Below are 115,343 nucleotides of genomic sequence, written 5' to 3'. Positions count from 1 at the left end.
GGTAGCGCACGCCGATCCCGATGAACAGCAGCCCGGCCAGCAGCGCGAACCAGTCGGTCTTATGCCGCACGGCGCACCTCCACGTCCCCGATTCCCGCCTTGACGTACAGCTCGATCACCGGGACCCGGCCCGCCTGCGGGACCTCCGGCTCCAGCACCTTCTCGTAGCGGACGTCGTGGCCGCCGCGCACCGAGTGCTCGATCTGCACGTCGCCGAGCCGCGCGTACCCGTGCACCTCCACCCGGGCGGTCGCCGGGACGATCACCCGCATCTCGCCGAAGGAGATCGAGGCGTCGAAGCGGGTCCGCGACCCCGGCGCGAACCGGGTGTCGCGCAGGTCGAGCGTGCCGTCGCCGATGCCCACCGAGTAGGTGCGGGCGACGGCCGCCGCGTCCACCGGCTCCCAGGTGTAGCTGCCGACCTTCCTCGGCACGTCGCCGACCGCCGAGCCCGCCACCAGCAGCAGGGAGAGCACCGTGCCGGTGGCCACCAGCCCGGCGCCCCGGCCGAACCAGGCGGTGATGAGCAACCCGGCACCGAGGACGACGAGCACGGCGCCCCCGATGAACGGCAGCGGGGTGCCGGTCGACGGCTGTGTGGCAACCATGATCCCTCCGACCATGAGCGCGAGGAGAAGTGTGGCGGCGCCGACGAAGGACCGCGGCCGGGTGCGGCGCGCGGGCGCGTCCGGCCACCGGGGGGCGGGCGCTCCGGCGTCCCGGCCGGGCGGTCCCTCGTATCCGGGCGGCGCGTACGGGCGCACCTGCGCGCCGTAGGGGCCGCGCGGGGCGAAGGGCTCGCCGGAGGAGTCGAACCGGGGGCGCGCGGCCAGGCGCGCCTCCACGGCCAGGTCGGCGAGCCTGCGGTAGTACTCCGGTGCCCCGGCCGGCGGCGCGTCCGACGGCCGGGCGCCCGACGGCGGTACGGCGGCCGGCGGTGCGTCCGATGGCGCTGCGTCCGGCGGCGGTGCGTCCGATGGCGATGCGGCGGCCGGCGGTGCGTCCGGCGGTGCCGCCGCGGAGGTGGCGGCCGGGGCGGACCGGTCCGGTGCGGCGGGCGCGGGCGGCGCGTCCGCCGGGTGCGCCGCCACCGGCGGCATCGGCAGCGTCATCGTCGGCGGGACGGGCCCCGCGGCCGGCCGCGCGCCCGCCGGCGGCGCGTCGTTCGACCCGGCGGCCCGCGGCGCGTCGGCGTACGCCGCCGGCTCCCCGGCCATGCCGGCGGTGAACGGTGCGGCGGCGGAGAACGCGGGGACGGCGGACGGCGGCTGGGCGGACCGCCGGCGGCGCAGCCGCTCCGGCAGGCTTCGGGCGAGGCCCCGCAGGTCCGCCCCGCGGGAGTGCGCGGCGAGCATGGCGACGGCCAGGACCGTGCCGATCACGATGGTGGCCCGGCTGATGCCGTCGGCGGCCACGTTGACGATCAGGCCGAACGCGAAGATCGCGGCGAGCAGTGCCAGCACGGTCTCGGTGTCGAAGGACCGGCGGCTCCAGTGCTCGGCGAGACCGGGACCGCCTTTCGGGTTGCGCATCAGCAGGAATGCGGCGACGTACATCATGATGCCGATGCCCGAGCCGACCACCAGGAGGGCGAAGCCCACCCGGAAGATCACCGGGTCCATCCCGGTGTGCCGGCCGAGGCCGGCGCAGACACCGGTGATCATGCGCCCCTCGTCGCTGCGCCCGAGTACGCGCTCCTCGCCGGTGGGCGGGCCCGGGTCGACCGTCCGGTCCGGACGTCCTGCTGCGGTCATGGGTCCCATCGTGGTGGGCGGTGGCCGCTCCCGGCCATCCGGGACACCCCTGACTCGTCCCCGACCCGGTGCCGCCGGCGCGGCGGGCCTCGCCGCCGGGCGGGATCGTCCGGACCGGCGGGCGGCGAGGCCCGGCCGTGTCTCCAAGGCGACTCCCCCGCGTCTCCCTCGTGTCTCCCCGTGTCTCCCCGTGTCTCCCCGCATCCTCTCCCGTGTCCCCCTCACGCGGGCGGACCTCCGGGTCGGGTCAGGGACGGCCCTGATGGCGGGGCGGTGCCGTGACGTGTGACGATGCTTGGGATATGTCTGAGAATCCGACCGTTCCTTCGGCTCCGTCGGCCTATCCCCGCATGGTGCGCCCGTTGCGGGGCCGGCTCGTCGCGGGCGTGGCGCAGGGCGCCGCCGCGCAGCTGCGGCTGGACCCGGTGGTGCTGCGGCTGGCTTTCGTGCTGCTCAGCGTGCTCGACGGCCTGGGCGTGCTGGCGTACGCCGCGCTGTGGATGTTCACCCCGCGCGAGCGGCAGGGGGGTCCGGCGCCCGGCCGTGACTGGGGCCAGGTGGCCGCCTACGCGGTGATCGGCATGGCGCTGACCGCTTTCGGGTGGCTCACCGGTGCCTCCTCCGGCGGCGTCGGCACCTGGTCGATCGCGGTGGGCGGCATCGGCGCGCTGATCCTCTGGCAGCAGGCCGAGCCCGGCCGCCGCCAGCGATGGATGACCGACGCGGTCCGCCAGGTGCGCCGGTCCTGGATCCGCACCGGCATCGGCCTGCTCCTGGTGGTCGTCGGGGCGATCGGCTTCCTCGCCGCCCAGGGCAAGCTGGCCGAGGCCCGGGCCGGCCTGGCGTTCACCGCGGTCGTGGTCGGCGGCATCGCGCTGATCGCCGCCCCCTGGCTGACCGCCCTGTGGAAGGAACTGCAGAAGGAGCGCCGCGAGCGCATCCGCCAGGAGGAGCGCGCCGAGATGGCCGCGCACGTGCACGACTCGGTGCTGCACACGCTCACGCTCATCCAGCGCAACGCTCAGGATCCGTTCGAGGTGACCCGGCTGGCCCGCTCGCAGGAGCGCGAGCTGCGGAACTGGCTGTACCAGCCGAAGGCCGACGCGGACGCGACGGTGGCCGCCGCGGTGCGCCGGGTGGCCGCGGAGATCGAGGACGAGCACGGGGTGCCGATCGAGATCGTCTGCGTGGGAGACTGCGACCTGGACGACGGCCTGCGCGCGATGCTGCACGCGGCCCGGCAGGCCATGGTGAATGCGGCCAAGTACGCCGAGGCGCCGGTGATCTCCGTCTACACCGAGGTCGAGCCGGAGGAGGTCACGGTGTTCGTGCGCGACCGCGGGAAAGGCTTCACCATGGAGGAGGTGCCGGAGGACCGCATGGGCATCCGCCAGTCGATCATCGGCCGGATGGAGCGTCACGGCGGGAGCGCCCGGGTCAGGACCGAGCCGGGCGACGGCACCGAAGTGATGCTGACGATGAAGCGGGAGCGACCGTGATCCACCAGGTGGCCCGCCGAGCCCCGAGGGAGCCGTGACGATGGTCAAAGTGCTGATCGTGGACGACCACCGGCTGTTCCGGTCCGGCGTGCGCGCCGAGCTCGGACCGCAGATCGAGGTGGTCGGGGAGGCGGAGGACGTCGAGTCGGCGGTGGGGGCGATCGAGTCGCTCGAGCCCGACGTCGTACTGCTCGACGTGCACATGCCCGGGGGCGGCGGCCAGGAGGTGCTGCGCCGGGTGCTCGGCTCCGGGGCGGCCGTGCGGTTCCTGGCGCTGTCGGTCTCCGACGCCGCCGAGGACGTCATCGGGGTCATCCGCGGCGGCGCCCGCGGATATGTCACCAAGACCATCAGCGGTCGCGAGCTGACCGACGCGATCGTCCGGGTGGCCGAGGGCGACGCGGTGTTCTCGCCGCGGCTGGCCGGGTTCGTGCTGGACGCCTTCGCCTCCACCGAGGCACCGTCGATCGACCCAGAGCTGGACTCGCTGACCACCCGCGAGCGCGAAGTGCTGCGGCTGATCGCCCGCGGGTACGCCTACAAGGAGATCGCCAAGGAGCTGTTCATCTCGGTGAAGACGGTGGAGACGCACGTGTCCTCGGTGCTGCGCAAGCTGCAGCTTTCCAACCGGCACGAGCTGTCGCGCTGGGCCACCGCGCGGCGATTGGTGTGAATGCCCACACGACAGTGTGACAAATCGGTAAAGATGGCCATGTGAGAGTTCGCGGGGTCCTGTCCCTCCTGTTGGCCGCCGTGCTCGTCGCGGGCTGCTCGTCCGTGGCGTTCTGGAAGGACCAGTTCACCCTGCGTCCCCGCGCCAAGGCCTCCCAGGACGCCCAGAACGGTCAGAGCGGCCAGAACGGTCAGGACGCCCAGGCGAGCCGGCTGCCGCTGGGGGAGACGTTCGAGGACGACATCCAGCTGGCGAGCATCCTGACCGAGCGGTTCTGGCAGCAACAGTTCCAGGCCTCCGGCGAGGAGTACCGGCCCGTCCAGCGCTTCCAGGCGTATCGCGGAAACGACGGGCCGGCCTGTGGTGGCCAGCCCGCGGTGCCGGACAACGCCTTCTACTGCCCGGTGGGCCATTTCATCGCCTACGACGCGGCATGGCTGCGGACGCTGTACGACGAGCTGGGGGACGGCGCGATCTACGTGATCATCCCGCACGAGATCGGGCACGCGGTCCAGGCGCAGCTCACCACCGACTTCCGGTTCAACATCGAGCGGGAGCTGCAGGCCGACTGCTATGCCGGCGGCGCGCTGAAAGGCATGATCGACTCGCAGCAGCTGTCCGCCCAGGAGGGCGACGAGCAGGAACTGCTCGCCAACCTGGCCGCGGCCGGCGATCCGACGGACGCCTTCTTCGCCGAGGACGCGCACGGCACGCCCGAGCAGCGCCAGCAGGCGTTCGCCAAGGGCTACCAGCGCGGGGCGGGCGCCTGCTGATGCGTAGGCTGGCCGGCATGGGTCGAGGACGGTCCACCGGCCGGGCCCCGCTGGCCGCCGCGCTCGGCGTGCTGCTGGCCGCCAACCTGCTGAACAACCGGGTGGCCCGCCGGCTGGCGCCGGTCACCTCCACCGCCGCCGCGGCCGCGCTGGCCGGCCTCGGCCGGCGGGCCGGGCTGTCATGGGCGGAGATGGGGTTCACCCGGCCCGGCCCGGGCGCGCGGCTCGGCGGGGCGCTGGCCGCCGCCGTCGCCGCCTGCTACGGCGCCGGCGTGCTGCTGCCGGGCACCCGGCGGCTCTTCCTGGACGAGCGCACGCTCGGCCTGTCCCGGGCCCGGCTGCTGGAGGAGGCGCTGGTCCAGGTGCCGCTCGGCACGGTGCTGCTGGAGGAGACCGCGTTCCGCGGCGTGCTGCCCGCGCTGCTGGCCCGCCGGTGCGGGCCCGCCGGTGCGGCGGCCGGCGCGGCGGCGCTGTTCGGGCTCTGGCACGTGCTGCCCGCGCTGGACCTGGCAGCGGCCAACCCCGCGCTCGGCGGCCCGGCCCGGCGCGGGTGGGTGGTCGCCGGGTCGGTGGCCGCCACCGTGCCGGCCGGGCTGCTCTTCCACGCGCTGCGCGCGCGCGGCGGGCTGCTCGCGCCCGCGCTGACCCACCTGGCGACCAACATGCTCGGCCACCCCGCGGCCCGCGCCGCCCGGCGCCTGTCGGCCGGGGGGTCGGGCGGTCAGCCGGTGGAGACCACCTGGAACGCCTCGGCGTAGCTCCCCTCCGGGAGCCTGGCGGCCTGGGCGTTCATCGCGAGCCAGCCTTTGACGAAATCCTCCAGCGTGTCCATGTGCGACGTCTGGCTGGCGTGCGCCCGCAGCGCGGCGAACTTGCGGTCCAGGACGGGGGTGACGTCCACGTAGTGATCGTTGGCCTGGCCGCCCATCAGCCACACCTCGCGGACCGTCCAGGCCGCCAGCCCTTCGTCGGCCAGCAGTTCGGGGAAGGCGTACGGGTTGCGGGCGTCGGGGTAGACGGCGTCCAGCGTCGCGCCGCCCACGGCGCGGTGGTCGGGGTGGCTCGGCCCGATCCGGGCGTAGTTGCGCTCGGGAGTGGAGGTGAGCACCCGGTCCGGCCGCACCTGGCGGATCACCCGCGCGATGTCGCGCCGCAGCGCCAGGGTCTGCTCCACGGTGCCGTCCGGGTAGCCGAGGAAGTGCAGTTCGGTCACCCCCACCTCCCGGGCGGCCGCGGTCTGCTCGTCGCGCCGCAGCTCGGCCATCCCGCCGTTGTCGACCAGGCGGTCGAAGCCGCCGGCGTCGCCGTCGGTGACCACGCAGTACACCACGCGGATGCCCTTGCCGGTGAACGTCGCGACGGTGCCGGCGGCCCCGAAGTCGACGTCGTCGGGGTGGGCGGTCACGACGAGGATCGTGCTGATCTCGGCGTCGTCGAGTGCGGTCACGGTCGTCCTCCTAGGGGCATGACGTGGCGAACGCAACGCGGCGTCATGATATTTCCGGCCATGATGCCGCATGTCCCGGCGGTGGCCGCGCCGGGGGCATCGCCGGTGCCGGCGGGCGGGTCGGCGTTGTCGGTGGGCGGCCCTAATCTAAAGGCGTGTCGACCCGAGCCGTGAACCCCACCGTTGATCATCCGTTGCTCGACGGGCTCAACCCGCAGCAGCGCGAGGCCGTCGTGCACGCGGGCGGCCCGCTGCTCATCGTCGCCGGCGCCGGTTCGGGCAAGACCCGGGTGCTCACCCACCGCATCGCCTACCTGCTCGGCGAGCGCGGCGTCCAGCCGGGGGAGATCCTGGCGATCACCTTCACCAACAAGGCCGCCAAGGAGATGAAGGAGCGGGTCGACCGCCTCATCGGGCCGCGGTCCCGGGCGATGTGGGTGATGACCTTCCACAGCGCCTGCGTGCGCATCCTGCGGCGGGAGGCCAAGCGCCTGGGCTTCACCTCCAGCTTCTCCATCTACGACCAGGCCGACGCGCAGCGGCTGATGGCCATGGTCTGCCGCGAGCTGGAGCTCGACCCCAAGCGCTATCCGCCCCGGTCGTTCTCCGCCCAGGTCAGCAACCTGAAGAACGAGCTGATCGACTACGACACGGCGGCCGACCGGGCGCAGACCCACCTGGAGCGCACGCTCGCCGAGGCCTACCGCGTCTACCAGCGGCGGCTGACCGAGGCCGGCGCGATGGACTTCGACGACCTGATCATGCTGACGGTCACGCTGTTCCAGCTGTTCCCCGAGGTGGCCGAGCACTACCGGCGCCGGTTCCGCCACGTGATGGTGGACGAGTACCAGGACACCAACCACGCCCAGTACATCCTGATCAGGGAGCTGGTCGGGCTGCCCGAGCTGCGCACCGCCGAGGGTGAGGTGGTGCGCGAGGGCGCGGTCGAGCCGGCCGAGCTGTGCGTGGTGGGTGACGCCGACCAGTCGATCTACGCGTTCCGTGGCGCGACGATCCGCAACATCCTGGAGTTCGAGCGCGACTACCCCGCGGCCCGCACCATCCTACTGGAGCAGAACTACCGCTCCACCCAGACCATCCTGTCGGCCGCGAACGCGGTGATCGCCCGCAACGAGGGCCGCAAGCCGAAGAACCTCTGGTCCGACCAGGGCGCCGGGCCCAAGATCGTCGGCTACGTGGCCGACAACGAGCACGACGAGGCGATGTTCGTCGCCCACGAGGTCGACCGGCTGGCCGACGAGGAGGACGTCACCCCCGGTCAGGTGGCGGTCTTCTACCGCACCAACGCGGCCTCCCGCGTCTTCGAGGAGATCTTCATCCGCACCGGCCTGCCGTACAAGGTCGTCGGCGGCGTGCGCTTCTACGAGCGGCGCGAGGTCCGCGACCTGCTGGCCTATCTGCGGGTGGTGGCCAACCCCGGCGACACCGTGTCGCTGCGCCGGGTGCTCAACGTCCCCAAGCGCGGCATCGGCGACCGGGCCGAGGCGATGGTGGAGGCGTTCGCCACCCGCGAGCGCGTCCCCTTCTGGGAGGCGCTGCGCCGGGCGGACGAGGCGCCGGGCATGGCGACCCGCTCGCTGAACGCGATCCGTGACTTCGTCGCGCTGCTGGACGACCTGCGGGCCAAGGAACTGCCGATCTCCGAGCTGGCCGAGGAGGTGCTGGCCGTCACCGGCTACCGCACCGAGCTGGAGAACTCCGGCGACCCGCAGGACGAGAGCCGGCTGGAGAACCTCAACGAGCTGATCTCGGTCGCCTCGGAGTTCGAGGGCGCCAACCCCGAGGGCACGCTGGTCGACTTCCTGGAGCAGGTCTCGCTGGTGGCCGACGCCGACCAGATCCCCGAGGGCGAGGACCACCAGGGCGTGGTCACCCTGATGACCCTGCACACGGCCAAGGGGCTGGAGTTCCCGGTGGTCTTCCTCACCGGTATGGAGGACGGCGTCTTCCCGCACATGCGCTCGCTGGGCGAGCCGCGCGAGCTGGAGGAGGAGCGCCGGCTGGCCTACGTCGGCATCACCCGCGCCCAGCAGCGGCTGTACCTGTCCCGGGCGGCGGTGCGCAGCTCGTGGGGGGCGCCCGCCTTCAACCCGGCGTCCCGCTTCCTCGCCGAGGTGCCGGCCGACCTGCTCGACTGGCACGGCGATCCGGCCAAGTCGGCGTGGAGCGCCGCGACCGTGCGCGAGAGCCGCACGGCGGCGCCGAAGAAGGCCGGCGGGCGGGTCGTGCCCAGCCTGCGTCCGGGCGACCGGGTCACCCACGACACCTTCGGTCTCGGCACGGTCGTCACGGTGGACGGGGTGGCCGAGAAGACCAAAGTGAAGATCGATTTCGGGTCCGGTGGGGAGAAGACCCTGCTGCTGGCCTACGCCCCGCTGGAGAAGCTCTGACCACCGCCGAGCAGCGCTGCCCGCTCTGACGGGCTCTCAGCGGCTCCGTCCGGCTCTGCGCCGGTTGCGCGGCTCTGCGCGCTCTGCGCGGCGTATCGGCCGAGCCGTGGCCCGGCCGATACGCCGCCCGGTGCTCGATACGCGGGCTCAGTGCTCGTCGCGGACCAGACCCTCGATCTTGGTGGTGAAGTCCGGCGGCGGCGGCGGCACGTACCGCAGGTCCTGGACGTCGACCGTCAGGTAGGCGGGCGGTGCGGTGACGGTGACCTTGCCGCCCCACCCGGTGAAGGTGACGTCGGTGGAGATCGACAGAGCGGGGCTCTTGTGGCGGGTGGGCAACGTGAAGGTGGACTGCACCCGCCGCGGCAGCCGGTCGGCGCCGAGCCACAGCTTCCACGGCACGGTGATCTTCTTCTTCCCGGCCGCCCTCTGGTAGATCCGCGCGGTCGGCGAGACCTTGCCCAGCGCCTTCAGCGAGATGGCGCCGTGCAGCAGCGTGGTGGGCGCCCCGCCGACCCGGCCGCCGGACGCCTTGCCGTCGGCGGTGGCGAGCACCGCGGCCAGCACCTCGGGCCGCAGCGCGTCCACCAGGCCGTCGCCGGCGAGCCCCGCGGGGTCCGCTCCGGGGGTGCGCAGCCAGGTCCTGCCCTCGGGCAGCAGCCCGTCGTACATCGAGCTCTTCATGTACTGGTGGCCGTCGAGCATGATGACGCGCGTCCGGGCGTCGCCGCCCGGACCGCCGGACTCGGCCACGATGCTGACGTCGGCGGCGTCCACGCCCGTGGGGGCGAACCGCAGCCGGCCGCCCAGGCGGTGGGAGAACAGCACTTCGCCGTCCAGCCTGATCCGCGCGGTCTCGTGCACGGTGATACCGGTCTTCTTGGCGAACTGCCGCCGCAGCGCGTTCGCGGCGCCGGTGCCCGCCCCGACCGGCGCGGTGATCGCGCCGGTTCGCGCGGTGGCCGGGGCGGCCTGGGCCGCGGCCGGTACCGTCAGGGCCATCGCCGGCGCGACCAGGGTCGTCGCGGCAAGGGCCAGCCATCTCCTCATCGAGGGGTCCTCCCGTAAGTAGGCCCTCGCCGGTAGGGGAGGGCCCCGACATTCTGCCAAGAAACGATCTCCCAATAATGGTCATTTATCGGAAATATCAACGCGGATGGCTGAATTGGCGGGGATCGCGCCACCGCTGCATCGCCGCCGGTGGTCGCGGGGTACGGGGCGGGTCGCCGGCGGCCGGTACCGGCCAGGCCGGAGTGCGGGGTGGACCGGAGGTCCGCCCGGGTTTATCGGCGGCTTTTTTATGGAATTTTGGGCATTTTGCAGGTATCTCGTTACCCTGATGACCCCAGTCGGCGGCCCCCGGCGAGCGCTCCGGGTCCCGGCGGCGGCTAGGCTGCATGCGCCAGGCTTCCGGCCGAACGCGGGTGCCCCGAGGCCTGGTCTCAACGTAGAGAAGAAGTAAGCCGGACAAGCAAGGACGGACCCTCGTGGACCTGTTCGAACATCAGGCGAAGGAGCTCTTCGCGGAGTATGGCATCCCGGTGCCGCGCGGCGTGGTCGCGCACACCGTGGAGGAGGCGCGGGCGGCGGCGGAGCGCCTGACCGGGCGCGTCGTCGTCAAGGCCCAGGTGAAGACCGGTGGCCGCGGCAAGGCGGGCGGTGTCAAGGTCGCCGCCGACGCCGCCGACGCCGAGGGCAAGGCCACCGGCATCCTCGGCATGGACATCAAAGGTCACACGGTCCACAAGGTCCTGGTGGAAGAGGCCAGCGCGATCGCGGAGGAGTACTACTTCTCCTTCCTGCTCGACCGCGCCAACCGCACCTTCCTCGCCATCTGCTCGGCCGCCGGCGGCATGGACATCGAAGAGGTCGCGCACAGCACGCCGGACAAGGTGGCCAAGATCCCGGTCTCCCCGCTGACCGGGGTCGACCGCGCCCGGGGCCGGGAGATCGCCCAGGCCGGTGGCCTGCCCGAGGCCGCGCTGGACGGCGCCGCCGAGATCATCGAGAAGCTGTGGGCCGTCTTCGTGGACGAGGACGCCACGCTGGTCGAGGTCAACCCGATGATCCTCACCGCCGACGGCGAGGTGAAGGCCCTCGACGGCAAGGTCACCCTGGACGACAACGCGACCTTCCGCCAGACCGAGCACGAGTCCTACGCCGACAAGGCCGCCGAGGACCCGCTGGAGGCCCGGGCCAAGGAGAAGGACCTCAACTACGTCAAGCTCGACGGGTCGGTCGGCATCATCGGCAACGGCGCGGGCCTGGTCATGTCCACCCTCGACGTGGTGGCCTACGCCGGGGAGACGTTCGGCGGGCAGAAGCCGGCCAACTTCCTCGACATCGGCGGCGGCGCCTCGGCCGAGGTGATGGCCAACGGGCTGGAGATCGTGCTCTCCGACCCGAGCGTGAAGTCGGTCTTCGTCAACGTGTTCGGCGGCATCACCGCCTGCGACGCGGTGGCGAACGGCATCGTCTCGGCCTTCAAGCTCCTCGACGAGCGCGGCGAGACGGTGACCCACCCGCTGGTCGTCCGCCTGGACGGCAACAACGCCACCCTCGGGCGGCAGATCCTGGCCGACGCCGCGCTGGACGGCGTCGAGCTGGTCGACACCATGGACGACGCGGCCAAGCGTGCCGCCGAGCTCGCCGCGGTAGGTGCGTAATGGCCATCTGGCTCACCGAGAACAGCAAGATCATCGTGCAGGGCATGACCGGGTCGGAGGGCTCCAAGCACACCCGGCGGATGCTCAAGGCCGGCGCCAAGGTCGTCGGCGGCACCAACCCCCGCAAGGCGGGCACGACCGTCGACTTCGACGGGGTGGAACTGCCGGTGTTCGCCACCGTCGCCGAGGCGATGGCCGCCACCGGCGCCGACGTCACGGTGATCTTCGTCCCGCCGGCGGGCACCAAGGCCGCCGTCCGGGAGGCGATCGACGCCGAGATCCCGCTCGCGGTGGTCATCACCGAGGGCGTGCCGGTGCACGACACCACCGAGTTCTGGGCGTACAACATCTCCAAGGGCGCCCGCACCCGCATCATCGGCCCCAACTGCCCCGGCATCGCCTCCCCCGGCGCGTCCAACGCGGGCATCATCCCGGCCGACATCACCTCGGCCGGCCGGATCGGCCTGGTGAGCAAGTCCGGCACGCTGACCTACCAGCTCATGTACGAGCTACGGGACATCGGCTTCTCCACCGCCGTCGGCATCGGCGGCGACCCGGTGATCGGCACCACGCACATCGACGCGCTGGAGGCCTTCCAAAGCGACCCCGACACCGACGCGATCGTGATGATCGGTGAGATCGGCGGGGACGCTGAGGAGCGGGCCGCCGCCTACATCGAGGAGCACGTCACCAAGCCGGTGGTCGCCTACGTCGCGGGCTTCACCGCGCCGGAGGGCAAGACGATGGGGCACGCCGGCGCCATCGTCTCCGGCTCGGCCGGCACCGCGCAGGCCAAGAAGGAGGCGCTGGAGAAGGTCGGCGTCCGGGTCGGTCGGACCCCGAGCGAGACCGCCCGGCTGATGCGCGAGGTCATGCGCTCGCGCTGACCCGCCGCCCGCCCCGCGGAAACGCCCGGCCGCGCCGGGCGTTTCCGTTTGTTCGGCCCGGCCGCCCGGACAAAGCACCATCGAATGACAAAGGGGGCGACACGCGGCCGGGGTGCGCCCGCCCCGGGCGTCCCGGCTGAGACCATCGGTTACCGTGACGGCCCTTCTGCATCAGCTCCGCACGGCCCCCCGCACCGTGCTCAGCCGCATCCCCCTGGTGGCCGGCGGCGGCGACGACGAGGAGACCCGCCGGCCGCTGCCGGTCTCGGGCATGCTCGGCGCCGCGTGGACCCTCGGTGTCGGCCTCGCCGCGCTCACCACCCTCACCCTGGTCGGCTGGATCGCCGCGCCGCGCGGCGCCTTCGGCCAGGGGCTGCCGGGGGTGTTCCGCGCCGCCTGCCAGGTCTGGCTGGCCGCCCACCACGCCGGGTTCGCCATCCCCGCCGGCCGGGTCGGCCTGCTCCCGCTGGGCCTGATGGTGCTGCCCGCCGCCCTGCTGTACCGGGCCGCGATGTGGATGGCCCGGGACGCCGACCTGCGGCTGCGGCTGCCCGCCCGGCTGCCCAAGGGCAGCCCCAAGGAACGGGCCAGTGCCCGCCGCCGTGCCCAGCTGGTGCTGATCGCCCAGGCCGGCATCTCGCTGGCCGCGCCCTACGCCCTGCTGGCCGGGGTGATCGCGCTGGCCGCCCGCAACGAGGTGACCCGGCCGTTCGTCGGCGAGGCGCTGCTCAGCCACTTCCTGCTCGCCTTCGTCGCCGGCTCGCTGGCGACCGCCCGGACCATCGGCCCCTGGCGGTCGATGCTGCGCCTGCTGCCCGAGCGGGCCCGCTCGGTGGTGGCGGGCACCGCCGTCGCGCTCAGCCTGCTGCTGGCCGCCGGGCTGGCGCTGGTGGTGTTCGCCGTCGTACGGAACCTCGCGGAGGTGCAGCGGCTGTCGGAACTGCTGGCCCCCGGGTTCGTCGGCGGCTCGCTGCTGCTGCTCGTGGAACTGCTGTACCTGCTGAACTTCGTCGTCTGGGGGATGGCCTACATCAGCGGTGCGGGATTCGCGCTCGGCACCGGCACGCTGGTCGCGCCGACCGGGGTGCAACTCGGCACCGTCCCGGCGCTGCCCGTGCTGGGCGCGCTGCCGGAGTCCGGGGTCGCCTCGCCGTGGACCATGAGCGTGCTGGCGATCCCGTTCCTGGCCGGCGCGGTCGCCGGGGTGGTGGTGGCCCGGGTGGCACCCACCCCGCAGTTCGAGTCGGCGCCGCTGTGGGGGTTCGTCTGCGGCCTGACCACCGGCCTGGCCGCCGGAGTGCTGGCCGCGCTCGCCGGCGGCCCGCTCGGCGGGTCCCGGCTGTCGGCCGTCGGACCGTCGGCCTGGGAGGTCGCGGTGTCGGTGGGGCTGGAGGCGGGCGTCGCCGCCGGCATCTCCGCCGGCCTGGCGAACTGGTGGCTGATCTTCCACGGCGCCCAGGTGATCACCCCGGTGCGGGGAGCGGCGGTGATCGCCAAGGTGGCGGAGGTGGCGGGCAGGGTCCGGCCGGCCGCGCCACCCGCCGCACCGCCGTCCAGGCACTGGATGGACGCCGCCGAGGACGACACCCGGCCGATCCCGGTGATCCGCGCCGACTGGGCCGACGAGCACACGTTGGCCGAGGGGGCCGGCGACCCTGGACGGCCGCCCCGGCCTGGCGTGGCGCGGCCCGGAGCGGCGCGGCCCGCGAAGGCGCGGCCGGCCGGGCCGCCGCGCCGCGACATCGTGGACGAGACCGACGACCGCGGCGGTCACGTGATCTACGTCGACCCCTACGCCTGGGACCGGGATCCGTGACCGCCGGCCGCCGTCACTCGTGCGAGCGCGAGCCGGCGCCGCTGGGGGAGGGGTCCAGCAGCAGCTGGTCGGGATAACACCAGGCCCAGTCCTCGCCGGGCTCGAACGACTCGATGATCGGATGCCCGGCGGCCCGGTAGTGGGCGGTGGCGTGCCGGTTCGGCGAGGAGTCGCAGCAGCCGACGTGCCCGCAGGTCAGGCAGGTGCGCAGGTGGACCCAGCGCGAACCGTCGGCCAGGCACTCCTGGCAGCCGCGCGGATCGCCGGGCTGCACGTCGCGGATCTCGTGAAGGTGGGAGCAGTCGGTCACGGCATCTCCTTGCGGTGCGCGGGCACCCGGCCCGCGGCGGATGGTACGGCGGCCCGGCGCGCCCGGGCCGGCCGGCGGCCGAGACGGGCCCGGCCGGTCATGGCGCGAACGGCAGCCGCAACCCGCCCTCGGGGACGAACGGCAGCCGCGACTCCATGGCGTGCTCCAGATCGGCCACGCAAGCCTGCTGGGAGGTGGTGGTGCCGGCCCCCTTCATACACTCGGTGTAGACACCGAGCTCGTCATCGAAGTAGGTCTGGAACCAGGCCACCGACGCGGCGAGCAGGATGGCGAGCGCCGACGTCACCAGACCGGCCACCGGCATGAACACCGGCGCGCGGCCGCCGGAGGCGGCCCGCCAGGCCCGCACGCACGCGACGGCGGCGAAGACGCCGAGGGCCAGACCGAGGACGGGCACCATGAACGTGAGCGCGATCGCGCCGATGGAGAGCAGCAGCGCCCGTCGCCCGATCTCGACCGCCGACGTCTCAGCGGATGGAAGCACCTGACCTCCTTGGCGTTGTGGAGCGGGCGGGCCGATACGCTGACTGCCGTACCGTCAACGTATCGCCCGAAGGAGTGCAGCCCTGTCGGCTCGGCTCGTGGTCCTCGTCTCCGGTTCGGGATCCAACCTACAGGCCCTGATGGACGCCGCCGCAGATGCCGCCTTCGGTGCGGAGATCGTCGCGGTCGGCGCCGACCGCGACGGCATCGAGGGCCTGGCCCGCGCCCGGCGCGCGGACCTGCCCGCGTTCGTCGTCAAGGTCACCGACCACGAGGGCCGCGAGGCGTGGGACGCCGCGCTGCACGCGCGGATCGCGGCACACCGCCCCGATCTCGTCGTCTCGGCCGGCTTCATGAAGATCCTCGGGCCCCGGGTGCTCGGGGCGTTCCCGGTCGTCAACACCCACCCCGCCCTGCTGCCCGCCTTCCCCGGCGCGCACGCGGTGCGCGACGCGCTGGCCTACGGGGTCCGGGTGACCGGCTGCACCGTCCACCTGGTGGACGCCGGGGTGGACACCGGGCCGGTCATCGCCCAGCAGGCCGTCGCGGTGCGCGACGGCGACGACGAGGCGAGCCTGCACGAGCGCATCAAGACCGTGGAGCGCCGGCTGCTGGTGGACGTCGTCGGGCGCATGGTGCGCGACGGCTGGAGTGTGACCGGCCGGCACGTCCGGCTCGGCGGCGGGCGCCCCGCGGCGTCCGGCGCCCCGGGCGGCGGCCGGTGAGCCGGTCTCGACCACGGATCGGCCGGGAGTCCGGACCGTCCGGAATCAAGGAGGAACACGAAGTGACCAGCATCGCCATCCGGCGCGCGTTGATCACGGTTCATGACAAGTCAGGTCTGGAGGAACTGGCCCGGGCACTGGACGCCGCGGACGTGGAGATCGTGTCCACCGGCGGCACCGCGTCGGCGATCGCCTCCTTCGGCGTGCCGGTGACCCCGGTGGAGTCGCTGACCGGCTTCCCCGAGTGCCTCGGCGGCCGGGTGAAGACGCTGCACCCGCGAGTGCACGCGGGCCTGCTGGCCGACGGCGCCGACCCCTCCCACGTCAAGCAGCTCGAAGAGCTGGAGATCGAGCCGTTCCAGCTCGTTGTGGTCAACCTTTACCCCTTCGAGCGGACGGTCGCCGGCGGTGCCGCCCCGGACGAGTGCGTCGAGCAGATCGACATCGGCGGCCCGGCGATGATCCGCGCGGCCGCGAAGAACCACGGGACGGTCGCCGTCGTGGTCGACCCGGCCGGCTACGGCGACGTGCTGCGCGCGGTGGCGCAGGGCGGGTTCACCGAGCCCGAGCGCCGGCGGCTCGCCGCCCGGGCCTTCGCCCGCACCGCCGCCTATGACACCGCCGTGGCCTCCTGGTTCGCGAGCGTGCACGCCCCGGAGGAGGAGGACGCCGGCTGGCCGTCGTTCATGGGGGCGACCTGGCGGCGCCGCGCGGTGCTGCGGTACGGCGAGAACCCGCACCAGGGGGCCGCCCTGTACACCGGCGGCGAGGGCGGCCTGGCGGCGGCCGAGCAGCTGCACGGCAAGGAGATGTCCTACAACAACTACGTCGACGCCGACGCGGCCTGGCGGGCGGCGTGGGACTTCGCCGAGCCGGCGGTGGCGATCATCAAGCACGCCAACCCGTGCGGGCTCGCGGTCGGCGCCGACGTGGCCGAGGCGCACCGCAAGGCGCACGCCTGCGATCCGCTGTCGGCCTACGGTGGGGTGATCGCGGTGAACGGCGAGGTCGGCGCCGAGCTGGCCGAGCAGATCGCACCGATCTTCACCGAGGTCGTGGTGGCGCCGTCCTTCACCGCCGAGGCGCTCGCGGTGCTGACCGCCAAGAAGAACATCCGGCTGCTGCGCTGCCCGGCCGGCCCGGCGAACCGGGTGGAGTATCGCCGGATCGACGGCGGCCTGCTGGCGCAGCGGGTGGACCGGGTGGACGCCCCCGGCGACGACCCGGCCTCCTGGGAGCTGAAGACCGGCCCGGCCGCCCCGCCCGAGATGCTGGCCGACCTGGCGTTCGCCTGGCGGGCCTGCCGGTCGGTGAAGTCCAACGCCATCCTGCTCGCCGCCGACCGCGCCACGGTGGGCGTCGGCATGGGCCAGGTCAACCGGGTGGACGCCGCCCGGCTGGCGGTGGCCCGGGCCGGCGAGCGGGCCGCCGGGTCGGTCGCCGCCTCCGACGCCTTCTTCCCCTTCGCCGACGGGCTGGAGATCCTGCTGGCGGCCGGGGTGACCGCGGTGGTGCAGCCCGGCGGCTCAGTCCGGGACGACGTCGTGGTGGAGGCCGCCGCCAAGGCCGGGATCACGCTCTACTTCACCGGCACCCGGCACTTCTTCCACTGAGCCGGGCCCGCCGGCCGCGCCGCGGGGGACCGACCGCCCGGTCCGTCCCCCGCGGCGCGCGCCGGGCCGGCCCGGCATGGAAGGATGGCGAGCTGTGAGCGCGCAGATTCTCGACGGCAAGGCGACCGCCGCCAAGATCAAGGCCGACCTCAAGGAGCGGGTGGCCGTGCTGGCCGCCCGCGGGGTCGTGCCCGGCCTCGGCACCATCCTGGTCGGTGACGACCCCGGCAGCCAGATCTACGTCGCGGGCAAGCACCGCGACTGCGCCGAGGTGGGCATCTCCTCGATCCGCCGCGACCTGCCGGAGACCGCCTCCCAGGTCGAGGTCGAGGCGGCGATCGACGAGCTCAACGCCGACCCGGCGTGCACCGGCTACATCGTCCAGCTGCCGCTGCCCCGGCACCTGGACGCCCAGGCGCTGATCGAGCGGATGGACCCGGCCAAGGACGCCGACGGCCTGCACCCGGTGAACCTCGGCCGGCTGGTGCACATGGTGGACGCCCCGCTGCCCTGCACGCCGCGCGGCATCGTGGCGCTGCTCCAGGAGTACGGCGTGCCGATCAAGGGCGCCGACGTCACGGTGATCGGCCGCGGCATCACCGTCGGCCGGCCGCTCGGCCTGCTGCTCACCCGGCGCACCGAGAACGCCACCGTCACGCTGTGCCACACCGGCACCCGAGGGCTGGCCGGCCGGGTCCGCGAGGCCGACATCGTGGTGGCCGCGGCCGGCGTGCCCGGCCTGATCACCGCGGAGATGGTGAAGCCCGGCGCCGCGGTGCTGGACGTGGGCGTCTCCCGGGTGGACGGCAAGCTCGCCGGCGACGTGGCGCCGGAGGTGCGGGAGGTCGCCGGTTTCGTGGCGCCCAACCCTGGCGGGGTGGGCCCGATGACCCGGGCGATGCTGCTCGCCAACGTCGTCGAGGCCGCCGAACGCCGCGCCGGCTGACCCTTTCCGCCCCGCGGATCCAGCGCCCCGCCGCGCCGAGGGGGTCGCCGCCCGAGCGCAGCCGGTCGACCAGGTCGGCGTTGCCGAGCAGCGAGAACACCAGGTGGTCGGTCGACGGCAATCGTGCGGCGGGCGCGTCCCGGCGTCCACGCCCACCGTGCGGCACGCCTGCGGTCGACCGGCCGCTCCCGGGGCCGGTCAGAGGCGGTCGGCCTCGGTCAGGTCGATGTCGATCTTGAAGGGTACGGTGAGTCGCAGCTTGTCGTGGAAGATGCCGGTCGGCACGTACTTCTTGGTCGCCGGGTCGATCTCGTAGACGTAGACCGTCGGGCGTCCCTTGTCCTGCTCCACCCGCCAGAAATGCTTGATGCCGGCTGTGGCGTACAGCTCGGGCTTGCGCTCCCGGTCGCGGGTCTCGGAGTCGGGGCTCACCACTTCGACCAGCAACACCGCGTCGGCGGCCTGGTAGGCGGTCGTGTCCGGCCCCGTCAGGGCGTCGGCGTGGATGACGGCGATATCCGGCTCCGGCCGCTGCCGCGGGCCGAGGATGATGCTCATCTCCCGGCGTACCCGGTATCGCTCGGGGGCGCAGCGTCGTAGCGCGGTGACGAGCAGGTCGACGATGACGGAGTGGAAGTCCTTCTGCGGGCTCACGAAGACCAAGCTTCCGTCAATCAACTCTGTGTGCGCGGGCAAATCCGGAAAGTGATCGAGGTCTTCTGCCGTGAATCCTTCCGGCGGCGGCCGCAGCCAGCCGGGAAGATGGGCATCTGTCACGATTTCGCTCCTGACCTGGACCGTCATGCCTTCACCGTAGCAATCACGCCCACGCTTGCCAGGAGAATTCTCCCGGTCCGGCCACCCCGTTCGCCGCCCGCTTCCGGCGCCGGGACGTCGCGTCCCGGCGGGCCGGCCGCCGAGACGCGGGCGACGGCCGGGTACGCCGGGACGCGGGCGAGCGGGTGCGTCCGGGGCTCAGCCGGCCGGCGCCGGGGCGGCGATCTCGCGCAGCCGCCGGGGGCCGTCCACCTCGTCGAACCAGGCGGCCTGCAGCACCCGGGCGACCACCTCCTTCCAGTGCCGGCGGACGACCGCCCGGATGGTGTCGTCCTGATACAGGCGGCGGCAGGCCTGGCAGTGGTGGCCGTACCGGCCCTCCCACTCGATGGACGGATCGTGCGACGCCGCCCAGGCGATCACCCGTTCCGGGCCCTCGTAGTGGATCCACAGCTTGAGGAAGTCCTGCTCGGCCTCCTGGACGGCCCGGCGCAGCGGCTCGGCACCCTCGGCGCGCCCGACGTTCAACTCGCCGATCGCGCGCAACCCGATGCCGCAGCAGGCGCCGATCCGGCCGTCGCCCTGCACGGTGTAGGTCTGCAGCACGCTGGGGCACCCGGTCCGCGAGCCCAGGTTGCCGCGGTCGGCGGCCGTGCCGGGCTCGTAGCGGTGGAACCGGTCGGGGCTGAGCGGCATCCACGGGCTGGACTTCACCGAGATCGCCGCCCGCCGCCCGGCGTCCAGCAGGTCCAGCGCCGGGTGGGCCAGCAGCCGGTCGCGGGTCATCTCGTTGCCGAGCTTCATCTCCACCATCACGTGCACGGGCAGATCGCGCTCGGCCGCGGCGACCATCGCGTAGGCCACCCGGTCAACCGGGACGAAGCGGACGTGCTCGTCGCCGGTGCTGTAGTTGATCTCGGTGAGCCCGGCGCCGGCCAGCGCGGCCACCCGGGCACGGGCCCGTTCCAGGCTCCGGGCCCAGTGCGCGTTGGTCACCAGCCGCACCGGGAACCCCCGGTCGCGCGCGTGCGTGATGCCGGCGAGCAGGTCGCGCCAGCGCAGCGTCGCCTCACCGCCGGTGAAGACGACGTTGTAGAAGCCCAGCTCGCGGGCCTCGTCGATCGCGGCGACGATCTGGGCGAGGTCCAGCCGGCCCGCGGCGTGCGGGCTGGACAGCGTGCCGCACTCGGCGCACGCGGCCGGGCAGGCGAAGGTCGGCATGATCGACAGAGTGCGCGGGCCGGCGAAGACGCCCCGGCCCGGGTCCGGCGCGCTCATCCGAGGTCCAGCGGGGAGTCCAGGTGCAGGTCCAGCGGCGCGTCCACGTCCAACAGCCTGCTGCGGCGCAGCAGGCCGGCCTGGTTCACCAGCGCGTCGACGGTGATGCGCAGCCACTCCGGGGAGATCGTCAGGTCTTCCTCCGGGTCCACGCCGCTGTGCGGGGTGGTGAAGTGGGTCTGCGGAGTGAAGCTCTGGGTGGAGGAGTGGTCGTGCCGGGTCTGGGCGTCCTGCACCTGGTCCTGGGTCTGGTGCTGTTGCACCTTGTGATCGGTGGTGACCGCGATGCCGGGCAGCAGGAAGTCGCTGTGGTGAATGAAGGGAGACGCGTCCGGCGCGATGCGGATTCCGGCGTCGTCGCGGATCGCGTTCCGGATGATGTCGAGTTCCGGGCTGCCGTGCCCGTGTTCCAGCACCGCTTCGGCGAAGTCGCGGGAGAACCGGGTCCGCTCGATCGGCTCGCCGCGTCGCTCCTCGGCGTAGGAGCGCAGCCAGTCGACCAGCTCGGCGTTGCCGAGCAGCGAGAACACCAGGCGGTTGGTCGACGACAGGCGTTGTGGCGGCAGGCCGACGTTCCCGGTGACCTTTGCCAGCACGCCGGCCGGGTCCTCGGCGAACCGCCGCCGCAGCGCGTCGTCGGCGCGCATCGCGGCGAACAGGGCGGGCACGCCGCCGGTGACGGCGTCGTCGCGTAATATCAGCGGCTCGCGGATCTCGCCGCCGCCGGCCTGGTCGGTCATACGTCCACCTCGTTCTCGCTCACGGTGCGCCGCCCCCGCCGGCCTCGCTGCGAGCATCCGCCCATCGCAGCCGTTCCGTCAATGACGAAACGGAGTCGCCCGCTCACCGTGCGCGGATCGGGCGGTGCGGTGCGCGCTTCGTCAGGCGGCGCCCGCGGCCGGCCGGTCCGCGGGCGGCCGCGCCGCGCCGCGCCGCAGGTAGGCGGCCAGCACGCCGAGGGCGAGCAGCGCCTGCCCGGCCACCAGCGCGGGTGACAGCGGTGAACCGCTGAACAGGGCCCACAGCAGCGGCGCGCAGCCGGCCGCGGCCAGGTCGGGGCCGGTCGCCGCCCAGATCAGCGGACCGGTGGGCACGGCACCGCCCGGGGTGTCGATCACCGGCATCGAGTGGTCGATCGGCGCCCGGCGGGCCATCCGCAGCGCGCCCGCGGCCAGGGCCGGTGCGGCGGCCGGTCCGAAGAGCCACCACGGGCCGCCGGGCAGCGGGCCGGCGGCGGCGAGCCCGGCCAATGCGAGGACGAGCCACCCGGCGCCGAGTAGCGCGGGCAGCACCGCCCGGGCGGCCAGCACCGCGCGCGGGTCGACGCCGAGCAGGCGGGCCAGCGCCGGATTGTCGCCGTCCCGCCGTGCGCCGGAGGTGCAGGTCGCGGCGGCGGAGAGCGCGCCGATGGCCAGCGTGACCAGCGTGAGCGTGGACGGGGTCCCGCTCGCCTGCCCGACCGCGGCGGGCAGCACCGTGCTGGCGAGCAGGCCCGCCGCCCGCCACGGGCGGCGGGACAGCAGCCGCCAGTCCGGCCAGGCCACCGCCATCGCGGCCGGCCAGGGGGGTGCCGCCGTTCCCCGCCCGGCCCGCGGGTCCGGAGCCGGACGGCGGGCGCCGAGGGAGGCGGACCGGCCGGCCGGCCGCGCCGGAGCGGGTGCGCCGGCGGCGTGCTGCGGGGCGAGGGCGAGTGGTCCCGGGGCGAGCGCGGTCGCGCCGGCGGCACGCAGTCTGGCGGGCCAGCGGCGGGAGCGCAGGATGCGGCCGCGCCACCGGTTGTCCTCGGCGGCCCAGGTCAACGCGCCGGGGTCCATGACGGTGGTCGCCGCCGCCAGGTGGCCGGCCCGGGTGGAGGCGGCCAGGACCTTCGAGGCGGGCATCCGGTCCAGCGCGGCCCACGCCCGCCGGCCCACCAGGGCGGCCGCCGCGGCGGTCAGGCCGGCGAGCGCCGCGCCGAGCGCGGCCGGCGCGGCGGCGACCGCGGCGAGCAGGCCGCGGCCGGGCCCGGCGCCCAGGACCGCCATCAGGACGGCCGCCACGGTGAGCACGGTGATCGCCGCCCGGGTCCCGGACTGCCACTGCTCGGACGCCTGGCCGAGCACGGCGGACGCCATGCCGCCGGCCGTGGCGGACATGCCGAGCACCACCGCCACGATCAGCCGCACGCCCACCTGGTCGGCTGCGCCCACCAGCGCGAGCGCGGCCACGCCGAGGACCGCCCCGCCCAGCAGCGCGGCCACCGCCAGTTCCACGGCGGAGCGGGCCAGCACCCCGCGGCGCGGCAGCGGCGACAGCACGAGCCAGGCGGCCTCCGCGGCCGGGAGTACGATCGGGCCGGCGGCGCGGGCGAGCGCGAGGAGGCCGGCCAAGGCCAGCGTCACCAGGGCGAACGCGGCGCCGAGCCGTCCGGGGGCGATCGGGTGCGCGACCGAGGCGATCGCCGAGCCGATCGGCCGGCTCGCCAGCAGGGCCGCCATCGCGAGCGCGAAGCCGGCGGTGTACCGATCCGTCCAGCGCGCCGGCCGGTGACGGCGCTCGCGGATGAAGCCCCGGACCGCGCGGACCCCGGTCACGCGGCGGTCTCCAGCAGCACGCGGCGGGTGGCGACGGCGTCGGCCAGGGCCGGGTCGTGCGTCGCCATCACCACCGCGCCGCCGGTCGCGGCGTACCCGGCCAGGTAGGACCCGAGCCGCCGCCGGAAGGCGGTGTCGAGCCCGCGTTCCGGCTCGTCCAGCAGCAGCAGCCGGCTCGGCCGCAGCAGGACCATCGCCAGGCACAGGCGCTGCCGCTGCCCGGTGGACAGCGCGAGGGGGGACACGTCGCCGCGTCCGGCCAGCTCGAAGGCGTCGAGCGCCGCGCCGACCTCCAGCCGGGCCGCGCCGTGCACCGCGTGCATGAGCTCCAGGTGCTCGCGCACGCTCAGGCCCGGATACCAGGCCGGCTCGTCGGCGGCCAGCACCACCTCGCGCCAGAACGCCGGCTCGTCGGCCGGTGGGCGGCCGAGCACGCCGAGCTCGCCCGCCGCCGGCGGCTGCAGCCCGGCCAGGCAGCGCAGCAGGGTCGACTTGCCCACGCCGTTCTCGCCGAGCACCGCGACGATCTCTCCGGGGGCGGCGGCCAGGTCCACCCCGCGCAGCACCGTACGGCCGGCCAGTTCCACGTCCATTCCACGCGCCGAGACGATCACCGCTCGACTCTACGGCGCCCGCCCGCCGCGCGCGGGATCGGGCGGGGTCACGAGGCGCGGCGGCCGGCGGTCTGCGGGGGCGGGGACTCGCCGGGGCCGGAGGTGCGCTGCGGCGGCACCACCGGGGTCGGCCGGACCAGGCCGAGCGCGACCACCTCGTTGGCGAGCCGGGTGCGCCGGTTGATCCCTTCGGGGATGCGGAACTTCTGGTAGAGCCGCAGCAGGTGCTGCTTGACCGCGGCCTCCGTCACCACCAGGTCGTCGGCGATCTCCCGCGCGGTCGCCGGGGCGACGAACGCCTCGTCCGACAGCGCCGGGCGGCACAGCGAGGTGAGCACGTCCACCTCGCGCCGGGTCAGCTCGGGCGCGGCCGCGCGGCGCAGCTCCACCTCGGGGGTGAAGTCCTCCCGCGGGACGCCGCCGACCCGGCAGCGCGCCGCGCCGAAGGAGACGACGTCGCCGTCGTCCAGCACCCTCCGGGCGATCGGCCGGCCGTTCACCCGGGTGCCGTTGCGGGACAGCCCGAGATCGACGACGTAAAGGTAAGGCCCGCGCCGGACGAACTCGGCGTGCAACCGCGACACGCTCGGGTCGGCCAGCCGCACGTCGACGCCCCGGCCGCGGCCGACCGTCGTGACCTCGGGGCGCAACGGGATGACCTCGCCGGTCTCCTCGACACGTATGAACGGCCCCTCCACGGCAGTTCCTCCCCAGGTAGCCCGCCGTTACTTGCGCTACAGCTGCGGCTTACCCAAAGGAGGGGTCGAGGAATCGTCCTTTGCCATATCGAGAATCGCACCAGAAATTGGTCTGGACCTTCGCGGCCGGTTTTACCAGCTCACGGGTAGACTTCCCGTGAAGATAAGCGGAGGAAACCACACATGGCGGACAACCCCACTAAAGGCCTCGCCGATGTCGTCGCCGCGTCCACCGCGCTGAGCGACATCGACGGCCGAGCCGGTCGCCTGTTCTACCGCGGCTACGACATCCACGACCTGGCGGGCCATGTCTCGTTCGAAGAGACGGCGCATCTGCTCCAGCACGGTGCGCTCCCCACCCGCCGGCAGCTGGCCGACTACGGCGCCGAGCTCGCCTCCGGGCGGGCGCTCGGCGCGCTGGCCGAAGGCAACGTCGCGGAGATCGCCGAGAAGCAGGGGCCGATGGAGGCCCTGCGCTCGCTGGTGTCGCTGGCCGGCGCGGAGGACGCGGACAAGGACTCCAACGAGGCGGCCGCGAACCGGCGCAAGGCCGCGCGGCTCACCGCGCAGCAACCCATCCTGGTCGCGCGCTACCACGCGGCGCGCAGCGGCGGGCGGGCCCCGGAACCGGATCCGGCGCGCAGCATCGCGGCGAACTTCCTGCTGCAGATCACCGGCCGGGAGCCGGACCCGCGGGCGGTGGAGATCTTCGACACCTGCCTGGTGCTGCACGCCGACCACACGATGAACGCCTCGACCTTCGCCGCCCGGGTCTGCGCGGCGACGCTGTCGGACATGCACTCGGCGATCGTGGCGGCCATCGGCACCCTCAAGGGCCCGCTGCACGGCGGGGCGAACGAGCAGGTCATGCGCACCCTGGAGAGCATCCCGGCGGACGGTGTCGCGCGGGCGGTGCGCGACCGGCTGGCCGCCGGCGAGAAGATCATGGGCTTCGGCCACCGCGTCTACAAGACCGAGGACCCGCGGGCGACGCACCTGCGCAAGATGTCCCGGGAGCTGGCCGAGGCGAGCGGCGACGACACCTACTATCGGATGTCGAAGGAGATGGAGGAGGTCGTCCACGCCGAGAAGGGGCTCTACCCGAACGTCGACTTCTACGCCGCGACGGTCTACCACTACCTCGGCATCCCGACCGACCTGTTCACGCCGGTGTTCTCGGTGAGCAGGATGGCCGGCTGGACCGCGCACGTGATCGAGCAGCACGCCGACAACCGGCTGATCCGCCCGGACAGCGAGTACATCGGAGAGCGTGACCAAAAGTGGGCGCCGATTGACGAGAGGTAGGGTCGGCCTGCCGTACCTGCTGGTCCTGGCCGGGGCGGCCGCCGGCCTCGGGGCGATGGCGCTGGGCCTGCCCGCGTGGGCGGGCTCGCTGGTCGTGTCCGCGGCGCTGCTCGGCGGCGCGGTCGCCCGGCTGGCCGGCCCGGACGGCGGCCAAGGCCTGCTCGCGGTCCGCGGCCGGCGGGCGGACGCGGTGACCTTCGCCCTCATCGGCGGCGCGCTCGCCGTGGTGGCCCTCACGGTGGCCCTGCCGGAGATCGTCGGCCGTGGGTAGCGGCGTGGGCGGACGATGGCCGGATCCGCCCCTTCGGGTAGCCTCACCGCGTCCGCGATAAGTCCGGTCCAGCCCAGTTCGTCAGAAGTTGTGAGAAGGGGAACCCCAAGCATGCCCAAGATCAAGGTAGCGGGTCCGGTCGTCGAACTCGACGGCGACGAGATGACCCGGATCATCTGGAAGTTCATCAAGGACCAGCTGATCCTCCCCTACCTGGACGTCGACCTGAAGTACTACGACCTGGGGATCGAGCACCGCGATGCCACCGACGACCAGGTGACGATCGACGCGGCCAACGCGATCCGCGAGCACGGCGTCGGCGTGAAGTGCGCGACCATCACCCCCGATGAGGCGCGGGTGGAGGAGTTCGGCCTGAAGAAGATGTGGCGGTCGCCGAACGGCACCATCCGCAACATCCTCGGCGGCGTCATCTTCCGCGAGCCGATCGTCATCGCCAACGTGCCCCGCCTGGTCCCCGGCTGGACCAAGCCCATCGTGATCGGCCGGCACGCCTTCGGCGACCAGTACCGGGCCACCGACATCAAGGTCCCCGGCGAGGGCACCCTGACGCTGACCTTCACTCCGAAGGACGGCTCGCAGCCGATGGAACTGGACGTCTTCGACTTCCCCGGCTCCGGCGTGGCGATGGCGATGTACAACCTCGACGAGTCGATCCGCGACTTCGCCCGTGCCTCCATGCGGTACGGCCTGGACCGCGGCTTCCCGGTCTACCTGTCGACGAAGAACACCATCCTCAAGACCTACGACGGCCGGTTCAAGGACATCTTCGCCGAGATCTTCGAGAGCGAGTTCAAGGCCGACTTCGAGGCCGCCGGCATCACCTACGAGCACCGGCTGATCGACGACATGGTCGCCGCCGCGATGAAGTGGGAGGGCGGCTACGTCTGGGCGTGCAAGAACTACGACGGTGACGTGCAGTCCGACACCGTCGCCCAGGGCTTCGGCTCCCTCGGCCTGATGACCTCGGTGCTGATGTCGCCGGACGGGCGCACCGTCGAGGCCGAGGCCGCGCACGGCACGGTGACCCGCCACTACCGCGAGCACCAGAAGGGCAACCCGACCTCCACCAACCCGATCGCCTCGATCTTCGCCTGGACCCGGGGCCTGGCGCACCGCGGCAAGCTGGACGGGCAGCCGGAGGTCACCGCGTTCGCCGAGACCCTGGAGCGGGTCTGCGTCGAGACCGTCGAGGCCGGTCAGATGACCAAGGACCTGGCGCTCATCGTCGGCGGCGACACCAAGTGGCTGACCACCCAGGAGTTCCTGGCCGCCCTGGACGAGAACCTCAAGCGCAAGATGGCGGCCTGACAGCGGCCTCCCGGGGCCGCCGCCCGGCCGCGCGGGCGGGCGGCGGCCCTGGCGGCGTTCTCCACGCGTCCCTCCGGGCTCGCTGAGATCACGGCGTGGTCTCGGCGGACCGGCGGAGCCCCGGCGGGATCGTATGGTTCTCTTGGTCGACATTTGACGAACCACGGGGACAAGAATGCCGAACATCGGCCCGCTGGACCGGGGAGACCCCGACCGGCTCGGCCCTTTCCGGCTCGCCGGCCGTATCGGCGAGGGTGGCCAGGGCGTGGTCTACCTGGGCGAGAGCGCCACCGGCGAGCGTGCCGCGATCAAGCTGCTGCACGTCAAGTTCAGCGGCGACCGCACGGCGCGGTCGCGGTTCGCGCGGGAGCTGCGAGCCGCCGAGCGGGTGGCGTCGTTCTGCACCGCGCGGGTGCTGGCCGCCGATCTGGACGGCGACACGCCCTACATCGCCAGCGAGTACATCGACGGGACGTCGCTGCGGGAGACCGTGGAGGGCTCCGGACCGCTGTCCGGCAGCGCGCTGCAGCGGCTGGCCGTCGGCACGGCGACCGCGCTGACCGCGATCCACCAGGCCGGCATCGTGCACCGCGACTTCAAGCCGGACAACGTGCTCATGGCCGCGGACGGCCCCCGGGTCGTCGACTTCGGCATCGCCCGCATCCTGGACTCCACCGGCACCATCACCAGCCGGGCCGTCGGCACCCCCGCCTACATGGCGCCCGAGCAGATCTCCGGCGGCGAGGTCGGCCCGCCCGCCGACGTGTTCGCCTGGGCGTCGACGGTGATGTTCGCCGCCACCGGGACCGCGCCGTTCGGCGGCCGGTCGATCGCGGCGGTGCTCAACCGGGTGCTCAACCACGAGGTCGACGTCGAGGAGCTGTCCGAGCCGCTGCGCGGGGTGGTGCGCTCCTGCCTGCACAAGACGCCGGACGAGCGGCCGACCGCCGACCGCATCCTGCTGCGCCTGCTCGGCCACGCGGGGGCGGACGGCGTGGACGGCGGGGACGGCGCCTCCACCGCGGTGCTCAGCGAGGGCGCGGAGGTGGCGAGCCGGCGGACGGTCGAGACCGCCCGTCGCGCGGCCCGCGCGGTGCCGCCGGCCGCGGCCCCGCCGGCCGCCCCGGCGCCGGCCGTCCCCCGGCGCCGGTCGTGGCGCGGCCGGCTCGTCGCCGCCGTCCTCGGCCTGCTGGTGCTGGGCGGCGGCGGCGCGTACGCCGTCGACCGGTATGGCCTGCCGTTCGGCCGGGGCGGCGGGGTGGCGGCCGCGGTGCCGAGCCGGACGGCGCCGAGCCCGGGCGTGTACTCCTCGGTGCTGGACAAGGTGGCCGCGACCGGCCGGCTCACCATCGCGGTACGTGACCTGCTGCCGGGGGTGGCGCTGCTCGACAACGGCGAGTGGGGCGGCTTCGAGGTGGAGGTCGGCAGGTACATCGCGCGCCGGCTCGGCGTGCCGCCGGACGGGGTCGTATTCGACGCCGCCGGCTCGGCCCAGCGACTCGCCATGCTCGACTCGGGCCAGGCCGACCTGGTCATCGCCACCTACCCGATCCGGGCGGGCGCGCCGATCACCCTGGCCGGCCCCTACTACCTGGCCCACGTGGACCTGCTGGTGCGCCAGGGCGATCCGTTCCGGCGGCTCGGCGACCTGGCGGGCCGGCGGATGTGCTCGCCGGGGTCCAACGCGTCGGTCGGTATCGTGCAGGACGCGGTCAAGGTGCGGCTGGTGTCGGCCGACAACTACGCCGACTGCATGTCCCTGCTGCGCGAGGGCAAGGTCGACGCGGTTCCGGGTGACGATCTGCTGCTGGCCGGGTTCGCCAACCGCGAGAGCATCCGCTACAAGGTGCTCGGCGCGCGGCTCACCGACGAGCGGTACGCGGTGGGGGTGCGCCGGGGCGACGTGGAGACCTGCGAGGCGGTCCGGGACGCGGTCGACCGCATGTGGGCGGACGGCACCGCCATCGCGCTGCTGCGCAAGTACTTCGGCAAGGTCGCCTTCCGGTTCGAATCCGAGCGGCCCACGCCGGTGAGCTGCCGCTGAGGCGGCCGGCTCATGAGTCCGGGGCGGCGGAGGCCCGGATGTCGTCGGCGGTCTGGTGGGTCCAGGCGAGGATGGCGCGCAGCTGCATGATGCCGAGGTCCAGGGCGTAGTGGCCGATGTCGCCGCCGCCCTGTCCGGACATGTGCACCTTTTTCATCTCCTCCAGCCCGTCCAGCCTGGCCTGGGTGGCGTCGGCCATGCGTTCGAGCGCCTCCAGCGCCTGTGGCGGCTCCAGCAGCGGCAGCAGGAACGCCTGCAGCGACTGCTCGCTGCGCATGGTCCCGCTCGGGGTGTGCGACACCAACCAGTCGCGCATCGTCGCCGCGCCGTGTTCGGTGATCGTGTAGATCTTGCGCCCGCGCGGCCCCGGCTGGGCCACGCTGATCAGGCCGTCGGCCGCCATCCGGTTGAGCTCGGGGTAGATCTGGCTGTGCTTGGCCTGCCAGACATGGTTGATCGTCAGCGTGAACATCTTGGTCAGGTCATAGCCGCTGGCCGGTCCGGCGAATGACAGCAGTCCGAGGAGGGCGACGCGGAGCGACATGCCGACCATGCTAGCCATCACGGATATGTTCACTGTGACATATGGAATGTCTTCTACCAGGTGATCGGCCGGCAGGGGAGAGTTTGCGCTCCTGTGAGGTTCGCCGGGACCTTCGCGCGCGTGTCGGACGGCGCGACGCGGCCCGCGGGGCGTTCAATGGTCGCGAACGGGGGTCGGGTTCCATGGTTCTGCTCTCGGCGGGGTTCACCGCCGGTCTGGTCGCGCTCGCGGTCGCGGGCGTCCCCGCGGCGGCGCCCGGCGGTGTCCGGGCCGGCGGCGCCGATCTGGCGGTGCGCCTCGCGGTCCGGCCGCGGGTGGCGCAGCCCGGCCAGTGGCTGACCTACCAGGCGCGGGTGCGCAACTCCGGCCCCGGCGACGCGGTGCTTCCGGTGCTGACCATCCGGGTCCCCGACGAGGTGGACGTGGCCGCCGTCAACGTGACCACCTGCCGTCCGGGGCGGTCCGGGCACGTGGTGGTGTGCCCCTCCTCGGCGGACATCCCGGCCGGCGCCACCGGCGCGGTGACCGTGGTCGGCCTGGTGAGCCCGGACGCCCGGGGCCCGCTGCGGGCGTCGGCCCGGCTGAGCTCGGAGGTGGTCGACGGGCGCGACGCCGACAACCGCGCGGTGGTGACGACCCGGGTGGACGAGGGCGCCGACCTGGCCGTCCGCCTGTCGGCCTCCCCGCCGAGCGCCCGGCCCGGGCAGCGGTTCACCGTCACCGCCGCGGTGCGCAACGCCGGCCCGCACGCGGTCGCCGACGCCCGGATGCGGCTCACCGGGCGCGACGCCCGTTTCCTGTCCGCCCGCGGGGCCCGGTGCGCCGCCCGGGGCGGCCGGGTCGGGTGCGCGCTGCACCCGATCCGGCCGGGGGCCCGCGGCACGCTCAGCCTGGTCTTCCGGGTGCCGCGCGGCGCGGCCGGCCCGGCCGCCGCTGAGGCGATGATCTACTCCCGCCGGTTCGGCGACCGCCGGCCGGCCGACAACCTCGCCCGCGCCCGGGTGCCGGTACGGCCGGCCGGCCGCCGGAGTGGCCGCCGGCGTGCGGCCGGCCCGCACGTCAGCGGGTGAGCGCCGCCCAGGCGTCGCCGACGATCGTGCGCAGGCCGGCGTGCTCGGCCTTCCAGCCCAGCTCGCGCCGGATGAGTTCGGAGGAGGCGACCAGCACCGCCGGGTCGCCCGCGCGGCGCTCGCCGACCACCGCCGGGATCGGATGGCCGGTGATCTCCCGGCACGTCTCGATCACCTCCTGGACCGAGAACCCGCTGCCGCTGCCCAGGTTGTAGATCTGGTGGCCGCCGGGCCGGCAGGCGTCCAGCGCCAGCAGGTGCGCCTCGGCCAGGTCGGTGATGTGGATGTAGTCCCGCACGCAGGTGCCGTCCGGCGTGGGGTAGTCGGTGCCGAAGACGCTCACCGACTCGCGGCGGCCGAGCGCCACGGCCAGCACGTTCGGGATGAGGTGGGTCTCCACCGCGTGCCGCTCGCCGTACACCCGGCCGTCGGCGCCGGTGTGCGCGCCGGCGACGTTGAAGTAGCGCAGGCTGACCGCGCCCAGGCCGTGCAGACCCGCGTACGCCGTCAGCGCGGTGTCCACCGCGAGCTTGGAGGCGCCGTAGGGGTTGGTCGGCCGGGTGGGCGCCGTCTCCGGGATCGGGGTGCTCTCCGGCTCGCCGTAGGTGGCGGCGGTCGAGGAGAACACCATGCGCCGGACCCCGGTCTCGCGCATGGCGTCCAGCAGCGCCAGCGTGCCGCCGAGATTGCTGGACCAGTAGAGGCCGGGCCGGGCCACCGACTCGCCGACCAGCGACCGGGCGGCGAAGTGCAGCACCCCGTCGAAACCCCCGGCCAGCACACCCGCGGCCTCGGTGATCGGCGCCTGGACGAAGGCGGCCCCGTCCGGCACGGCGTCGGCGTGGCCGGTGGACAGGTCGTCCAGCACGGTGACGTCGTGCCCGGTATCGACCAGCCGGGCGGCCACGGCGCTCCCGACGTACCCCGCGCCCCCGGTTACCAGAAGCTTCACTGTGCCGCCCTTCGTGGGAACTTGTGTGATCCTGTCGGAAATTGTACGACCTAAGCCTACGCTGTGCCCGATGACGGACGGTAAGTCACCACCGGGTACGCTGACCAGATCATCATCATCTGAGCCTTCTGCGAACGGACTCGATCGACGTGCAGAACCTCGCGGTGAACATCCTCCTCGTGCTGGTCTTCGTGCTGATCGGCGGGTTCTTCGCGGCAGCCGAGATCGCCATGGTCTCGCTGCGCGAGAGCCAGGTGCGCCGGCTCGCCGAGGAGGGCCGCCGCGGGGCGCGCGTCGCCCGGCTGGCCCGCGACCCCAACCGCTTCCTGTCCGCGGTGCAGATCGGGGTCACCCTGGCCACCGTGCTGTCGGCCGCGGTGGGCGCCGACACCCTGGCCGGCCAGCTGGAGCCGGTCTTCGCCGGCACGTCGCTGCCGTCCGGGGCCGCCAAGCCGCTGTCGCTGGCGGTGGTGACCATCGCCATCACCTACGTCACGCTGGTGCTCGGCGAGCTGGCACCCAAGCGGCTGGCCCTGCAGCGCGCCGAAGGGCTGTCGATGCTGGCCGCGCCGTTCCTGGACCGGCTGGCGGCACTGTCCCGGCCGGTGATCTGGCTGCTGTCGAAGTCCACCGACGGGGTGGTCCGGCTGGTCGGCGGCAACCCCGAGGCCGACCGCGCCGCGATGACCACCGAGGAACTGCGCGATCTGGTGGTCGCGCACGAGGAACTGCCCCAGGACGAGCGCGACCTGATCGACGAGGTGTTCACCGCGGGCAAGCGCGCCCTGCGCGAGGTCATGCTGCCGCGCACCGAGGTCGAGTTCATGGCGGCCGACACCCCGCTCGCCGAGGCCGCCGTGCTCGCCGCCGCGATGCCGCACTCGCGCTTCCCGGTGTACCGCGACTCCTACGACGACGTCATCGGGTTCGTCCACGTGCGCGACCTGCTGGATCCGGTGCTCGTCGGCCGGATCGAGCCGATCAGCGAGCTGGTGCCGATCCGCCCGGTCAAGCTGCTGCCCGCCTCGAAGCGGGTGCTGTCCACGCTGACCGAGATGCGCAACGACGGCCACCATCTGGCGATCGTGGTGGACGAGTACGGCGGCACCGCCGGCATCGTGACCATGGAGGATCTGGTCGAGCAGCTCACCGGTGACATCCGTGACGAGTACGACGCCGACGGGCGGCCGGTGCGGCTGGCGGCCGGCGAGATCGAGATCGAAGGCCTGGTCAACCTGGACGACTTCGCCGCCGAGACCGGCATCCGGCTGGAACCCGGGCCGTACGAGACGCTCGGCGGCTACCTGATGGCCGCGCTCGGCCGGCTGCCCGGGCACGGTGACACGGTGGACGGCCCCGGCCACTCGCTGGAGGTGACCGAGATGGACGGCCGGCGGGTCGCCCGGGTGCGGGTGGTCAAGCGGATCGTCGCCGACGCCGCGGACGCCCCGCCCGCCGGGGCGGAGGACCGGGCCGCGGGAGACCGGGCCACCGCGCAGGGCCGGGCCGCCGCAGCGGACGGCGCCGGTGCGCGAGGTCGGACGGACGCGGGAGACCGGGAGGTCCCGCCCGCCGATGAGGGTGCGGGCGGCGGCCCGGCGGCCTGACCGCCCGCGGTACCGGGCCATCAGGTCGCGGACCCTGCCCGGCACCTGACAGAATCAGGGACCATGGCCAGACCTCGTGCACTCTCCGGCATCCAGCCGACCGCCGACTCCTTCCACCTCGGCAACTACCTGGGCGCCGTCCGGCAGTGGGTCGGCATGCAGGAGACGCACGACGCCTTCTACTTCATCGCCGACCTGCACGCGCTCACCGTCCACCCCTCGCCGGCCGAGGTGCGCCGCCGCACCCGGGTCGCCGCGGCCCAGCTCTTCGGCGCCGGCATCGACCCCGAGCGCAGCACGCTGTTCGTGCAGAGCCACGTGCGCGAGCACGCCGAGCTGGCCTGGATGCTGATGTGCGAGACCGGCATGGGCGAGGCCGGCCGGATGACCCAGTACAAGGACAAGGTGGCCAGGCTCGGCGAGAGCGCCGCCGGGGTCGGCCTGTTCGCCTACCCCATGATGATGGCGGCCGACATCCTGCTGTACCAGACCGACCAGGTGCCGGTGGGCGCCGACCAGAAGCAGCACCTGGAGATCACCCGCGATCTCGCCCAGCGGTTCAACAGCCGGTACGGGCCGACCTTCACCGTGCCCGAGCCCTACATCGTCAAGGAGGTCGAGAAGATCGCCGACCTGCAGGATCCGCTGGCCAAGATGTCCAAGACGTCGTCCGGCCCGCAGGGCCTGCTGGAGGTGCTGGAGGAGCCCGGCCCACTGCGCAAGAAGATCATGCGGGCGGTGACCGACACCGGCTCGGAGGTGGTCGCCGACCCGGAGAACAAGCCGGGCGTCACCAACCTGCTGCGCATCCAGTCGGTGCTGACCGGCACCCCGGTGCCCGAGCTGGAGGCGCGGTACGCCGGGCAGGGTTACGGCACCTTCAAGAAGGACGTCGCCGAGGTGGTGACCGACACCTTCGCCCCGATCCGCGAGCGGGTCGTCAAGCTGCTGGCCGACGAGGCCGAGCTGGACAAGCTGCTGGCCATCGGCTCGGCCCGCGCCGCGGCCATCGCCCGCGAGACCATGGCGTCCGCCCGGGAGAACCGCGGCCTGCTGCCCAAGGTCTAGCGCCGCGCCGCCCGGCCGCCCCGCCCGGCCGCCGGGCGGGGCGGCCGGGAAAGGCCGCATCACCCGCGGCCCGGCGGGCATACCGGCCGCGCTGCGGGTAGATGCGAGTAATGGGAAGCGCGTGGGCCTCGATCCCGCACCGGATCGAGGCGGCGAAAGAACGCGGCCGGGCCGCGACCGAGCACTACCGCATCCGCTGGGCATGGTTCGACCACCTGCTGCGCACCGTGCACCGCTACCAGAGCCAGCGCGGCGACCGGCTGGCCGGCGGCATCACCTACTTCGCGTTCCTGTCGTTCTTCCCGCTGCTCGCGCTGGCCTTCGCGCTGGCCGGATACGTGGTCGCGGTGCGCGCCGACCTGCGGGACGTGATCATCTATACGATCAACCGGCAACTGCCCGGCCTGGCGGACCAGGTGAACATCGGACAGCTCGCCGAGGCGCGCCGCGGCGCCGGCGTCATCGGCCTGCTCGGCCTGCTCTACGCCGGGCTGGGCGCGATCGACGCGCTGCGCGAGGCGCTCCGCGAGATGGTCGTGAGCTGCGAGGAGCCGCTGAACTGGTTCCTCGGCAAGCTGCGCGACCTGGTGGCGCTGCTGCTGATCGGCGGGGCCGGCGTGCTGTCGGTGCTGGTCGGCGGGTTCGCCGTGCAGGCCACCGGCACCGTGCTCGGCTGGATCGGCCTCGGCGACTCGATGGTCGCCACCGTCCTGGTGCGCACCGCCGGCGTGGTGATGAGCGTCGTGGCCGACATGCTGGTGTTCCTGATCATCCTCACCTGGCTGGGGAAGGTGGGCAAGCCGCTGATCACCGTGCTCAAGGGGGCGCTGCTCGGCGCCATCGGGTTCGGCCTGCTCAAGCAGCTGGCGACCCTGCTGCTCGCCCACACGCTGACCAACCCGATCTACGGGGCGTTCGCCGTGGTGGTCGGCCTGCTGGTCTGGATCAACCTGGCCGCCCGCCTCTCGCTGTATGTGGCGGCGTGGACGTCCACCGCCGACGGCGCCCCGCCGCCGGAGCCGACGCCGATGCCGGTCAACGAGTTCGCCTGACCGTCCCGGCGGGACGCCGCGCCGCCGCCCGGATCAGTCGTGGTCGACCTGGTGCGGACCGCCGCCGGGCGAGGAGGCCGCGCCGGCCCGCGCCCGCCGCCGCACGCCGTACACGATCCACACCGCGCCGCCGAGCAGGGCGACCGCCAGTACCAGGGCGCCGGCTCCCACCACCGGGGAGTCGTCGGCCACCTCGGCGGGCGGCACGGGACGGCCGGCCGGGGGAGCGGCCTTCGGCGGGCCGCCGACCGGCCGGGTGGGCTTGACCGAGGGCACCGGTCCGACCAGGGCGCCGACCGGGGTCACCTTCCCCCGGGCGGCGAACCCCCAGTCCAGCAGGTCCTCGACCTCCTTCCAGAACCCGCCCTCGTGATGCATGATCGACACGATGATGGTGTGGCCGTCCCGCCGGGCGGCGCCGACGAAACTGCCGAGCGCCTTGCTCGTCCAGCCGTTCTTCACGCCGAGCATGCCGGGGTAGCGGCCGAGCAGCCGGTTGTGGTTGGCGATCTGGTAGTGCTTGCCGCCGGGAGCAGGGAACTCCGCGACCTTGGTGCTGATGTAGCGGCGGAAGTCGGGGTGGCCGAGCCCGGCGCGGGCGATCAGTGCCAGGTCGTAGGCCGAGCTGCTCTGGCCCGGCTTGTCCAGGCCGTTCGGCGTCTTGGCCACGGTGTCCGTCGCGCGCAGCCGGCGGGCCTCGGCGTTCATGTCGGCCAGCGTGCGGGCCAGGCCGCCGTTCGCCTCGGCCAGCGCCACCGCCGCGTCGTTGCCGGAGACCATCATCAGCGCCCGGAACAGGTCCTCGATCGTGTAGATCCGGTGCCGGGTCAGGCCGACGGCGCTGCCCTCCTGGTTGCAGGCCTCCGCGCTCGGCAGCACCGTCCGGTTCTTCTTCAGCCGGGGGATGAGGGTGACCGCGGTGAGGATCTTGAGGGTGCTGGCCGGCAGGTAGCGGCCGTGCGGATCCTTGGCGGCCAGTACCTGGCCGGTGTCGGCGTCGGCCACCACGAAGGCGGACGCCTCGGTCTTCGGCAGCCGCCGGGCGTTCTCGGCGACCACCACGCCGCGGCCCGCCAGCAGCGCGCCGCCGACGGGCCCGCCGTCGTCGGACGCGGCGCGCGCGCCGCCGCCCGGGACGGCGAGTGCCAGTCCGCCGGCCAGCGCGATGGCGCCGATGACAGTTACGTGCTTCATCCCCATAGGGAAATCAGCGTAGCTTTGTCGCTTTTCATGTGGGGCAAGACACGACAAAGATCGCGAAGAGCCTGGTCAATGGCGCGCGGTAACATGGAGGAGGTGAAGATGACACGACGCGTCGCGGCGTTCCTGCTGGTGCTGGCCGCCTTCATGGCCGTGGAGTGGGTCAACCTCGCCGTCAACCTGGCTGACGGGCATCCCACCGCCTTCTACGTCGTGCACGGCGTTCTGGTCGGGGTCAACCTCCTGCTCGCCCTGGCGCTGGGCATCGTGGGATGGCGCGGCTGGCGGGGTGGCTCGCTTACGAGCTCCGCGGGGAGGGCAGATGATTAACGACCGCTTTGCGGTCGGCCGTCGGTAGGTGAGTCCTCTCTCCGATCTGCCAGCCTGGCCGAGTTAAGAGATAAGGCGTGGCGGACTGGGGTGCCCGTACGGGTTGGCGGATTTCCTGGCGCGGCGGAGACTCGGCCTTGGAACCTGCCATGGAGGCGCCCGGTGACGATCCAGTTCAATCCTTCGCGCGGCCCGACACTGGGCGTGGAATGGGAACTCCAGCTGGTCGACACGCACACCCGGCGCCTGCGCCAGGACGCCAAACACGTCCTGGCGGCCATCCCCGAGCTCAGCGAGGGCCCCCGGCCGAAGGTGATGCACGAGCTGATGCAGTCCCAGCTGGAGATCATCACCGATGTCCGGCACACGGTGTCGGAGTCGCTGCGCGACCTGCGGGGCACGATCGACCGGCTGCGCGAGGTGGTGGAGCCGCGCGGCCTGTCGCTGGCCTGCACGGGGACGCACGCCATCAGCGACTGGCGCGAGGCGGTGTACGCCCCGGTGCAGCGGTACACCGAGCTGGTCGAGGAGATGCAGTGGCTGGCCTGGCGGATCCAAACATTTGGCGTACATGTCCACGTGGGGGTCCGGGAAAGGGATAAAGTCATTCCCATCGTCAACGCGCTGGCGGCCTACCTGCCGCACTTCCTGGCGTTGACGGCCTCCAGCCCGTACTGGGGCGGCCAGGACACCGGTCTCGCCTCCAGTCGGGCCATCGTTTTCGGCGCCCTGCCGACCGCGGGCCCGCCGCAGATGCTGGCGGACTGGGCGGAGTTCGAAGAGTACATGGACACCCTGAAGCGCGCGGGGACCATCAAGAGCATCAAGGAGGTGTGGTGGGACATTCGACCACACCCCGACTTCGGCACGATTGAGATTCGAATGTTCGACGGTATACCGACCCTGAGAGAGGTCGGGATGGTGACGGCGTTGTCGCAGTGTCTGGTGCAGCAGTTCGACCAGCAGCTCGACCGCGGCTACCGGCTGCCCCACCCGGCTCCCTGGGTGGTGCGCGACAACAAGTGGCGGGCCACCCGGTACGGCATGGACGCCCTCGTCATCACCGACGACCACGGCTCGACCGCGCCGATGCGCGACATGCTGTACGAGTTGACCCGCGAGCTCGCGCCGGTGGCCGAGCGGCTCGGCTGCGCCGAGGAGCTCGCGGTGATGTCCGACGTGGTGGAGCAGGGCAACTCCTGCGAGCGCCAGCGGGCGATGCTTTCCGAAGGCGGCACCCTCGACGACGTCGTGGACGCGACGATCGTGGAGCTGAGGGACGACCGCTTCGTCACCACCAATCCGAGGATGTCGAACGGGGCGATCGGTCATGCCGGCACGTGATCTACCAGGGGAGCTCGACGCGTTCCTGAAGGCGCACGACGAGTCCCTCATCGAGTTCCGGCGCGATCTGCACGCCCATCCCGAGCTCGGGTTCGTCGAGCACCGCACCACCGAGCGCATCGCCACCCGGCTGGCCGAGGCCGGGCTGGTGCCGACCACCCTGCCGCGCGGCACCGGCCTGATCTGCGACATCGGCTCCGGTGACGGCCCGATCGTCGCGCTGCGCGCCGACATCGACGCGCTGCCGCTGCCGGACGAGAAGGACGTCTCCTACCGCTCGACCATCCCGGGCGTGTGCCACGCCTGCGGGCACGACGTGCACACCACGGTCGTGCTCGGCACCGGGCTGTTCCTGGCCGGGCAGGCCGCCGCCGGGCTGCTCCCCGGCCGGGTCCGGCTGATCTTCCAGCCCGCCGAGGAGGTCATGCCCGGCGGGGCGCTGAAGGTGCTGGAGGCGGGCGGTATCAGCGGGGTGGACCGCATCTTCGGCCTGCACTGCGATCCGCGCCTCACGGTCGGCAAGATCGGCCTGCGCGTCGGCCCGATCACCGGTGCCTGCGACAAGGTGAGCGTCCGGGTGGCCGGCCCCGGCGGCCACACCGCTCGCCCCCACCTGACCGCCGACCTGGTCTTCGCCCTCGCCAAGATCGTCACTGAGTTGCCGGCCGCGCTGAGCCGGCGCGTCGACCCCCGCTCGTCGCTGTCGCTGGTGTGGGGCCGGGTCCAGGCCGGTTCGGTGGCCAACGCCATCCCCGACGACGGCCTGGCCGAGGGCACCATCCGCTGCCTGGACGAGCAGGCCTGGCACGAGGCCCCCGACCTGTTCAAGGCGCTGCTGGACTCGGTGGCGATGGCCTACGGGGTCGAGGCCGAGATGAACTACGTCCGCGGGGTGCCGCCGACGATCAACGAGCCGGCCAGCGTGCAGATGCTGCGCGACGCGGCCGGCCAGGTCCTGGGCCCGGACGCCGCGGTGCCGACGCCGCAGTCCCTGGGCGGGGAGGATTTCGGCTGGTACCTGGAGTCGGTGCCCGGCGCCTACGCCCGGCTCGGCGTCCGCGCCCCCGACGAGACCCGGCAGGTCGACATCCACCAGGGCACCTTCGACGTCGACGAGCGCTGCATCGCGGCCGGGGTGCGAGTGCTGGCGGCCACCGCGCTCACCGCGCTGTGGGACGGCTGCCACGCGACCGACCGGGACTCCGCCGAACCGGTGAACGTCTGAGCGCCGCCCCGCGGCGCGGGCGCCCCGAGCGCGCCGCCCCGGCGGACCCGTATCACGGTTCCGCAGGTCACAGGCCGGCCCTAGCTGCATAACGGACCTATTGCGGAGCATGGCTCTGGTTTGGCCAACCCCGGTAGAACAACTATCTTCCGTGCAGGGTTGCCGTGCGTTCCTTCGCGCGTGCACACACGGCGAAGACACGGGAGGAGTCACCTTGCTTCGGATGCATGCCGGCAGGTTGGCCGCCACCGCCGCGATGGGGGCCATGCTGATGGCCGCCGCGGCGTGTGGGAACAGTGACGGTGGCGAGACCTCGGCCGCGCCGGGTGCGTCGGGCGCCTCCTCGGCGGCGCCGGAGGGCGCCAAGGTCGGGCTCGCGTACGACATCGGCGGCCGCGGTGACCAGTCGTTCAACGACGCCGCCGCCGCGGGGATGGACAAGGCCAAGACCGAGCTGAAGCTCGGCGAGGTCAAGGAGCTGGAGGCCGGCTCGGGCGAGACCGGCGCCCAGAAGGAGCAGCGGCTGCGCCTGCTCGCGCAGAGCGGCTTCAACCCGGTGATCGCGGTGGGCTTCGCCTACTCCGAGGCCATCAAGAAGATCGCGACCGAGTTCCCCGACACCAAGTTCGCGATCGTCGACGACGCGGCCCAGGGGCCGAACATCAGCAACCTGGTGTTCGCCGAGAACGAGGGCTCCTTCCTGGTCGGCGCCGCGGCGGCACTGAAGAGCGAGAAGGGCCACATCGGCTTCGTCGGCGGCGTGCAGGTCCCGCTGATCAAGAAGTTCGAGGCGGGTTACGCGGCGGGCGCCAAGGCCGTCAAGCCGGACATCAAGATCGACGTCAAGTACCTGAGCCAGCCGCCGGACTTCGGCGGGTTCAACGACCCGGCCAAGGGCAAGACCGCGGCCGAGGGCATGTACGACGCGGGCGCCGACATCGTCTACCAGGCGGCCGGCGGCTCCGGCGGCGGCGTGTTCGAGGCGGCCAAGGCGGCCAAGGCCAAGGCCATCGGGGTCGACTCCGACCAGGCGCTCACCGCGGACGAGAGCGTGCGCGACGTCATCATGACCTCGATGCTGAAGAAGGTCGACGTCGCGGTGTTCGACTTCCTCAAGAGCTTCAGCGAGAACACCGTCAAGGCGGGCCCGACCGTCTACGACCTCAAGGCGGGTGGCGTCGACTACTCCACCACCGGTGACCAGGTCGGCGACATCAAGTCCAAGCTGGACGAGTACAAGGACAAGATCATCAGCGGCGAGATCAAGGTTCCCACCGAGTGACGATCTGAGCGGACAGGGCCCGGCGGTCGTACCACCGGGCCCTTTCGGCTACAGTTCGCTGCGTCCCGCGACGTCCCGGCCCGCCCACCAGGCCGCTGGAGCGTCCGCGCAGGTCAGCCCGTCCGTTTCCGGCAGGCTGCGCCACCCGGGCAGCACGGCCGTCCTCCGGCCGGGCCACCGCCTCGCCGCCTGGGCGCGCCAGTTCCGCCACCGAGGCCACCCGCATGGAGGAGGCGGCCATCAGCACTTCGAATCCTCCGGTAACCGCGACCGATGCCGATACCGGGACCGACACGGCCGTCGAGCTCCGGGGCATCACCAAGCGGTTCCCCGGCGTCGTCGCCAACCGGGACATCCGGCTCAGCGTGCGGCGCGGCCACGTGCACGCCATCGTCGGCGAGAACGGCGCGGGCAAGTCCACGCTGATGAAGATCCTCTACGGCATGCAGCGGCCGGACGAGGGGGAGATCAGGATCGATGGCGCCCCGGTCTCCTTCCGCACCCCGGCCGACGCGATCGCGGCCGGCATCGGTATGGTCCACCAGCACTTCATGCTCGCCGACAACCTCACCGTCCTGGAGAACATCATCCTGGGCAGCGAGCCGCGCGCGGGCGGGCCGGGCATCGACTTCGCCGGCGCCCGCCGGCGGATCAAGGAGATCTCCGATCTCTACGGCCTCGGCGTCCAGCCCGACGTGCTGGTCGAGGACCTCGGTGTCGGCGCCCGCCAGCGGGTGGAGATCCTCAAGGTGCTCTACCGCGGCGCGCGCATCCTGATCCTGGACGAGCCGACCGCGGTGCTGGTGCCGCAGGAGGTCGACGAGCTCTTCGAGAACCTGCGCGGGCTGGTCCGCGAGGGCCTGACGATCATCTTCATCTCCCACAAGCTGGACGAGGTGCTGTCGGTCGCGGACGCGATCACCGTCATCCGGCGCGGCACCACGGTGGCCGGCGTCCGGCGCGGCGAGGTCACCTCGCGGCAGCTGGCCGAGCTGATGGTGGGCAGCGAGCTGCCGAGCCCGCAGACCCGCGAGTCGACGGTGACCGACCAGGTGGCGCTGTCGGTGCGCGGCCTGACCGTGCGCAACGCCGAGGGCCGCGCGCTGGTCGAGGACGTCTCCTTCGAGATCCATCGGGGCGAGGTGCTCGGCATCGCCGGGGTCGAGGGCAACGGCCAGGCCGAGCTGGTCGAGGCCATCATGGGCATGCGCGCCGCCACCGGCGCCGTCCGGCTCGGCGAGATCGACATCTCCGGCTGGCCGACGCTGCGCCGGCGCGAGGGCGGCATCGCCTACATCCCCGAGGACCGGCACCGGCACGGCCTGCTGCTGGAGGCGCCGCTCTGGGAGAACCGCGTCCTCGGCCACCAGACCCGCCGGCCGAACGTCAAGGGCCCGTTCGTCGACCGGGCCGGCGCCCGCGCCGACACCCAGCGGATCGTCCGCGACTACGACGTCCGCACGCCCGGCATCGACGTGGACGCCGCCACCCTGTCCGGCGGCAACCAGCAGAAGCTGATCGTCGGCCGCGAGCTGAGCGGCGAGCCGGTGGTGCTGATCGCCTCGCACCCGACGCGCGGCGTCGACGTGGGTGCGCAGGCCGCGATCTGGGACCACCTGCGGGCGGCCCGGGCCGCCGGCCTGGCCGTGCTGCTGATCTCGGCGGACCTGGACGAGCTGATCGGGCTGTCCGACTCGCTCAAGGTGATCCTGCGCGGCCGGATGGTCGCCGACGTCGACCCCCGGGACGTCACCCCCGAACGGCTCGGCTCGGCGATGACCGGCGCGGGCGAGCGCCGGTCCGGCCACGCAGACCCGCCGGGGGACCCGGACGCCCCCGCACCCGGGACGGCGGCCACCCCGGCGGACGGCATCCCGGACGGCCGGGTGGCCGGCACCGCGGCCGGGACCGCGGACGGCTCGGTGGACGGCTCGGTGGACGGGACCGCCGCCGAAATCGCGGCCGGTGGTACCTCCGGCACCGCGGCCGGCCCGGCCGGTGTCACCGGTGAGACGGCCAGGCAGGACGGCGCTTCGCGGCTGGACGGCCCGGCCGGCCCGGGCGCCCCGACCCGGGACGGCACGGTCCAGGACGGTGCGGTCCAGGACGGTCCGGCACGTGCGGACGGCACCACCCGCGAGGACGGCGGCGCTCGCGAGGGCGGCACCGCCGGTGCGGCGGACGCGGCGCCGCCGGCCACCCGCCGGCGGCCGGCCGGCACCGAGGGGTCGTCGTTCACCGACCGGCTGCTCGGCCGGGTGCACCTGGGCGGTCTGCTCGGGCTGGCCGCGCCGCTGCTGGCCATCGCCTTCGCCGCCCTGATCACCTCGGTCGTGCTGCTGCTGACCGGCAGCGCGCCGCTGGAGACGCTGGCGCTGCTCGTCGACTTCGGCACCCAGCCGCGCACGATCGTGATGATCGTCAACCTGGCGACGACCTACTACATCTCCGCGCTGGCGGTCGCCGTCGGCTTCCGGATGAACCTCTTCAACATCGGGGTGGACGGCCAGTACCGGCTGGCGGCGCTGGTCGCCGCGGCGGTCGGCGGCACGCTGGTGCTGCCCGGCCCGCTGCACGTCGGCGCCACCGTGCTGGTCGCGGTGATCGTGGGCGGGGTCTGGGCGTCCATCGCCGGCCTGCTGAAGGTCACCCGGGGCGTCAGCGAGGTCATCTCCACGATCATGCTGAACGCCATCGCGACCGGCATCGGCGCCTGGCTGCTGCACCCGGACCGGCTGGCGGTGCCGGTGTCGGGCAGCAACAACATCGGCACCAGGCCGATCCCGGCGTCCGGCCAGTTCCCGGGGCTCGCCCTGGTGCCCGGCACCCAGGCCAAGGTCTTCGGGTTCGTCATCGTCGCCGCCGTGCTCGGGCTGGCGTACTACGTGCTGTTCAACCGGACGCGGCTCGGCTTCGACATGCGCGCCACCGGCCGGTCGGAGTCGGCGGCGGTGGCCAGCGGGGTGAACGTCCGCAAGATGGTCCTCACCACGATGATCATCTCGGGCGCGGTGGCCGGCCTGGTCGGCATGCCCCAACTGCTCGGCGCGTCCTACTCCTACAGCCTGGACTTCCCGACCGGGCTCGGCTTCACCGGCATCGCCATCGCCCTGCTCGGCCGCAACAACCCGGCCGGCATCGCGGTCGGCGCGCTGCTGTGGAGCTTCCTGGACAGCTCCTCCGACATCCTGGACTTCAACGGGATCCCCAAGGAGATCGTGATCATCATGCAGGGCACCACCGTGCTCTCGGTCATCATCGCCTACGAGCTCGTGCACCGGTACCGGATGGCCGCCCAGCAGCGCCGGGTGAGCCGGCAGCTGTCGGCCGGCGCCGCGCCGGTGGAAGGAGCGACGGCATGACGGTCTCCGAGGTCACCGCGGCCCCGCCCGCCGCGCCGCCGGACCCCCGCCGGCCGCGCCTGGACCGGCGGATGATCCTGCTGGCCGGGCTCGGCCTGCTGGTGCTTGTGGCGCTGGCCCGCGCGCTCACCGGGGCGACCGACATCACCTCCGGCGGGACCATCGGTGCCGCCATCGGCCTGGCCGTGCCGATCGGGCTGGCCGCGCTCGGCGGCCTGTGGTCGGAGCGGTCCGGCGTGGTCAACATCGGCCTCGAGGGCATGATGATCCTCGGCACCTGGTTCGGCGCCTGGGGCGGGCTCGCCTTCGGCTCGCCGTGGGCGGGCGTGGTGGCCGGCGCGATCGGCGGCGCGCTCGGCGGCCTGCTGCACGCCGTCGCCACCGTCAGCTTCGGGGTGGACCACATCATCTCCGGCGTCGCGCTGAACATCCTCGGCCTGGGCGTCACCCAGTACCTGTCCAAGCTGGTCTTCGTCGGCATGAAGGGCGGCGGCGAGACCCAGTCGCCGCGCATCCCGGCGATCTCGACGGTCAGCCTGCCGTTCGTCGGCGGGCCGCTGGAGGACCTGGAACGGACGCGCTGGTTCCTGCTCGCCGACCTGGCCGGCCTGCTGCGCGGCCTGACGCAGAACGTGTCGCTGTTCACCATCGTGGCCGTGCTGCTGGTGCCGCTCAGCTACTACGTGCTGTGGCGGACGGCGTTCGGCCTGCGCCTGCGCGCCTGCGGCGAGCGGCCGGTGGCCGCCGAGTCGCTCGGCGTCAACGTCTACTTCCACAAGTACGTGGCGGTGGTGGTCTCCGGCGCGCTGGCCGGGCTCGGCGGCGCGTTCCTGGCCATCGTGGCGGCCGGCATCTACCGCGAGGGGCAGACCGGCGGCCGCGGGTTCATCGGCCTGGCGGCCATGATCTTCGGTAACTGGCGGCCGGGCGGGCTGGCCGGCGGCGCGCTGCTGTTCGGGTACACCGACGCCCTGCAACTGCGCCAGGGCGGCACCTCGGTGCACGCGCTGTTGCTGGTGGTGGCGCTGCTGCTGGCCGCGGTGGGCGTCTACCAGCTGGTCCGGCTCGGCCGGAGCCGGGCGGCGCTGATCAGCGGCATCTTCGCGATGCTGGTCTTCGCGGTCTTCGCGCTGACCGACACGGTGCCCGAGCAGTTCACCTCGTTCACGCCGCACCTGACCACGCTGCTGGTGCTGTCGGTGGCGTCCCAGCGGCTGCGCATGCCGGCCGCCGACGGCCTGCCGTACCGGCGCGGGCAGGGCAAATGACCGGCCAGACCACCCGGGGGAGCAAGGCGACATGACCCAGCAGGACCGCACCGGCGACACCGGCGACACCGGCGACACCGCGGACACGGTCGACACCGGCCGGACCGTCGACTGGGACGCGTTGCGCGGCCTGGCCACCGACGCGATGGCGCACGCCTACGCGCCGTACTCCAAGTTCCCGGTCGGCGCCGCCGCCCTGGTGGACGACGGCCGGGTGGTGACCGGATGCAACGTGGAGAACGCCTCCTACGGCCTCGGCCTGTGCGCGGAGTGCGGGCTGGTGTCGGCGCTGCACGCCTCCGGGGGCGGCCGCCTGGTGGCCTTCACCTGCGTGGACGGGCACGGTGAGCTGCTGATGCCCTGCGGGCGCTGCCGGCAGCTGCTGTTCGAGCACGGCGGCCCGGAGCTGTGGGTGGAGACGCCGGACGGCCCGGCGCGGATGGCCGACCTCCTGCCGTTCGCGTTCGGCCCGGACGACCTGTCCCGCGGCGCCTGACCGCTACATCTGCCGATCATCCGGGGGGACCACATGGACGCGATCGACGTCATCGTCACCAAGCGAGACGGCCGCGAGCTGTCCGCCGAGCAGATCGACTGGGTCGTCGACGCCTACACCCGGGGCGAGGTGGCCGACGAGCAGATGTCGGCGCTCGCCATGGCGATCCTGCTCAACGGGATGGGCCGGGCGGAGATCGGCCGGTGGACCGAGGCGATGATCCGCTCGGGCACCCGGATGGACTGGTCGTCGCTGGACCGGCCCACCACCGACAAGCACTCCACCGGCGGGGTGGGCGACAAGATCACCCTGCCGCTGGCCCCGCTGGTGGCCGCGTGCGGCGGCTACGTGCCGCAGCTGTCCGGGCGCGGTCTCGGCCACACCGGTGGCACCCTGGACAAGCTGGAGTCGATCCGCGGCTGGCGGGCCTCGCTGTCCGGCGAGGAGATGCTCGGCGTGCTGCGCGAGGCGGGCGCGGTCATCTGCGCGGCCGGGGAGGGGCTCGCGCCGGCCGACAAGAAGCTGTACGCGCTGCGCGACGTCACCGGCACGGTGGAGTCGATCCCGCTGATCGCGTCCTCGATCATGTCCAAGAAGATCGCCGAAGGCACCGGCGCGCTGGTGCTGGACGTGAAGGTGGGCTCCGGCGCGTTCATGAAGGATGCCGGCGCGGCGCGCGAGCTGGCCCGCACCATGGTCGAGCTCGGTACCGACCACGGGGTGACCACCGTCGCGCTGCTGACCGCGATGGACCGGCCGCTCGGCCTGGCGGTGGGCAACGCGCTGGAGGTCGCCGAGTCCGTCGAGGTGCTGGCCGGCGGCGGCCCGGCCGACGTGGTGGAGCTGACCGTGCGGCTGGCCCGCGAGATGCTCGCCGCCGCCGGGCTGTCCGGCAAGGACCCGGCGGACGCGCTGGCGGACGGGTCGGCCATGGACGCCTGGCGGCGGATGATCGCCGCGCAGGGCGGCGACCCGGACGCGCCGCTGCCGGTCGCCGCGGAGACCGCCGAGGTGACCGCGCCCGCGACCGGGGTGCTGTCCCGGCTGGACGCCTACCGGGTCGGGCTGGCCGCCTGGCGGCTCGGCGCCGGGCGGGCGCGCAAGGAGGACGCGGTGTCCTTCGGCGCGGGGATCACCCTGCACGCCCGGCCAGGCGACGCGGTACGCGAGGGGCAGCGGCTGATGACGCTGCACGCCGACGACGCCGAGCGCTTCCCGCGGGCGCTGGCGGCGCTGGACAACGCCTACGAGGTCGGCGAAGCGGCCGATCCGGCGCTGCTGCCGCTGGTCATCGACAAGATCACCGCTTGACGGGAGTGCCGGGCCGGCCTGATCGGGCTGACCCGGTGCCTGGCGGCCGCCGGTGGGCGAGTGCTTTCCGCGGCCGCCCGGCGCGCCGGCTCGGGCCTTCGGGGCCGGCCCTGGCGCACCCGGCCGCCGGTGACGCGCGCCGGTCCGCGCCCGGCGCGGCCGGGACCGCTCCTCGGCCGTGGGGCCGGCTCCGCGCGGGTGGCGCGGTCAGCCGCTGAAGGAATCGCGGAGCACGGCGCGGTGGGTGGGCAGGGCCTCGCGGTGGCGTTCCCGCCCGGCGTCGGTGAGCGCGACGAAGACGCCCCGGCGGTCGTCGACGCACATGCTGCGGCAGACCAGCCCGGCCTTCTCCAGCCGGGAGATGAGGCGGGACAGCGCGCTCTGGCTCAGGTGGACGACGTCGGCCAGCTCCTGCACGCGGTACTTGCCGCATTCGGACTCGGCCATCCGGTCCAGCACCTCGAAGTCGCTGACGCCCAGGCCGTGCTTCTCGCCCAGCTCCCGCTCCAGCCGGCCCGAGCAATCGGCATGCCGCGCCATCAGCTCCCGCCAGGAGGTCACGACATCGGGCTCCGCCATGCCCGCGATAGTAGCATGCGCACACATTAGATGCAAAAGCATTAAATGTTTGTGCATTGAATGCATGCGCATGTAATGTGCTTCACATGATCCCCTCCGCACAAGCCGATCGGTGGGACGCGCGCCTGTGGGGCGCGCTCGCCGTGCTCTGCGCCGTCGTCTTCCTCGACGCGCTGGACGTCTCGATGGTGGGCGTCGCCCTGCCGTCCATCCAGGCCGACCTCGGGTTGTCCACCGCGAACCTGCAGTGGGTGGTCAGCGGGTACGTCCTCGGATACGGCGGTCTGCTCCTGCTCGGCGGCCGGGCCGCCGACCTGCTCGGACGCCGGCGGGTCTTCCTGACCGCCCTCGCGGTGTTCGCGGTCGCGTCCCTGCTCGGCGGGCTGATGAACGACGGCGCCCTGCTGATCGTCGCCCGGTTCGTCAAGGGCATCAGCGCCGCCTTCACCGCCCCGGCCGCGCTGTCCATCATCACCACGACCTTCGCCGAGGGGCCGGCCCGCAACCGGGCCCTCAGCATCTTCACCGCCTGCGGCGCCAGCGGCTTCTCCCTCGGCCTGGTGCTCTCCGGCCTGCTGACCGAGATCGGCTGGCGCTGGACCTTCCTGATGCCGGTGCCGGTCGCCGTCATCACCCTGGTCGCCGGCCTGCGGCTGCTGCCCCGGCACTCGGGCGAGAAGCCACCGGCCGGCGGTTACGACCTGGCCGGCGCCGCCACCATCACCTTCTCGATGCTGCTGCTGGTGTTCGGCGTCGTCCAGGCGCCCGAGTCCGGCTGGGGCTCGCCGCGCACCATCGGCGTGCTCGCCGCCGCCGTCGCGCTGCTCGGCCTGTTCGTGGCCATCGAACTGAAGGTACGGCACCCGCTGGTCCGGCTGTCCATCCTGAAGTCCGCGCCGCTGGTCCGGGCCAACCTGGGGCTGGTCGTGCTGTTCGGCTCCTACGTCTCCTTCCAGTTCGTCGCCATGCAGTACTTCCAGAACCTGCTCGGCTGGTCCGCGCTGCAGACGGCGCTGGCGTTCCTCCCGGCCGGCCTGCTCGTCGCGGTCACCTCCACCAAGATGGGCGACCTCGCCGACCGGTTCGGCACCGGCCGGCTGATCGTGATCGGCTCGGCCGCGCTGGCCGGCGGGTACGCCGTCTTCCTCGGCGCCGGCGAGAACCCGGGCCTGGTGACCCTGGTCATCCCCGGCATGCTGCTGCTCGGCGTCGCGTTCGCCCTGTCGTTCCCGTCGCTGAACATCCAGGCCACCAACGGGGTGGCCGACGAGGAGCAGGGCCTGGCGTCCGGGCTGCTCAACACCTCGGGCCAGGTGGGCGGCGCGCTGGTGCTCGCCGTCGTGGCCGCCGTGGTGACCGCCGACGGGGGCACGGTCACCCTGCCCGCCATCCACGCCTCCTTCGCGGTGTGCGCGGTGGTCGCCCTGATCGGACTGGGCATCGCCGTCACCGGCCTGGTCCGGGCCCGGCCGGCCGCCGTCCCGGCGGCCCCCGGTGCCACCGAGGAGGAGGCGGAGGTCCCGGCGACCGTCTGACCGTCCTCAACGCGTGACCGTCCTGAGCATGTGATCATCCCGAACCCCTGATCGGCCCCCGGCGCCACCCGCGCCGGGGGCCGCACCGTTCCAGGCTCCGCGTCACGCCCGCTCCCAGGGCTCTCCCCGCCTCCGCCGGACCGGTACGCGCTTTGGGCGCCGGGGCGGAGCCGTCCGCGGGGGCCCGCAGCGGCCCCGGTGCGTTTCGTCCAGGTGTAGGGCGGTGCCCAGAAGAAGGATCGGCCGGCCGGGCGGCCGGACATGGACACTTTTCGATGACGGCGGGTTTCCCGGCGGCCGGGTGAGGCATTGTCGGCAGCAAGGAGCAACGAAGGGACACCGGGAGCCCGGTGCACCCGCCCTGAGGAGGCCGAGGCGCCATGAAGAGGATCTCCGCCGCCGCCGCGCTGGTTCCTCTCGTCCTGCTCGCCGGATGCGGCGGCACCGGCACCCCGCCCGGCACGGCCGCCACGACGACCACCGAGCCTTCCGCGGTGCCCTCCGCCGGGGCCTCCGCCGAGCCTTCCGGGCCGTCAGCCGAGCCCGCCTCGCCGTCCGCCGTCCCGCCGGCCACGCCGCCGACCGCCCCGCCGGTCAGGGTGCCCTCGCCGTCCGTCCCGGCCTCCGGGCCGCCGACCGCCGCGGCCGGTGTCCAGGACCTGCCACCGCCCACCGGCACCGACCCGGTCCGGGTCCGCCGCTCCCCGGCCGAGCCGCCGCTGGTCCTCGGCGTGCGGTTCGCCGCCCACCAGCGGTACGACCGGGTCGTCATCGACCTGCGCGGCACCCGCACCGGCTACACCGTCGACCGGGTGGCGCGCCTGGTCGAGGACGGCTCCGGCGACCCGGTGGACCTCCCCGGGGAGGCGTTCCTGCGGGTGCGGATCTCCCCGGCCGCCGCGCACACCGACGACGGCCGGCCGACCTGGAAGCGCCGGCCGGTGCTGCGCGCGGACCTGCCCAACCTGCGCGGCGTCGTGCGCGCCGGCGATTTCGAGGGCGTGGTCACCGTCGGGCTCGGGCTGCGGCACCCGGCCGCGTTCCGCGTCTTCGAGCAGCCGTCCCCGCCGCGCCTGATCATCGACATCGCGCACTGACGCCCGCCCGCCGACCTGGGGCGACCGGACGGCAGAGGTTCAATAGACTGGCGCGATGGTACGCATCATCAGCGAGCCCACCCGGGTCCCGGTGCCGGGCGGCAAGGTCATCGACGAGTACGTCGGCCGGGTGAACAGCGGCGACGACGGGCTGTCCATCGCCCACATGACCGCCCCGGCCGGCTGGTCGGAGCCGGCCCAGGCCCCGGAGTTCACCGAGTACACCGTGGTGCTGCGCGGCACCGTCGTGGTCGAGCACGCCGACGGGGTGACCGAGGTCCCGGCCGGCCAGGCGTTCGTCGCCGCGCCGGGGGAGAAGGTCCGCTACTCGGCCGGCCCGGAGGGCGCCGAGTACGTCGCGGTGTGCACGCCCGCCTTCTCCCCGGAGACCGCCGGCCGCGAGGAGTGAGAACCCCCCCGCCCGGCCCGCCGGAACGCGGGACGAGTCCATAAGATGCTGAGATGAACGACCAGCCACAGCTCGACGCGATCCGCCGGGCCCCGAAGGTGCTGCTGCACGACCACCTCGACGGCGGCCTGCGACCGCAGACGATCATCGACCTCGCCCGGGAGACCGGCTACACCGGGCTGCCCACCACAGACGCCGAAGAGCTGCGCGCCTGGTTCCGCGCGGCCGCCGACTCTGGCTCGCTGGAGCGCTACCTTACGACCTTCGACCACACCGTCGGCGTGATGCAGACCCGGGAGGCGCTGGTCCGGGTCGCCGCCGAGTGCGCCGAGGACCTCGCCGACGACGGCGTGGTCTACGCCGAGGTGCGGTTCGCGCCCGAGCAGCACACCTCCACCGGCCTGTCCCTGGACGAGGTCGTCACGGCGGTACTGGACGGCTTCCAGGCCGGCTCGCAGGGGCGTGGCATCCGGGTCGGCACGCTGCTCACCGCGATGCGCCACCAGGCCCGGTCCATGGAGATCGCCGAGCTGGCCGTGCGGTACCGGGACGTCGGCGTGGCCGGGTTCGACATCGCCGGCGCCGAGGCCGGCTACCCGCCCACCCGCCACCTGGACGCCTTCGAGTACCTCCAGCGGGAGAACGCGCACTTCACCATCCACGCCGGCGAGGGGTTCGGGCTGCCGTCGATCTGGCAGGCCATCCAGTGGTGCGGTGCCGACCGGCTCGGCCACGGCGTGCGCATCATCGACGACATCCAGGTCGCCGCAGACGGCACCGCCAAGCTCGGCCGGCTGGCCGCCTACGTGCGCGACAAGCGCATCCCGCTGGAGATGTGCCCCACGTCCAACCTGCAGACCGGCGCGGCGGACTCGCTGGCCGAGCACCCGATCGGCCTGCTGCGCCGCCTGCACTTCCGGGTGACCGTCAACACCGACAACCGGCTGATGAGCGACACCTCGGTCTCCAAGGAGTTCGCCGCCCTGGTCCAGACGTTCGGTTACGACTGGGACGACCTGCTGTGGTTCACGGTCAACGCGATGAAGTCGGCGTTCATCCCGTTCGACGACCGGCTCGCCCTGATCAACGGCGTCATCAAGCCCGGATTCGCCAAACTCAAGTGGCAGGCCTGAGCACCGCGCCGCAGGCGTTAGCGTTGGAGCGCCCGGCCCGCTGGCAGGCCGGGCCGGTAGACGGAAAGGGGCCGGTGAGCGGTGAAGCCACAGGTGTTCCGGTCGAAGATCGCCTGGTTCCTGGGCTGGGTGTGGATGGCGTTCGCCGGCTTCAACGCCGTCGACCTGATCCTCAACGGCCGGATCCCGACCGCGCTGGTCGCCGGCGCGGTCCTCGGGGTGCTGACCGCGGCCGTCTTCGTCGGCTGCCTGCGCCCGGCCATCGTCGCCGGCGAGGACGGCGTGCTGGTGCGCAACCCGCTGCGCAACATCCTCGTGCCATGGAAGGCCGTCGACGCGGTGCGCGTCTCGCACACCATCGCCATCGAGTCCGGCGAGCAGAGCGTCCGCTGCTGGACGCCGCAGGCCTCGGCGCGCGAGCGGGCCAGAGCCGCCCGCCGCGGCGCCGCGGCCGCCTCGCCCACCTCGACCGGCCCCAAGGCGCGCGGGTTCGACCTGCAGCCGAAGGTCTCCAAGGCCGAGCAGGCCGCGCTGTCGGCCATGGCCGGCCGCACGCACGCCGACTGGGTCGCCCAGCAGCTCACCGAGACCGCCGAGCGCCGCGCCCGCCTGGCCACCGAGCGCGGGACGATGACGTCCACCTGGTCGCCCACCGCGCTGGCCGCCATCGCCGCCGCCCTGATCCTGGTCATCGCCGCCCTCATCTTCTCCTGACCCGGTCCCCGGAAGACCGGGCCCGGCCCGCGGTCGTCAGGCTTCGCCGGCCGCGGCCCTGGGTGCGACGGGTCGACACATCGACCCCCGCTCCATCGGCCCTGGAGTCTTACGACCGCCGGGCCGCGTGATCAGGTCAAGCTCGGTGACCGGCGAGGCGACGCCCACCTCGATCGGTGGCGCGGACGACGACATCATGCCGGACAGCGGCCCGGCGGCGGCCGATCACAGTTCCAGGACGGCGGCGAGGTCGGCCTTCAGCGCCGCGAGGTCCCGGGTGGCCCGCTCGCGGGCCTCTCCGGGGTTCGCGGTGACCGGGACGACGACCTCCAGGTAGCACTTGAGCTTGGGCTCGGTACCGGACGGGCGGACCACCACCCGGGCGTCGCCGTCCAGGCGGTAACGCAGGCCGTCGGTCGGCGGCAGCCCGGCCACCCCGGCGCTCAGGTCGTCGGCGGCCAGCACGTCCCGGCCGCCCAGCCGATCCGGCGGCGCCGAGCGCAGCCGGGCCATCGCGCCGGTGATCAGCGACAGGTCGGCCACCCGCACCGACAGCTGCGCGGTCGCGTGCAGCCCGTACGCCCGGGCCTGGTCGTCCAGCAGGTCGAGCAGCGTCCGGCCGTCCCGCTTCGCCTGCGCCGCCAGTGCGGCCACGGCCAGCGCGGCGCCGATGCCGTCCTTGTCGCGCACCGGCAGCCCGGCGTCTGAGCCGACGGTGTAGCCGAGGGCCTCCTCGTAGCCGTAGACCATCCCGTCGCCGGCCTTCACGATCCACTTGAACCCGGTCAGCGTCTCGGCGTGCCGCACCCCGCGCGCCTTGGCGATCTTGCCGAGCAGGGACGAGGAGACGATGGACGCGGCGACCAGCCGGTCCGCCGCCGAGGTCCGCTCGATCACATACTCGCCGAGCAGCCCGCCGACCTCGTCCCCGGTGAGCATCCGGTAGCCGCCGCCCGGCAGCGGCACCCCGACGGCGCACCGGTCCGCGTCCGGATCGTTGGCGATCACCAGGTCCGCGCCGGACGCCGCCGCCTGGGCCAGCGCCAGGTCCATCGCGCCGGGCTCCTCCGGGTTCGGGAAGGAGACGGTGGGGAACTCCGGGTCCGGGGCGAACTGCGCGGCCACCGGCTCCGGCTCGGCGAACCCGGCGGCGCGGAACGCGCGCAGCAGCAACTCGCCGCCCACGCCGTGCATCGGGGTGTAGACGACCTTGAGATCGCGGGCGTCACCGAGCGGCAGTCCGGCCAGCGCCGCAAGATACGGCTCGATGATCGCCGCGTCGGACAGCGTCTCCCACCGGTCGCCGAGCGGCAGCCGGTCCACCGGGCCGGCCGCGTCGATCGCCGCGGAGATCTCCGCGTCCAGCGGCGGCACGATCTGCGCGCCGTCCCCCCAGTAGACCTTGTACCCGTTGTCGCGCGGCGGGTTGTGCGACGCGGTGACCATGATCCCGGCGTCCGCGTCCAGGTGGCGGACGGCGAAGGCCAGCACCGGGGTGGGCCACCGCTCGGCCATCAGCGAGACGCGCAGCCCGGCGCCGGTCAGCACCGCCGCCGAGTCGCGGGCGAACACGTCGGAGTTGTACCGCGCGTCGTACCCGATCACCACGTGCCGGCCGGGGCCGAGCCGGGCGGCCAGCCCGGCCGCCGCGCGCATCACGGTGACGCGGTTCATCCGGTTCGGCCCGGCGCCCAGCTCGCCGCGCAGGCCGGCGGTGCCGAACTCCAGCCGGGCCCCGAACCGGTCCCGCAGCGCGTCGGTGTCACCGGCGGCGAGGATCCGCCACAGCTCCGCCCGGGTCTCCGGGTCAGGGTCCTGCGCCGACCACTCTTCCGCCCGCCGCACCAGATCGGACATCGCACCCCTTTGTTCGCAACCAGCCGAGCCACCGGGTGGTCGGCGCCGGCGTTCCGGCCCTCTGTGATCCTGGTGACCTCGGGGACGTCCTTCGCGGAGCCGTCGAGTCCCGGCCACCGCCGAGCCGCCCGCGAGAGCGGCTCCCGCTGCCGGTGGTCCAGGTCGACCACGGTCCCGACCTGGTGAGCCGTCGCGACACCGTGGAGCCACCCGCGCGACCCTGAGAACCGCGTCAGAGCTTGTCGACCACCTCGGCGAGCAGCACGCCCATCCGGGCCGCCGTCGCCTGGCCCACCGCGAGGACGTCCTGGTGGTTCAGCAGTTCATCGGTCAGGCCCGCCCCCGGGTTGGTGACCAGCGAGATGCCGAGCACCTCGGCGCCGGCCTCCCGGGCCGCGATGGCCTCCAGCACGGTGGACATGCCCACCATGTCGCCGCCCAGCGTGCGCAGCATGCGGATCTCGGCCGGCGTCTCGTACGTCGGCCCGCGGAAGGCCACGTACACGCCCTCGGCCAGCGAGGAGTCCACCTGCCGGGCCAGCTCGCGCAGCCGCCGCGAGTACACCTCGGTCAGGTCGATGAAGTTGGCGCCGGTGACCGGGTTGTCGCCGGTCAGGTTGATGTGGTCGCTGATCAGCACCGGCTCGCCGACCCGCTGCGTCTCCGGGCGCAGCCCGCCCGCCGCGTTGGTCAGCACCACCGTGCGCGCCCCGGCCGCCACCGCCGTCCGCACCCCGTGCACCACCGGTTCCACGCCCCGGCCCTCGTACAGGTGCGTCCGGCCGAGGAAGATCAGCGCCTTGCGGCCGGAGGTGGTCTCGACCGCGCGGAACCGGCCGGCGTGCCCCGCGACCGCCGGCGGGGCGAAGCCGGGCAGCTCCGTCACCGCGTGCTCGGCGATCACCGTCCCGATGGCGTCCGCGGCCGGCACCCAACCCGACCCCATGACCAGCGCCACGTCGAACGACTCCACCCCGGTCAGGGCCTTCAGCACGTCAGCGGCCTGCGCGGCCGGCGAAAAAGCGTCACTCACGCTCCCCGAGGCTACAACCCCGCCCGCGCCGCCCGGCATCGGCCTGTGGAGACTCCTCAAGCCGGCGACCTCCATCTCTGATCACCGAGGCCCCGCCGGCCACATCAGAAATACGCATCTGTATTCGTCGCCGTTCTTACCGGAGTTGTGGCCCACCGGAACCATTACGGCCTGCTCGGCTCTTTCTTTTCTCCCGGTTATTGAGCACAACGAGTGACTGGAAGGCGGCGATGTGCGCTGTGATCTAGATCACTATTGTTGAGTCGGCTGGTTTTGCGTACGTTCCAAGTGATCTCCACCGGCTTGGTAAGTACGGAACAAAGGTCATTCGTCGCCCGTGACGGAGGGCTTCTTCGGCATCCTCACGTCACGGAAGGACCGGCGTATGCGTCGCGCCACGATGCGTCGATGGCTGGCCACGACCACGGTGTTCCTGTCGGCCGCCATGGTGTTCATCTCGAATGTCGGCGTCCCGGACGGCCTCACCCCGCGCGCCTCGGCGAACGCGGTCGACCGGGCGGCGACCGAGGTCTCCGCCGCAGATCTGGACACACCGGTTCAGCAAGCCGGTACGGCCGCCGGGCAGCCGCACCTGGTGCCGACCGAAGCCACCACGGCGCGCTCTGTATCTCCGGGAAAAGCGATCGAGGATCTCCGCCCGCCGAAGGGCGCGCTACCCCTGGAGGTCCGGCGCAAGCCGTCCCAGGAACCCGCCACCGGTGGAGCGGAGCCGCCGTCTTCCCAGCGTGCTCGCGCGGAGGCTCCTGCCAAGGACCCGGTGACTACGTCATCCGCCGACCGTGGGGGAGGAAGTTCCCGGGCTGTGCCCGCCCAGGCTGTCAACACGACGGCGGCAGAATGCTATTACCCAAGGTGGTCGGCGGCCAGCTTCTACTCGACCGGCTCCGTCGTGTCGTATTACAGCCCGACCGAAGGCATGACCGAACCGCACGATTTCCGGGCGGTTCGTGACCCGCTGAAGTCGCCGCCGCTGAGGACGACCGCCTGGCAGGACATGGGCCGGTGTTACGTGCAGCCGACGCCGCAGCCGCCGGTGTTCCTCGATTTCCGGCCGCGGGAGGACGGCCTGGTCGGATCATTGACACCGACGCTTTCGGCGTACGCCTATTCGGCGACCGGGGCACGGGTGACGTACTACTTCCAGATCTGTTCCGGGGAGTCCGGGACGGGACAGTGCACCGTCTCCGGGTCGTGGACCGACACCGGATCATGGGTGGTCCCGGCCGGGAAGCTGCGGTGGGGCAAGACCTACTGGTGGTCGGTGCGGGCGGAAGACGACGTCAACGACCTGGGCACCACCTCGCCGTGGATGTCCTTCAGCGCCCGGCCCCAGCAGCCGTCCATCAACTTCCTGCTCGGCAGCGGTACCGGCGGGCGCGAGTTCAACCACGTGGTGGGCAACTACACCTCCACCGTCACCGATGCCTCGGTGGCGGCGGCAGGTCCGCCGCTGACGGCCACCCGCACATACAACAGCCTGGATCCGCGCACCGGCGGGATGTTCGGAGCCGGCTGGAGCACCCGGTGGGACATGCGCCTGGTGGACGAGCCGCAGACCAAGACAGTGCTGGTCACCTATCCCGACGGTCGGCAGATGCGGTTCGGGGCCACCGGCGATGGCGGCTACGCGGCACCTATGGGCACCTACGCGACGCTCGCCACGGTGACCGAGGGCGGCTGGCGGTTGATGGACAAGTCCGCCACCTCCTATCTATTCGACGCGCAGGGTCGGGTCACCAAGGTCACCGACAACCGCGGCCGCAGCCAGGATCTCGACTACGGCACCGATGGCAGGCTGGCCGCGGTGACCGCCACCGGGGGCCGATCGCTGCACTTCACCTGGAACGGCGGTCACGTGACCGGCGTGTCGACCGATCCGGTGAACGGCTCGCCGCTGAGCTGGTCCTACACCTACGACAGGGACAAGCTGACCAAGGTGTGCGGTCCTGGCTCGGCCACCGCCTGCACCACCTACGCCTACACCGACGCCTCGCGCTACAGCACGAACGTGCTGAACTCCCTACCCGATGGCTATTGGCGGCTCGATGAGACCAGCGGTGCCGCCGACGCCAAGGTGGCCGACGCGGTCGGCTGGAACCTGGGGGAAGGTAGCGGCTACTTCAACAGCGGCTCCTACGACGCGACGGTCGGCGTGGCCGGCGCGCTCGGTGGTTCGGCCGACACCGCAGTCCGCTTCGCCGGGACCTCGACCACCAGCTCCCATGTGTGGCTGCCGAGCTCGTCCATCAGCGGCCAGGGCGGCCATCTCACCGTCGAGGCCTGGTTCAAGACCACCGGCTCGGGGGTCGTGCTGGGGCACAGTGATTCGTCGGCGAGCACGCCCTCGAACTTCACGCCGGTGATCTACGTCGGCAGCGACGGCCGGCTACGCGGGCAGTTCTGGAACGGATCGGTCAACCCGATCACCACTTCCGGGACGGTGAACAACGGCCAGTGGCACCACGTGGTGCTGGCCGGCGAGGGGAACACCCAGACGCTCTACCTGGACGGTGATGTCGTCGGCCTGCGGGCCGGGACCATCGACCACCGCAACCAGTTCGAGACCCGGGTGGGCTCGGGGTTCGCCTCCGCCAGTTGGCCGGCCGCCACGACCACGACGCGCTTGTTCCCGTTCAAGGGTGACATCGACGAGGTGGCGATCTACAACCGGGCGCTGCCGATCTCGGAGGTTCAGTCCCATTACCTGTCCGGTGCGGCGGCGCCGCAGCTGACCACGTCCACTCTGCCGTCCGGGCGGGTGTGGGCGCAGAACGCCTACGGCTCCGACGGCGGTCGCCTGCAGACCCACACCGACGCGCACGGCGGGGCCTGGAAGCTGAGCGCCCTGCAGTACGGCTATGGGGAGGACGCGTTCCCCCAGGCGACGGTCACCATCACCGACCCGCACAACGAGACCGTGAAGTCATTGCTCGACCCGTTGCGGATGTGGCGGATCACCAGCGAGACCGACCAGCTCGGCAAGACGACCGCCTACGAGTACGACACCGGCGGCTTCCTCGGCAAGATCATCGACCGCAACGGCAACGTCACCCAGTTCACACATGACGAACGCGGGAACGAGCTGAGCGTCACCCGGTGCCGGTCGGCCGGAAACTGCCAGATCTCGTACGCGTCGTACCACCTCAACGCCGCCGACAAGTTCGACCCGCGCAATGATCAAATGACCGCGTACCGGGACGCGCGGTCGGCGAGTGAGGCCAGCGACACCTACGCGACCACCTGGGAGTACACCTCCTTCGGCGAAAGGTCGAAGGAGACCACCCCGGCCACCACGGACTTTCCCGCCGGGCGCGCCACGAAGTACACCTACACCGACGGCAGCGAAGCGGCGGTCGGCGGCGGTCAGACCCCGGCCGGCCTGCTGGAGACCGAGACCGACCCCAAGGGCAACGAACGGTCGTACGCCTACACCGCGGCCGGTGACCTCGCCCAGGTGACCGAGCCCACCGGCCTGGTCACCAGGCACGCCTATGACGCGATCGGCCGGACGACTTCCAGCAGCCAGATTTCCACCGGGCAGGGTGACACGGAACCGCCACCACCAAGCGGCACCAACGGGCTGGTGGCGGCCTACGGGTTCGACGCCGGCAGCGGAACCGGCATCAACGATGACTCGGGACATGCCCAGCAGGGGGTGGCCACCGGCACGGCGTGGGCGGCGTCCGGAAAATACGGCAAGGCCCTGTCGTTCGACGGCAGCGCCTCCTGGGTGACCGTGCCCGACTCGCCGGCCCTGCGGCTGTCGCAGGGGATGACTCTGATGGCGTGGGTCAAGCCGGACGTTCTGGACGACTGGCGGCAGGTCGTCCTCAAGGAGTTCACCGGCGGCCTGTCCTACGGGCTGTACGCCTCGAACGGGTCGCGGCCCAACGGCTGGGCGGTGAACGTCGACGGGGCCGAAGGCAACGTCGATTCCACCCAGGACATCCCGGTGGACACCTGGTCGCATCTCGCGCTCACCTATGACGGCGCCAAGCTCAAGTTCTACGTGGACGGCACCGAGACCGCCGAGCGGGATTTCTCCGGCTCGCTGCGCGCCGACGACGGCGCGTTGCGGATCGGCGGCAACGGCACCTGGGGCGAGCACTTCTCCGGTCTGATCGACGAGGTCCGTGTCTACAACCGGGCACTCGGTGAGAGCGAGATCCAGGCCGACCGGGACACCCCGATCACCGGAGCGGCTCGGGCGAGCGCGTCGGCCGAGCCGTCCACGACCACCACGACCACCACGTTCACCTATGACGCCTTCGGCAGGCTCGCCAAGAAGACCGGCACCGGGGTGAAGAACCAGGTCAGTGGAGTGACGCATACTGCCGAGACCCGGTTCGCCTACGACGACGACGGCAACCGGCTGACCGAGACCTTGGCGGATCTCACCGGTGGCGACCCGGCGCGCGTCACGGCCTATGAATACGACACCTACGGCCGGCCCGAGAAGGTCACCGGCCCGGAAGGCGGCACGAGCCTCACCGCCTACGACCACATGGGCCGGGTCGTCAGCACCACCGACGCGGCCGGCGCGACGTATGGCTACGACTACACCAAGCGCGGCGAGCCCGCCACCACCACGCTGAAGGCCTGGACCGGCAGTCCCACCAGTCCGGAGCCTGCGCGGGACGTGGTGACGGAGTCCAGGGCCTACGACCCGGGCGGGCGTCCGGCCTCGCGGACCGACGCCCTCGGGCGCACCATTCGATACACCTACTTCGGTGACGACCTGCTCGCCGAGGAGATCGCCGACAAGGTCAAGCTGAACGCCGCCACCTCGACGGTCAACGTGGTGCTGACGTCCTCCCAGTACGACCCGGCCGGGAACCTCACCCGGCGGACCACCGGAGATGGCAAGACCCGCGTCGACCACGTCTACGACGCGGCGAGCCTGCTCACCTCCTCCACCTTGGACCCGCAGGATCTCGCCAGGAAGACCGGCTACGTCTACGACGCCAACACCAACGTCACCCAGGTGAACCGGACGGCGGCCAGGTTCACCCGGACGGAGTCGGAGTCCTACCGCTACGACGCCGGTGACCGGCTCATCGAGCAGACCGTGGAGAACGGTGCCACGGATCTCACGACATCCTGGACCGTCGACGACCGTGGCCTGGTCACCGAGATCATCGACCCACGGGGGAACGCACCGGGGGCCACCCGCGCCGACTTCACCACGACGATCGGCTACGACGCCTTCGGGCGGACCGTCAAGCTGGCCGGTCCTCCGGTCAAGGCCGAGCGCAACGGCGCGGCGGCGACCACCGAACGTCCGGTCTCCCAGTTCGGCTACAACAACGCGGGCGAGCAGACCCACGAGACCGCCCCCGAAGGCCGGAGCGTCGTCACCGGCTATGACAAGGCGGGGCGGACCACCTCGGTCACCGGAAACCCCTACACCCCGCCCGGCGGTTCCGCGCTGACACCCCGGACCTCGTACGGATACGACGCGGCGGGCCGCGTCACCTCCGTCACCGATCCACGGGGGAACATCTCCAACGCGACCTACGACGTCCTCGGCCGCACGGTCCGGATCACCGACCCGCCGCCCACCCAAGGCGCGGTCCGCGGCAACTGGGACTACACCTACACGCTCACCGGCGAGCGACTTTCGTCCACCGACCCGACCGGCGCCCGGATCGAGGCCACCTACGACGGTCTCGGCCGCCAGGTGACGCTGACCCAGATCGAGCGCAAACCCACCGCCGTCGCGCTCACCACCGTCGGTGAGTACGACAGGGCGGGCAACCTGGTGGCCGTCAAGCGGCCGGCCGGCAACCGCAGTACGGCGGACGTCAACGCCGCAGGTGAAGTGATCGCGGAAACCGACCCCCTAAATCATCAGACCCGGTTCGCCTACGACCTGGTCGGCCGGCCCGCCAAGGTCATCGACGCGTTGAACAACGCCACGGCGGCCGAGTACGACCTCGCCGGCCGCAAGGTCGCGGCCAAGGATCTCGACCCCTCCGGCAACGTACTGCGCACCTACGGCTTCGAGCACGACGCGGCCGGCAACCTCACCGGTGAGACCAGCCCGGAAGGCCATATCACCCGTCGTTCCTACGACGCCGCCGACCAGCTCACCGAACTGGTCGAGCCCGTTTCGGCGGACAAGACCATCACCACGACGTTCGGCTACAACGCGGCAGGCGACCGCACCCGGACCACCGACGGACGCGGAAACGCCTTCCTGGCCACCTACAACTCCCTCGGGCTGGTGGAATCCCGTATCGAGCCGGCGACCCAGGCTCACCCAGCCCTCGCCGACCGGACCTGGACCATGTCATACGACGAGGCGGGGAACCAGGCCGGCGTCCTGCAGCCAGGCGGGGTCCGCATCACCAATACCTACGACAACCTCAACCGGCTGACCACCGAGGCGGGCACCGGCGCGGAGGCCGCCACCCAGAGCAACACCTTCGGCTACGACCTGGCCGGCCGGCGGACCAGCGCGGGCGATCTGAACCTCACCTTCAACGACCGCGGCCTGCTGCTCAGGACCGCCAGGACCGGCGGCTCCACCGACCTGTCGTCGTTCGGCTACGACAACAACGACCGGCTCACCCAGCGCACCGACGCCGCGGGCTCGGCCACCATGACCTGGGACGATGCCGACCGGCTAAAGACGTTCAGCGACCCGGTCACCGCCACCACCCTCACCTACGGGTACGACGAGGCCGACCGGCTCAAGACCGTCGACCACGGTGCGACCGGTCCAAAGCGCAGCTATTCCTACGACCGAATGGACCGGCTCACCGGCGACACTCTGAAGACCGCCGCCGGTGCCTCGATCGCCTCGATCACCTACGGCTACGACCGCGACGACAACCTGACCACCAAGACCACCACCGGCACCAGCGGCGCGGGCACCAACACCTACACCTACGATCACAGCAACCGGCTTACCTCGTGGACCGCCCCGGGCGGCGCCGTCACCGACTACGCCTGGGACGACTCCGGCAACCGCGTCAAGGCCGGAACCAAGACCTTCGCCTACGACGAGCGCAACCGCCTCACCTCGGGTGACGGCACCACCTACACCTACACCGCCCGCGGCACGACGGCCAGCGAGGTCAAGGACGGCGTCACCAAGCTGCTGAAGTTCGACGCGTTCGACCGGATGACCAGCGACGGGGAGGCGTCTTACACCTACGACGCGCTTGACCGGGTGATCAGCCGCACCCAGGGCGGAGCGGTCAGCCGCTACCTCTACGGCGATCTCGCCAACGACATCGTCGCGATGACCGACGCGGCCGGCGCCGTCCAGAGCCGCTTCAGCCGGGGTCTCGACGGTGAACCAGTCGGCATCTCCGACGGCTCCGGCCCTCGGTTCGCCTTCGCCGACCAGCACGGCGACGTCGTCGGCACCTTCGCTGCGAACGCCACCGCCCTGGCCGACTCGGTCGCCTACGACCCCTTCGGCGAGGAGACCGCCCGAGCCGGCTCCCGCCATGACCTGGGCTATCAGGGCGAACTGACCGACCCGGCCACCGGCAAGGTCAACATGCACTCCCGCTGGTACCAGCCCGGCACCGCCACCTTCGCCAGCCGCGATACCTGGACGCTCGGTGCAGATCCGTCCATCCGGCATAACAGATACTCATATGCTGACGCCAATCCGTTGGGGGCAACCGATCCGTCGGGACACACGACCCTTCAGCCCGGTTGTCGGGCGTACTCCTCCCCCGGCGCAGCCCCGTGCAGTGACAGTGATGACGCCTATGTTCCTGACTCCACGCGCTGCAAGGCATCGTTCTTTTCGCCGGACAATCCTTGCGACCCCCCGGACCGCAAAACGAACAGCTGCCAGCAGCAGCCCTTTGCGTCCAGGTGCAACCCGGACAACTCTTTTGAGACAAAGATTCCGAAGCAGAAGAACGGCAACGGCCGGCCGAACAACGGGGGAGGGGGCGGCAACGGTGGCGGCGGAGGCGGCGGCAACGGTGGCGGTGGTGGAGGTGGCGGGGCACAGCGGCCGTCTGCTCCGGTCATCGATTGCAGTAAAGGCCCCAATAAAGGATACTGCGACAGGTTGCCTCCGGCGGCAACGGTGGGTTGCAAGGCAAAGAACAAATGTGAGATACCCCCAATGGGTGCTTTGCCGGAAGAGCTAAACTGTGATCTGAATTCGCCGGATCCTGGGTGCCCGGCGGAAAGACCTGACATTGTCTCCTGTGTCGCCTGTGAGAAGCTGCCGAACTTCCAACCGGTCTCTCTGACACCCCCGGGAAATCCGATTGTGGATGTACCGTATGGCAGCACGCCAGAGTCGATCTTTCCGACGAGCCCGCAGGGAGAACTGCCTGATTGGTTTCGGTGTCTTTACTACGGGTGCGATCCGGGTGGTAGCGAGTGGTTAAAGATCTGGGATTCAGTCAACAAGCTGGGCGGAGCTGCATCAATAGAGTTAGGTGCGCCTCCCGCCATGAGAGGGCTCCCCAAGGAAGAAAGGCCACTTGGGTCGTGTCTGAACCCTCACAGCTTTGTCGATGGCACCATGGTGCTGATGGCGGATGGCACATACAAGCCCATTGAGAAAATCAAGATCGGGGACTTCGTCCAGGCGCTGGACCCTGAAATCGGCAAAGCAGGACCTCGTTTAGTCCTCGATGTCATAACGGGTGACGGAGACGAGAGCCTGGTGCAGCTCACTACTGAGGTGGACGAAAGGTTCGGCCGTACGGCCGGCGCGGTAACCGCTACCGATGGCCATCCGTTCTGGGTTCCTGACCTGCGCAAGTGGCTTACTTCTACAGAACTCCGCGTTGGTCAGTTCCTACAAAGTAATGCTGGTGACCATATTCGGATCACGGCTATTAAGAAATGGACTGTCACCCGCCAGGTCCACAACTTAACAATTGCGAGCTTGCACGCATACTACGTGCTATCGGGATCCACGCCTATTCTGACCCACAACAGCGGCTGTCCTCGTGGTAGATTGTCAGACCCCTTGCCGCCGGGCATGTCGAAGAGGATTGCCTCCGCTTATGATGAAGTGAGGGCGGGGCGAATTGCCCCGCATAATATTTATGCAGGTCGAGAACATCCAAGGTGGGCGGGGGCAAGAGAGTACCGGGTACCCGGTGGTCCGGAAAGTGAACGAATTCTTGTGAAAGAGCTTCCTAACGGAGGCAAGATATATGGATGGACCACTACGCATTATAGAAAGATTCAGCCCTTCGGCGCGCCACACTTCTCGGAGTTGAGCTTGATGTAAGATGATTAGTGGATCGAGGTGGTCGACTTCGGTGTCGCGGTTCCGCATTAGAGTACGGGGTGGCGCTGTCGGTCTTACCAGAGGAACGGTGGTGAATTTTCAGGTGTACGTTCTTGTCAACGAAGAATATGGAGATGTGGTCGTTGCGGCTGAAGAGATAGAGGGATTCTTCGTTGCGCCTGAAGCAGAGAATTCGAAAGTGGTTTTTCATGGAGTGAGTGAGGTGAGCGAGGAGAGAACTGTGATCGAGGAAGGCGTGCTGAAGATTGTAGACTTCAGGCGGCAGAAAGTTGGTGAGTACTATATTGGACGAGTCATCTTAGGTGAACGCGAAGCAGGGTCGCCGGGCGGCCCTGCGACCAGGGTCCCTTGTCGTTTTTTCGGCGATCGCTGTGACTGTCCCGGGGCTGCGAAGGTCTGGCGACGCTGGGCCATGGGCGGCATAGTCGAAGGAGAGTGGCTTAGGTGGCCGGCGATTGAGCACTGCTCGTGGTTGCACGTCGTTCAGAATGCCTGGTTTACTGCAGGTCACAGGGCAGCCCGATACGGTGCTAACGATATCGTATATCTAAATGGTTCGAACATCTATAATAAGGCAAGCTTCTACTGTGCGTTCGGCGAGGCGGTCAATGGACCTGGCGGTTATATGGGATCGAATCTTGATGCCATGGCGGACTGTATGTCTTCGAACTGTGGCGATGGAGCTTTGGCGAAGATCATATGGCGTGACTTTGAGGTTTCGCAACGCTTGCTGGAGTGCAGTTTCGTGGAGGCGATCCTAGACATCATGCATGAAAAGCAGGTTGATGTGGATGCCTGCTAGACGTCCATCGGTTGTCGCTTGCAAGGAGAAGTCCAATAGCTTTCGGTCTGCTGAACGGACTGGATGCGGCTTCAGCTGTGGCGTTGACACCATTCGGCGGCGGTCTGAAGCGGGCCGAGCAGTTTGTCGGCGATCCGGGTCTTCGTGGTGTGGTCCAGGGTGTCGGGCAGTTCGTCGAACGAGGCCGGCAACACATCGAGCAGTGAGAAGACCTGCTCGCCGTCGCGCAAGGCCAGTAGTAGCATGCAGCGCCACTGGGGCGAGCACTCCGGACGATGGTCCAGGTGATGAACGAACGCCGGGTACAGGTACTGAGTCGCGCCTGGATCGGCATACTCGGTCAGCCACGCGACACCGTGCCGGCGGCTGAAGCCGTAGCGCGTCGCTTCTTCATCTAGAAGAACCAGTTGAGCCGTACTGATGGCCTTCACCGTTCGCGGGACATCCGGGTCGGACATGCGGTCGACCATTCCTCAGGTATATGGGGGCGCTCGGATGAGTATCGGCTTTCGTCCGACCGGAAACAGGTCATGAAGATGCGATCAGGTTGCCGGCGTTTGTCCTGCCGGATAGGTGGTATCCGTTCGGTACGCTGGGCGAGTGGATCTGCGGCTTGGCGGGCAGTCGGTCGTCCGGGTCGCGTTCGACGCGGGCGTAACGCTGCTGACCGACTCGGGATACGAAGTACGGATCGAAGCCGCCGCCACGCTTTCCTCCGAGGATGGCACCTGGGAGGTCACTCCTGGCGCCCCAACGCCGGCGATGACCCGAATGATCGAGCTCTTCGGGGCCGAGATCTTGAGCGCGCGGGCGTCGGTTGCCGGGACGCTGTCCATACACCTGGCCGGCGGGCGGTCGCTGATCGTGGAACCGGATGACCACTTCGAGGCGTGGACCATGGCGGGACCCGGCGGAGCACTTGTCGTCTGCATGCCAGCCGGAGAGCTTGCCTTGTGGCGTACCTCTGACGGTTGACCGTGGTGCCGCCGGTGCGAGCGCGTGCTCGGGTGGTGCCGCTAACCGGGGGAGTCGTGGCGGGGACGGCGGGGGAGTGCGGTGATGTATTCGTGGACCTGGCTCGGGTTGTAGCCGCGTAGGGTGACGTCGAATTCCGGTGCGAAGGGCGTACCTGCGGGGCTGTTCGCCGCGGCGATGTAGGCGTCCACCTGGCTTCGCCGGTAGCCGCGCATCACGACGTCGAAGCGGCCGGGCTCCGTACCCTTCGCGAACTGCCTGCCGCGGAGCACGTCCCGGATGTTGGCGGCGCAGAGCACGACGCCGAGGAGAATGAATCCCAGGTTGCCGGCCAGGGCCCAGCCCGATGGGCGGACGTCGAGAAGTCGAGCGGTGCCGCCGATCACGAAGAGCGGCGGTGCGACGATGGCGATGATTCGCTGGATGAGAGGTAAACCGGCCAACCATGATTCGCGTTCGGCTGGGGTCATTCGCCCAGTCTGCCAGGGCCGATCTTGGGAGTACATGCCTGATGAAGCTCACTATCCGAGAGCGGGCCACGGCTTCCAGCCGGAGTCATGCCGTGCGGCCGGTGGCTCAGCGGTGCGATCGGTCGGTCGGTGGGTGTCCGAGGTGATCTGACGGCGTGGTCAGGTCGTGCGGGCGAGCCAGTCGCGGAGCAGGGCGGCGAAGCGCTCGGGCTGTTCGAATGGGAGGTAATGGCCGACGTCGGCCAGGGCGGTGTACTCGCCGTCCGGGAAGGCGGCCAGGGCGGCGAACTGGTCGCGGTACCCGGCCACCTGGTCGCGGCGGCCGGTCAGGATGGTGACCGGGCCGGCGTAGCCGCCCGGCGAGCCCTCGTCGCTCACCCGGTACCCCTCGCTGCGCAACCTGGTGAGATAGGCGTCGTCGGTGGGGGCGTTGGCGGCGAAGGCGTCGGCCATCCGGTCGGCGACCTCCCGCGTCCGGCGGCCGAGGGCCGCGGCGAAGTGGCCGCGCAGGTCGCCCGGCACGCCGTCCAGCCAGCCCGGCTCCGGCTCGGCGGACAGCACCCCGGACAGGTCCCGCTCGGCCGGCGTGATCTTGACTCCGGAGCAGACCAGGAGCAGCGCGGCCACCCGCTCCGGGCGGCGCCGGGTGAGGCCGGCGGCCAGGTAGCCGCCGTAGGAGCAGCCGGCGAGCAGGACGGGCTCGTCACCCGCCACGGCGTCCACGGTCGCCGACACCGCCGCCAGCACCGCGTCCGAGTCCGGCGCCACCGGAGCCGACCCGCCGGTGCCCGGCAGGTCCACGTACACCCGCCGGTACCCCGGCAGGCCGGCGAACGCGGGCTCGAACGCCTCGGCGGCCACCGCGCCGTCCAGCGTGAACCACGGCAGCACCACCACCGGCCGCCCGCGTCCGTATGACCGCACCGAAAGCACCATGTCCCTCAGCCAACCACCGGCCGTCGCCGTGTCCAGACCCGTTCCGCCACGGGCGTAGGGTCACGGCGCTTCCGGCGCGTCCTGGCCGGGAGTGACCGGTGCGGCGCCGCGCAGGGCGGCGAGCTGCTCGGGGGTGGCACCCAGTTCCCGGGCCCGGGGCTCCAGGGCGGGGACCTCGGCGCCGCGTCCCTGGTCTCGCAGGAATTCCGCGTAGGAGAGCACGGCGCTCAGCCAGCCGGCGGCGATGCTCGCGGTGAAGCACTCCTCGGCCGCCTCGGTCTCCCCGCGCGCCTGGAGGATGAGCGCCAGCTCCTCGTACGCACCGTCCGACCCGGCGTCGATGGCCCGGCGGTAGTGGTCGATCGCCTCGTCCACCCGGTCCTGGGCCGCCAGGAAGGTCGCGTAGTAGTAGTCCGCGCCTTCCTCGCCGTTCCGCACCGCCGTACGGAAATCGCGCTCCGCCGTCTCCAGGTCTTCGGCGGTCCCGTGATAGGCGAGGAACCGGGCGCGGCCGGCGTGCGCGCCGGGTATCCGCGCGTTGACGGCCCGGTCGTGGTACCTCCGGGCCGCGTCCAGGTTCCCCAGCCGCTCCTCGGCGTCGGCGATCTTCAGCAGCGCGGTGGACTCCGATGATCCGCCGCCGGCCAGGCTCTGCCGGAGCCAGCCGAGCGCCGCCTCCGGCTCGCCGCGGTCCAGCTCGATGGCGCCCAGGTTGCTGAACGCGAGCGCGTCGCCCTGCTCGGCGGCCTGCCGCAGCACGCGCCGCGCCTCCGCCTCCCGGCCGGGGTCCTCCGACAGGAAGGCGCCGTAGTCGTTGAGCGCCCCCTGGTCACCCCGGTCGATCGCCGTCCGGTACCACTGCTCGGCCCGAGTACGGTCTTCCGCCAGGTCCGCCCAGATCGCGGCGGCACGCAGTGCGGCGCCCGGCAGGCCGCGACCGGCCGCCTCCTCCATGAGGCGTCCGGCCTCGGGGACCCGTCCGGTGGCGATCAGCACGTCGCAGAGCCAGTGGTAGGCGTCGGTGTCCCCGGCGGCCAATGCCGTGCGCAGCACGGGCTCCGCCGCCGGGTGGTCGCCGGCCTCCGCCAGCATCGCGCCGTACCGCACGGCGGCTCCGGGAACGCCCTCGCCGATCAGCCGCTCGTAGAGCTCGGCCGCCTCCTCGCGCAGGTCGAGGGCGGCCAGCCGGTCGGCGCGGGCGAGCAGATCGCCGGTGCTCATCAGGACCCTCCTCCGCGGCGCTTGTTCGGGTTCGGCGGGATGTGCCGCCGGCCGCCGTGCGCGTCTCCGCCCTGGTGCTTGTCCCGCTTGGAGGCGCTGGGCTGGCTGGTGTGCCCCTTGCGATTCTCCTGGTTGAGGGGAGGCTTCTTGTTGTCGCCTCTCGCATGCACCAGGCCGTCGAACAGGCCGCCCTTGCGCTCGCCGGCCCCGAGCGGAACCCGGGGCCCACCGGCCCCCTGGAGCACCGGGCCGCCGCCGGGCATCCGCAGGTCGTCCAGGATGCGCCGGAGGGGGTGGGTGATGCGGCGGGTCACCGCGGGGGCGATGACCTTGCCGGTGCCTTCGCCCGCCTCGCGCAGGATCCGGGTGATGGCCTGCCGGGCGACCAGCATGTTCGCGGTCGCGGCGCCAGCGCCGAGCGGGCCGCCGAGCAGCAGCGACTGGCCGACCCGTACCGCGGTCACCGCCGCCCAGGTGGCCACCGCGACCTTGGTGGCGGTCACCACGGTCGCGGTCCCGTCGAGCAGCGGGGGCGCCGGGCGCGCTGCCGCGGTCGCCTGGCTCAGGTGGCCGCCGGAGGCGCCGGTCTCCTGCCACATCCCGGCCAGGGCGGTCGCCGAGTCGCCCCGGTAGTCGGGGGAGAGGTCGCGTACCGCCGTGTCGGCGCCCGCCGCCGCCGGTTCGGCCTCGGCCAGGACGGTCCGCCAGGCGGCGGCGTCCTTCCTGATCTCGTCCTCGTCGATGTTCGGCCAGGGGACGCCGAGGAGGTCCAGCATCGCGTCCACGCCGGGCGGCACGGTCACACCCATTGGTCCCCCTGGAGGGCGGCGGTGATCGTGGTCTCGGTGGCACGGGTGTTGGCCGCGACCTGCCGCAGGCCGTCGCCGGTCGCCTGGATGGTGTCACCGAGACGGGTGAACGCGTCCAGGGCCGTTTCGCTGCACTCGGCGTACGCCATGCGCAGCACCTCGAAGAGGCCGACGTCTCCCCAGGACGCGCCACCGGTTCCACGTTCCCGCAGCTGCCTGATCGCGGCGGCGTATCGCTCCCCGTGGGCGTCCAGCCGCCCCGCGCCGTCGACCAGGGATTCTGGAACTACTTCGAATCCGGAAGCCATGTCGGCCGACGTTAGCAGTCGATGATCATCCTATTTCACAGTTTAACGTGATTGACGTCATTCGTGACGGTCGGTACCCAATACCGTATTGACGGTGGACCGTTGTCGCTATCCGGTAAAGGATGTCCGTTATGTCGACATATGAAGTTGAATGGATGGAACAGGCCCTTACTCAGGCTCGCCGAGCCATTGGTCGGCTTCAGCAGGCCCGGTCGGCGATCCTTTCGGTCGCCGGAACCGGGACGAGCGCGGGCGGCCTGATCAGCGTCACCTGCGACGGCTCCGGCGGCGTCACCGCCGTCGCCCTGGACCCGCGAGTCCGACGCCTCGACCTCGCCGAGCTGGGCAAAGAGGTGACCGCAGCGCTGCGGGCCGCCCAGGCGGAGGCTGAACGGCAGGCGCGGGAGCTGGCGGACGCGGTCATGGCGGAGACCGGATCGCTGCCCGTCCCGCTGGATGAAACGGCCATCAGGGACAGGATCGAACAGGTGGTTCGCGAGGCCTTATAACCTGCATGTCTGATTTATCTACAATCGTGAATAAGTGAGTGATCTGAGGGTCACTGTGCTCGAAAGCGGATCAAGGCGATTCTTGGGATGAAACGCCGGTCCGGTGAACATTTATGGGGGAGTAGTACTTTGTACGGATCACATGGCGAATCGGGGCAGATGAACGTTGATGAACCCCGAGTGATGGCGGAGCGCGCCGCCGCGTTACAGGCGTGGCTGGCGCGAGGCCAGGAGGAGCTCGACCGGATCACCGGTCGCGCCGATTCCGAGTCCGGGGCGGTGACCGTGACGGTGGCAGGGGACGGGAAGGTGACGGACGTGACGTTCCGACCGCGTGCCCTGCGTCTGGACAGCGAGGCGCTGGCGACGGAGGTCCTCGCCACCGTCCAGGAGGCGCAGCGGGACGCGGCCCGCCGCGCCGACGAACTGATGCGGGACGCCGTCGACGGCTTCGACCCGGCAGGCGCCCGTGACGAGCTGCACCGGATGCTGTCGCACTGGCGGTAGGCCGTGGCCGCCGGCCGGTTCGCCGCCACCGGCTGACCCGGCCGGCGGCCCGGCAGGGATCAGAAGTCGAATTCGCCGTTCTTGGCGCCGTCGAGGAAGGCGGCCCAGACGGTGGCGCTGACCACGAACGGGGCCCTCTCGGGGGCCTCGGTGTCCCGGATGCCCACCCGCCCCCGGGACAGCGGTGCCACCTCCAGGCAGTCACCGCCGTTGGAGCCACTCTTGGTAGCCTTGCGCCACGCCGCACTCGCGAGTTCCTGGCTCAACTCCATCGCTTCTCCGCTTCTCTGATCAGGTCGAGGGACATGTGCTCGGGAAGGGCTTTCGCGCGGATCGCGTCGTATCTGCTATGGACGGCTCTGACTTCTTCTAGTCGATCTGTCACGTGACCGTGAGTGGCGGAATCGATATAAACCCTATCCGTGGTGCCCGGGAGTTGGGCGATGACGAATCCACCGAGCAGACCGGTGGTATCGCCGCCGGCAAGCGGGACGATCTGGATGCCCACCCGAGGAGATGACACCGCGTGTAGCAGGCGCCCCATCTGCTCCCGCATCACGTCCCTGCCGCCGATCGGCCGCTGAAGCACTCCTTCGTCGAGTATCGCGCGGAAGAGGGGAGCGTTGGCGCGAGTGAGGATCTCCTGGCGCTCCATGCGTCTGGCGAGTAACTTCTCCACCTGCTCGTCGCTGATCTCGGGTTCGCCTCGGAGTACCACCCGGGCGTAGGCCTCCGTCTGGAGGAGCCCGGGAACGTACAGCGGCTGCCAGGTGTGCAGCGTGTGTGCCTCCTGCTCGATGCCCAGCCAGTCGCGGAACCAACCGGGTGTGGCCTCGCCGGTGAGGTCCTTCCATAGCCGGGTGAGTTCGCCGCCGAGCGCCAGCGCGTTGTCACAGTTCTGGGCGAACAGGCGGCTCGGGGTGCGCTGTCCCCTTTCCACGAAGCCGAGCAGGCTGGGACTGAACTGGATCGCCGCCGCGAGCCGTTCCAGCGACAGTCCTTTTGCCTTTCGGTATTTGCGCAGCTCGCTCCCAAAAAAGGCAAGAGGTCGTATATGCGGATCGGGGGAAGGAGGGTTCATGGGGGCTCCTGGGCGAGAAACCGCTACTGGCGAGCACAATCGGTACGCGATCGCCACAGGATGTCCATGGCTGTACCGGCTCTTCCGCTGCACAACTTAGCTGGTCAGCTGCACCCTGGTGAGGCGATTCGAGGAGATCGGAGAATCAGCAGAATTCGCTATCGCTGCATTTGGTAGCGGGTTCGACAGATTGCCGGAAACCAGTGATCTCCAACGTGCCGTGTGAACGGTAGTAAGCCTCGGTTCATGTGGATATGGGAGGTGGGTGCGAATGGCCGGAAATGGGGCACGAACGGCCGGGTGGGAGGTGCCGGACGATCTCGCGGCGGTGGGGAAGGTGCGGGGCATGGTGCGGGATGTGCTGGCCGAGTGGGGGCTGGCCGGTCTCGCCGACGACGTCGTCCTGGTCGCGGGGGAACTGCTGGCCAACGCGAGCACCCACGGACGCCCGCCGGTCCGGCTGGGGCTGGCGATGGACGGTGGCCGGCTACTGGTCCAGGTCACCGACCACGGGGCCGGCCGGCCACGGCGGCTGGACCTGGGAACGGCGGCCACCCACGGCCGGGGGCTCGCCATCGTGGCGGCGCTGGCCGACGAGTACGGCACCGCACGGGCGGAAGATATGGCAGATAGGGCGGCAGCTATGCCCGGTAAGACCGTGTGGGCGTCCTGGCACGTCCCCGCTCGATGATCGGCGTCGCGGCGGTCCCGAGTGATGTGCCGAGGGCGAGGTGTGGCAGCGGGGTGATGTCGGCGGCATCAAGGTAAGGCGGCGCCGGGTGAAGTCGGTGGCGCCGGGGGTGACGGAGAGTTGAGGGTATAGGGGGATTCGCGTGGGTTGCGTACTCTCGGGCGGGAGGCGGATGCCGAGGGCCTCGGGAGAAGAGGGAATGATGAGCGGGCTGGCGGACCGGGCGGCGAAGCTGGACGCGGACGATCCGCTCGCGGCGCTGCGCGACCGGTTCGATCTCGATCCCGAGGTCGTCTACCTGGACGGCAACTCGCTCGGCGCGCCGCCCCGGCACGTCGCCGCCCGGATGGCGGACGTCATCGGCCGGCAGTGGGGCCGCCGGCTGATCCGGTCGTGGCCGGAAGGCTGGTGGGACGCGCCGGAACGGGTGGGCGACCGGATCGCCCCGCTGGTCGGCGCGGCGCCCGGCCAGGTGGTGGTGGCCGACTCCACCAGCGTGAACATCTTCAAGACGCTGGTGGCCGCGCTGCGGATGCCACCGCTGCGCCCCGGCGACAACGGGCGCGATGAGCTCGTGGTGGACGCGGCCACCTTCCCCACCGACGGCTACATCGCCGCGTCGGCGGCCGAGCTGACCGGGGCCGAGCTGCGGCCCGCGCTCCCCGACGAGCTGGACGGGGTGCTTGGCGAGCGGACGGCGGTCGTGCTGCTCAACCACGTCGACTACCGGACCGGGCGGCTGTACGACATGGCCCAGGCCACCCGCAAGGCGCACGACGCGGGCGCCCGGGTGGTGTGGGACCTGTGCCACAGCGCCGGCGTGCTGCCGATCGAGCTGGACGCGCTCGGCGTGGACCTGGCGGTCGGCTGCACTTACAAGTTCCTGAACGGCGGCCCCGGCGCGCCCGCCTTCGTCTACGTGCCGCACCGCCTGCAGGAGAAGTTCCACCAGCCGCTGGCCGGCTGGGGCGGGCACCGCGAGCCGTTCGCGATGGCCCCCGAGTACGAGCCGGCGCCGAACATCTCCCGGGCCCGGGCCGGCACGCCGGACATCCTGTCGCTGCTGGCGCTGGAGGCGGCGCTGGAGGTGTGGGACGGGGTGGACCTGGCCGAGGTGCGGGCCAAGGGCATGGCGCTGACCGGGTTCTTCGCCGAGTGCGTGGACGAGCTGCTCGGCGACCGGGTGGAGATCGTCTCCCCTCGGGACCCGGAGCGGCGCGGGCACCAGGTGTCGGTACGCCACCCGGCCGCGGACCGGCTGGTCACCGCGCTGGCCGAGCGGGAGGTGATCGGCGACTTCCGCACCCCCGACGTGCTGCGCTTCGGCTTCGCGCCGCTCTACAACACCTACGGCGAGGCGCGGCGCGCCGCCGAGACGCTGGCCGGGGTGCTCGCGGCCGCCGGCTGACCTGACCGGCCGGGGTCAGCCGCCGATGGAGGTGCAGGGGCGGCCGCGCAGGTCGCGGACGTAGTCGTCCGGCGCGCCGGCCTTCTCGGCCGCGTCGGCCAGGATGCCGAGGTAGCGGGCGGACGGCAGCCCGCCCTCGTAGTCGTCCAGCACGTAGAACCAGGCCACGACCTCGCCGTCCAGGGTGGCGACCCGCAGCCGCACCTTGTGGTAGAGGCCGAGCGCGGCGCCCTCCCACTGGTCCAGCGACGGCTCGTCCCACTCGGGGACGTCGTAGAGCACGACGAAGACGTGTTCCTCGGGGTCCTCGGCGATGGTGGCGAGCGCGCCCTCCCAGCCGACGTCGGCGCCGCCGAAGGTCAGCCGCCAGCCCTGCAGCCATCCCGTCCCGCGCATGGGCGAGTGCGGAGCCCGCTGGGCCATCTGCTTGGGGTCCATGTTGCTGCCATAGGCGGCGTAAACCGGCACGGTACACAAGGGTAATCCAAGATCGGCTGAGACCCCCGGGACGGCGTCCGCAACACGCGTGGGCCGGCCCCGGGCCGCGTACGATCTTCCTGCGCGCGGTCGCGGAATCCGGCGAATCATCGCGGCTTTCGCGGGAGGATCGCGGTTTTTACCGGCTTTCGGGACCTGTGGTGGGGTATCGCACCCCAGGCACCCGGAGGCATGCGGGAGAATGGGGCATGTGACGAGGATTGTGATCATTGGTGGCGGCCCCGGCGGTTACGAGGCGGCACTGGTCGCCGCCCAGCTCGGAGCCGAGGTCACCGTGGTCGAGCGGGACGGCCCCGGTGGCGCCTGCGTGCTCACCGACTGCGTGCCGTCCAAGACCATGATCGCCACCTCGGTCCGCAAGCAGGCCCTGCTGGACGGCACCTCGCTCGGCGTGCACTTCACCGGCGGCCTGGACGGCGACGTCGGCGGCATCCAGGTGGACATGCCGCTGGTCAACAGCCGGGTGAAGGACCTGGCCCGCGCCCAGTCGGCCGACATCGCCGCCCGGCTGGTCGCCGAGGGCGTCGAGATCGTGACGGCGCCCGGCCGGCTGGTCGACCCCGGGGTCGTCCGGGCCGGTGACCGCACCATCGAGGCGGACGTGGTGATCGTCGCCACCGGCGCCACCCCGCGGGTGCTGCCCGGCGCCGAGCCGGACGGCGAGCGGGTGCTCACCTGGCGGCACCTGTACGACCTGGACGAGGTGCCCGAGCACCTGATCGTGGTCGGTTCCGGCGTCACCGGCGCCGAGTTCGCCGGCGCCTACCGCTCGCTCGGCTCGGAGGTCACCCTGGTGTCCTCCCGGGACCGGATGATGCCGAACGAGGACGCCGACGCCGCCGAGGTGCTGGAGGAGGTCTACCGGCGCCGCGGCATGAACGTCATGGCCCGCTCCCGCGCGTCCTCGGTCAAGCGCACCGCGGACGGCGTGGTGGTCACCCTGGAGGACGGCCGCACCGCCGAGGGCAGCCACTGCCTGATGACCGTCGGCATGGTGCCGAACACCTCCGGCATCGGCCTTGCGGAGTGCGGCGTCACCCTGGACCGCGGCGGGTTCATCCAGGTCGACAAGGTGTCGCGCACCTCGGCGCCCGGCGTCTACGCGGCCGGCGACTGCACCGGGGTGCTGATGCTCGCCTCGGTGGCCGCCATGCAGGGCCGGATCGCCGTCTGGCACGCCCTCGGCGAGGCCGTGCAGCCGCTGCGGCTGGCCACCGTGGCGTCCAACATCTTCACCGACCCGGAGATCGCCGCGGTCGGCATCGCGCAGCGGCAGATCGAGGCCGGCGAGATCGAGGCGAACGTGGTCAAGCTGCCGCTGGCCACCAACGCCCGGGCCAAGATGCAGGGCTTCAACGACGGCTTCGTGAAGCTGTTCTGCCGGCCGAACACCGGCATCGTGCTCGGCGGCGTGATCGTCGCGCCGCGTGCCTCAGAGCTGATCCTCGCGCTGTCGGTCGCGGTGCAGCACCGGCTCACCGTCGACCAGATGGCGCACACCTTCGCGGTGTACCCGTCGCTGTCCGGCTCCATCCCCGAGGCCGCCCGCCGGCTGATGCTCCCGGTCACCGCCGCCGGCCTGTGACCGGGCGATGAGCACGCGAAAGGGGCGGCCCTGGAGGGAGCCGCCCCTTCGCATGATGTGACCGGAGGGTGGACTACCAGTCGCCGCCGCCGAAGTCGCCGCCGCCGAAGTCGAACCCGCCTCCGCCGCCGCCGAAGTCACCGCCGCCGCCGAAGTCGCCGCCGCCACCCCAGTCGCCACCGCCGCCGCCGGCGTCCATGCCCTCGGCGTAACCGGCGCCGTAGCCCGCGCCGTATCCGCCGAAGCCGAACCCGCCGAACGAGCTGCCGAGCATGGTGCCGATCAGCATGCCGGTCATCAGGTCGCCGCCGAAGCCGCCGTAGTAACCCTGGGCGTAGGGGGCGTAGCCGGGGCCGGCGTCCCAGTAGGGCCGGCGCTGGCCGTTGACCATGACCTCGCGCATCTGCGGGTCGAAGCCCTGCTCCACCCGCTGGGCGTCCGCCGCACAGGCGGGCACGTCACGGGGGGCGCCGCCGGGCGGGGCCCAGGTGACGTCGCGGGCCGAGGGGCCGTGCTGCGGGTTGAAGAAGCACGGCGGGCGCCGCTCGGGCACCGGCTGCCCGGCCACCCGGGCCTTGACGCAGGCCAGGGCGTACCGGCCCTCCTCCAGGGCGGTGGTGACCCCGCGCAGGTCGTCGGCGCGCTTGGCGCCGGCCAGCTCGGTCTTGGCGCGCTCGTAGGAGTCGAGCGCCTGCTGCCAGTCGGTCTGGGTCTTGGCCTGGTCGTCGGAGACCTTGACGTCGAGGTCCAGCGCGGTGATCTCCTCGCCGAACTTGGTGACGTCCTCGTCCACCGTCTGCTTGACGGCGGCCAGCTCGGCGGCCTGGCGCTCCCGCTCCTGGCGCTTCTTGCGGCGGCCCAGGAAGAAGATGCCGAGGCCACCGGCCAGGGCGATCACCATGATGCCGACGAAGACGCCGAACCCGCTGCCGCCGCCCGCGGCGCTGCCGGACTTGAGCGCGCCCCGGGAGTCGCCGCCGGCGGCCTTGTCGACGCGGGACACGAAGTCCTGCATGCCGGAGACGATGTCCTCGTTGTTCTTGGTCGCCGCGTTGGCGAGCTGGCCGGCCAGGCCGCCGCGCATGGCGCTGGACGCCGCGAACAGCGTGGTGCCGTCCAGCACGGCGACGGTGGCCTTGTTGCGGCCCTCCTGCGCCAGGCTGCGGCCGAGCTGGGTGATCAGCGGGCCGGCGGCGGCGCTGTTGGGCACCGTGCCGTCGGCGAGCGCCACGACGTAGATCTTGCTGTCGGCGCCCTTGACGGCGTCCCGGATCTCCGACAGCTGGCTGGAACTCAGCGTCGCGCCGGGCGCGGCGTAGACCGGGTCCCCGGTCTTCCAGGCGGCGATGATGGTGTTGGGGTCGGGTGGTGCCGCGGCCTGGGCGGCGGGCGTCCACGCCAGGAGCGTGAGCAGCCCGGCCAGCAGGGCTACGGCGGTGGCTGCGGCGCGGCGCACCGAATGAGTGGTCACGGCTATATGCCTCCTTCGTCCTTCAGGACGAACGGCGGTTGCTCAAAGTTCCTCGGATCGCCACCGTATATCGCCGATCGCCAAAGGTGCGCGCCACAGTACTCGTCAGGCGTCCTTGATCTCACAGATCGCCGCGCCCGCGGTCACCGTCTGCCCGACGGCGGCCACCAGGCCGGCGATGGTGCCCGCCTTGTGCGCGGTGAGCGGCTGCTCCATCTTCATGGCCTCCAGCACCACCACGGTGTCGCCCGCCTGCACCACGTCGCCGTCGGCGGCGGCCACCTTGACGATGGTGCCCTGCATCGGGCTGACCAGCGCGTCACCGCTCACCGCGGCCCCGGTGCCGGCCTTGGCGGCCCGCCGGGCGGGCTTGCGCGGCCCGGACGGCTGCCGGGCGGCCGCCGGGGCGGCCGGCAGCACGACCTCCAGGCGCTTGCCGCCGACCTCGACGACCACCCGCTCGCGCTCGACCGGCTCCTCGGCGCCCACCTCGCCCGCGTACGGCTCGATCTTGTTGTCGAACTCGGTCTCGATCCACCGGGTGTGCACGGCGAACGGCTCGCCGATGAAGGCCGGGTCGGTGAGCACGGCCCGGTGGAAGGGCAGCACGGTGGGCATGCCCTCGATGACGAACTCCTCCAGCGCGCGGCGCGACCTGGCCAGCACCTCCTCCCGGGTGCGGCCGGTGACGACCAGCTTGGCCACCAGGGAGTCGAACGACTGCGGCACGGTCATCCCGGCCTCGTAGCCGGCGTCCAGCCGGACGCCCGGGCCGGCCGGCGCGCGCATCGCGGTGAGCGTGCCCGGCGCGGGCAGGAAGTTGCGCCCGGCGTCCTCGGCGTTGATCCGGAACTCGATCGAGTGGCCGCGGATCTCCGGGTCGCCGTAGCCGAGCGGCTCGCCGTCGGCGATCCGGAACATCTCGCGGACCAGGTCGATGCCGGCGACCTCCTCCGAGACCGGGTGCTCGACCTGCAGCCGGGTGTTGACCTCCAGGAAGGAGATCGTGCCGTCCTGGCCGACCAGGAACTCGCAGGTGCCCGCGCCGACGTAGCCGGCCTCCTTGAGGATGGCCTTGGAGGAGGAGTAGAGCAGCTCGCGCTGCTCGCCGGTCAGGAACGGCGCCGGGGCCTCCTCGACCAGCTTCTGGTGGCGGCGCTGCAGCGAGCAGTCGCGGGTGGAGATGACCACCACCTCGCCGTGCGTGTCGGCCAGGCACTGGGTCTCGACGTGCCGGGGGCGGTCCAGGTAGCGCTCGACGAAGCACTCGCCGCGCCCGAAGGCGGTGACCGCCTCGCGCACCGCCGACTCGTACAGGTCGGGGATCTCCTCCAGGGTGCGCGCGACCTTCAGGCCGCGCCCGCCGCCGCCGAACGCGGCCTTGATCGCGATGGGCAGGCCGTGCTCGACCGCGAAGTCGACGACCTCCTCCACGTCGGCCACCGGGTCGGGGGTGCCGGCCACCAGCGGCGCGCCGACGCGCTGGGCGATGTGCCGGGCGGCGACCTTGTCGCCGAGCGCGACGATCGCCGCCGGGGGCGGGCCGATCCAGGTCAGCCCGGCGTCGATGACCGCCTGGGCGAACTCGGCGTTCTCCGCCAGGAAGCCGTAGCCGGGGTGCACGGCGTCGGCGCCGGACTCGCGGGCGACGCGCAGCAGCTTGCCGATGTCGAGGTACGTCTCCGCCGGGGACCGCCCGCCCAGCGCGTACGCCTCCTCGGCCATGCGCACGTGCAGCGCGTCGAGGTCTTGGTCGGCGTACACCGCGACGCCGGTCAGGCCGGCGTCCTTGCACGCGCGGGCGATCCGCACCGCGATCTCGCCACGATTGGCGATCAGGACCTTCTGCACCGGCCTGTCCCTTTCCTCTACCGCCTTGGGCGCCTCCCACGGAGTGTAAGCGGCCTCTGATCTCAGGTGACCCCCTACCCCCCCGGGTTCTTGCGGGAGTGTCGGGCCGGATATCCGGCCGTTAGCCCGATAACCAGTCGCTATAACCAGTGCATCCTAGGGGGTGGACGTCTAAGGTAGGGGCGTTTGGCTACCCCCCGTGTGCATACGATCGGCGAAGGAGACCGGCATGAGCCAGAGCTTGCTCGGCGGCGACCCCGCGGAAATGCAGAACATGGCCGCCCAGTTCACCCAGCAGGCCGAGCAGGTGCGCCAGACGATGGCCGCGCTCGACCGTGAGGCGGCGAAGGTCGGCAGTGCGTGGACCGGCCCGGGCGCGGTGCGGTTCGGCGGCGCCTGGCAGAACTACCGGCAGGCGTTCCAGCGCATGTCGGAGGAGCTGGCGGAGGCCTCGCGCCTCATCACCACCTACCGCGGCAACATCGAGTCCGCGACCCGCTAGCGCGGATGTTCGACCGGATCGCGTTCACCTAGACCGTGGAATCGCGGGTGTGCGGGCGGCCTTCGCGGTCGCCCGCACACCCGCGGCCGGTCGGTCATCGCCGGACCCTCCCGCGTCGCGGTGCCGGGCCGTGTCATCGCCGGCGGCAAAATGCCAGATTTCCTGATATGGCGGCCCGTTGCTTGACATCTGTGGCTAATGTGATCGGCGTTGTCTTTCGAGACCCACGGAGGGAACAGAGCGATGGGTGATTCCAAGGTAGGCGGCATCCTGCCGGACATGGACAAGATGGCGGGGACCTTCAAGACCCAGGCCGGTGCGGTGCGGGACGCGCAGAAGGCTCTGGACGCCGAGGCGGGGAAGATCCCGGCGTCCTGGTCGGGGCCGAACGCCGACAAGTTCAAGTCCGCCTGGGAGGAGTACAAGAGCTCCTTCGAGAAGGTGGCGACCGCCCTGGAGGAGGCGCAGGACGGTATCAAGAAGAACCGCAACGCGATCGCCAGCGCGACCGGCGCCGGCTGATCGGCCGGACCATCGAAAAGGGGGGCCGATCGGCCCCCCTTTTCGCGCTTCAGGGTCAGCCCGGGTGGGCGACCTGGACCTGCTCCCACATGCCGGCCAGCACCAGCAGGCCGCGGCCGACCGGCCCCGAGCCGCTCGCCACGCTGCGCGGCAGCCGCACGCCGAACAGGTCGCCGTCGCCGGGCTGGGCGGGCCGCAGCAGCAGGCCGTTGCGCGACTTCTTCATCGCCACCACCGGCCCGCGGTACATCGAGTCGAGGTCCTCGACGCTGCCGGCCGCGATCACCAGGTTGCCGGTGTCGCGCAGCTCGCCCACGTGCTCGGTGACCCACTCGGCCAGGTCGCCGTCGTTGCCGAGCAGCTCCAGGTCGTCGATGATCAGCGCGTACCGCCCGGAGCAGGCGGCGATCGCCTTCTTCACCTCGTCCACCTCCGACTCGGCGGTGAACGAGCCGCGCACGCCCGGCCGGTCGCCCATGTCGCGCAGCGGGCCGCGCCGCGGCGAGATGAGCACCGCCTCGTAGGACCGGTCGAGCAGCCCGGCCAGCATGGTGCACAGCGCGGTGCTGCGCCCGGTCTTCGGCGGCCCGGCGATCACCAGGGCCGGCCCGTGCTCCTCGGCCCGGAAGTAGCGGACCCCGAGCGAGTCGCCGCCGACGCCGAACACCACCGCGTCCGCGGGCAGCGGATCCTCGGCCAGCGCGAGCGTCTCGGCCAGGTCGACCACCGGGGGCAGCGCGTCCACCCGGAACGGGCGGGCCGCCCGGGGCAGGTCCCCGGCGCGCGCCCGGGCGTCCCGGGCGATCTGGTGCAGCGCGGCCACCTGGGCGGTGCCGGCCGCGTCCTCGGCGAGCAGCGCCACCTGCGTCTCGCGCAGCCCGGTGCCGGCCCGGAAGCCGCGGCCGGGCGGCAGGTGCTCGGGGACGTCCTGGGTCTTCATCCCGATGTAGGTGTAGTCGCCGGGATCGGTGAGCTTGAGCACCAGGCGGTCGTCGAAGAGCGTGGAGATACGACCGACCAGCGTGCTGCGGTCGCCGGACATGACGACCTTGACCCCGGCGCCGGAACCCTCCTGGAGGATCTGCAGCCACTGGTCGATCAGCCGGCCGCCGTCGTAGGACTCGAACGCCGCGACGAACCCCTCCCACCGGTCGAACAGCACCAGGATGTAAGGCAGCCGCCGGTCGGCCGGGACGGCGGCCCGCTGCTCGCTCACGTCGGCGAACCCCTGCGCGGCGAGCGACTGCTGGCGGCGGGCGATCTCGGTGAGCAGCCGGTCGGTCAGCCGGCCGAGGCGGTCGGGGGAGTCGCGGCCCACCACCGCGCCGGTGTGCGGCAGCCCGACCAGCGGCAGCAGCGCGTTGTTGCCGCAGTCCACCGCGTAGAGGTGCACGTCTCGCGGATCGGTGTACCGGCCGGCCGCGCCGCCGACGGCGCGCAGCACCGTGGAGCGCCCGCTGCGCCCCGCCCCGCACACCAGCAGGTGGCCCGCCGCCGCCAGGTCGTAGGTCTCGACCTCCCGCCGCTGCAGGGACGGGATGTCGGCCAGCCCGAGCGGCAGCCGGGTCCACTCCCGCGCCGGCAGCTCGTCCAGGGTGACCTGGTCGGGCAGCGGCGGCAGCCACGGGCTCGGCTGCTCGGCGACGCCGAGCGCCTGGGCGGTGGCCGCGATGGTCTCCACCAGGACCGCCAGGTCGGTGACCATGGTCGACTCGTCACCGTCCTCGTCCGGCGCGGCCGGCAGCGGCGTGCCGAGGCCCCGCCAGCCGAGCGGCACCACCCGGACGGAGGCGGGTCTCCGGCTGCCGTCCCCGGGGCGCCGGCCGCCGATCCGGGCGGACTGTACCGGCGCGGGGGCGGCGGCGCCGGACCGCACATAACACCGGCCCGGCGTGGTCTTGGAGATGGTCGCCGCGACCGGGGTGTTGATGACGTCGGTCGACTCGCCGGAGCTGGTCACCCGCAACGAGATGCGCAGGTTGGTGTTGGCGGCGATGTCCGGGGTCACCACGCCCGCCGGGCGCTGGGTGGCCAGGAGCAGGTGCACGCCGAGCGAGCGGCCGCGGCGGGCGATGTCCACCAGGCCGACCACGAAGTCCGGCAGCTCCTGGACCATGGCGGCGAACTCGTCGATCACCAGCAGCAGCCGCGGCATCGACGGCAGGACGGTGCCGGTGTCACGCAGCTCGTTGTAGTCCTCGATGTCCTTGGCGTCGGCGTCCAGCAGCAGGTGCTCGCGGCGGCGCAGCTCGGCGGCCAGCGACTGCAGCGCCCGCTCGGTGAGGTGGCCGTCCAGGTCGCTGACCATGCCGACGGTGTGCGGCAGCCGGGCGCAGTCCTTGAACGCGCTGCCGCCCTTGTAGTCGATCAGCACGAAGGTCATCTCGTCCGGCCGGTTGGCGACGGCCAGCGAGGCGATCAGCGACTGGAGCAGCTCCGACTTGCCGGCGCCGGTGGTGCCGGCGATCAGGCCGTGCGGGCCGTCCAGCCGCAGGTCGATCGCGAACGGGCCGTCGGCCCCGATCCCGACGGGCACCCGGGTGGTCCGCCCGCGCCGCCAGTACGCCTCGATCTGGTCCGGCCGCGGGTCGGGCATGCCGAGCAGGTCGAGCAGCCGCGCCGAGGACGGGATGGCCGCGTCGGCGTCGTCCCGGCTGACGTCGCGCACCGGGGCCATCGCCCGGGCCAGCCGGTCGCACCAGGCGATGGTGACCTGGTCGGCGACGATGTCGGCGTCGGTGTCGGCCGCGCCGCCGCGCAGCCGGACATACGCCGGCCGCTCCCAGTCGCTGACCGCGACCGAGGTGCACTCCTCCGGCAGCAGGCGCTGGTCGTCGTCGACGCAGATCGAGTAGACGCCCACCGCCGGCCCCTGCTGGAGCACCTGCGGCATGCCGGGCAGGCCGCGCAGCGCCCGCGCGCCGTCCAGCACCAGCAGCACGTTGTACGGCCGCTCCACCGCGTACCCCTCGGCGACCCCGCCCCCGCCGCCGAACGGGGACGTGCCGAGGCCGGCCGCCGCACCCGGCGCCGGACGCCGTTCGTTGATCTTGGCGACCAGCTCGGAGACCCGGCGCGCCGCCGACTCCGGGTCGGTGCCCACCAGCGCCACGCACTCCTCGCCCTCGCGCGGCGCGCAGTGCGGCAGCCAGCGCACCCAGTTCCAGCTCACCGCCGCCTCGGCGTCGGCCGACAGCACCACGATGGCCAGGTCGCGCGGGCTGTGCAGGGTGGCGGCCTGGGCGACCAGCCAGCGGGCCAGCGCCCGAGAGGAGGGCCGGGCCCCGGTCAGGCCCAGCACGCCGACCCGCGGCAGCGGCACGCTCACCGGCACCGCGTGCGACAGCGGCACCGGGGGCAGCGCCTTGGCGTCCACCCCGTAACTGCCGTGCTCGGGCACCAGCTCGATGGCGGCCGGCCGGTCGGCCACGCCGAGCCGCAGGTCCAGGGTGTCGGCGTCGTGGATCCGGCGTTCCCACAGCCGGCCGCGCGGGCCGGTGCAGGTGAGCAGCGCCTCGGCCGGGTCGGGGAACTCGGCGCGCCGGTCGGCCTGGTCGGCCCGGCGCAGCCGCTCCAGCGCCTGGCCGAACTCCTCGCGGCGCCGGCGGTAGTCCTTCATGGCCTGCCGGTGGCGCTTGCGGCCGTACCGGCGGTCGCTCCACCACTGGGCGACCATGGTGATCGGGGTGAGCAGCGCCATCAGCAGGAACAGCATCTGCTGGAACACGATGGCCAGCACGACGCCGCCCACGGCGAACAGCAGGCTGGCCAGGATCTGCAGCCGCTGCCCCTCCTGCTGCTTGGGCTCGACCGGCACCTCGATGGTGCGGGTGCGGGGCGGGCCGGTCAGCCGGGGTGGCCGGTTGTAGGCCAGGCCGCCGTCCGGCATCGGGGTGAGGTGCGCGTCCGGCGCCTGGGGAAAGGCGAGGGTGAGCACCGAGGCCCCGGTGACGAGCACCCCGCCGGGCGGCCAGGGCGCCGGCCCGGCCAGCGCGACGCCGTCCAGCGTGACGTGCGCGCCGGCGGCGGGCGCCACGGTGACCTCGCCCGTCGTGACCTGGACGGTCGCCGCGAACGGCGCGGTGGCCGGGTCGTCCAGCGGCACGGTGGCCTCCCGGCCGGAACCGATCGTCGCGGCGCCGAAGCCGAGCCGGTGCACCGCGCCGGAGGACGGGCCGCTGGAGACCCGCAGCTCGGCCACTCCGGCCGGCTCGCCGCGGACGGTGGCGGCGGCCGCCTGCGGGCTGAAGGCGATCATGTCGCCGTCCCGGAGCACCTGGACCGCGGGCGCCTCGGGCGGCAGCGGGCGGCCGTTGGCCCACAGCTCGGTCCGCCGGGGCGCGCCGCCCCAGCGCGGATGCGGCACCACCGGGGCCAGGCCGGCCCCGGTGCGCACGGACTCCTCCAGCGACTCGGCGAGCCGGGCCACGGTGATCGAGTCGTCGCCGGTGGCGAGGATGTCGAGCGGACCGTGGCCGGTGAGCGCCGTGAGTGAGATGCGCATGGTCACTCCTACGCGCGGGCGTGCGCGGGCATGGCGGGACTCAGCGCCCGCGGTCGTCGCCGGGCCGGGCCCGGCCGGTGGTCTCCTGGTCGGCGCGCAGGTACTCCAGCAGACCCTCGTCCAGCCCGCCCGCCGGCCGGTCGGGCAGGAGTTCCTCGTCCGGGACCGCCTCGGCGTCCGGGTCGCCCGGGTGGGCGGCGGCGACGCTCACCCAGGTGACGCCGGGGAACGGCGGCTCGGTGTCCTCGCCCGCGTCCCAGACCGCGTCGGCGGCGTCGGCGTCCCCGGAGGTCCACCAGCCGGTCATCGGCAGCCGGCCGGTGAGCCCGGCGACCAGCGCGCGGGCGTCGCCGGCCGGGCGGGCGGCCAGCTCCGCCGACACCATCCAGGTGCCCGGGATCTTCCACGCGTACGACTCCGGCGCCGGCCGGCCGGTGACCGGCTCGGCCAGCGCGGCCAAAAGCGGGTCCAGCAGGGCGGCGGCCCGTGCCGCGTCCGGCGCGGTGACGTTCGCGCGCAGCGAGACCTCTCGCATCATCAGTTGCCCAGCCTTCCGGTGCCCCACTCGACGTTCAGGTGACTGCCGTCGGCGGTGAGCGTACCGAGGCCGCTCTTGCTGTTCTTCACCTGCACGTCCCATTCGCTCGGCGCGTCGCTGGTGCCGCGTCCGTGTCGCTTGCCCTTCTGCCACACGTTGCCGTAGGCATCCTCGATGCCCTGGTTCGGGTTCGCCTTCTTCGGGTCCCAGCCGCGCTTGGGGACGAAGGGGATCGGCCCGTCGACGGGCAGGCCCTTGGCGCGGGCGGCGTCCGCGATCTTGGGGTACTTGGCGTAGAACTTGGCGGCGTCGGTCTGTAGCCGGTTGACGACGCCGAGAGCGTCCAGGATCTTGCCGGGGTTGCTGAATCCGACGTTCTTGAGGGTGTTCTTGAGGCTCTCGAAGCCCTCCTTGATGGCCTTGGCGTGCGCGGCCAGCTTGCTCTCGTCGGCGATGTCGTCCGCCGGCACCTTGAAGAACGCCTTGAGGCCCGGGAAGTTCTCGATCAGCCGCAGGAAGGTCTTGACCGGCTTGGCGCCCGCGTCCCCGAAGTAGGGGATCATCGCCGCCATGGACAGCAGGGCGCCCTTCCAGTCGCCCTGGCCCAGCGAGATGACCCCGGACACGCCGTCGGAGATCGGCGTCGGGTCGAAGATGCCGACCAGGTCGGCGACCAGGCCGGCCGCGTCGGCGAAGGTCATGGTGCCCTGGGGCAGCAGCGGCCGGTCGTAGTCGCCGCGGAAGAAGCGCTCCACGACGTCGATGAAGGCGTCGTCGACCGGTTCGAAGGCGTAGTTCTCGCCGCCGTGCGCGGCGACCTCCTGGAAGATGCGCAGCGCCAGCCTGTCGGCGGGGTTCTGCCAGGTGTCGTCGCCGGGCGGGCGGGTGCGCTCGTAGGCCTCGGCGGCCTCCACGGTGGCGGATTTCATGAACCGGGCCAGCGGATCGCCCAGCTTGGGGTCGGTGGTGTTCACCCAGCCGAACGCCTGGCCGCGCATCATCGAGTTGATGCGGTCGAACTCCTTGCCGTACAACTCGCTGGCGGCCATCGGGTTGCGGGCCACCGCGTCCAGGATGTCGGCGGTGAGGTAGTTGCCGCCCGCCGCCTGGTCGGCCTTGAGGGCCTGCTGCCCGATCATGACCAGGGTGTCCTTGTTCCACACGCCGTGCTTCATCAGCGCGGCCAGGTCGTACAGGGACGGCCCGCCGCCCCCGCCGTTCGGGGTGAAGTTCTTCAGCCACGCCTCGTCGATCAGGCCCTGGTGGCTCGCCACCGCCATCAGCCGGCCGAAGGCGGCCAGCCGCTCGGCCGACCCCTCCTCGTCCCAGGTGCGCAGCCGGCCGGCCACCCAGGCGGCCTTCTCCGGGCCGAGCTGCTTGAGGAAGGCCCGGGCGAAGTCCGGATCGCTCTGGTACTTGCGGATCTGCTCCCAGGCGTCGTCGGGGAACCCGCCCGGCTTCTGGTACTCACCGGCCAGCTCCTTGGCCTTGGCCTCCGCCTCGGCGGGACTCTTGAAGAACCCCTCCCACTCGGTCTGCACCATCGCCCCGGTGAAACCGAACTGGTCGTTCTCCTTCGACAGCTGCTCGGCCATCCGCTGCCGCCGGTTCAGCATGCCGAGCTCACCGCCGATCCACCCGGCCACCCCGGCCAGCGTGCCGATCGGCTTGGTGGACAACCCCACCCGGGAGAAGGCGTCCTTCAACCCCGGGACGTGCTCCTCCACCAGCCCCTTGGCACCCTCCAAATCCTTGATCATCGAACGCATCAGCACCGGGTCGATACCGGCGAAGTCACCACCGCCGTCGTCCTCGCGAGGAGCCATGCTCTGTGCCGTCCTCCCTACGTCCGCTACCGGCCCTGCAGGTCCATCCGCAGCATCTTGGCCTCGGCGGGGGAGCAGGTCTTCGGGGTGCGGGCCAGCATGCCGGACAGTTCGTCGTCCAGCCCGGCGAGCGCGTCGTTGTACGCCCGTCGCTGGTCGCTCAGCCGCCCGCCCCAGGCGTCGGCGGTCGGGCTGGTCCACACCTTCTTGCCGGCCATGCTGTTGGTCGGCTTGTCCAGCTTCTTGCCCAGCTTGTCCTGCACCTCGTGCACGCGTTGCCGCAGCTGCGTGAGATAGGTGTACAGGGGGTTCGGAACTTCCGCCACCCGGGCAGCATAACGCCCGGGTGTCGCCGGTGCGCTTATACCAGTCAAGTCACGAATTCGGTACGGAACACCTACGGAACCGCCGGGCCGCCCCGGCGTTCCGGCCCGCCGGTAGACCGCTCCATCAGGGCAAGGGGCGACAATTCCCTCGGCGTCCTCCATCACCTTGATCACTGCGGATAATCGGGCATTCACTGTCCGCCAGCACTAAAGCCCGACAGGAATACTGTTTCGAGGCTTATCCCGACGTTCCCCGGCCGGGGTGAGTAATCTCGGGAACGCCAGCAGTCTCCCCGCGTTCCGATCTGGAGTCCCCCACCGATGAGGGTCACCGAGCAATCGTCCTTCCGCGGCCCCGAGGCGCAGCGGCTCGCCGACCAGGCGCCCGCTCCCGGAGCCCCGCAGGGACGCAGGCTGCCCGTCTCGCCGCGCGAGCGCCGTCCCGCGCTCGCCGCGCTCGCCGTGCTGCTGATCATCGGCGGCGCCCTCATCACGACCGTGCTGTTCATCCAGAGCGGCGACCGGGTGTCGGCGATCGCGGTGGCGGCCCGGGTCGGCGCCGGCCAGCGGATCCCGGAGCAGGCGCTCAAGGAGGTCCAGGTCGCGGTGACCGACGTCCAGTACGTCCCATGGTCGGCGCGGGGCGAGGTCGCCCGGCACTACGCCGCCGTCGACCTGGTGCCCGGCACGCTGCTGAACGACGACATGGTCTCGCTCGCCTCCTCCGAGCTGCGGCCGGGCAAGGCCGTGGTCGGCCTGTCGCTCAAGGCGGGCCAGGTCCCGGCCGGCCTGCGCAAGGGCGACCGGGTGCAGGTCATCTTCGTCCCGGGCGAGGACGGCACGGTGAACGGCGGCAAGGTGCTCGCGCCCCGCGCCATGGTCAACTACGTCGGCGGCGGCGGGGAGAGCGGCACCGGCGGCACCACCACCGTCTCGGTGATCGTGGACACCGGCTCCGCGGCCGGGATCGTCGCCTACGCCTCGGCCGGCAAGATCGGACTGGCCTACCTGCCCGGACTGTCCGCCGACGGCGGCGCCGCCACCCCGGCGCCCTCCGGCACGCCCGGCCCCGAGGACTCCGCCACCGGCGAGCCCAGCGCCGAGCCCACCGGCCGCAAGTCGCGGCAGAGCTCGCCACCCCCCAGCGGGACGGGTGACGAGCAGGGCACCGGCCGGACCGGCACCCGGCAGTCGACCCGCTCGACCCCCGATCCCGGCGGGCAGGGCTGACCATGGCACTGATCGCGCTCGCCGCCGACAAGGGCGGTCCCGGCGTCACCACGGCCGCCACCGCGCTGGCCGCGGTGTGGCCGCGGCCGGCGCTGCTGGCCGAATGCGACGCGGCAGGCGGCGACCTGGCCTACCGGCTGCCCGCCGACGGCGGCCGGCCGCTCGACCCGGGCCGCGGCCTGCTCAGCCTGGGCGCCGTGGCGCGCAAGGGGCTGACCCTGCCGCAGATCAACGAGCACACCCAGCGCCTGGTCGGCGGCCTGGCGGTGCTGGCCGGTATCGGCAGCGCCGAGCAGGCGGGCGGCCTGACCTGGCTGTGGGAGCCGCTCGCGCAGGCGTTGCGGGCCATGCCCGGCACCGACGTGATCGCCGACTGCGGCCGGGTCGGTTCCTACCCGGCGATCAACGGCCTGCTGGCCGGCGCCGACCTGGTGGTGCTGTTCGCCCGCCCGCAGCTCGACCAGGTCGCCCACCTGCGCGACCGGGTGACGACCATGGGCAACATGCTCGCCGAGCGCACCCGCACCCCGCCCGCGCTGGGCGTCGTGGTGGTGGCCGAGCCCAAGGAGTTCAGCCGGGCCATCGGCGAGGTGCGCCGCGTCATGGCCGCGGCCGGGCTGCCCGACCTGGTGCTCGGCGGCCTGGCCTACGACCCCAAGGGCGCCGAGCTGCTGCGCGGCGAGTGGGGCGGACGGCTGGACCGCACGCTGCTGATCCGCTCGGCCCGCGAGCTCGCCGCCAACCTCCAGGCCCGGGTGGCGCACCGCGCCGCGACCGGGCCGACGCCGCCCGGCCCGCCGCCCTCCGGCCCGCCCGCCCACCAGCGGAGCGGCGCATGAGCGCCTCGCCGGTGGCCCAGATGCTGCTCATCCTGCTCGGCGGGGCGGCGATCGGCGGCGGTCTGTTCACCCTGGTCGCCTTCTTCATCGGCAGCCGGGGCCGCCCGGCCCGGCCGGACCGGTCGGAGGAGCTGCGCCGGCGGGCCCGCCGGCTGTCCACCCGGATCGGCATCGCGGTGGTGGTGGGCGGGATCGTCCTCATCGTCACCCGCTGGCCGGTGATCGCCATCGGCTCGGCCCTGCTGGTGCTCGGGTGGCACGGCCTGACCGGCGGCGCGGCCGAGGAGCGCGTCGGCATGCGCAACCTGGAGGCGCTCGCCGCCTGGACCGAGTCGCTGCGCGACACCATCGCGGGCGCCGCCGGGCTGGAGCAGGCCATCCCGGCCTCGGTGCGCGCCGCCGCGCCCAACCTGCAGCCGCACCTGATCGCCATGGTCGACCGGCTGCACACCCGGATGCCGCTGCCGGACGCCCTGCACCGCTTCGCCGACGACATCGACGACCCGTCGGCCGACCTGGTCATCGCCGCGCTGATCCTGAACGCCAAGCTGCGCGGGCCGGGCCTGCGCGAGGTGCTCGGAGCGCTGGCCGGATCGGCCCGCGAGGAGCTGGACGTGCGGCGCAAGGTCGAGGCCGAGCGGCGGTCCACCCGGCGCAGCGTGCAGATCGTGGTGGGCGCCTCGCTGGGCTTCGCCGCACTGCTGATCGTCTTCAACCCGTCCTACGTGAGCGAGTACCAGGGCCTGCTGGGCCAGCTCGTGCTGCTGGTGGTCGCCGGCTTCTTCGGCGCGGGATTCGCCTGGATGCGGCGGCTGGCCAAGTTCGAGAAGCCCGAGCGGATGCTCGCCCGGGTCGCGCCGGCGCCGGCCGCCGAACCGGGGGTGGCCCGGTGACCGCCCCGCTCATCGGCGGCGCGATCATCGGCCTCGGCGTCTTCCTGCTGCTGCGCGCGCTGTTCCCGGCCCGGCCCGGGCTCGCCGCCCGGCTGATGGCCGCCGACGCCGTGCGGCAGGGCGGCGGCGGGCCCCGGATCAGCGTGGTGACCACCCGCGAGGAGCTCAGCCCGCTGCGCCGCCGGGTCGGCGAGTCGATGGCCGCCTTCTACGCCGCGCGCGGCTGGGAGGTGCGCTCGGCCCGCGCCGACCTGGCGCTGCTCGGCCGGTCGTTCGAGGGATACCTGGCCACCAAGTGCCTGCTCGCCGCCGCCGGGCTGCTGGCCGCGCCCATCCTGGCCGCGTGGATCCCGCTCATGGGGTGGGACTTCCAGCTCTCGGTGCCGCTGTGGTCGGCGCTGCTGCTGGCGGGGCTGTTCTTCATGCTGCCGGACCTGCAGCTCAAGCGGGACGCCGCCAAGCGCCGCCGCGACTTCCGCCACGTGGTGGGGGCGTTCCTCGATCTGGTGGCGATGAACCTGGCCGGCGGCCGCGGTGTCCCGGAGGCGTTGATGATGGCGTCTTCTCTGGGGCAGGGGTGGGCGATGTGGCGGATCCGCGACGCGCTGTCCAACGCCCGCATCGTCGGCATCACGCCGTGGCAGGCGCTCGGCCAGCTGGGCGAGGAGGTGGACCTGGACGAGCTGCGCGACCTGTCGTCCGCGCTCGGCCTGGTGGCGGAGGACGGCGCGAAGGTCAGGCAGTCGCTGGCCGCGCGGGCCGAGACGATGCGCCGGCGCGAGCTGGCCGACATCGAGGGGCAGGCGGGGGAGCGGTCCCAGTCGATGCTGGTGGCCCAACTCCTGCTGTGCGCCGGGTTTCTCATCTTTCTGAGCTTCCCGGCCGCGATGAAAATGCTGGGATCATGAGAGGGGACGTGTCCCGATGAAGATTCTCGACTCGCCGATGGTCGCCTACCTGGTGGCCATCCTCCGGGTGCGGCTGGACCGCGCCCGTACCGCGCCGAGCCGGGGCGCCTCCGCCGTGGAGTGGGTGATCATCACCGCGATCATCGCGGGTGTCGCGCTCGGCCTGGCCACCCTGATCTCCCAGCTCGTCAAGAGCAAGCAGGCGGAGATCCAGAGCAACTTCGGCGGCGGCGGCGGTGGCGGTGGCGGTGCCGACTGACGTCTCGGCGCTGCGCCGCCGACTGCGGCGCGGGGACGGCGAGCGGGGCGCCTCGATCATCGAGCTGGCGTTGATCATGCCGGTGGTACTGGTGGTCATCCTGCTGATCGTCCAGTTCACCCTGGTCTTCCACGGCCGGCAGGTGGCGGACGCCGCCTCGCGGGAGGGCGCCCGGATCGCCCGGTCGGCCGGCACCGGCTCGGCCGGCTGGCAGGGCGCGGCGGAGGCCAAGGCGCGCACCATCGTGCGCACCGTTGGCCCGAAGATGCTGCAGGCGGTGACCGTGCGGTCCTGGCAGCGCGGGGACCAGCGCGGCGTGACGGTGGAAGGGGACGCCGTCGCGGTGGTCCCGCTGCTGCCCGGCATGTCGTTCCGGATCAGCTCCACCTTCGGCGGCCCGATCGAGTGCTTCCGGCCCGACGACGGCAGCGGAGGCTGCCAGTGAGGCGCCGGGCAGCCGCGACGGCCGGTGACCGGGGGTCGATGTCGGTGGAGATGGTGCTGCTCGCGCCGGTGTTCCTGCTCTTCCTGCTGCTGCTGGTCGGCGCGGGCCGGATCGTCGAGGCACAGGGCGAGGTGAACGGCGCGGCGCGGGACGCCGCGCGGGCCGCCTCGGTGGAGCGCGACTTCGGCGCGGCGCAGTCGGCGGCGAGCGCCGCGGCGGCCGCGTCGCTGGACGGCGGCTGCGGCGGGGCGCCGGGCGTCAGCACCTCCGGCGACTGGCGGCCCGGCGGCTCGGTGCGGGTCGAGGTCACCTGCCAGGTGGATCTGGGCAGCGTCGCGGGGTTCGGGTTCTCGGCGGTGAAGAGCATGTCCAGCACGGCGGTGGCGCCGCTGGAGCAGTTCCGCCGGGTGGACTGAGCCACGGTCCGCCGGATGTGCCGGAAGTGTTAGGAAATTGCAGGCAGGTTGTCGGGAAGATCGGCGAGAATCCGATGCGACGGGGGCCGCTACGGCCGGGGAGGGCTGCGATGAGATCGCCGGACGGCGAGCGGGGGAGCATCGCCGCGTTCACCGTGCTGTTCAGCATCGCCGTGCTGATCCTGGCCGGCCTGCTGGTCGACGGCGGCGGGGCCATCAACGCCCGGCTGCGCGCCGCGGACATCGCCGAACAGGCGGCCCGCGCCGGCGCCGACAGCATCGACGTCGACCACCTGCGCGAGACCGGCCAGGTGCGGCTGCTGGACGACGGCCAGGCCTGTGACAAGGCCGCCGCCATCCTCGGCCAGCACGCCGATCCGTCCGCCGCGCTGCAGTCCTGCGCGGTGGGCGGCGGCGGTCAGGAGGTCACCGTGTCGGTGACCCTGCGGTGGCAGGCATACTTCCTGACCATCATCGGCTTCGGCGGCGGGACCATGCGGGCCACCGCCACCGCAGGCCCGCGGACAGGTCTGGGATAGGGGACATGGCAACACCACCCGTACGCGTCCAGGGACGGTCGGCCACCGACATCCTGCTCGGCGTGCTCGCCGTCGTCGCGCTGCTGGCCCTGGTGGCCGGGGTGCCGTACGGGCTGATCCGCGTTTTCGGCTCGCCGCTGCCGGAGGGCGGGTTCTCGATCGAGGCGCTGACCCGGCAGGTCGGCGTGGAGACCATCATCGACATGCTGTCGGTGCTGGTCTGGCTGGCCTGGCTGCAACTCGTGGTGTGCGTGCTGGTCGAGCTGTGGTCCGGCGTCCGCCGGGTCGGGGTGCCGGCCCGCGTCCCGTTCGCGCGCGGCACCCAGGCGGTGGCGCACCGGCTGGTCACCGCCGCGCTGCTGCTGTTCACCGCCACCGCGGCGGTCGCGCCGATCGTCAGCGCCGTGGTGCCGGGCAAGGCCCCGGCCGCCACGGTGTCGGTCATCGACGCCAGGGCCGAGTCGGACGCGGGGACGGGCGAGGGGACGGGCGCTGCGGAGGCGCGGCTGACACCGGTCAAGAAGACCAAGAAGGTGTACGTGGTGCAGCCGCCGCGCGGGCGGCATCACGAGAGCCTGTGGGAGATCGCCGAGAAGTGCCTGGGCGAGGGCCGCAGGTACCGCGAGATCTACAAGCTGAACGAGCACCGCGAGCAGCCGGACGGCAGCAAGCTGCACATCGCCAGCCTGATCCGGATCGGCTGGGTGCTGGACATGCCGGACGACGCCACCGGCGTGCACGTCGTCTCGGTCGACGAGGAGCGCGCGGAGACCCTGGAGCGGCACCCCGGCAGGCCCGAGCAGTCCGACGGCCGCACCGACTACGTGGGCGGCCACGCGAAGGCCGACCGCCCCGACGAGCCGGGCACCGGGCGGCGGGCGCTGCCGGACGGCACCGGCGGGTCCGACGACGCGACCCTGGACGCCGACGCCGCGCGGGACCGGGCGCGCACCCCGCTGGTCCCCGACCGGCCGACGCTGGCCGACGGCTCCGGTGACGCGGTGCGTGACGCGGACGCGGCCCGGGACCGCGCGCGCACCCCGGTGGCCGCCGAGCGGCAGGGCGCCGACGACCCGCAGGCCACCCAGAACGTGCGCTGGTCGCGGCCGGCGACCGGTGATCCCGAGGTCACGGCGAACGTCCGGCAGCAGCGGGCCGTGGACGCCGGGCCGGACCTGGCCGCGATGATCCCCGACTTCGTCGCCGCCGGCTCGCTGGCCGCCGCCGGCCTGCTCGCGGCGCTCGGCCGCCGCCGCCGCGAGCAGCTGTGGGCCCGCGCGTTCGGCCGCCGGCTGCCGGTGCCCACCGGCGAGGCGGCGCTGGCGCAGGCCGCCCTGATGCTGGCCGCCGACGCGGCGGGCAGCCGGCTGCTGGACGTCGGGCTGCGCCACCTGAGCAAGGAACTGGCCGCCCAGGGGCGCACGCCGCCGGCCGTGTTCGGGGCCTTCCTGGCGCCGACCCACATCGATCTGTGGATCCACCCCGGCGACAAGGACGTGCCGGCGCCGTGGACCGCCGTGGACGACGGGCGGCTGTGGCGGCTGTCGGCCCGCGACGGGCACCTGCTCAGCGAGCAGGCGGTGGCCGGCGTGCTGGCCCCCTACCCGGGGCTGGTCTCCATCGGCACCAACGACGGCGGCCGGGTGCTCATCGACCTGGAGACCGCGCACGGTCTGATCAACCTGACCGGCCCGCCGGAGGTGGTGTCGGCCGCGCTCGCCGCGGTGGCGGTCGAGCTGGCCACCAACCGCTGGTCGGACCACATGCGGCTCGTCCTGGTCGGGTTCGCCCCCGAGCTGGCGATGGTCGCCCCGGATCGGATCACCGTGGCCGGCAGCCTGGCCGAGGCGCTGCCGGGGCTCGCCGCGCGCACCGAGGAGGTCCGGCGGGCGCTGGCCGCCGCCGGCACCGACTCGGTGCTCACCGGCCGGGCCCGGGGCGGCCAGGGCGAGGCGTGGATGCCCACCTACCTGCTGTCGGCGGTGCCGCCCACCGCCGAGGAGGCCGCCCGGCTCGCCGAGCTGGCCCGTACCGGCACCCGGCTGTCCTCCGGCTACCTGGTCGCCGGCGACGGCGTGCCCGGCGCGGTGTGGACCTGGGAGGTGGCCGCCGACGGGCGGGCCGGTGTCCGGGCGCTCGGCTTCGACGTGGCCGGCCAACTGCTGCCCGAGGCGCAGTACGCGCGGGTGATCGAGCTGTTCCGGGCCACCGGCGCGGGCGGGGTGCCGCTGCCCGAGCCCGAGCCCGGCGGTCCGGCCGCCGCCCAGCTGCGGCCGTCGTTCCGGCCGGCCGCCGAGGTGCTCGTCCTCGGCCCGGTGCGGGTGCTCGCGCCGCGGTCGCTGGAGGAGGGCCGCGTCCCGCTGTGCTCGGAGCTGCTGGCGTACCTGGCCACCCACCCCGGCGGGGTGCACCCGAACGTCCTGGGCGGCGCGCTGTGGCCGCGCGGGGTGGAGACCTCGGTGCGGGACGCCACCATCGCCCGCGCGCAGGAGTGGCTCGGCACCGACGGCGCCGGCCGGTTCAACCTGTACGCCGACGCCGAGGGCCGGCTGCACCTGGGGCCCGAGGTACGGGTGGACTGGCAGCTGTTCCTGGAACTGGTCCGCCTGTCGCGGCGCGACCCGGCGCGGGAGGCCGACATCCTGGAGGACGCCCTCACGCTGGTGCGCGGGCCGCTGATGGCCGGCCGCCCGGCGGACCGCTACGTGTGGGCGGCGGCCGACCCGGTGACCGAGGAGGTCACCGCCCGGGTGTCGGACGCGGCGCGGCGGCTGTGCGCGCTGCGCCGGGAGTCGGGGGATCCGGAGGGCGCGATCGCCGCCGCGCTGGGCGGCCTGCGGGTGTCGGAGGGGGACGAGGGGTTGTGGCGCGACCTGCTGCGCGCCGCGCACGCCACCGGCGACCAGGCGGCGCTGCAGTTGTGGGTCGGCACGCTGCGGCAGCGGGCCGCCGCCTCCCGCTACTGGGGCCGGCTGGTGCCGGAGACCGAGGCGCTCATCGAGGAATTGCTGCCTTCGCCGGTGCACGAACGGGCGGCTGGCTAGCATTCGATCACCAAATAGTGTGAAATATCGGCCTTTGAGGGACTGAAGATGCGGAAAGTAGCGGTGACCGGTTCGCTGGTCCTGGTCGTCGCCCTGTCCGCCGCGGCGTGCGCGCGGGAGACCTACACCTTCACCCCGAAGGGCCGTGCCCAGAACCGTCCCGCCGCCGCGTCGCCGGCCGCGAGCCCGGCCGCGAGCCCGGCCGCGGCGGACGCGCTGGACTTCCCCGACGGCTTCACCGTCGGCTTCCAGGCCCGGCCCGCCACCGGCGCGGGCGCCGAAGCCCTGGACGCCTTCCGCCAGGTGTGGCGGTCCTGGTGGTACGCCGTGGCGACCGGCGGCCGGGACGCCCGCTACCGGGCCCTGCTGTCCTGGGCGCCCGGCAGCCAGAACGCCGCCCTCGGCCGGGTGGTGACCGGGTGGGCGGCGGAGAAGGTGGTCCCGGTCGGGACGATCCGGGCCCGCAACGTGCGGGTGCACGCGGCGGACGGCGACCGCGTCACCCTGGTCGGCTGCGGCGACGAGTCCAAGGCCGGTACCAGGAGCCTGGCCACCGGCGGCGTCTCCTGGTCGTTCGGCCGGCAGAAGACCTCCCGTTACACGATGTGGATCACCATGCGACTCGAAGGGGACCGGTGGCTCCTGTACGCCTACCGGGTGCTTCCCGGCGATCATCCGGCGGCCAAGGAGTGTCAGAGATGAGAAGACTGCTCACCGTCCTCGCGCTGTCGGCGACGCTGGCCGCGGCGCTCGCCCTGCCCGCCGCGGCCCAGCCGCCGGGCGGAGGCTCCGGCGACGGCAAGAACTTCAGCGTGTACGTCAAGAACCTGGTGCGCCTCAGCGGCTCCGGATACAAGGGCGGCAGCCCGAACCTGCCGGTGGATTTCGACCCGCCGCACTGCTGGTACCAGCCGCAGTACACCTACGAGGAGATGCGCGACTGGGCGGAGCGGATCCGCTTCGTCTGGCACCACGAGGGTCCCGAGGGGCAGCGCGAGTCCCGCGACTGGTACGAGCAGATCCTCGCCGAGATCGCGCCGCACGCCGGCGAGCCGGGCAAGATCTTCTGGTTCCTCACCGACGACGGCACCGACGCGGGCTGGGACTGCTATATGAGCACCGACCCGTTCTGGAAGTACGTCGGGGCGCAGCCGCCCGCGGTCGCCAACGACAAGATCATCGACCCGGTGGACCTGGCACTGATCGCCCGGGCCAACCTCACGCTGCCCGACCCGGTGATCACCCTGAACCCGCCGCGCGGCCGGTCGTTCGTCGGCCTGGAGACCTGGGTGGGCGTGCAGGATCAGGGGGAGCGGGACGTCACCGCGGAGGTCGCCGGGACCAACCTCAGCGCCACCATCGTCGCCCGGCCGTCCCGGGTGGACATCTCGGTGCACGGCGCGGACGCCGAGGTGCACGACGGCCTGGCCCGCTGCCCCGAGTACCGCAAGGGCGCCGACCTGGGCGGAGCCTGCTGGGTGCGGTTCAACCGCTCCTCGCTCGGCGCCCCCTACCGGATCACCGTCACCCAGACCTGGGTCGTCACCACCAACGTGGCCGGCGTCACCCTGCCGCCCGGTGAGGTGTCGGCCGGGACGACCGTCATCATCGACGAGATCCAGTCCAACGTCACCCGCTGAGCCCGGCCCGCCGCCCGCCGGTCGCGCGCTCCGCTCGCGGCGGCCCCGGGCGAGGCCGGCGGCACCTCCGGCCGGCCCCCGGGGAGCACGGGGCCCGGTGCCGGCGCACCCCGATCATTGACTGATGGCCGCCTGGACCGGGGTGGCGGTGCCGGAGACCACCAGCAGGCCGCGCCCGGGCGGGCCGCCGACCGCGCCGCGGGGCAGCCGCACGTTGAACAGGTCGCCGTCGGCCGGGCTCTGCACCGACAGCAGCAGCCCGGTCCGCGACTTACGGGCCTCGGCGGTGAACCCCCGGTAGGCGGTGGTCAGATCGCCGGTGCTGCCGGCGACCAGCAGCCCGTGCTCCCCGTCGCGCGCGGTGCGCAGCGACTCCTCCAGCGCCATGCCGAGCGGCGAGTCCGGGGACACCAGCTCGGCGTCGTCCACCAGGACGGCGTACCGCTCGCGCCCGGCCACCGCGGCGGGCAGCTCGGCGGCGTCCGCCGCCGCGCCGAGCACGGCCAGCACGCCGCGTTCGCCGGCCAGCTCGCGCAGCGGGCTGCGCCGGGGGGTCACCACGACGACCGGGGTGTCCCGGCCGAGCAGTGAACGGGCGGCGGTCAGCAGCGCCGAGGACCGGCCGGAGCGCGGCGGCCCGGCGATCACCGCGGCCGGCCCCTGGGCCAGCAGGTCCAGGCCCACCGGCGCCAGCGCGTCGCCGCCCGCGCCGAGCAGCGCCCACAGCGGCGAGGGCGGCCGGAATCCGGGATCCAGGGCCAGGGCCTGCTCGGCCGTCACCCGCATCGGCAGCGCGTCCACCCGAAGCAGCGCGGGGTCGGCCGGATGCCGGGCGGCGGACTCGCGGGCGAGCGACTGCAGCACCGCCACCTGCGCCGGGCCGGCCGGGTCGTCGCAGAGCAGCGCGATCTGGCTCTCCACCACCCCCTGCTCGCCGATCGACAGCGCCCGGCCCGGCGGCATCGCGGCGGGCAGGCCGCGCGGCGGCAGCCCGGCCAGCCCGTAGTCCGCCGGGTCGGCCAGCCGCATGATGAGCCGGTCGTCGAACAGGGTGGAGATCTGGCCGAGCAGCCCGGAGCGGTCGGCCGTCACCACCGCGCGCAGCCCGACCGCGGGCCCTTCGCGCAGCAGCTGCATGAACGCCTCCAGCAGCCGGCCGTAGTCGTAGCCCTCGAAGGCGGCGGCGAAGCCCTCCCAGCGGTCCAGCATCAGCACCAGCCACGGCATCCGCAGTGACGCGTCGCCGCCGCGGCCGGCCCGCGCCTCGGCCAGCGAGGCGTACCCCGCCTCGGCGAGCAGTTGCTGCCGGCGCCCGATCTCGGCACGCAGCCGGACGAGCAGGCGCTCCACCCGGTCCAGCTGGTCGCGGGTCACCACCGCGCCGCAGTGCGGCAGGGCGACCAGCGGCATGAGCGATCCCGAGCCGCAGTCGATCGCGTGCAGGTGGACGTCCCGCGGCGAGGCGGCCGTCGCGATGGCGCCGGCCAGGGTGCGCAGCGCGGTGGTCCGCCCGGTCCGGGCCGTCCCGGCGATCAGCAGGTGCCCGCCGCGCACCGGATCGAGCGCGAGCGGCCGGCGGTCCTGCGCCCAGGGCAGGTCGGTGACGCCGAACCGCAACGGCGGGACCTCGTCCCCCAAGTGCCCGGCGTCCCCCAAGTGCCCGGCGTCCCCGGTCTCTCCACCCGCCGGGAGCACCATCCGGTCCGGCAGCGGGGGCAGCCACGGGCTCGGCTGCTCCGGGACGCCGGCCAGCCGGGCCGCCTCGACCACCGCGTCCACCAGCGCGGCCAGGTCGCTGTCCGGGCCGCCGGCCGCCGGCGTCCCGGAGGTGATCCCCGCATGCCCGGGGACCGCGGCCGGACGTTCCGGGGTCGCCGCCGGGGCGCGCAGCGGGTGGCCGAGCTCCCGCCAGCCCACCTCGACCACCGAGGGCCCGCCGCCGCGCCGCCCGGCCCGCGGCGCCCGGCCGCCGATGCGCGCGGTCTGCACGGCCTGCGCCGCGGCCACCCCCGAGCGGACGTAGCACCGCCCGGGGGTGGACTTGGAGATGTGCGCCGCCTCCGGCCCGGCGATGACGTCGTGCGACTCGGCGGGCTCGGTGACGCGCAACGCGATGCGCAGCGAGGTGTTGGCCTGGATGTCGGCGGTGACCACGCCGGCCGGGCGCTGGGTGGCCAGCACCAGGTGGATGCCGAGCGAGCGGCCGCGCCTGGCGATGTCGACCAGGCCCTCCACGAAGTCCGGCAGCTCGGCCACCATGGCGGCGAACTCGTCGATGATCAGCACCAGCCGGGGCAGCGGCGCGGCCGGCGCGGCGGCGGGCACGGCGGCGGGCACGGCGGCGGGCACGGCGCGCAGCGGGCGGGGCCCGGGGCCGCGCCCGCCGGCGCCTGCCGGCGCCGCGGCCGGCGCCGGGCCGGCCCGCAGCTCCTGGTAGTCGTCGATGTCCTTGGCGCCGGCCGCCAGCAGCAGCCGCTCCCGGCGGCGGATCTCGGCGGCCAGCGAGGACAGGGCGCGCTGGGTGAGGTGCTCGTCCAGGTCGGTGACCATGCCCACCGTGTGCGGCAGCCGCACGCACTCCTTGAACGCGGCGCCGCCCTTGTAGTCGATCAGCACGAACGTCATCTCGTCCGGCCGGTTCGCCACCGCCAGCGAGCAGATGAGCGTCTGCAGCAGCTCGGACTTGCCGGCGCCGGTGGTGCCCGCCACCAGCGCGTGCGGGCCGTCCAGGCTCAGGTCCACCTCGAACGGGCCCTCCGGGCCCACCCCGATGGGCACCGCGGTCGTCCGCCCGCCGTCCCGCCAGCGGGCGGCCACCGCCCGGCCGGACGGCGTCAGGCCGAGCAGGTCCAGCAGCCGGACCGAGCCGGGCAGCGCCGCGCCCCGCTCGTCGCCGCTCGCGTCTCGCAGTGGCGCCAGCGAGCGGGCCAGCCGGTCGCACCAGTCCGGGGACACCTGGTCGGCCAGGATCTCGCCGATCGCGTCCAGACCGCCGCCGCGTAAGCGGACGTACGCCTCGGGCCCGCACGCCACCACGGTGGCGCACTCCTCGGGGAGCAGCCGCTCGTCCTCGTCCACCGCGATGGTGTAGACGCCGGCGCGCGGACCCTGGCGGAGCACCTGCGGCATCCCCGGCAGGCCGCGCAGCACCTGGGCGCCGTCCAGGATCACCAGCACGTCGTGCGGCCGCTCGTCGTAGGAGGCGTACAGCGGCTCCTCGCCCGGCCGGAACGACCGGCCCCAGCCCTTGGCGGAGGCCAGGGACCCGAGCCCGCCCGCCTCCTCCTCGCCGAGCCGCTCGGTGATCAGCGCGGCCAGTTCCGACACCCGCTGCGCCGCGGCCTCCGGGTCCGCGCCGACCAGCGCGACACAGTCGGCCTCCCGCGGGGCGCAGTGCGGCAGCCAGCGCGCCCAGTTCCACTGGGCGGCCCCGTCGGCGCCGGCCGACAGCACGACCACGGCCAGGTCGCGCGGGCTGTGCAGCGCGGCCGCCCCGCCCACCAGCGACCGGACGACGCCGAGCGCCACCTCGCGCGGCCCGGTGACGCCCGCCACGCCGAGCCGCCGCATCGCCAGCGCGACCGGCACCGCGCCGCACAGCGGCACGTCCGGCAGCGCCAGGTCGGGGCCGGCGCCGCGCTCGGGCGCGAACTCGATCTCGGCCGGCAGGTCGGCCACCCCAAGGCGCAGCCGCAGCGCGTCCGGATCGTGGCCGCGGCGCTCCCACAGCCGCCGCCGCGGCCCGGACGCGGTCAGCAGCACCTCGGCCGGGTCGGGCGCGGCGGCCCGGCGCTCCACCTCGTTGACCGCGCGCGCGTTCTCGACCGCCGCCTCGAAGGCGGCCAGCCGCTCCCGGTAGGCCTTCATCGCCTGCCGGTGTTTCTTGCGGCCGTGCCGCCGGTCGCTGATCCACTGCCCGATCATGATCATCGGGGTCATCAGGGCGATGAGCAGGTAGTACCAGGCGTCGAGCACCAGCGCCATGGTGATGCCGAGCACCGCGGGCAGGCAGGCGGCGAGCAGTTGCAGGCGCACCCCCTCGCCGCGGGACGGCTCGGCGGGCACCTCGAAGCGGCGGATGCGATCGGCCGGGCGCAACCGGGGCGGCCGGTTGTAGGCGAGCCCGCCCTCGGGCAGCACGTCCACGTGCGCGTCCGGCGGCTCGGTGGGCCGCAGCACCAGGATCGAATCGCCGCAGGCGAGCGGGACGCCCTCCCGCCAGGCCCGCGGCCCGGCCAGCGGCTCGCCGGCCAGGTGCGGCACCGTGCGGGCCGCGCCGCGCGCCAGGACCGCCACGACGCCGGCCGGCGCACCGTCCGGCGTTCCTTGGCCGGCCGGGCCGCGCCGGCGCCGCAGCAGCAGCGGGCGGCGCCGCCGGGCGCGCGCCGGAGCCGCGGGCGCCATCGGGCGCACCAGGACGCCGTCCGGGGTGACGCGCATCTCGGCCGCCTCGGCCGGCAGCCCCGGGTCGGCCAGGCGGATCGCGCAGGCCGGGCCGGAGCCGATGACGTGCACGCCGAGGCCGAGCCGGTGCACGGTGCCGGCCGCGGGCCCGCCGGTCACCCGCACCTCCGACACCCCGCCCGGTTCGGCCAGCACCGTCGAGCCGGCCGACCGCCGGTCGAGCGCGACCAGGTCGCCGTCGCGCAGCGCCGCCGCGATCGAGGCGCCGGGATCCAGCCGGCGGCCCTCCACCCACAGCGACGGCGCCGGGCCGCGGGGCGCCCGGGCCCGCCCCGCCATGCCGTACGGGGCGCGGGCGCGGGTCAGCCGCACGACGTTCCCCTCGCCGCCCCGGCCGTCCTCGCCCGGCCCCTCCGGCGGGGCGCCCAGCGCGGTGGCGAGCTCGGCGACGGTGGTCTCCTCGTCGCCGTCGACGACGATGTCGCGGTGCCCGCGCTCGGCGACCACGGTCAGCATGATCCGCATCGGCGTCTCCTCCGGGTCCGGCTCCGCGCGCCAACGTAGCGGGGCGGCGCCCGCCCGTCCGGCGTTCCGGGCCGGCCGGGGTGCGGCCCGTGCCGTGCCCGGCCGCGCCACCGGGCCCCGGCGGCGCGCGCCGCCGGACTCGTATTGTGCCCGGACCGGTGGCGGACCGGATATCCCGCCGGTGTTCCCCGGCACCGGCACGCGGCGCCGGCCGCCGCTTTTCCGCGGTTCACCAGGAGATGGGCGGCGGTGCGCGGCGGGCACCGGGAAATGCCGCATACCGAAAAGGCCGGTAGGCCGGCCCCGGCGGGCGCCCCGGGGTATGGATACGCTTCTCGCCGTGCGTGCCACGATGCTGGGACGCGGCGACCGGCATTGTGGATAACCGGCCCTCCTGTGGATAACTCCCGGGCTTACCGGCGCCCTCTTTCTCTTAAATCTGGATGAATCACTACAAAACGGGCAGAACTTCGTAGGATGACCGGTCGACGACGCTGTGGAAAAGCCGCCGGTCGCCGGGGCGGGCGGGTCTCCCGTCCGGTGGGCGTGGGTGCCGGCTCCGGGCGCCTGGCGTGCAGCCCGGTGCCCCCGGCGCTTCGGCGGCGGCCCGGCCACCGGATCCCTTGGGACGCCGTCGCCTTGATCGCCGCTCGCGGGCGGGCCGGCGGGCGGTCACGGGCGGCCAAGGCGGGCGGCCTCCGGGGCCCGGTGGTCGTGGTCGCCCCGGTGCGGGAGGCGCGCGCCGGTCGGGGGCGGCCCGAACCCTGCGGACAGGTTCCGGTGTCCGGCGGTTAAGATGCGGGACGGGAGGGAAAACGTAGAGGCGGGAGTGATGGCCGTGGCCCGCGATACGGTCGCTGCAAAAGGAATATCAGCTCGAAAATCATGGCAAGTGGCTCATGGGGCCGCCGGAGTTATTGACATTCCCATTGACAGTCAATCCATAGTGGATGAGCATGGGTCCGGTTTCTCTCCGGGCACGCGGCGCAGGCCACACGCAATAGCATGACAATTCCGGAAGACACCCCCTGCGATCCCCGTCCTACATATCCGTGACCATGCCGTCCCGCACCGTGGTCATGCGGTTCGTCTCGATCGGCGGTCCCCGAGCCGATCGACATCGGCGCATGGTGAGGGCGTCGGCATCGTCCCTGATTCGGGAGCCCCCACCCATGAGGATCAGCGAGAAGAGCGACCGCGACACCCGGACGCCGGCGACCGCCGAGCGCGGCGCGGCGCCCGGCGCGCTGTCCGGCCCGGCCTCGCGCAAGCTGCCCGTGCCGCCCCGCGAGCGCAAGCCCGCGCTCGCCGCGCTGGCACTGCTGCTGGTCCTCGGCGGAGCCCTCGCCACCACGCTGCTGGTCATGCGCAGCGGCGACCGGGTCTCCGCCATCCAGATCACCCAGCAGATCGGTGCCGGCCAGCCCATCCTCCCCGAGGCGATGGAGGAGGTGCAGATCGCCGACACCGGTGTCGGGTACGTCTCCTGGGCGCACCGCCAGGAGGTCGCCGCCACCTTCGCCCGGGTCACCCTGCTGCCCGGCACCCTGCTCACCGAGCAGATGGTGAGCCGGGCCAGCGAGCAGCTCGGCCCCGGCAAGATCACCTTAGGCCTGGCGCTGAAGGCCGGCCAGATGCCGCTCGGCCTCAAGCGCGGCGACCGCGTCCAGGTGCTGCACGTGCCGTCCGGCGACCGGGCCGGCGCCGAGGGCAAGGTGCTCGCGCCGAGCGCGCTGGTCGAGAGCGTCGGCGGCGGCGAGGAGGGCGGCGGCGACGCCGGCCTGGTGTCGATCATCGTCGACTCCACCGTCTCGCCGACGATCGCGCTGTACGCGTCCAGCGGCGAGCTCGCGCTCGGCAAGCTGTCCGGGGTCGACTGACGTGGCGCTCATCGCGCTCGCCGCCGACAAGGGCGCGCCCGGCGTGACCACCGCCGCGACCGCGCTCGGCGCCGTCTGGCCGCGGCCGGTGCTGCTCGCCGAGTGCGACCCGGCGGGCGGTGACCTGGTGTACCGGCTGCCGGGCATGGGCGGCCACGTGCTCAACCCGGCGCGCGGGCTGCTCAGCCTGGGCGCGACCGCCCGGCGCGGCCTGCGTCCCGACCAGATCCACGAGCACACCCAGAAGCTGGTCGGCGGCCTGGACGTGCTGGCCGGGCTCACCAACGGCGAGCAGGCGGCCGGGCTCACCTGGCTGTGGGGCCCGCTCGGCCGGGCGCTGGCCGCGTTGCCCGGCGCCGACGTGCTGGCCGACTGCGGCCGGCTCGGCACCTACCCGCAGACCGGTGACCTGGTCGCCGAGGCCGAGATCACCCTGCTGTTCACCCGGCCCAGCCTGGACCACGTGGCGCACCTGCGCGAGCGGCTCGTCCTCACCCCGGGCCTGGTCGGCGTGGTGGTGATCGCCGACCCGCGTTCGTACCGCGGCGACATCGACGAGGTGCGGCGCATCGTGACCGCCACCGGCCGCGAGGTCGCCTTCGTGGCCGGGCTCGCCCACGACCCCAAGGGCGCCGAGCTGCTGCGCGGCCAGTGGGGCGGCCGGCTCGACCGCTCGATGCTCATCCGGACGGCCCGCGAGCTGGCCACCCGGCTGGCCGCCCGGGTCGCCCCGGGCCGGGCCGGCGACCCCGCCCCGTCCCGCTCCCGCACCGGGGAGCGGGCATGACCACGCCCCGGCCGGACGGCCGGCGGGCAAGCGGGCGCCCGCGCGGCGCCCACCACGGAAAGACACCCGAGCGGAGCACGTGATGAACATCGACCACACGCTGGTGAAGCGGTTCCGGCAGGAGGTCGGTGACCGGCTGGCCCACCAGCGGCGCCTGGACCAGGCCAGCGGCCTGGCCCCGATGTCCGGCGAGGACGAGCGGCAGTTCGCCCGCGCGCTGATCTCCCAGGTGCTGGAGGAGCACGCCCGCAACGAGATCGGCTCCGGCCGCACCCCGCCGACCGCCGAGGAGGAGGAGGCCCTGGCGGCCGGCATCCACGCCGCGTTGTTCGGCGTGGGCCGGCTGCAGCCGCTGCTCGACGACCCCGAGGTCGAGAACATCGACGTCAACGGGTGCGACCGGGTCTTCGTGGGCTACGCCGACGGCCGCGAGGTCATGCACGACCCGGTCGCCGAGTCCGACGACGAGCTGATCGAGCTCATCCAGATCCTCGCCGCCTACAGCGGCCTGTCCAGCCGGGCCTTCGACACCGCCAACCCCCAGCTCGACCTGCGCCTGCCGGACGGCTCCCGCCTCTCGGCGGTCATGGACGTCACCGTGCGGCCGGCGGTGTCCATCCGGCGCGCCCGCCTGGGCAAGGTCTTCCTCAGCGACCTGGTGGGCAACGGCACGGTCAGCTCCGAGCTCGGCCGGTTCCTGGCCGCCGCGGTGGCCGCCCGCAAGAACATCATGATCGCCGGGTCGACGAACGCGGGCAAGACCACGCTGCTGCGCGCCCTCGCCAACGAGATCCCGACGCACGAGCGTCTGATCACCGTGGAGCGGGCGCTGGAGCTCGGCCTGGACCAGTTCCCCGAGCTGCACCCGAACGTCGTGGCGTTCGAGCATCGCCTGCCGAACTCCGAGGGCCAGGGCGAGATCACCATGGCCGAGCTGGTGCGCCGCTCGCTGCGCATGAACCCCAGCCGGGTGATCGTCGGTGAGGTGCTGGGCGACGAGATCGTCACGATGCTGAACGCGATGACCCAGGGAAACGACGGCTCCCTGTCGACCATCCACGCCAACTCCTCGATGGAGGTCTTCAACCGCATCGCGACCTACGCCCTGCAGGCCGAGGAGCGGCTGCCGATCGAGGCGTCGCACATGCTCATCGCGGGCGCCATCGACTTCGTCGTCTTCATCGAGAAGCGCAACGACTACCACCGCGGCGGCCGGCTGCGCCGGTACGTCGCCAGCGTCCGCGAGGTGGCGGGCTGCGACGGCCGGGTGCTCTCCTCGGAGGTCTTCGCCCCCGGCCCGGACGGCTACGCCGTGCCGCACGCGCCCATCTCCTGCATCGACGAGCTCGCCTTCCACGGCTACAACCCGTCGATGGGGGCGTGGTCATGATCCCGTTACCGGGCGGGCTGTTCGACCCGCTGGCCCTCATCGCCGGCGGGGTGACCGGCGGCGGCCTCTTCCTATTCGGCCTCGCCCTGTACGGCCTGCGGCCGGGCCCGCCGGCCCCCGACCACGGTGCCCGGCGGCGCGAGCTGCTGCGCCGGGCCTCCACCCGGTCGGTGGTGGCCGCCGTCACCGGCGGCGTGGTGCTGGTGGTCACCGGCTGGCCGGTGATGGCGGCCGGCGCCGTGCTGCTGGTGCTGGCCTGGCGCGGCCTGACCGGCGGCGCGGCCGAGGAGCGCACCGCGATGGTCCGGCTGGAGGGCCTGGCCGCCTGGACCGAGTCGCTGCGCGACACCATCGCCGGCGCGGCCGGCCTGGAGCAGGCGATCCCCTCGTCGATCCGGGCGGCGGCGCCGTCGCTGCGCCCGCACCTGCGCGCGCTGGTCGACCGGCTGCACACCCGGATGCCGCTGCCCGACGCGCTGCGGCTGTTCGCCGACGAGCTGGACGACCCGTCCGCCGACCTGGTGATCGCCGCCCTCATCCTCAACGCTCGGCTGCGCGGCCCGGGCCTGCGCGAGGTGCTCGGCGCGCTCGCGGTGTCCGCGCGCGAGGAGCTCGACATGCGCCGCCGGGTGGAGGCCGAGCGGCGGTCCACCCGGCGCAGCGTGCAGATCGTGGTCGGCACCGCGGTGGTCTTCGCCGCCGCGCTGGTGGTGTTCAACCCCTCCTACGTCGAGGAGTACGACTCGCTGCTCGGCCAGGCCGTGCTGGTGGTGGTCGCCGGGCTGTTCGGCGCGGGGTTCGCCTGGATGCGGCGGCTGGCCCGGTTCGACAAGCCGGCCCGGCTGCTCGGCCCGGCCGGCGGACCGGCACCCGCCCCCGCGCGCGAGCCGGTGGCCGGAGGCGTGCATGGTTGAGAACGTGCTCGCCGGCGGCGTGCTGGGGCTGGGGCTGTTCCTGCTGGTCCGCGCGCTGTTCCCGCCGCGCCCCGGCCTGGTCGCCCGGCTGCTCGCCCTGGACTCCGCCCGCGAGGGCGACGAGGCGGCGCGGCTGCGCACGGTCACCCCGGACGAGGACGTCAGCCCGCTCCGCCGGGCGCTCGGCGACCGGCTCGCTCGGTTCTACACCGCCCGCGGCTGGGAGGTCCGCTCCGCGCGGGCCGACCTCGCCCTGCTCGGCCGGTCGTTCGAGGGGTACCTGGCCACCAAGGTGCTGCTGGCCGTGTCCGGCCTGCTGGCCTTCCCGGTGCTGGTGGCCTGGCTGTTGCTGATGGGGTTCGACCTGTCGCTCCAGGTGCCGATGTGGGCGGCGCTGCTGATCGCCCTGGTCTTCTTCTTCCTGCCCGACCTGCAGATCCGCCGGGACGCGGCGGTGCGGCGCCGCGACTTCCGGCACGCCGTCGGCGCGTTCCTCGACCTGGTCGCGATGAACCTGGCCGGCGGGCGCGGCGTGCCGGAGGCGCTGCTCATGGCGGTGTCGGTGGGCGAGGGCGGTGGCTCGGCCAACTGGGCCATGGCGCGGATCCGCGAGGCGCTGGCCGGCGCCCGGATCGTCGGCATCACCCCCTGGCAGGCGCTCGGCCGGCTCGGCGACGAGATCAACGTCGATGAACTGCGCGACCTGTCCGCCGCCCTGGGGCTGGTCGCCGACGACGGCGCCAAGGTGCGCGCCTCGCTCACCGCGCGGGCCGCCACCATGCGCCGCCGCGAGCTGGCCGAGGTCGAGGGCCAGGCCGGCGAGCGCTCGCAGTCCATGCTCGTCGCCCAGCTCCTGCTCTGCGCGGGATTCGTGATCTTTCTCAGCTTTCCGGCAGCGATGAAGATGTTGGGGTCCTAGATGTTCACACCGCCATGGTTCGAATACCTGCTCGCCGTCCTGCACGTACGGGTGCACCGCGCCCGCACCGCGCCGTCGCGCGGCGCGTCCGCCGTCGAATGGGTGATCATCACCGCGATCATCGCGGGGGTGGCGCTCGGCCTGGCCACGCTGATCAAGACGCTGGTCACCCAGAAGCAGGGCGAGATCGAGAAGAACTTCGGCGGGGGTGGCGGTTCCGGCGGGAACACGTGACCCGGCGCACGCGGGCGGGCGCGCCCGACCGGGGGTCGATGGCGGTCGAGACGGTCATGCTGGCCCCGGTCCTGCTGCTCTTCCTGACGTTGCTGGTGGGCGCGGGCCGGATCGTCGAGGCGCAGGGCGAGGTGAACGGCGCCGCCCGGGACGCCGCCCGCGCCGCCTCGGTGCAGCGTACGTTCGCCGCGGCCCAGGCCGCCGCCCGGGACGCGGGCACCGCGGCGCTGCGCGGCTCCTGCGCCCCGGTGGTCGGCCTGTCGGGCAGCGACTGGCGGGCCGGCGGTGAGGTGCGCGCCACGGTGACCTGCCGGCTCGACCTGGACTTCCTCGGGTTCGCCGCGGTGAAGCAGATGAAGGGCGCCTCGGTGGTGCCGCTGGAGCGGTTCCGGAGGGTCCGATGATCCCGGTGGTGGCGCGCCGCGGCGAGCGGGGCTCGATGTCGGTGTTCGTGGTGCTGTTCTCGGTGGTGGTCTTCCTGCTCGCCGGGCTGCTGGTCGACGGCGGCGCGGCGATCAACGCCCGGCTGCGCGCCGCGGACATCGCCGAGCAGGCCGCCCGGGCCGCCGCCGACCAGGTGGACGTGGAACTGCTGCGGACCACCGGGCGGGTGCGGCTGCTCGCCGACACCCAGGCGGTCTGCGGCCGGGCTCGGCGGGTGATCGCCGCGCACGGCGATCCGGCCGTCCGGCTCGCCTCCTGCCGGGTCGGCGCCGGGCAGGCCGAGGTCACCGTGGCGGTGAGCGCCCGGTGGAAGGCGCTGTTCCTGGCCGCGTTCGGGTTCGCCGGGGCCGCGATGACCGGCACCGCCACCGCGGTCCCCGACCCGGGCGGCGCGCCATGAGCGGGCCGGGCCGGCCGGGCAGGCGGTGCGCGGGCCGGTGGGCCGGGCAGAGCGGCGGGCGGTGCGCCCGGCAGGGCGATGGGCGAGGCGGCGGGCGGGGTGCGGTGCGGCGGGACGGGCGGCACATCCGGCGGCAGGGAGGACGGCCATGAGCGCGGCACGCAGGCCCGCGCCGGCGCGGGGCGCCGGACCGGCGGCGATCCAGCGGATCCGGCCGCGGCGGACGCTCGGCGACGTGCTCGCCGGCATCGCCGCGCTCGTGGCGCTGGTCGCGCTCACCGGCGGGGTGCCGTACGCGCTGCTGCGCTTCGCCGGGCCGCCGTTGCCCGAACGGCTGCTGAACGGTGACCTGCTCACCCGGCAGATCAGCACGAGCACGGCGGTCGCCATCCTGGTGCTGCTGGTCTGGCTGACCTGGCTGCAGCTGGTGATCTGCGTCGTGGTCGAGGTGTACGCCGGGATCCGGCGGATCGGCATGCCGGCCCGCGTCCCGCTGTCCGGCGGGACGCAGGCGGTGGCCCACCGGCTGGTCTCCGCCGCCCTCATGCTGTTCACCGTGTCGGCTGCGGCGATCCCCATCGCCGGCCTGGGCGCCGGACCGCCGGCCCGCCCCGCCGTGACGGCGGTGGCGCTGTCGGCGCCGATCCCCGCCGAGCGGCTGCAGCACCAGCAGCAGGCCGCGCTGGACATGGTCCGGCCGGTCCGCAAGGTCTACGTCGTGCAGCCACCGCACGGCCGCCACCACGAGAGCCTGTGGGAGATCGCCGACAAGTGCCTGGGCGACGGCCGCCGCTACCACGAGATCTACCGGCTGAACCAGCACAAGACCCAGCCGGACGGCACCCGCCTGCAGATGGCCGACCTCATCCGGCCCGGCTGGGTGCTCGACATGCCGGACGACGCGCGCAACGTGCAGGTCGTCCCGGCCGACGAGCGGCGGGAGACCACGCTCGAGCGCCACCCCGGCCCGCCGGCCGGCGCCGACGGCCACACCCGGTTCCTCACCCCGGCCGGCGACCACCGGGCGGCGGGCGACCACCGGCAGGGCGGCGGCGACCAGGTGGCGGGCGACCACCGGCAGGGGCGCGGCGAGCCGGCGGCGGGCGACCGGGAGGCGGACGGCCGGGAGGCGGACGGCCGGGAGGCGGACGGCGACCGGGCCACCGGACGGGCGGCGGGCCGGGACGGCACCGCGGCGACCGGAGACGCCGGCCGGCGTCCGGACCGGGTGACGGTGCCGGAGCAGATCATCCGCGATCTCACCCCCGGCCGCGACGACGGCACCCCCGACCGCCGTTCCTACCACCTGCCCGCGGTGCCCAGGCCGCCCGCGATCTCGGCCATCCCAAAGCCGACACCGGCCCCGGAGCGCGTCACCACCACCGCGGGCGACGCCGCCCGGCCGCAGACGCCGCCGCGGCCGCCCGCCCAGCGCCCGGACCCCGGCGGCGGCCTCGATCTGATCGACTACCTGGCCGGCGGATCGCTGGCCGCGGCCGGCCTGCTCGCCGCGCTCGGCCGGCGCCGGCGCGAGCAACTGTGGAGCCGCGCCTTCGGCCATCGCATCGCCCGCCCGCGCGGCGACGCCGCCGGCGCCGAGGTCGCGCTGCGGCTCGGCTCGGACGCCCCGGGCAGCCGCATGCTCGACAACGCGCTGCGCCTGCTCGGCAGGCTGCTGGCCGAGCAGGGGCGGGTGCCGCCCACCGTGTACGCCGCCCACCTGTCGGCCCGGGGCCTGGACCTGTGGATCCACCCGCCGGAGCCGGACGCGCCCGAGCCGTGGGAGTCGCACGACGGCGGCCGCACCTGGCGGCTGCTCGCCCACGAGGGCCGCGGCCTGGACGAGCAGGCGCTGGCCGGCGTCCCGGCCCCCTACCCGGGGCTGGTGTCGCTCGGCGTCACCGAGTCCGGCCGGGTGCTGATCGACCTGGAGGCGGCGCACGGCGTGATCGCCATGAGGGGGCACCGGGTCCGGGACGCGCTGGCCGCGCTGGCCGTCGAGCTGGCCACCAACCGGTGGTCCGACGACATGCGCATCACCCTGGTGGGGTTCGGCGCCGACCTCGCCGCCATCGCCCCGCACCGGATCCGGGTGGCCGGCGGCCTGGCCGAGGTGCTGCCGGAGCTGGCCGCCCGGGCCGAGGAGGCCGCCGGCGGGCAGGTGCTGACCGGCCGGGTGCGCGGCCGGGCCGCCGACCCGGCCTTCGCGCCGCACTTCCTGCTGTCGGCCATCGAGCCGGACCCGGCCGAGGCCGAGCTGCTGGCCCTGCTCGGCCGGGCGGGCGCCCGGACGGCCGCCGGGTACGTCATCGCCGGCGAGCCGCCGCACGCCACCTGGACCTGGGAGATCACCGAGGACGGCCAGGCCAGGGTGGACGAGCTCGGCGTCGGCGTCACCGCCCAGCTGCTGCCGCGCCGGCACTACGACGCGGTGATCGACCTGTTCCGCACCGCGTCCCGGCTGGAGGGCGAGCCGGTGCACGAGGAGGAGCCGGCGCCGGAGTTCACCACCTCCCCGTCGGTCACCGTGCGCGTGCTCGGCCCGATCGAGGTCGGCCCGCTGCCGCCGCTGGAGGAGGGCCGGGCCGAACTGGCCGCCGAGATGCTCGTCTACCTGGCCACCCACCCGGCCGGGGTGCACCCGGTGGTGCTGGGCGGCATCCTGTGGCCGCGCGGGGTGCAGCCGGTGGTGCGGGACGCGACGATCGCCCGGGTCGCCGACTGGCTCGGCACCGACAGCCAGGGCCGGCCGAACCTGTTCACCGACGGCACCGGGCGGCTGCGGCTCGGCCCGGAGGTGCGATCGGACTGGCAGCTGTTCCGCGAGCTGGTCCGCCGCTCGCACCACGACCCCGGCGCCCGGGCGGTGCTGCTGGACAAGGCGCTCGGCCTGGTGCGCGGCCCGCTGCTCAGCCCCCGGCCGCGCGGCAGGTACGCCTGGCTGGCCGCCGACGACCTGGAGTACGAGGTGACCGCGTGCGTGGCGGACGCCGCGCACCGGCTGTGCGAGGTGCGGCTGGCGCACGGCGACCCCGAGTCGGCGGTGGCCGCGGTGCGGGCCGGGCTGCTGCTGGCGGCCGACGACGAGGGGCTCTGGCGCGACCTGCTGCGGGCGGCGCACGCCACCGGCGACCCGCTCCAGCTCGGCGCCGTCGTGGACGGCCTGCGCCGCCGCGCCGCCTCCCACCCCTACGGCGGCGGGATGGCCCCAGAGACCGAGGCCCTCATCGACGAGCTGCTGCCGGCCTGGCGGTTGCGCTCGATGCCGTCGGCGTGAGGCGGGCGGCGATGACCGGACGACCGAGACGAGAAGGGCGGCGAGGGTGAACGGGACGGATCCCGCGGGCGGTACGGATCCCGGCGAGCCATGCCGATACCCGCATAACGCTGGCCGGCGTTCGCGGGCCGTGGTTAGCGTCGTCGGCATGCGGATGCGGGCCGCGCTGGCCGCCGTCGTGGTGCTGGGCGCCGGCTGCTCGGCCGCCGGCGCCGAGCGCCCGTTCCGCCCGGCCGACGGCCCGCCGCCCGCCGGTGCCGGGAGCACCGCGGGCGGCACCGCCGGGCCGTCCGCCGCCGGTGCTCCGCTGTCGGCGGCCGGCGTCCGGACCGTGCCGGTGGCGTCCGGAATGTCGGTCGACATCGAGTGGCCGGCCGGGCTGGACGCCGAGCGGCAGGCCATGGTCGGCGCGTTCACCGACGGCTACGTCGGCTCGTGGAAGGCGGTGGCCAGCGGCGGCACGGACACCGGCTACCTGTCCGGCGTGGAGGACCAGGCCGCCCGGGACGCCTACACCTGGGTGAGCCGCTTCGTGAACCGCCGCGAGTCGGCCACCGGCACCGCGAAGGTGTACGGCATCCGGGTGGCGTCGGTGACCGGGCGCGGCGCCGAGGTGGACGCCTGCGTGGACGAGACCGGCGTCCGGGTGACCGAGGCGGGCGCCGCGGGCCGGCCGGTGCCCTCGCAGCCGTCCTGGACCCGGCTGCCGGCCGGGGTGTACCTCCAGGTGGCCGCGGTGCGGCGCGGCGACGACGGCGTCTGGCGGGTCCGGGCGTACCTGCACGCCGCCTACCCGAGCCGGCGGGCCAAGGAGTGCCGCCGCTGATCCTGCCCTTGGCCCCTCCCCCGATCCGACGGCGAGATCTCCACCCCCGAGGAGATGCGATGAGATCACTGGTAGCGCCGGTGCTGGCCGCCGCGCTGACCATCGTGCTCACCACGGCGTTCACCGCGGCGCCCGGCCCCGAGTCCGGCGGCCCGCACGGTGAGGGCTTCCAGGACGGCCGCACCAGCGGCGTCGTGCTGCGCAACTCCAAGATCGTGCTGCGCGGCGACGGGCTCGGCGCCAAGAGCGACGGCTACCGGGTCAAGCGCCCCTGCTGGTACGAGCCGGGCGACGACGCCGACGCCATGCTGGACCGGCAGCAGGACGTGCGGGACTACTGGTTCCACACCCACCCCGAGGGCACGAGCGAGGACTACGACCGGTTCATCGAGCAGTACAAGGACAAGGTGGGCAAAACCGGCCGCTGGTGGAAGCCCGCCTACAACGCCGCCGACCCCGACGGGCTGTCCTGCTGGTCCGGCCTGCAGGGCGCGGTGTGGGTGCCCGAGGGCGGCGCCCCGCCCGGCGGCATCACCCTCGCCGAGCTGTACCAGCTCGCCCGCGCCGCGCTGACCGTCCCCGAGCCGGACATCCGGCTGAGTCCGGACGTGAAGAGCTACGTCAACCTGCCCACCTGGGTGTGGCTGGCCGGCACCGGACCCACCACCCGGTCGGTGACGGCCGAGATCCCCGGCGTCATGTCCGCCACCGTGACCGCCACCCTGTCGGACCTGCGCATCGACGCGGGGACCGGCGCCGACCGGGCCGAGGTCCGGCAGGCGTGCGGCCCGACCGGCCACCCGTACCGGCGCGGCGGCGCGTTCAGCTGCGGGGTGCGCTACCTGCGCGCCTCGGCCGACCAGGCGCGCGGCTCCTACACCCTGACCGTCACCGCCGTCTGGCCGGTCACCGCCGGCGGGGGATTCACCTTCCAGCCGGTGCAGGTCACCGCCCAACGCGCTGTGCCGGTCGGCGAGGTGCAGACCAACGTCCGCCGCTGATCCGCCTCATCCCGCTCCCGGCACCGGCCCGGGTCGGCCGGGCCCGCTCAGCGCGGATCGGGTCAGCGCGGATCGGGTCAGCGCGGATCGGGTCAGCGCGGATCGGGTCAGCGCGGATCGGGTCAGCGCGGATCGGGTCA

The 115,343-nt window shown here is 73.0% G+C and carries 98 protein-coding genes and 1 pseudogene (1 of these 99 running past the window's edge); 65 read left to right on the top strand and 34 right to left on the bottom strand.

What is annotated here, in order from left to right; translation table 11 throughout:
- Window positions 1–70, bottom strand: the start of a protein-coding gene (locus Sru01_RS02865; RefSeq protein ID WP_203982241.1) for a hypothetical protein. It extends 107 nt beyond the left edge of the window; 70 of the gene's 177 nt are visible here — the first part of the coding sequence; it begins with the start codon at window positions 68–70; its stop codon lies off the left edge, out of view.
- The gene (locus Sru01_RS02860; protein WP_203982240.1) at window positions 60–1,754 is read right to left on the bottom strand and encodes a PspC domain-containing protein; all 1,695 of its coding nucleotides are present in this window, start codon (window positions 1,752–1,754) and stop codon (window positions 60–62) included. Before Sru01_RS02860 ends, Sru01_RS02865 begins: the two co-directional genes overlap by 11 nt.
- Window positions 1,755–2,104: 350 nt before the next feature.
- Here Sru01_RS02860 and Sru01_RS02855 point away from each other — a divergent pair, with 350 nt between their 5' ends.
- Genes Sru01_RS02855 through Sru01_RS02840 form a run of 4 tightly spaced genes read left to right on the top strand, consistent with a single transcriptional unit; the run spans window position 2,105 to window position 5,457 of the window.
- Window positions 2,105–3,253 carry an ATP-binding protein gene (locus tag Sru01_RS02855; RefSeq protein WP_239136821.1) on the top strand — a complete coding sequence of 383 codons (1,149 nt, stop codon included), beginning with the start codon at window positions 2,105–2,107 and terminating at the stop codon, window positions 3,251–3,253.
- Window positions 3,254–3,293: 40 nt separating this feature from the next.
- Window positions 3,294–3,926: a response regulator gene (locus Sru01_RS02850; protein WP_203982273.1), complete on the top strand. Its 633-nt coding sequence runs from the start codon at window positions 3,294–3,296 to the stop codon at window positions 3,924–3,926.
- A gap of 41 nt (window positions 3,927–3,967) precedes the next feature.
- Window positions 3,968–4,699, top strand: a complete 732-nt coding sequence (locus Sru01_RS02845) for a neutral zinc metallopeptidase (protein ID WP_239136819.1) — start codon at window positions 3,968–3,970, stop codon at window positions 4,697–4,699.
- 17 nt (window positions 4,700–4,716) lie between these two features.
- Window positions 4,717–5,457 carry a CPBP family intramembrane glutamic endopeptidase gene (locus Sru01_RS02840; RefSeq protein WP_239136817.1) on the top strand — a complete coding sequence of 247 codons (741 nt, stop codon included), beginning with the start codon at window positions 4,717–4,719 and terminating at the stop codon, window positions 5,455–5,457.
- Here Sru01_RS02840 and Sru01_RS02835 read toward each other — a convergent pair.
- Window positions 5,421–6,146 carry a PIG-L deacetylase family protein gene (locus tag Sru01_RS02835; protein ID WP_239136815.1) on the bottom strand — a complete coding sequence of 242 codons (726 nt, stop codon included), beginning with the start codon at window positions 6,144–6,146 and terminating at the stop codon, window positions 5,421–5,423. The genes Sru01_RS02840 and Sru01_RS02835 overlap by 37 nt on opposite strands.
- Before the next feature lie 194 nt (window positions 6,147–6,340).
- On the opposite strand from Sru01_RS02835, the gene pcrA reads away from it, so the two are divergent.
- Window positions 6,341–8,557 (top strand): DNA helicase PcrA, encoded by a 2,217-nt coding sequence (pcrA, locus tag Sru01_RS02830; RefSeq protein ID WP_203982271.1) that lies wholly within the window; start codon window positions 6,341–6,343, stop codon window positions 8,555–8,557.
- Window positions 8,558–8,704: 147 nt separating this feature from the next.
- Here the strand turns inward: pcrA and Sru01_RS02825 are convergent, their stop codons facing one another.
- Entirely contained in the window at window positions 8,705–9,607 is a 903-nt protein-coding gene (locus Sru01_RS02825; RefSeq protein WP_203982236.1) for a hypothetical protein, read from the bottom strand.
- Between the two features lie 437 nt (window positions 9,608–10,044).
- Between Sru01_RS02825 and sucC the strand changes: the two genes are divergently transcribed.
- From sucC to Sru01_RS02810, 3 genes are all read left to right on the top strand, one after another.
- A complete protein-coding gene (gene sucC, locus Sru01_RS02820) occupies window positions 10,045–11,223 on the top strand; it encodes an ADP-forming succinate--CoA ligase subunit beta (protein ID WP_203982235.1) in 1,179 nt (392 codons plus the stop codon).
- Window positions 11,223–12,110, top strand: a complete 888-nt coding sequence (sucD, locus tag Sru01_RS02815; RefSeq protein ID WP_203982234.1) for a succinate--CoA ligase subunit alpha — start codon at window positions 11,223–11,225, stop codon at window positions 12,108–12,110. Before sucC ends, sucD begins: the two co-directional genes overlap by 1 nt.
- A gap of 154 nt (window positions 12,111–12,264) precedes the next feature.
- On the top strand, window positions 12,265–13,926 hold the full coding sequence (locus tag Sru01_RS02810) for a cell division protein PerM (RefSeq protein ID WP_203982233.1): 1,662 nt from the start codon (window positions 12,265–12,267) through the stop codon (window positions 13,924–13,926).
- A gap of 13 nt (window positions 13,927–13,939) precedes the next feature.
- On the opposite strand, the gene Sru01_RS02805 is transcribed toward Sru01_RS02810, so the two are convergent.
- Window positions 13,940–14,236, bottom strand: coding sequence for a ubiquitin carboxyl-terminal hydrolase 14 (locus Sru01_RS02805; protein WP_203982232.1), 297 nt, complete (start codon window positions 14,234–14,236; stop codon window positions 13,940–13,942).
- A 97-nt stretch (window positions 14,237–14,333) separates the two neighbouring features.
- Window positions 14,334–14,741, bottom strand: coding sequence for a hypothetical protein (locus tag Sru01_RS02800; RefSeq protein ID WP_203982231.1), 408 nt, complete (start codon window positions 14,739–14,741; stop codon window positions 14,334–14,336).
- An 82-nt stretch (window positions 14,742–14,823) separates the two neighbouring features.
- Between Sru01_RS02800 and purN the strand changes: the two genes are divergently transcribed.
- From purN to Sru01_RS02785, 3 genes are all read left to right on the top strand, one after another.
- A complete protein-coding gene (gene purN, locus Sru01_RS02795) occupies window positions 14,824–15,465 on the top strand; it encodes a phosphoribosylglycinamide formyltransferase (RefSeq protein WP_203982270.1) in 642 nt (213 codons plus the stop codon).
- A 62-nt stretch (window positions 15,466–15,527) separates the two neighbouring features.
- Window positions 15,528–17,078, top strand: coding sequence for a bifunctional phosphoribosylaminoimidazolecarboxamide formyltransferase/IMP cyclohydrolase (purH, locus tag Sru01_RS02790; RefSeq protein WP_203982230.1), 1,551 nt, complete (start codon window positions 15,528–15,530; stop codon window positions 17,076–17,078).
- A 94-nt stretch (window positions 17,079–17,172) separates the two neighbouring features.
- A complete protein-coding gene (locus Sru01_RS02785; RefSeq protein WP_203982229.1) occupies window positions 17,173–18,024 on the top strand; it encodes a bifunctional methylenetetrahydrofolate dehydrogenase/methenyltetrahydrofolate cyclohydrolase in 852 nt (283 codons plus the stop codon).
- Window positions 18,025–18,222: 198 nt separating this feature from the next.
- Here Sru01_RS02785 and Sru01_RS02780 read toward each other — a convergent pair whose 3' ends face one another.
- The 6 genes from Sru01_RS02780 to Sru01_RS02755 form a co-directional block, all read right to left on the bottom strand.
- The gene (locus tag Sru01_RS02780; protein ID WP_203982228.1) at window positions 18,223–18,828 is read right to left on the bottom strand and encodes a Uma2 family endonuclease; all 606 of its coding nucleotides are present in this window, start codon (window positions 18,826–18,828) and stop codon (window positions 18,223–18,225) included.
- 171 nt (window positions 18,829–18,999) lie between these two features.
- Window positions 19,000–20,079: a radical SAM protein gene (locus tag Sru01_RS02775; RefSeq protein WP_203982227.1), complete on the bottom strand. Its 1,080-nt coding sequence runs from the start codon at window positions 20,077–20,079 to the stop codon at window positions 19,000–19,002.
- Window positions 20,076–20,819, bottom strand: a complete 744-nt coding sequence (locus Sru01_RS02770; protein WP_203982226.1) for a hypothetical protein — start codon at window positions 20,817–20,819, stop codon at window positions 20,076–20,078. The genes Sru01_RS02775 and Sru01_RS02770 overlap by 4 nt, the downstream gene beginning before the upstream one ends.
- Window positions 20,820–20,960: 141 nt before the next feature.
- Complete coding sequence (locus Sru01_RS02765) at window positions 20,961–22,652, bottom strand: DUF6297 family protein (protein WP_203982225.1); 1,692 nt, start codon at window positions 22,650–22,652, stop codon at window positions 20,961–20,963.
- Window positions 22,649–23,266, bottom strand: coding sequence for a heme ABC exporter ATP-binding protein CcmA (gene ccmA / locus Sru01_RS02760; RefSeq protein WP_239136813.1), 618 nt, complete (start codon window positions 23,264–23,266; stop codon window positions 22,649–22,651). Before ccmA ends, Sru01_RS02765 begins: the two co-directional genes overlap by 4 nt.
- A 47-nt stretch (window positions 23,267–23,313) precedes the next feature.
- Window positions 23,314–23,964 carry an FHA domain-containing protein gene (locus Sru01_RS02755; protein WP_203982224.1) on the bottom strand — a complete coding sequence of 217 codons (651 nt, stop codon included), beginning with the start codon at window positions 23,962–23,964 and terminating at the stop codon, window positions 23,314–23,316.
- 183 nt (window positions 23,965–24,147) lie between these two features.
- On the opposite strand from Sru01_RS02755, the gene Sru01_RS02750 reads away from it, so the two are divergent.
- The 4 genes from Sru01_RS02750 (at window position 24,148) to Sru01_RS02735 (ending at window position 28,913) form a co-directional block, all read left to right on the top strand.
- The gene (locus tag Sru01_RS02750) at window positions 24,148–25,269 is read left to right on the top strand and encodes a citrate/2-methylcitrate synthase (RefSeq protein WP_203982223.1); all 1,122 of its coding nucleotides are present in this window, start codon (window positions 24,148–24,150) and stop codon (window positions 25,267–25,269) included.
- On the top strand, window positions 25,256–25,540 hold the full coding sequence (locus tag Sru01_RS02745; protein WP_203982222.1) for a DUF3017 domain-containing protein: 285 nt from the start codon (window positions 25,256–25,258) through the stop codon (window positions 25,538–25,540). The genes Sru01_RS02750 and Sru01_RS02745 overlap by 14 nt, the downstream gene beginning before the upstream one ends.
- 111 nt (window positions 25,541–25,651) lie before the next feature.
- Window positions 25,652–26,869 carry an NADP-dependent isocitrate dehydrogenase gene (locus tag Sru01_RS02740; protein ID WP_203982221.1) on the top strand — a complete coding sequence of 406 codons (1,218 nt, stop codon included), beginning with the start codon at window positions 25,652–25,654 and terminating at the stop codon, window positions 26,867–26,869.
- Between the two features lie 175 nt (window positions 26,870–27,044).
- Window positions 27,045–28,913: a serine/threonine-protein kinase gene (locus Sru01_RS02735; RefSeq protein ID WP_203982220.1), complete on the top strand. Its 1,869-nt coding sequence runs from the start codon at window positions 27,045–27,047 to the stop codon at window positions 28,911–28,913.
- A gap of 10 nt (window positions 28,914–28,923) precedes the next feature.
- Here Sru01_RS02735 and Sru01_RS02730 read toward each other — a convergent pair whose 3' ends face one another.
- Complete coding sequence (locus Sru01_RS02730; RefSeq protein WP_239136811.1) at window positions 28,924–29,475, bottom strand: PadR family transcriptional regulator; 552 nt, start codon at window positions 29,473–29,475, stop codon at window positions 28,924–28,926.
- A gap of 164 nt (window positions 29,476–29,639) precedes the next feature.
- On the opposite strand from Sru01_RS02730, the gene Sru01_RS02725 reads away from it, so the two are divergent.
- Window positions 29,640–30,527, top strand: a complete 888-nt coding sequence (locus Sru01_RS02725) for a COG1361 family protein (protein WP_203982219.1) — start codon at window positions 29,640–29,642, stop codon at window positions 30,525–30,527.
- Here Sru01_RS02725 and galE read toward each other — a convergent pair.
- Window positions 30,517–31,479, bottom strand: a complete 963-nt coding sequence (gene galE, locus Sru01_RS02720; protein WP_203982218.1) for a UDP-glucose 4-epimerase GalE — start codon at window positions 31,477–31,479, stop codon at window positions 30,517–30,519. The two genes, Sru01_RS02725 and galE, sit on opposite strands and share 11 nt — an antisense overlap.
- Window positions 31,480–31,643: 164 nt before the next feature.
- On the opposite strand from galE, the gene Sru01_RS02715 reads away from it, so the two are divergent.
- The 3 genes from Sru01_RS02715 to Sru01_RS02705 all read left to right on the top strand — a co-directional run bounded on the left by Sru01_RS02715 (window position 31,644) and on the right by Sru01_RS02705 (window position 35,206).
- Complete coding sequence (locus tag Sru01_RS02715; protein ID WP_239136809.1) at window positions 31,644–33,086, top strand: hemolysin family protein; 1,443 nt, start codon at window positions 31,644–31,646, stop codon at window positions 33,084–33,086.
- A gap of 63 nt (window positions 33,087–33,149) precedes the next feature.
- The gene (trpS, locus tag Sru01_RS02710; protein WP_203982217.1) at window positions 33,150–34,154 is read left to right on the top strand and encodes a tryptophan--tRNA ligase; all 1,005 of its coding nucleotides are present in this window, start codon (window positions 33,150–33,152) and stop codon (window positions 34,152–34,154) included.
- A gap of 110 nt (window positions 34,155–34,264) precedes the next feature.
- Window positions 34,265–35,206 carry a YihY/virulence factor BrkB family protein gene (locus Sru01_RS02705; protein ID WP_203982216.1) on the top strand — a complete coding sequence of 314 codons (942 nt, stop codon included), beginning with the start codon at window positions 34,265–34,267 and terminating at the stop codon, window positions 35,204–35,206.
- A gap of 33 nt (window positions 35,207–35,239) precedes the next feature.
- Here the strand turns inward: Sru01_RS02705 and Sru01_RS02700 are convergent, their stop codons facing one another.
- On the bottom strand, window positions 35,240–36,400 hold the full coding sequence (locus Sru01_RS02700; RefSeq protein ID WP_239136807.1) for a D-alanyl-D-alanine carboxypeptidase family protein: 1,161 nt from the start codon (window positions 36,398–36,400) through the stop codon (window positions 35,240–35,242).
- 108 nt (window positions 36,401–36,508) lie between these two features.
- Here Sru01_RS02700 and Sru01_RS02695 point away from each other — a divergent pair, with 108 nt between their 5' ends.
- The 9 genes and pseudogenes from Sru01_RS02695 to Sru01_RS02655 all read left to right on the top strand — a co-directional run bounded on the left by Sru01_RS02695 (window position 36,509) and on the right by Sru01_RS02655 (window position 47,024).
- Complete coding sequence (locus tag Sru01_RS02695) at window positions 36,509–36,736, top strand: SCO4848 family membrane protein (RefSeq protein ID WP_239136805.1); 228 nt, start codon at window positions 36,509–36,511, stop codon at window positions 36,734–36,736.
- 162 nt (window positions 36,737–36,898) lie between these two features.
- On the top strand, window positions 36,899–38,080 hold the full coding sequence (locus Sru01_RS02690; protein ID WP_203982213.1) for a glutamate--cysteine ligase: 1,182 nt from the start codon (window positions 36,899–36,901) through the stop codon (window positions 38,078–38,080).
- Window positions 38,067–39,305, top strand: coding sequence for a M20 family metallopeptidase (locus tag Sru01_RS02685; protein ID WP_203982212.1), 1,239 nt, complete (start codon window positions 38,067–38,069; stop codon window positions 39,303–39,305). Before Sru01_RS02690 ends, Sru01_RS02685 begins: the two co-directional genes overlap by 14 nt.
- Window positions 39,306–39,528: 223 nt before the next feature.
- Window positions 39,529–40,587 (top strand): BMP family lipoprotein, encoded by a 1,059-nt coding sequence (locus Sru01_RS02680; RefSeq protein WP_307811948.1) that lies wholly within the window; start codon window positions 39,529–39,531, stop codon window positions 40,585–40,587.
- Between the two features lie 224 nt (window positions 40,588–40,811).
- Window positions 40,812–42,434: pseudogene (locus Sru01_RS02675) on the top strand (ABC transporter ATP-binding protein); the annotation flags it as partial.
- A 567-nt stretch (window positions 42,435–43,001) separates the two neighbouring features.
- Window positions 43,002–43,949, top strand: a complete 948-nt coding sequence (locus Sru01_RS36515; protein ID WP_239136834.1) for an ABC transporter permease — start codon at window positions 43,002–43,004, stop codon at window positions 43,947–43,949.
- Entirely contained in the window at window positions 43,946–45,217 is a 1,272-nt protein-coding gene (locus Sru01_RS02665; RefSeq protein WP_203982210.1) for an ABC transporter permease, read from the top strand. Before Sru01_RS36515 ends, Sru01_RS02665 begins: the two co-directional genes overlap by 4 nt.
- Window positions 45,218–45,248: 31 nt before the next feature.
- On the top strand, window positions 45,249–45,713 hold the full coding sequence (locus tag Sru01_RS02660) for a cytidine deaminase (protein WP_203982209.1): 465 nt from the start codon (window positions 45,249–45,251) through the stop codon (window positions 45,711–45,713).
- 33 nt (window positions 45,714–45,746) lie between these two features.
- The gene (locus Sru01_RS02655) at window positions 45,747–47,024 is read left to right on the top strand and encodes a thymidine phosphorylase (protein WP_203982208.1); all 1,278 of its coding nucleotides are present in this window, start codon (window positions 45,747–45,749) and stop codon (window positions 47,022–47,024) included.
- Between the two features lie 207 nt (window positions 47,025–47,231).
- On the opposite strand, the gene Sru01_RS02650 is transcribed toward Sru01_RS02655, so the two are convergent.
- A complete protein-coding gene (locus Sru01_RS02650; protein ID WP_203982207.1) occupies window positions 47,232–47,603 on the bottom strand; it encodes a MarR family transcriptional regulator in 372 nt (123 codons plus the stop codon).
- Window positions 47,604–47,689: 86 nt separating this feature from the next.
- On the opposite strand from Sru01_RS02650, the gene Sru01_RS02645 reads away from it, so the two are divergent.
- The 5 genes from Sru01_RS02645 (at window position 47,690) to Sru01_RS02625 (ending at window position 52,491) form a co-directional block, all read left to right on the top strand.
- Complete coding sequence (locus Sru01_RS02645) at window positions 47,690–49,138, top strand: MFS transporter (protein WP_203982206.1); 1,449 nt, start codon at window positions 47,690–47,692, stop codon at window positions 49,136–49,138.
- Between the two features lie 380 nt (window positions 49,139–49,518).
- Window positions 49,519–50,235 (top strand): AMIN-like domain-containing (lipo)protein, encoded by a 717-nt coding sequence (locus tag Sru01_RS02640; protein ID WP_203982205.1) that lies wholly within the window; start codon window positions 49,519–49,521, stop codon window positions 50,233–50,235.
- A 55-nt stretch (window positions 50,236–50,290) separates the two neighbouring features.
- Window positions 50,291–50,644 (top strand): cupin domain-containing protein, encoded by a 354-nt coding sequence (locus Sru01_RS02635; RefSeq protein ID WP_203982204.1) that lies wholly within the window; start codon window positions 50,291–50,293, stop codon window positions 50,642–50,644.
- Between the two features lie 53 nt (window positions 50,645–50,697).
- Window positions 50,698–51,777, top strand: a complete 1,080-nt coding sequence (locus tag Sru01_RS02630; RefSeq protein WP_203982203.1) for an adenosine deaminase — start codon at window positions 50,698–50,700, stop codon at window positions 51,775–51,777.
- An 81-nt stretch (window positions 51,778–51,858) separates the two neighbouring features.
- Window positions 51,859–52,491, top strand: a complete 633-nt coding sequence (locus Sru01_RS02625) for a PH domain-containing protein (protein WP_203982202.1) — start codon at window positions 51,859–51,861, stop codon at window positions 52,489–52,491.
- Window positions 52,492–52,716: 225 nt separating this feature from the next.
- Here Sru01_RS02625 and Sru01_RS02620 read toward each other — a convergent pair whose 3' ends face one another.
- Both Sru01_RS02620 and Sru01_RS02615 read right to left on the bottom strand, forming a co-directional pair.
- On the bottom strand, window positions 52,717–54,348 hold the full coding sequence (locus tag Sru01_RS02620; protein WP_203982201.1) for a phospho-sugar mutase: 1,632 nt from the start codon (window positions 54,346–54,348) through the stop codon (window positions 52,717–52,719).
- A gap of 232 nt (window positions 54,349–54,580) precedes the next feature.
- Window positions 54,581–55,420 carry a purine-nucleoside phosphorylase gene (locus tag Sru01_RS02615; protein WP_203982200.1) on the bottom strand — a complete coding sequence of 280 codons (840 nt, stop codon included), beginning with the start codon at window positions 55,418–55,420 and terminating at the stop codon, window positions 54,581–54,583.
- 298 nt (window positions 55,421–55,718) lie between these two features.
- On the opposite strand from Sru01_RS02615, the gene Sru01_RS02610 reads away from it, so the two are divergent.
- Together Sru01_RS02610 and Sru01_RS02605 are read left to right on the top strand one after the other, a co-directional pair.
- Window positions 55,719–64,628 (top strand): LamG-like jellyroll fold domain-containing protein, encoded by an 8,910-nt coding sequence (locus Sru01_RS02610; RefSeq protein ID WP_203982199.1) that lies wholly within the window; start codon window positions 55,719–55,721, stop codon window positions 64,626–64,628.
- 91 nt (window positions 64,629–64,719) lie between these two features.
- The gene (locus Sru01_RS02605) at window positions 64,720–65,451 is read left to right on the top strand and encodes a barstar family protein (protein WP_203982198.1); all 732 of its coding nucleotides are present in this window, start codon (window positions 64,720–64,722) and stop codon (window positions 65,449–65,451) included.
- Window positions 65,452–65,522: 71 nt separating this feature from the next.
- Here the strand turns inward: Sru01_RS02605 and Sru01_RS02600 are convergent, their stop codons facing one another.
- Window positions 65,523–65,921: a hypothetical protein gene (locus Sru01_RS02600; RefSeq protein ID WP_203982197.1), complete on the bottom strand. Its 399-nt coding sequence runs from the start codon at window positions 65,919–65,921 to the stop codon at window positions 65,523–65,525.
- Window positions 65,922–66,051: 130 nt separating this feature from the next.
- Between Sru01_RS02600 and Sru01_RS02595 the strand changes: the two genes are divergently transcribed.
- On the top strand, window positions 66,052–66,426 hold the full coding sequence (locus Sru01_RS02595; protein WP_203982196.1) for a DUF6188 family protein: 375 nt from the start codon (window positions 66,052–66,054) through the stop codon (window positions 66,424–66,426).
- Window positions 66,427–66,467: 41 nt separating this feature from the next.
- Here the strand turns inward: Sru01_RS02595 and Sru01_RS02590 are convergent, their stop codons facing one another.
- From Sru01_RS02590 to Sru01_RS02570, 5 genes are all read right to left on the bottom strand, one after another.
- Entirely contained in the window at window positions 66,468–66,896 is a 429-nt protein-coding gene (locus Sru01_RS02590) for a hypothetical protein (protein WP_203982195.1), read from the bottom strand.
- A gap of 159 nt (window positions 66,897–67,055) precedes the next feature.
- The gene (locus Sru01_RS02585; RefSeq protein ID WP_203982194.1) at window positions 67,056–67,820 is read right to left on the bottom strand and encodes an alpha/beta fold hydrolase; all 765 of its coding nucleotides are present in this window, start codon (window positions 67,818–67,820) and stop codon (window positions 67,056–67,058) included.
- 72 nt (window positions 67,821–67,892) lie between these two features.
- On the bottom strand, window positions 67,893–69,053 hold the full coding sequence (locus Sru01_RS02580; RefSeq protein ID WP_203982193.1) for a tetratricopeptide repeat protein: 1,161 nt from the start codon (window positions 69,051–69,053) through the stop codon (window positions 67,893–67,895).
- Window positions 69,053–69,862 carry a WXG100-like domain-containing protein gene (locus tag Sru01_RS02575; RefSeq protein WP_203982192.1) on the bottom strand — a complete coding sequence of 270 codons (810 nt, stop codon included), beginning with the start codon at window positions 69,860–69,862 and terminating at the stop codon, window positions 69,053–69,055. The genes Sru01_RS02580 and Sru01_RS02575 overlap by 1 nt, the downstream gene beginning before the upstream one ends.
- Window positions 69,853–70,170, bottom strand: a complete 318-nt coding sequence (locus Sru01_RS02570; protein ID WP_203982191.1) for a hypothetical protein — start codon at window positions 70,168–70,170, stop codon at window positions 69,853–69,855. Before Sru01_RS02570 ends, Sru01_RS02575 begins: the two co-directional genes overlap by 10 nt.
- 131 nt (window positions 70,171–70,301) lie before the next feature.
- Here Sru01_RS02570 and Sru01_RS02565 point away from each other — a divergent pair, with 131 nt between their 5' ends.
- Together Sru01_RS02565 and Sru01_RS02560 are read left to right on the top strand one after the other, a co-directional pair.
- Window positions 70,302–70,679 carry a YbaB/EbfC family nucleoid-associated protein gene (locus Sru01_RS02565; protein ID WP_203982190.1) on the top strand — a complete coding sequence of 126 codons (378 nt, stop codon included), beginning with the start codon at window positions 70,302–70,304 and terminating at the stop codon, window positions 70,677–70,679.
- An 87-nt stretch (window positions 70,680–70,766) separates the two neighbouring features.
- The gene (locus tag Sru01_RS02560) at window positions 70,767–71,186 is read left to right on the top strand and encodes a YbaB/EbfC family nucleoid-associated protein (protein WP_307811945.1); all 420 of its coding nucleotides are present in this window, start codon (window positions 70,767–70,769) and stop codon (window positions 71,184–71,186) included.
- Window positions 71,187–71,245: 59 nt separating this feature from the next.
- On the opposite strand, the gene Sru01_RS02555 is transcribed toward Sru01_RS02560, so the two are convergent.
- The gene (locus Sru01_RS02555; RefSeq protein WP_203982188.1) at window positions 71,246–71,458 is read right to left on the bottom strand and encodes a DUF397 domain-containing protein; all 213 of its coding nucleotides are present in this window, start codon (window positions 71,456–71,458) and stop codon (window positions 71,246–71,248) included.
- Window positions 71,449–72,267, bottom strand: coding sequence for a helix-turn-helix domain-containing protein (locus Sru01_RS02550; protein ID WP_203982187.1), 819 nt, complete (start codon window positions 72,265–72,267; stop codon window positions 71,449–71,451). The genes Sru01_RS02555 and Sru01_RS02550 overlap by 10 nt, the downstream gene beginning before the upstream one ends.
- A gap of 271 nt (window positions 72,268–72,538) precedes the next feature.
- Between Sru01_RS02550 and Sru01_RS02545 the strand changes: the two genes are divergently transcribed.
- Together Sru01_RS02545 and kynU are read left to right on the top strand one after the other, a co-directional pair.
- On the top strand, window positions 72,539–72,958 hold the full coding sequence (locus Sru01_RS02545; protein ID WP_203982186.1) for an ATP-binding protein: 420 nt from the start codon (window positions 72,539–72,541) through the stop codon (window positions 72,956–72,958).
- A 202-nt stretch (window positions 72,959–73,160) separates the two neighbouring features.
- Entirely contained in the window at window positions 73,161–74,366 is a 1,206-nt protein-coding gene (gene kynU, locus Sru01_RS02540; RefSeq protein ID WP_203982185.1) for a kynureninase, read from the top strand.
- Window positions 74,367–74,381: 15 nt separating this feature from the next.
- Here kynU and Sru01_RS02535 read toward each other — a convergent pair whose 3' ends face one another.
- Entirely contained in the window at window positions 74,382–74,834 is a 453-nt protein-coding gene (locus Sru01_RS02535; RefSeq protein WP_203982184.1) for a gamma-glutamylcyclotransferase family protein, read from the bottom strand.
- A 220-nt stretch (window positions 74,835–75,054) separates the two neighbouring features.
- Here Sru01_RS02535 and Sru01_RS02530 point away from each other — a divergent pair, with 220 nt between their 5' ends.
- On the top strand, window positions 75,055–76,449 hold the full coding sequence (locus Sru01_RS02530) for an NAD(P)H-quinone dehydrogenase (RefSeq protein WP_203982183.1): 1,395 nt from the start codon (window positions 75,055–75,057) through the stop codon (window positions 76,447–76,449).
- A 73-nt stretch (window positions 76,450–76,522) separates the two neighbouring features.
- Here the strand turns inward: Sru01_RS02530 and Sru01_RS02525 are convergent, their stop codons facing one another.
- Together Sru01_RS02525 and Sru01_RS02520 are read right to left on the bottom strand one after the other, a co-directional pair.
- Entirely contained in the window at window positions 76,523–77,920 is a 1,398-nt protein-coding gene (locus Sru01_RS02525; protein WP_239136803.1) for a hypothetical protein, read from the bottom strand.
- 105 nt (window positions 77,921–78,025) lie between these two features.
- Window positions 78,026–79,771 carry an acetyl/propionyl/methylcrotonyl-CoA carboxylase subunit alpha gene (locus tag Sru01_RS02520; protein ID WP_203982182.1) on the bottom strand — a complete coding sequence of 582 codons (1,746 nt, stop codon included), beginning with the start codon at window positions 79,769–79,771 and terminating at the stop codon, window positions 78,026–78,028.
- A gap of 229 nt (window positions 79,772–80,000) precedes the next feature.
- On the opposite strand from Sru01_RS02520, the gene Sru01_RS02515 reads away from it, so the two are divergent.
- The gene (locus Sru01_RS02515; protein WP_203982181.1) at window positions 80,001–80,273 is read left to right on the top strand and encodes a WXG100 family type VII secretion target; all 273 of its coding nucleotides are present in this window, start codon (window positions 80,001–80,003) and stop codon (window positions 80,271–80,273) included.
- A gap of 243 nt (window positions 80,274–80,516) precedes the next feature.
- Entirely contained in the window at window positions 80,517–80,795 is a 279-nt protein-coding gene (locus tag Sru01_RS02510; protein ID WP_203982180.1) for a WXG100 family type VII secretion target, read from the top strand.
- A 55-nt stretch (window positions 80,796–80,850) separates the two neighbouring features.
- On the opposite strand, the gene Sru01_RS02505 is transcribed toward Sru01_RS02510, so the two are convergent.
- From Sru01_RS02505 to Sru01_RS02490, 4 genes are read right to left on the bottom strand one after another with little or no spacing between them, the layout of a single operon-like run.
- Window positions 80,851–85,299, bottom strand: a complete 4,449-nt coding sequence (locus Sru01_RS02505; protein WP_203982179.1) for an FtsK/SpoIIIE domain-containing protein — start codon at window positions 85,297–85,299, stop codon at window positions 80,851–80,853.
- Between the two features lie 40 nt (window positions 85,300–85,339).
- Window positions 85,340–85,837 carry a hypothetical protein gene (locus tag Sru01_RS02500; protein ID WP_203982178.1) on the bottom strand — a complete coding sequence of 166 codons (498 nt, stop codon included), beginning with the start codon at window positions 85,835–85,837 and terminating at the stop codon, window positions 85,340–85,342.
- Window positions 85,837–87,663, bottom strand: a complete 1,827-nt coding sequence (locus tag Sru01_RS02495; RefSeq protein WP_203982177.1) for a polymorphic toxin type 17 domain-containing protein — start codon at window positions 87,661–87,663, stop codon at window positions 85,837–85,839. The genes Sru01_RS02500 and Sru01_RS02495 overlap by 1 nt, the downstream gene beginning before the upstream one ends.
- A gap of 26 nt (window positions 87,664–87,689) precedes the next feature.
- Entirely contained in the window at window positions 87,690–87,989 is a 300-nt protein-coding gene (locus Sru01_RS02490) for a hypothetical protein (protein ID WP_203982176.1), read from the bottom strand.
- Between the two features lie 321 nt (window positions 87,990–88,310).
- Here Sru01_RS02490 and Sru01_RS02485 point away from each other — a divergent pair, with 321 nt between their 5' ends.
- The 11 genes from Sru01_RS02485 to Sru01_RS02435 all read left to right on the top strand — a co-directional run bounded on the left by Sru01_RS02485 (window position 88,311) and on the right by Sru01_RS02435 (window position 98,202).
- Window positions 88,311–89,219, top strand: a complete 909-nt coding sequence (locus Sru01_RS02485; protein WP_203982175.1) for a hypothetical protein — start codon at window positions 88,311–88,313, stop codon at window positions 89,217–89,219.
- A 2-nt stretch (window positions 89,220–89,221) separates the two neighbouring features.
- The gene (locus Sru01_RS02480) at window positions 89,222–90,058 is read left to right on the top strand and encodes a hypothetical protein (RefSeq protein ID WP_203982174.1); all 837 of its coding nucleotides are present in this window, start codon (window positions 89,222–89,224) and stop codon (window positions 90,056–90,058) included.
- Window positions 90,055–90,951, top strand: coding sequence for a type II secretion system F family protein (locus Sru01_RS02475; RefSeq protein WP_203982173.1), 897 nt, complete (start codon window positions 90,055–90,057; stop codon window positions 90,949–90,951). Before Sru01_RS02480 ends, Sru01_RS02475 begins: the two co-directional genes overlap by 4 nt.
- A complete protein-coding gene (locus Sru01_RS02470) occupies window positions 90,948–91,859 on the top strand; it encodes a type II secretion system F family protein (RefSeq protein WP_203982172.1) in 912 nt (303 codons plus the stop codon). The genes Sru01_RS02475 and Sru01_RS02470 overlap by 4 nt, the downstream gene beginning before the upstream one ends.
- Before the next feature lie 16 nt (window positions 91,860–91,875).
- Window positions 91,876–92,118 carry a hypothetical protein gene (locus Sru01_RS02465; RefSeq protein ID WP_239136801.1) on the top strand — a complete coding sequence of 81 codons (243 nt, stop codon included), beginning with the start codon at window positions 91,876–91,878 and terminating at the stop codon, window positions 92,116–92,118.
- Complete coding sequence (locus tag Sru01_RS02460; protein WP_239136799.1) at window positions 92,108–92,563, top strand: TadE/TadG family type IV pilus assembly protein; 456 nt, start codon at window positions 92,108–92,110, stop codon at window positions 92,561–92,563. Before Sru01_RS02465 ends, Sru01_RS02460 begins: the two co-directional genes overlap by 11 nt.
- Complete coding sequence (locus Sru01_RS02455; protein WP_239136797.1) at window positions 92,560–92,979, top strand: TadE/TadG family type IV pilus assembly protein; 420 nt, start codon at window positions 92,560–92,562, stop codon at window positions 92,977–92,979. The genes Sru01_RS02460 and Sru01_RS02455 overlap by 4 nt, the downstream gene beginning before the upstream one ends.
- A 110-nt stretch (window positions 92,980–93,089) precedes the next feature.
- Window positions 93,090–93,518, top strand: coding sequence for an Rv3654c family TadE-like protein (locus Sru01_RS02450; protein ID WP_203982171.1), 429 nt, complete (start codon window positions 93,090–93,092; stop codon window positions 93,516–93,518).
- Window positions 93,519–93,523: 5 nt separating this feature from the next.
- Window positions 93,524–96,562 (top strand): bacterial transcriptional activator domain-containing protein, encoded by a 3,039-nt coding sequence (locus Sru01_RS02445; protein ID WP_203982170.1) that lies wholly within the window; start codon window positions 93,524–93,526, stop codon window positions 96,560–96,562.
- 48 nt (window positions 96,563–96,610) lie between these two features.
- Entirely contained in the window at window positions 96,611–97,264 is a 654-nt protein-coding gene (locus Sru01_RS02440) for a hypothetical protein (RefSeq protein ID WP_203982169.1), read from the top strand.
- Window positions 97,261–98,202, top strand: a complete 942-nt coding sequence (locus Sru01_RS02435) for a hypothetical protein (protein WP_203982168.1) — start codon at window positions 97,261–97,263, stop codon at window positions 98,200–98,202. Before Sru01_RS02440 ends, Sru01_RS02435 begins: the two co-directional genes overlap by 4 nt.
- Window positions 98,203–98,316: 114 nt before the next feature.
- On the opposite strand, the gene Sru01_RS02430 is transcribed toward Sru01_RS02435, so the two are convergent.
- Complete coding sequence (locus Sru01_RS02430) at window positions 98,317–103,131, bottom strand: FtsK/SpoIIIE domain-containing protein (RefSeq protein ID WP_203982167.1); 4,815 nt, start codon at window positions 103,129–103,131, stop codon at window positions 98,317–98,319.
- Window positions 103,132–104,303: 1,172 nt separating this feature from the next.
- On the opposite strand from Sru01_RS02430, the gene Sru01_RS02425 reads away from it, so the two are divergent.
- The 11 genes from Sru01_RS02425 to Sru01_RS02375 all read left to right on the top strand — a co-directional run bounded on the left by Sru01_RS02425 (window position 104,304) and on the right by Sru01_RS02375 (window position 115,203).
- Window positions 104,304–105,011, top strand: a complete 708-nt coding sequence (locus Sru01_RS02425; RefSeq protein WP_203982166.1) for a hypothetical protein — start codon at window positions 104,304–104,306, stop codon at window positions 105,009–105,011.
- 1 nt (window position 105,012) lies between these two features.
- Entirely contained in the window at window positions 105,013–105,798 is a 786-nt protein-coding gene (locus Sru01_RS02420) for a CpaE/TadZ family protein (RefSeq protein WP_203982165.1), read from the top strand.
- A gap of 82 nt (window positions 105,799–105,880) precedes the next feature.
- Complete coding sequence (locus Sru01_RS02415; RefSeq protein WP_203982164.1) at window positions 105,881–107,188, top strand: TadA family conjugal transfer-associated ATPase; 1,308 nt, start codon at window positions 105,881–105,883, stop codon at window positions 107,186–107,188.
- Window positions 107,185–108,102, top strand: a complete 918-nt coding sequence (locus Sru01_RS02410; protein WP_203982163.1) for a type II secretion system F family protein — start codon at window positions 107,185–107,187, stop codon at window positions 108,100–108,102. Before Sru01_RS02415 ends, Sru01_RS02410 begins: the two co-directional genes overlap by 4 nt.
- The gene (locus Sru01_RS02405; RefSeq protein WP_203982162.1) at window positions 108,095–109,021 is read left to right on the top strand and encodes a type II secretion system F family protein; all 927 of its coding nucleotides are present in this window, start codon (window positions 108,095–108,097) and stop codon (window positions 109,019–109,021) included. Before Sru01_RS02410 ends, Sru01_RS02405 begins: the two co-directional genes overlap by 8 nt.
- Complete coding sequence (locus Sru01_RS02400; RefSeq protein WP_203982161.1) at window positions 109,022–109,255, top strand: hypothetical protein; 234 nt, start codon at window positions 109,022–109,024, stop codon at window positions 109,253–109,255. It abuts the gene before it with no gap.
- Window positions 109,252–109,659: a TadE/TadG family type IV pilus assembly protein gene (locus Sru01_RS02395; protein ID WP_203982160.1), complete on the top strand. Its 408-nt coding sequence runs from the start codon at window positions 109,252–109,254 to the stop codon at window positions 109,657–109,659. The genes Sru01_RS02400 and Sru01_RS02395 overlap by 4 nt, the downstream gene beginning before the upstream one ends.
- On the top strand, window positions 109,656–110,099 hold the full coding sequence (locus tag Sru01_RS02390) for a pilus assembly protein TadG-related protein (RefSeq protein WP_239136796.1): 444 nt from the start codon (window positions 109,656–109,658) through the stop codon (window positions 110,097–110,099). The genes Sru01_RS02395 and Sru01_RS02390 overlap by 4 nt, the downstream gene beginning before the upstream one ends.
- 148 nt (window positions 110,100–110,247) lie before the next feature.
- A complete protein-coding gene (locus tag Sru01_RS02385; protein ID WP_203982159.1) occupies window positions 110,248–113,376 on the top strand; it encodes a bacterial transcriptional activator domain-containing protein in 3,129 nt (1,042 codons plus the stop codon).
- A gap of 148 nt (window positions 113,377–113,524) precedes the next feature.
- Entirely contained in the window at window positions 113,525–114,202 is a 678-nt protein-coding gene (locus Sru01_RS02380) for a TrbL/VirB6 family protein (protein ID WP_203982158.1), read from the top strand.
- A gap of 59 nt (window positions 114,203–114,261) precedes the next feature.
- On the top strand, window positions 114,262–115,203 hold the full coding sequence (locus Sru01_RS02375; RefSeq protein ID WP_203982157.1) for a hypothetical protein: 942 nt from the start codon (window positions 114,262–114,264) through the stop codon (window positions 115,201–115,203).
- The last annotated feature ends 140 nt before the right edge of the window (window positions 115,204–115,343 follow it).

The sequence above is a fragment of the Sphaerisporangium rufum genome (assembly GCF_016863395.1).
GTDB lineage: Bacteria > Actinomycetota > Actinomycetes > Streptosporangiales > Streptosporangiaceae > Sphaerisporangium > Sphaerisporangium rufum.
Note: the sequence above shows the minus strand (reverse complement) of the source record. Positions and strands in the feature narration are given on the sequence as shown.

Coding starts and splice junctions, on each gene's coding strand:
- kynU (WP_203982185.1), top strand. CDS start 73,161: ATGAGCGGGCTGGCGGACCGGGCGGCGAAGCTGGACGCGGACGATCCG.
- Sru01_RS02425 (WP_203982166.1), top strand. CDS start 104,304: ATGAGGATCAGCGAGAAGAGCGACCGCGACACCCGGACGCCGGCGACC.
- Sru01_RS02700 (WP_239136807.1), bottom strand. CDS start 36,400: ATGAAGCACGTAACTGTCATCGGCGCCATCGCGCTGGCCGGCGGACTG.
- Sru01_RS02635 (WP_203982204.1), top strand. CDS start 50,291: ATGGTACGCATCATCAGCGAGCCCACCCGGGTCCCGGTGCCGGGCGGC.
- Sru01_RS02655 (WP_203982208.1), top strand. CDS start 45,747: ATGGACGCGATCGACGTCATCGTCACCAAGCGAGACGGCCGCGAGCTG.
- Sru01_RS02410 (WP_203982163.1), top strand. CDS start 107,185: ATGATCCCGTTACCGGGCGGGCTGTTCGACCCGCTGGCCCTCATCGCC.
- Sru01_RS02620 (WP_203982201.1), bottom strand. CDS start 54,348: ATGTCCGATCTGGTGCGGCGGGCGGAAGAGTGGTCGGCGCAGGACCCT.
- Sru01_RS02390 (WP_239136796.1), top strand. CDS start 109,656: ATGATCCCGGTGGTGGCGCGCCGCGGCGAGCGGGGCTCGATGTCGGTG.
- Sru01_RS02475 (WP_203982173.1), top strand. CDS start 90,055: ATGAGCGCCTCGCCGGTGGCCCAGATGCTGCTCATCCTGCTCGGCGGG.
- Sru01_RS02590 (WP_203982195.1), bottom strand. CDS start 66,896: ATGACCCCAGCCGAACGCGAATCATGGTTGGCCGGTTTACCTCTCATC.
- Sru01_RS02650 (WP_203982207.1), bottom strand. CDS start 47,603: ATGGCGGAGCCCGATGTCGTGACCTCCTGGCGGGAGCTGATGGCGCGG.
- Sru01_RS02615 (WP_203982200.1), bottom strand. CDS start 55,420: ATGCCGGGCGGCGCGGGCGGGGTTGTAGCCTCGGGGAGCGTGAGTGAC.
- Sru01_RS02860 (WP_203982240.1), bottom strand. CDS start 1,754: ATGACCGCAGCAGGACGTCCGGACCGGACGGTCGACCCGGGCCCGCCC.
- Sru01_RS02415 (WP_203982164.1), top strand. CDS start 105,881: ATGAACATCGACCACACGCTGGTGAAGCGGTTCCGGCAGGAGGTCGGT.
- Sru01_RS02575 (WP_203982192.1), bottom strand. CDS start 69,862: ATGGGTGTGACCGTGCCGCCCGGCGTGGACGCGATGCTGGACCTCCTC.
- Sru01_RS02545 (WP_203982186.1), top strand. CDS start 72,539: ATGGCCGGAAATGGGGCACGAACGGCCGGGTGGGAGGTGCCGGACGAT.
- Sru01_RS02400 (WP_203982161.1), top strand. CDS start 109,022: ATGTTCACACCGCCATGGTTCGAATACCTGCTCGCCGTCCTGCACGTA.
- Sru01_RS02405 (WP_203982162.1), top strand. CDS start 108,095: ATGGTTGAGAACGTGCTCGCCGGCGGCGTGCTGGGGCTGGGGCTGTTC.
- Sru01_RS02510 (WP_203982180.1), top strand. CDS start 80,517: ATGGGTGATTCCAAGGTAGGCGGCATCCTGCCGGACATGGACAAGATG.
- Sru01_RS02775 (WP_203982227.1), bottom strand. CDS start 20,079: ATGAGCGCGCCGGACCCGGGCCGGGGCGTCTTCGCCGGCCCGCGCACT.
- Sru01_RS02440 (WP_203982169.1), top strand. CDS start 96,611: ATGCGGAAAGTAGCGGTGACCGGTTCGCTGGTCCTGGTCGTCGCCCTG.
- Sru01_RS02725 (WP_203982219.1), top strand. CDS start 29,640: ATGGTTCTGCTCTCGGCGGGGTTCACCGCCGGTCTGGTCGCGCTCGCG.
- Sru01_RS02840 (WP_239136817.1), top strand. CDS start 4,717: ATGGGTCGAGGACGGTCCACCGGCCGGGCCCCGCTGGCCGCCGCGCTC.
- Sru01_RS02465 (WP_239136801.1), top strand. CDS start 91,876: ATGAAGATTCTCGACTCGCCGATGGTCGCCTACCTGGTGGCCATCCTC.
- Sru01_RS02480 (WP_203982174.1), top strand. CDS start 89,222: ATGGCACTGATCGCGCTCGCCGCCGACAAGGGCGGTCCCGGCGTCACC.
- Sru01_RS02515 (WP_203982181.1), top strand. CDS start 80,001: ATGAGCCAGAGCTTGCTCGGCGGCGACCCCGCGGAAATGCAGAACATG.
- Sru01_RS02450 (WP_203982171.1), top strand. CDS start 93,090: ATGAGATCGCCGGACGGCGAGCGGGGGAGCATCGCCGCGTTCACCGTG.
- Sru01_RS02735 (WP_203982220.1), top strand. CDS start 27,045: ATGCCGAACATCGGCCCGCTGGACCGGGGAGACCCCGACCGGCTCGGC.
- Sru01_RS02445 (WP_203982170.1), top strand. CDS start 93,524: ATGGCAACACCACCCGTACGCGTCCAGGGACGGTCGGCCACCGACATC.
- Sru01_RS02485 (WP_203982175.1), top strand. CDS start 88,311: ATGAGGGTCACCGAGCAATCGTCCTTCCGCGGCCCCGAGGCGCAGCGG.
- Sru01_RS02505 (WP_203982179.1), bottom strand. CDS start 85,299: ATGCGCATCTCACTCACGGCGCTCACCGGCCACGGTCCGCTCGACATC.
- Sru01_RS02660 (WP_203982209.1), top strand. CDS start 45,249: ATGACCCAGCAGGACCGCACCGGCGACACCGGCGACACCGGCGACACC.
- Sru01_RS02680 (WP_307811948.1), top strand. CDS start 39,529: ATGCATGCCGGCAGGTTGGCCGCCACCGCCGCGATGGGGGCCATGCTG.
- Sru01_RS02380 (WP_203982158.1), top strand. CDS start 113,525: ATGCGGATGCGGGCCGCGCTGGCCGCCGTCGTGGTGCTGGGCGCCGGC.
- Sru01_RS02495 (WP_203982177.1), bottom strand. CDS start 87,663: ATGGCTCCTCGCGAGGACGACGGCGGTGGTGACTTCGCCGGTATCGAC.
- Sru01_RS02825 (WP_203982236.1), bottom strand. CDS start 9,607: ATGAGGAGATGGCTGGCCCTTGCCGCGACGACCCTGGTCGCGCCGGCG.
- Sru01_RS02430 (WP_203982167.1), bottom strand. CDS start 103,131: ATGCGGATCATGCTGACCGTGGTCGCCGAGCGCGGGCACCGCGACATC.
- Sru01_RS02435 (WP_203982168.1), top strand. CDS start 97,261: ATGAGAAGACTGCTCACCGTCCTCGCGCTGTCGGCGACGCTGGCCGCG.
- Sru01_RS02600 (WP_203982197.1), bottom strand. CDS start 65,921: ATGGTCGACCGCATGTCCGACCCGGATGTCCCGCGAACGGTGAAGGCC.
- Sru01_RS36515 (WP_239136834.1), top strand. CDS start 43,002: ATGATCGTCAACCTGGCGACGACCTACTACATCTCCGCGCTGGCGGTC.
- Sru01_RS02645 (WP_203982206.1), top strand. CDS start 47,690: ATGATCCCCTCCGCACAAGCCGATCGGTGGGACGCGCGCCTGTGGGGC.
- Sru01_RS02570 (WP_203982191.1), bottom strand. CDS start 70,170: ATGGCTTCCGGATTCGAAGTAGTTCCAGAATCCCTGGTCGACGGCGCG.
- Sru01_RS02855 (WP_239136821.1), top strand. CDS start 2,105: ATGGTGCGCCCGTTGCGGGGCCGGCTCGTCGCGGGCGTGGCGCAGGGC.
- Sru01_RS02500 (WP_203982178.1), bottom strand. CDS start 85,837: ATGATGCGAGAGGTCTCGCTGCGCGCGAACGTCACCGCGCCGGACGCG.
- Sru01_RS02695 (WP_239136805.1), top strand. CDS start 36,509: ATGACACGACGCGTCGCGGCGTTCCTGCTGGTGCTGGCCGCCTTCATG.
- Sru01_RS02705 (WP_203982216.1), top strand. CDS start 34,265: ATGGGAAGCGCGTGGGCCTCGATCCCGCACCGGATCGAGGCGGCGAAA.
- Sru01_RS02555 (WP_203982188.1), bottom strand. CDS start 71,458: ATGGAGTTGAGCCAGGAACTCGCGAGTGCGGCGTGGCGCAAGGCTACC.
- Sru01_RS02630 (WP_203982203.1), top strand. CDS start 50,698: ATGAACGACCAGCCACAGCTCGACGCGATCCGCCGGGCCCCGAAGGTG.
- Sru01_RS02550 (WP_203982187.1), bottom strand. CDS start 72,267: ATGAACCCTCCTTCCCCCGATCCGCATATACGACCTCTTGCCTTTTTT.
- Sru01_RS02560 (WP_307811945.1), top strand. CDS start 70,767: ATGAAACGCCGGTCCGGTGAACATTTATGGGGGAGTAGTACTTTGTAC.
- Sru01_RS02685 (WP_203982212.1), top strand. CDS start 38,067: ATGCCGGCACGTGATCTACCAGGGGAGCTCGACGCGTTCCTGAAGGCG.
- Sru01_RS02375 (WP_203982157.1), top strand. CDS start 114,262: ATGAGATCACTGGTAGCGCCGGTGCTGGCCGCCGCGCTGACCATCGTG.
- trpS (WP_203982217.1), top strand. CDS start 33,150: ATGGCCAGACCTCGTGCACTCTCCGGCATCCAGCCGACCGCCGACTCC.
- Sru01_RS02580 (WP_203982193.1), bottom strand. CDS start 69,053: ATGAGCACCGGCGATCTGCTCGCCCGCGCCGACCGGCTGGCCGCCCTC.
- Sru01_RS02750 (WP_203982223.1), top strand. CDS start 24,148: ATGGCGGACAACCCCACTAAAGGCCTCGCCGATGTCGTCGCCGCGTCC.
- Sru01_RS02770 (WP_203982226.1), bottom strand. CDS start 20,819: ATGACCGACCAGGCCGGCGGCGGCGAGATCCGCGAGCCGCTGATATTA.
- Sru01_RS02740 (WP_203982221.1), top strand. CDS start 25,652: ATGCCCAAGATCAAGGTAGCGGGTCCGGTCGTCGAACTCGACGGCGAC.
- Sru01_RS02565 (WP_203982190.1), top strand. CDS start 70,302: ATGTCGACATATGAAGTTGAATGGATGGAACAGGCCCTTACTCAGGCT.
- Sru01_RS02780 (WP_203982228.1), bottom strand. CDS start 18,828: ATGACGGTCCAGGTCAGGAGCGAAATCGTGACAGATGCCCATCTTCCC.
- Sru01_RS02730 (WP_239136811.1), bottom strand. CDS start 29,475: ATGGCTAGCATGGTCGGCATGTCGCTCCGCGTCGCCCTCCTCGGACTG.
- sucD (WP_203982234.1), top strand. CDS start 11,223: ATGGCCATCTGGCTCACCGAGAACAGCAAGATCATCGTGCAGGGCATG.
- Sru01_RS02850 (WP_203982273.1), top strand. CDS start 3,294: ATGGTCAAAGTGCTGATCGTGGACGACCACCGGCTGTTCCGGTCCGGC.
- Sru01_RS02640 (WP_203982205.1), top strand. CDS start 49,519: ATGAAGAGGATCTCCGCCGCCGCCGCGCTGGTTCCTCTCGTCCTGCTC.
- Sru01_RS02665 (WP_203982210.1), top strand. CDS start 43,946: ATGACGGTCTCCGAGGTCACCGCGGCCCCGCCCGCCGCGCCGCCGGAC.
- Sru01_RS02385 (WP_203982159.1), top strand. CDS start 110,248: ATGAGCGCGGCACGCAGGCCCGCGCCGGCGCGGGGCGCCGGACCGGCG.